Origin of the sequence: Microcoleus vaginatus HSN003, assembly GCF_022701255.1 — a bacterium.
GTDB lineage: Bacteria > Cyanobacteriota > Cyanobacteriia > Cyanobacteriales > Microcoleaceae > Microcoleus > Microcoleus vaginatus_B.
In genome coordinates, this window is record NZ_CP031705.1 from 2873413 (window position 1) to 2988755 (window position 115343).

At 44.5% G+C, this 115343-nt stretch carries 92 protein-coding genes, 1 tRNA gene and 1 pseudogene (2 of these 94 only partly in view); 50 read left to right on the top strand and 44 right to left on the bottom strand.

From position 1 onward, the window contains the following. The 3 genes from D0A37_RS12550 to D0A37_RS12560 all read right to left on the bottom strand — a co-directional run. Nucleotides 1–1135, bottom strand: partial view of an LptF/LptG family permease gene (locus D0A37_RS12550; RefSeq protein ID WP_242724617.1) — the 5' portion only. The gene continues 32 nt to the left of window position 1, outside the view; 1135 of the gene's 1167 nt are visible here — the first part of the coding sequence; it begins with the start codon at nt 1133–1135; its stop codon lies beyond the left edge, outside the window. A 74-nt stretch (nt 1136–1209) separates the two neighbouring features. After that, complete coding sequence (gene lptB / locus D0A37_RS12555; protein WP_242724618.1) at nt 1210–1938, bottom strand: LPS export ABC transporter ATP-binding protein; 729 nt, start codon at nt 1936–1938, stop codon at nt 1210–1212. A 173-nt stretch (nt 1939–2111) separates the two neighbouring features. Next, entirely contained in the window at nt 2112–2582 is a 471-nt protein-coding gene (locus D0A37_RS12560) for an LptA/OstA family protein (RefSeq protein ID WP_242724619.1), read from the bottom strand. A gap of 363 nt (nt 2583–2945) precedes the next feature. Between D0A37_RS12560 and D0A37_RS12565 the strand changes: the two genes are divergently transcribed. The 3 genes from D0A37_RS12565 to D0A37_RS12575 all read left to right on the top strand — a co-directional run bounded on the left by D0A37_RS12565 (nt 2946) and on the right by D0A37_RS12575 (nt 5195). Then, nucleotides 2946–3308, top strand: coding sequence for a helix-turn-helix domain-containing protein (locus D0A37_RS12565; RefSeq protein WP_242724620.1), 363 nt, complete (start codon nt 2946–2948; stop codon nt 3306–3308). Between the two features lie 66 nt (nt 3309–3374). Continuing rightward, a complete protein-coding gene (locus tag D0A37_RS12570; protein ID WP_242717882.1) occupies nt 3375–4445 on the top strand; it encodes an IS630 family transposase in 1071 nt (356 codons plus the stop codon). 84 nt (nt 4446–4529) lie between these two features. Then, the gene (locus D0A37_RS12575; RefSeq protein WP_242725509.1) at nt 4530–5195 is read left to right on the top strand and encodes an IS630 family transposase; all 666 of its coding nucleotides are present in this window, start codon (nt 4530–4532) and stop codon (nt 5193–5195) included. 50 nt (nt 5196–5245) lie between these two features. Here the strand turns inward: D0A37_RS12575 and D0A37_RS12580 are convergent, their stop codons facing one another. Both D0A37_RS12580 and D0A37_RS12585 read right to left on the bottom strand, forming a co-directional pair. After that, on the bottom strand, nt 5246–5653 hold the full coding sequence (locus tag D0A37_RS12580; RefSeq protein ID WP_242724622.1) for a DUF309 domain-containing protein: 408 nt from the start codon (nt 5651–5653) through the stop codon (nt 5246–5248). A 147-nt stretch (nt 5654–5800) separates the two neighbouring features. Continuing rightward, a complete protein-coding gene (locus tag D0A37_RS12585; protein ID WP_194012549.1) occupies nt 5801–6163 on the bottom strand; it encodes a ferredoxin-thioredoxin reductase catalytic domain-containing protein in 363 nt (120 codons plus the stop codon). 311 nt (nt 6164–6474) lie between these two features. Here D0A37_RS12585 and cas6 point away from each other — a divergent pair, with 311 nt between their 5' ends. Next, the gene (cas6, locus tag D0A37_RS12590) at nt 6475–7599 is read left to right on the top strand and encodes a CRISPR-associated endoribonuclease Cas6 (RefSeq protein WP_242724624.1); all 1125 of its coding nucleotides are present in this window, start codon (nt 6475–6477) and stop codon (nt 7597–7599) included. Between the two features lie 98 nt (nt 7600–7697). Here the strand turns inward: cas6 and D0A37_RS12595 are convergent, their stop codons facing one another. Both D0A37_RS12595 and D0A37_RS12600 read right to left on the bottom strand, forming a co-directional pair. Continuing rightward, the gene (locus D0A37_RS12595; RefSeq protein ID WP_242724626.1) at nt 7698–9134 is read right to left on the bottom strand and encodes a DUF2079 domain-containing protein; all 1437 of its coding nucleotides are present in this window, start codon (nt 9132–9134) and stop codon (nt 7698–7700) included. A 9-nt stretch (nt 9135–9143) separates the two neighbouring features. Continuing rightward, nucleotides 9144–10727, bottom strand: coding sequence for a DUF2079 domain-containing protein (locus tag D0A37_RS12600; RefSeq protein ID WP_242724628.1), 1584 nt, complete (start codon nt 10725–10727; stop codon nt 9144–9146). Nucleotides 10728–10854: 127 nt separating this feature from the next. Here D0A37_RS12600 and dxr point away from each other — a divergent pair, with 127 nt between their 5' ends. After that, a complete protein-coding gene (gene dxr / locus D0A37_RS12605) occupies nt 10855–12045 on the top strand; it encodes a 1-deoxy-D-xylulose-5-phosphate reductoisomerase (RefSeq protein ID WP_242724630.1) in 1191 nt (396 codons plus the stop codon). Between the two features lie 358 nt (nt 12046–12403). Here the strand turns inward: dxr and D0A37_RS12610 are convergent, their stop codons facing one another. After that, entirely contained in the window at nt 12404–12916 is a 513-nt protein-coding gene (locus D0A37_RS12610) for a phosphoribosyltransferase (RefSeq protein WP_242724632.1), read from the bottom strand. A gap of 54 nt (nt 12917–12970) precedes the next feature. On the opposite strand from D0A37_RS12610, the gene D0A37_RS12615 reads away from it, so the two are divergent. After that, nucleotides 12971–13720, top strand: coding sequence for a pentapeptide repeat-containing protein (locus D0A37_RS12615; protein WP_242724633.1), 750 nt, complete (start codon nt 12971–12973; stop codon nt 13718–13720). 327 nt (nt 13721–14047) lie between these two features. Here the strand turns inward: D0A37_RS12615 and D0A37_RS12620 are convergent, their stop codons facing one another. After that, nucleotides 14048–14248 (bottom strand): hypothetical protein, encoded by a 201-nt coding sequence (locus D0A37_RS12620; protein ID WP_039886773.1) that lies wholly within the window; start codon nt 14246–14248, stop codon nt 14048–14050. Between the two features lie 706 nt (nt 14249–14954). Next, nucleotides 14955–15152: a hypothetical protein gene (locus D0A37_RS12625; RefSeq protein WP_242724634.1), complete on the bottom strand. Its 198-nt coding sequence runs from the start codon at nt 15150–15152 to the stop codon at nt 14955–14957. Nucleotides 15153–16831: 1679 nt separating this feature from the next. On the opposite strand from D0A37_RS12625, the gene D0A37_RS12630 reads away from it, so the two are divergent. Next, complete coding sequence (locus D0A37_RS12630) at nt 16832–17023, top strand: hypothetical protein (protein ID WP_242724635.1); 192 nt, start codon at nt 16832–16834, stop codon at nt 17021–17023. A 181-nt stretch (nt 17024–17204) separates the two neighbouring features. Here the strand turns inward: D0A37_RS12630 and D0A37_RS12635 are convergent, their stop codons facing one another. Further along, on the bottom strand, nt 17205–17459 hold the full coding sequence (locus tag D0A37_RS12635; protein WP_242724636.1) for a transposase: 255 nt from the start codon (nt 17457–17459) through the stop codon (nt 17205–17207). 167 nt (nt 17460–17626) lie between these two features. On the opposite strand from D0A37_RS12635, the pseudogene D0A37_RS12640 reads away from it, so the two are divergent. The 7 genes and pseudogenes from D0A37_RS12640 (at nt 17627) to D0A37_RS12670 (ending at nt 31680) form a co-directional block, all read left to right on the top strand. After that, a pseudogene (locus tag D0A37_RS12640) lies at nt 17627–19223 on the top strand (IS1182 family transposase). A gap of 916 nt (nt 19224–20139) precedes the next feature. Beyond that, the gene (locus tag D0A37_RS12645) at nt 20140–20997 is read left to right on the top strand and encodes a calcium-binding protein (RefSeq protein WP_242724637.1); all 858 of its coding nucleotides are present in this window, start codon (nt 20140–20142) and stop codon (nt 20995–20997) included. Between the two features lie 277 nt (nt 20998–21274). Then, on the top strand, nt 21275–24058 hold the full coding sequence (locus tag D0A37_RS12650; protein WP_242724638.1) for a tetratricopeptide repeat protein: 2784 nt from the start codon (nt 21275–21277) through the stop codon (nt 24056–24058). Nucleotides 24059–24082: 24 nt separating this feature from the next. Continuing rightward, entirely contained in the window at nt 24083–28174 is a 4092-nt protein-coding gene (locus D0A37_RS12655) for a tetratricopeptide repeat protein (protein ID WP_242724640.1), read from the top strand. Further along, a complete protein-coding gene (locus D0A37_RS12660; protein ID WP_242724642.1) occupies nt 28167–30029 on the top strand; it encodes a tetratricopeptide repeat-containing sulfotransferase family protein in 1863 nt (620 codons plus the stop codon). The genes D0A37_RS12655 and D0A37_RS12660 overlap by 8 nt, the downstream gene beginning before the upstream one ends. A 42-nt stretch (nt 30030–30071) precedes the next feature. Next, a complete protein-coding gene (locus D0A37_RS12665) occupies nt 30072–30713 on the top strand; it encodes a Uma2 family endonuclease (protein ID WP_242724643.1) in 642 nt (213 codons plus the stop codon). Between the two features lie 232 nt (nt 30714–30945). Beyond that, nucleotides 30946–31680, top strand: coding sequence for a glutathione peroxidase (locus D0A37_RS12670; RefSeq protein WP_242724644.1), 735 nt, complete (start codon nt 30946–30948; stop codon nt 31678–31680). 14 nt (nt 31681–31694) lie between these two features. On the opposite strand, the gene D0A37_RS12675 is transcribed toward D0A37_RS12670, so the two are convergent. Next, entirely contained in the window at nt 31695–31832 is a 138-nt protein-coding gene (locus tag D0A37_RS12675) for a hypothetical protein (RefSeq protein WP_242724645.1), read from the bottom strand. A gap of 50 nt (nt 31833–31882) precedes the next feature. Here D0A37_RS12675 and D0A37_RS12680 point away from each other — a divergent pair, with 50 nt between their 5' ends. The 5 genes from D0A37_RS12680 to D0A37_RS12700 all read left to right on the top strand — a co-directional run bounded on the left by D0A37_RS12680 (nt 31883) and on the right by D0A37_RS12700 (nt 35929). Further along, nucleotides 31883–32854, top strand: a complete 972-nt coding sequence (locus D0A37_RS12680; RefSeq protein WP_242724646.1) for a sodium-dependent bicarbonate transport family permease — start codon at nt 31883–31885, stop codon at nt 32852–32854. A 1-nt stretch (nt 32855) separates the two neighbouring features. Next, nucleotides 32856–33167, top strand: a complete 312-nt coding sequence (locus D0A37_RS12685; RefSeq protein WP_242724647.1) for a P-II family nitrogen regulator — start codon at nt 32856–32858, stop codon at nt 33165–33167. Between the two features lie 474 nt (nt 33168–33641). Next, entirely contained in the window at nt 33642–34673 is a 1032-nt protein-coding gene (gene gap, locus D0A37_RS12690; protein ID WP_242724648.1) for a type I glyceraldehyde-3-phosphate dehydrogenase, read from the top strand. 149 nt (nt 34674–34822) lie between these two features. Next, complete coding sequence (locus D0A37_RS12695; RefSeq protein ID WP_242724649.1) at nt 34823–35188, top strand: DUF1823 family protein; 366 nt, start codon at nt 34823–34825, stop codon at nt 35186–35188. A 12-nt stretch (nt 35189–35200) separates the two neighbouring features. Next, nucleotides 35201–35929 carry a CsgG/HfaB family protein gene (locus D0A37_RS12700; RefSeq protein ID WP_242724651.1) on the top strand — a complete coding sequence of 243 codons (729 nt, stop codon included), beginning with the start codon at nt 35201–35203 and terminating at the stop codon, nt 35927–35929. Nucleotides 35930–36108: 179 nt separating this feature from the next. Here D0A37_RS12700 and D0A37_RS12705 read toward each other — a convergent pair whose 3' ends face one another. Beyond that, nucleotides 36109–38418 (bottom strand): protein phosphatase 2C domain-containing protein, encoded by a 2310-nt coding sequence (locus tag D0A37_RS12705; protein WP_242724653.1) that lies wholly within the window; start codon nt 38416–38418, stop codon nt 36109–36111. 929 nt (nt 38419–39347) lie between these two features. On the opposite strand from D0A37_RS12705, the gene D0A37_RS12710 reads away from it, so the two are divergent. Beyond that, nucleotides 39348–39704: a hypothetical protein gene (locus D0A37_RS12710; RefSeq protein ID WP_242724655.1), complete on the top strand. Its 357-nt coding sequence runs from the start codon at nt 39348–39350 to the stop codon at nt 39702–39704. A gap of 214 nt (nt 39705–39918) precedes the next feature. Here D0A37_RS12710 and D0A37_RS12715 read toward each other — a convergent pair whose 3' ends face one another. The 3 genes from D0A37_RS12715 to D0A37_RS12725 form a co-directional block, all read right to left on the bottom strand. After that, on the bottom strand, nt 39919–40263 hold the full coding sequence (locus D0A37_RS12715; protein WP_190660933.1) for an NAD(P)H-quinone oxidoreductase subunit M: 345 nt from the start codon (nt 40261–40263) through the stop codon (nt 39919–39921). 75 nt (nt 40264–40338) lie between these two features. Next, entirely contained in the window at nt 40339–40860 is a 522-nt protein-coding gene (locus D0A37_RS12720) for a DUF1415 domain-containing protein (protein WP_242724657.1), read from the bottom strand. A 275-nt stretch (nt 40861–41135) separates the two neighbouring features. Beyond that, a complete protein-coding gene (locus D0A37_RS12725; RefSeq protein WP_242724658.1) occupies nt 41136–43100 on the bottom strand; it encodes a pentapeptide repeat-containing protein in 1965 nt (654 codons plus the stop codon). Nucleotides 43101–43146: 46 nt separating this feature from the next. Here D0A37_RS12725 and D0A37_RS12730 point away from each other — a divergent pair, with 46 nt between their 5' ends. Further along, nucleotides 43147–43926, top strand: a complete 780-nt coding sequence (locus D0A37_RS12730; protein ID WP_242724659.1) for an ion transporter — start codon at nt 43147–43149, stop codon at nt 43924–43926. Between the two features lie 353 nt (nt 43927–44279). Further along, a complete protein-coding gene (locus D0A37_RS12735) occupies nt 44280–45548 on the top strand; it encodes an RNA-guided endonuclease InsQ/TnpB family protein (RefSeq protein WP_242724660.1) in 1269 nt (422 codons plus the stop codon). A gap of 46 nt (nt 45549–45594) precedes the next feature. On the opposite strand, the gene D0A37_RS12740 is transcribed toward D0A37_RS12735, so the two are convergent. The 7 genes from D0A37_RS12740 to D0A37_RS12770 all read right to left on the bottom strand — a co-directional run bounded on the left by D0A37_RS12740 (nt 45595) and on the right by D0A37_RS12770 (nt 55626). Then, nucleotides 45595–46971 (bottom strand): sensor histidine kinase, encoded by a 1377-nt coding sequence (locus tag D0A37_RS12740; protein WP_242724661.1) that lies wholly within the window; start codon nt 46969–46971, stop codon nt 45595–45597. Nucleotides 46972–47080: 109 nt separating this feature from the next. Beyond that, nucleotides 47081–48436 carry an ATP-binding protein gene (locus D0A37_RS12745; protein WP_242724662.1) on the bottom strand — a complete coding sequence of 452 codons (1356 nt, stop codon included), beginning with the start codon at nt 48434–48436 and terminating at the stop codon, nt 47081–47083. Nucleotides 48437–49147: 711 nt separating this feature from the next. Then, nucleotides 49148–49714, bottom strand: a complete 567-nt coding sequence (locus D0A37_RS12750) for a hypothetical protein (RefSeq protein ID WP_242724664.1) — start codon at nt 49712–49714, stop codon at nt 49148–49150. Nucleotides 49715–49963: 249 nt separating this feature from the next. Continuing rightward, the gene (locus D0A37_RS12755) at nt 49964–51529 is read right to left on the bottom strand and encodes a hypothetical protein (protein ID WP_242724666.1); all 1566 of its coding nucleotides are present in this window, start codon (nt 51527–51529) and stop codon (nt 49964–49966) included. Between the two features lie 533 nt (nt 51530–52062). Then, the gene (locus D0A37_RS12760) at nt 52063–53439 is read right to left on the bottom strand and encodes an oligosaccharide flippase family protein (RefSeq protein WP_242724668.1); all 1377 of its coding nucleotides are present in this window, start codon (nt 53437–53439) and stop codon (nt 52063–52065) included. Between the two features lie 181 nt (nt 53440–53620). Beyond that, complete coding sequence (locus tag D0A37_RS12765) at nt 53621–54409, bottom strand: TIGR03943 family putative permease subunit (RefSeq protein WP_242724670.1); 789 nt, start codon at nt 54407–54409, stop codon at nt 53621–53623. A gap of 137 nt (nt 54410–54546) precedes the next feature. Next, nucleotides 54547–55626 carry a permease gene (locus tag D0A37_RS12770; protein WP_242724672.1) on the bottom strand — a complete coding sequence of 360 codons (1080 nt, stop codon included), beginning with the start codon at nt 55624–55626 and terminating at the stop codon, nt 54547–54549. Nucleotides 55627–56611: 985 nt separating this feature from the next. Between D0A37_RS12770 and D0A37_RS12775 the strand changes: the two genes are divergently transcribed. Next, on the top strand, nt 56612–58051 hold the full coding sequence (locus tag D0A37_RS12775; RefSeq protein ID WP_242724674.1) for a sensor histidine kinase: 1440 nt from the start codon (nt 56612–56614) through the stop codon (nt 58049–58051). Nucleotides 58052–58376: 325 nt separating this feature from the next. On the opposite strand, the gene dnaN is transcribed toward D0A37_RS12775, so the two are convergent. From dnaN to dnaA, 3 genes are all read right to left on the bottom strand, one after another. Continuing rightward, nucleotides 58377–59516 (bottom strand): DNA polymerase III subunit beta, encoded by a 1140-nt coding sequence (gene dnaN, locus D0A37_RS12780; protein ID WP_006632140.1) that lies wholly within the window; start codon nt 59514–59516, stop codon nt 58377–58379. A gap of 236 nt (nt 59517–59752) precedes the next feature. Continuing rightward, nucleotides 59753–60073, bottom strand: a complete 321-nt coding sequence (locus D0A37_RS12785) for a hypothetical protein (RefSeq protein ID WP_242724676.1) — start codon at nt 60071–60073, stop codon at nt 59753–59755. 25 nt (nt 60074–60098) lie between these two features. After that, the gene (dnaA, locus tag D0A37_RS12790; protein ID WP_242724678.1) at nt 60099–61466 is read right to left on the bottom strand and encodes a chromosomal replication initiator protein DnaA; all 1368 of its coding nucleotides are present in this window, start codon (nt 61464–61466) and stop codon (nt 60099–60101) included. Between the two features lie 206 nt (nt 61467–61672). Between dnaA and D0A37_RS12795 the strand changes: the two genes are divergently transcribed. The 5 genes from D0A37_RS12795 to D0A37_RS12815 all read left to right on the top strand — a co-directional run bounded on the left by D0A37_RS12795 (nt 61673) and on the right by D0A37_RS12815 (nt 66518). Then, nucleotides 61673–62914, top strand: coding sequence for an HhoA/HhoB/HtrA family serine endopeptidase (locus D0A37_RS12795; RefSeq protein WP_242724680.1), 1242 nt, complete (start codon nt 61673–61675; stop codon nt 62912–62914). Nucleotides 62915–63010: 96 nt separating this feature from the next. Then, nucleotides 63011–63544 carry a peptide deformylase gene (gene def, locus D0A37_RS12800; protein WP_242724681.1) on the top strand — a complete coding sequence of 178 codons (534 nt, stop codon included), beginning with the start codon at nt 63011–63013 and terminating at the stop codon, nt 63542–63544. Between the two features lie 166 nt (nt 63545–63710). Then, on the top strand, nt 63711–64280 hold the full coding sequence (locus D0A37_RS12805) for a TerD family protein (protein ID WP_242724683.1): 570 nt from the start codon (nt 63711–63713) through the stop codon (nt 64278–64280). A gap of 102 nt (nt 64281–64382) precedes the next feature. Then, nucleotides 64383–65837, top strand: a complete 1455-nt coding sequence (locus D0A37_RS12810) for a TerD family protein (RefSeq protein ID WP_242724684.1) — start codon at nt 64383–64385, stop codon at nt 65835–65837. A gap of 81 nt (nt 65838–65918) precedes the next feature. Next, the gene (locus tag D0A37_RS12815) at nt 65919–66518 is read left to right on the top strand and encodes a TerD family protein (RefSeq protein ID WP_242724685.1); all 600 of its coding nucleotides are present in this window, start codon (nt 65919–65921) and stop codon (nt 66516–66518) included. Between the two features lie 226 nt (nt 66519–66744). Here the strand turns inward: D0A37_RS12815 and lysS are convergent, their stop codons facing one another. Continuing rightward, nucleotides 66745–68301: a lysine--tRNA ligase gene (gene lysS, locus D0A37_RS12820; protein WP_242724686.1), complete on the bottom strand. Its 1557-nt coding sequence runs from the start codon at nt 68299–68301 to the stop codon at nt 66745–66747. A gap of 57 nt (nt 68302–68358) precedes the next feature. Between lysS and D0A37_RS12825 the strand changes: the two genes are divergently transcribed. The 7 genes from D0A37_RS12825 to D0A37_RS12855 all read left to right on the top strand — a co-directional run bounded on the left by D0A37_RS12825 (nt 68359) and on the right by D0A37_RS12855 (nt 78110). Next, nucleotides 68359–68646, top strand: coding sequence for a hypothetical protein (locus D0A37_RS12825; protein ID WP_242724687.1), 288 nt, complete (start codon nt 68359–68361; stop codon nt 68644–68646). Nucleotides 68647–68806: 160 nt separating this feature from the next. Then, nucleotides 68807–70822 carry a transketolase gene (tkt, locus tag D0A37_RS12830; RefSeq protein WP_242724688.1) on the top strand — a complete coding sequence of 672 codons (2016 nt, stop codon included), beginning with the start codon at nt 68807–68809 and terminating at the stop codon, nt 70820–70822. A gap of 830 nt (nt 70823–71652) precedes the next feature. Further along, nucleotides 71653–74352, top strand: coding sequence for a PAS domain-containing sensor histidine kinase (locus D0A37_RS12835; RefSeq protein ID WP_242724690.1), 2700 nt, complete (start codon nt 71653–71655; stop codon nt 74350–74352). A 48-nt stretch (nt 74353–74400) separates the two neighbouring features. Further along, complete coding sequence (locus D0A37_RS12840) at nt 74401–74847, top strand: response regulator (RefSeq protein WP_242724692.1); 447 nt, start codon at nt 74401–74403, stop codon at nt 74845–74847. 302 nt (nt 74848–75149) lie between these two features. Further along, entirely contained in the window at nt 75150–75302 is a 153-nt protein-coding gene (locus D0A37_RS12845) for a response regulator (RefSeq protein ID WP_242724694.1), read from the top strand. Between the two features lie 91 nt (nt 75303–75393). Continuing rightward, a complete protein-coding gene (locus D0A37_RS12850) occupies nt 75394–76896 on the top strand; it encodes a sensor histidine kinase (protein WP_242724696.1) in 1503 nt (500 codons plus the stop codon). A gap of 125 nt (nt 76897–77021) precedes the next feature. Beyond that, nucleotides 77022–78110, top strand: coding sequence for a hybrid sensor histidine kinase/response regulator (locus D0A37_RS12855; protein WP_242724698.1), 1089 nt, complete (start codon nt 77022–77024; stop codon nt 78108–78110). 118 nt (nt 78111–78228) lie between these two features. Here D0A37_RS12855 and D0A37_RS12860 read toward each other — a convergent pair whose 3' ends face one another. The 4 genes from D0A37_RS12860 to D0A37_RS12875 form a co-directional block, all read right to left on the bottom strand. Beyond that, complete coding sequence (locus D0A37_RS12860; RefSeq protein ID WP_242724700.1) at nt 78229–80835, bottom strand: PAS domain S-box protein; 2607 nt, start codon at nt 80833–80835, stop codon at nt 78229–78231. Then, the gene (locus D0A37_RS12865) at nt 80832–81227 is read right to left on the bottom strand and encodes a response regulator (protein WP_242724702.1); all 396 of its coding nucleotides are present in this window, start codon (nt 81225–81227) and stop codon (nt 80832–80834) included. The genes D0A37_RS12860 and D0A37_RS12865 overlap by 4 nt, the downstream gene beginning before the upstream one ends. A 126-nt stretch (nt 81228–81353) precedes the next feature. Then, nucleotides 81354–82790, bottom strand: coding sequence for a hybrid sensor histidine kinase/response regulator (locus D0A37_RS12870; RefSeq protein WP_242724703.1), 1437 nt, complete (start codon nt 82788–82790; stop codon nt 81354–81356). Next, the gene (locus tag D0A37_RS12875; RefSeq protein ID WP_242724704.1) at nt 82783–85650 is read right to left on the bottom strand and encodes a hybrid sensor histidine kinase/response regulator; all 2868 of its coding nucleotides are present in this window, start codon (nt 85648–85650) and stop codon (nt 82783–82785) included. Before D0A37_RS12875 ends, D0A37_RS12870 begins: the two co-directional genes overlap by 8 nt. Before the next feature lie 368 nt (nt 85651–86018). On the opposite strand from D0A37_RS12875, the gene D0A37_RS12880 reads away from it, so the two are divergent. Both D0A37_RS12880 and D0A37_RS12885 read left to right on the top strand, forming a co-directional pair. After that, a tRNA-Arg gene (locus D0A37_RS12880) sits at nt 86019–86091 on the top strand. A gap of 224 nt (nt 86092–86315) precedes the next feature. Next, the gene (locus D0A37_RS12885; protein WP_242724705.1) at nt 86316–86468 is read left to right on the top strand and encodes a hypothetical protein; all 153 of its coding nucleotides are present in this window, start codon (nt 86316–86318) and stop codon (nt 86466–86468) included. Nucleotides 86469–86621: 153 nt separating this feature from the next. Here D0A37_RS12885 and mutS read toward each other — a convergent pair whose 3' ends face one another. Then, nucleotides 86622–89246, bottom strand: a complete 2625-nt coding sequence (gene mutS, locus D0A37_RS12890) for a DNA mismatch repair protein MutS (RefSeq protein ID WP_242724706.1) — start codon at nt 89244–89246, stop codon at nt 86622–86624. Nucleotides 89247–89906: 660 nt separating this feature from the next. On the opposite strand from mutS, the gene D0A37_RS12895 reads away from it, so the two are divergent. The 4 genes from D0A37_RS12895 (at nt 89907) to D0A37_RS12910 (ending at nt 93450) form a co-directional block, all read left to right on the top strand. Then, nucleotides 89907–91073: a zinc-dependent alcohol dehydrogenase gene (locus tag D0A37_RS12895; RefSeq protein ID WP_006634230.1), complete on the top strand. Its 1167-nt coding sequence runs from the start codon at nt 89907–89909 to the stop codon at nt 91071–91073. Between the two features lie 27 nt (nt 91074–91100). Continuing rightward, nucleotides 91101–91310, top strand: coding sequence for a hypothetical protein (locus D0A37_RS12900; protein WP_006634231.1), 210 nt, complete (start codon nt 91101–91103; stop codon nt 91308–91310). 370 nt (nt 91311–91680) lie between these two features. Further along, a complete protein-coding gene (locus tag D0A37_RS12905) occupies nt 91681–92535 on the top strand; it encodes a manganese catalase (RefSeq protein WP_006634232.1) in 855 nt (284 codons plus the stop codon). Between the two features lie 228 nt (nt 92536–92763). After that, nucleotides 92764–93450, top strand: a complete 687-nt coding sequence (locus D0A37_RS12910) for an HAD family hydrolase (protein WP_242724707.1) — start codon at nt 92764–92766, stop codon at nt 93448–93450. A 34-nt stretch (nt 93451–93484) separates the two neighbouring features. On the opposite strand, the gene D0A37_RS12915 is transcribed toward D0A37_RS12910, so the two are convergent. After that, nucleotides 93485–94645 carry an AAA family ATPase gene (locus D0A37_RS12915; RefSeq protein ID WP_242724708.1) on the bottom strand — a complete coding sequence of 387 codons (1161 nt, stop codon included), beginning with the start codon at nt 94643–94645 and terminating at the stop codon, nt 93485–93487. 15 nt (nt 94646–94660) lie between these two features. After that, nucleotides 94661–95452 carry an RNA ligase family protein gene (locus D0A37_RS12920; protein WP_242724710.1) on the bottom strand — a complete coding sequence of 264 codons (792 nt, stop codon included), beginning with the start codon at nt 95450–95452 and terminating at the stop codon, nt 94661–94663. 135 nt (nt 95453–95587) lie between these two features. On the opposite strand from D0A37_RS12920, the gene D0A37_RS12925 reads away from it, so the two are divergent. From D0A37_RS12925 to hpxZ, 3 genes are all read left to right on the top strand, one after another. Further along, on the top strand, nt 95588–96448 hold the full coding sequence (locus D0A37_RS12925) for a prohibitin family protein (RefSeq protein ID WP_242724712.1): 861 nt from the start codon (nt 95588–95590) through the stop codon (nt 96446–96448). A gap of 138 nt (nt 96449–96586) precedes the next feature. Next, nucleotides 96587–97006: a peptidylprolyl isomerase gene (locus tag D0A37_RS12930; RefSeq protein ID WP_006634237.1), complete on the top strand. Its 420-nt coding sequence runs from the start codon at nt 96587–96589 to the stop codon at nt 97004–97006. Between the two features lie 93 nt (nt 97007–97099). Further along, nucleotides 97100–97486: an oxalurate catabolism protein HpxZ gene (gene hpxZ / locus D0A37_RS12935; RefSeq protein ID WP_242724713.1), complete on the top strand. Its 387-nt coding sequence runs from the start codon at nt 97100–97102 to the stop codon at nt 97484–97486. 60 nt (nt 97487–97546) lie between these two features. On the opposite strand, the gene D0A37_RS12940 is transcribed toward hpxZ, so the two are convergent. The 3 genes from D0A37_RS12940 to D0A37_RS12950 all read right to left on the bottom strand — a co-directional run bounded on the left by D0A37_RS12940 (nt 97547) and on the right by D0A37_RS12950 (nt 100737). Further along, nucleotides 97547–98692: a restriction endonuclease gene (locus D0A37_RS12940; protein ID WP_242724714.1), complete on the bottom strand. Its 1146-nt coding sequence runs from the start codon at nt 98690–98692 to the stop codon at nt 97547–97549. A gap of 5 nt (nt 98693–98697) precedes the next feature. After that, nucleotides 98698–99549, bottom strand: a complete 852-nt coding sequence (gene yhdJ, locus D0A37_RS12945) for an adenine-specific DNA-methyltransferase (protein ID WP_242724715.1) — start codon at nt 99547–99549, stop codon at nt 98698–98700. A 63-nt stretch (nt 99550–99612) separates the two neighbouring features. Beyond that, a complete protein-coding gene (locus tag D0A37_RS12950; protein ID WP_242724716.1) occupies nt 99613–100737 on the bottom strand; it encodes a THUMP domain-containing class I SAM-dependent RNA methyltransferase in 1125 nt (374 codons plus the stop codon). A 464-nt stretch (nt 100738–101201) separates the two neighbouring features. Here D0A37_RS12950 and D0A37_RS12955 point away from each other — a divergent pair, with 464 nt between their 5' ends. From D0A37_RS12955 to D0A37_RS12965, 3 genes are all read left to right on the top strand, one after another. Continuing rightward, complete coding sequence (locus D0A37_RS12955; protein ID WP_242724717.1) at nt 101202–101354, top strand: hypothetical protein; 153 nt, start codon at nt 101202–101204, stop codon at nt 101352–101354. Between the two features lie 142 nt (nt 101355–101496). Next, nucleotides 101497–102645, top strand: coding sequence for a cupin domain-containing protein (locus D0A37_RS12960; protein ID WP_242724719.1), 1149 nt, complete (start codon nt 101497–101499; stop codon nt 102643–102645). 75 nt (nt 102646–102720) lie between these two features. After that, nucleotides 102721–103746, top strand: coding sequence for a ferredoxin family protein (locus tag D0A37_RS12965; protein ID WP_242724721.1), 1026 nt, complete (start codon nt 102721–102723; stop codon nt 103744–103746). Between the two features lie 95 nt (nt 103747–103841). Here D0A37_RS12965 and D0A37_RS12970 read toward each other — a convergent pair whose 3' ends face one another. The 7 genes from D0A37_RS12970 to D0A37_RS13000 all read right to left on the bottom strand — a co-directional run bounded on the left by D0A37_RS12970 (nt 103842) and on the right by D0A37_RS13000 (nt 110811). Next, nucleotides 103842–104276, bottom strand: coding sequence for a GNAT family N-acetyltransferase (locus D0A37_RS12970; protein ID WP_242724723.1), 435 nt, complete (start codon nt 104274–104276; stop codon nt 103842–103844). Nucleotides 104277–104456: 180 nt separating this feature from the next. Next, a complete protein-coding gene (locus tag D0A37_RS12975) occupies nt 104457–105803 on the bottom strand; it encodes a TldD/PmbA family protein (protein WP_242724725.1) in 1347 nt (448 codons plus the stop codon). Nucleotides 105804–105856: 53 nt separating this feature from the next. Continuing rightward, the gene (locus D0A37_RS12980) at nt 105857–106114 is read right to left on the bottom strand and encodes a DUF4926 domain-containing protein (protein WP_242724726.1); all 258 of its coding nucleotides are present in this window, start codon (nt 106112–106114) and stop codon (nt 105857–105859) included. Next, nucleotides 106104–106445 carry a DUF6883 domain-containing protein gene (locus tag D0A37_RS12985; protein WP_242724727.1) on the bottom strand — a complete coding sequence of 114 codons (342 nt, stop codon included), beginning with the start codon at nt 106443–106445 and terminating at the stop codon, nt 106104–106106. The genes D0A37_RS12980 and D0A37_RS12985 overlap by 11 nt, the downstream gene beginning before the upstream one ends. A 20-nt stretch (nt 106446–106465) precedes the next feature. Next, nucleotides 106466–107953, bottom strand: coding sequence for a TldD/PmbA family protein (locus D0A37_RS12990; protein WP_242724728.1), 1488 nt, complete (start codon nt 107951–107953; stop codon nt 106466–106468). 266 nt (nt 107954–108219) lie between these two features. After that, complete coding sequence (gene aptA, locus D0A37_RS12995) at nt 108220–109524, bottom strand: omega-aminotransferase AptA (protein ID WP_242724729.1); 1305 nt, start codon at nt 109522–109524, stop codon at nt 108220–108222. A gap of 249 nt (nt 109525–109773) precedes the next feature. Then, nucleotides 109774–110811: an adenosine deaminase gene (locus D0A37_RS13000; RefSeq protein WP_242724730.1), complete on the bottom strand. Its 1038-nt coding sequence runs from the start codon at nt 110809–110811 to the stop codon at nt 109774–109776. A 421-nt stretch (nt 110812–111232) separates the two neighbouring features. Between D0A37_RS13000 and D0A37_RS13005 the strand changes: the two genes are divergently transcribed. The 3 genes from D0A37_RS13005 to D0A37_RS13015 form a co-directional block, all read left to right on the top strand. After that, nucleotides 111233–112561, top strand: a complete 1329-nt coding sequence (locus D0A37_RS13005; protein ID WP_242724732.1) for an adenylosuccinate synthase — start codon at nt 111233–111235, stop codon at nt 112559–112561. Nucleotides 112562–112760: 199 nt separating this feature from the next. Continuing rightward, on the top strand, nt 112761–113366 hold the full coding sequence (locus D0A37_RS13010; protein ID WP_242724733.1) for a 50S ribosomal protein L25/general stress protein Ctc: 606 nt from the start codon (nt 112761–112763) through the stop codon (nt 113364–113366). Nucleotides 113367–113844: 478 nt separating this feature from the next. Beyond that, nucleotides 113845–115343, top strand: the 5' portion of a protein-coding gene (locus D0A37_RS13015; protein ID WP_242724734.1) for a tetratricopeptide repeat protein. The gene runs 1213 nt beyond the window's last position; 1499 of the gene's 2712 nt are visible here — the first part of the coding sequence; it begins with the start codon at nt 113845–113847; the stop codon falls past the right edge of the window.

Consider the following 115343-nt stretch of genomic DNA (forward strand, 5'->3'; position numbering starts at 1 on the left):
CCCCGATTCCCAAGCCAAACATTATCGGCAGCCAAGCCGAAAGAATCGGAGTCAAAACAGCTTTCACGCCCATAGAACTGGTGATGAAAGAAAATACGTAGTAAGTAAAAATCACAACTACGCTAATACCAAAACTCGTTCCTCGACCGGAGCGGCGCGGTTGAGTTCCCAAAGCTGCTCCCACTAAACCAAATACCATACACACGAAAGGAAAAGCATATTTTTCTTGAATTCGCACCTTTAATTTGCGAATTTGCGGTTCGTCGCCGCTGTTTTTAATGATATCCAAACGCTCTAAAGCTTGGGCAATGTTCATTTCCTTGAAATCCCGCGCTCTAGCAGCTAAATCTAAGGGCGTGCGGGGGAGTTGCAATTGCTGGTGTTGAAACCTAACTATATTGCGGTAAGAGCCATCAGGAGCTACTATATAAGCGGTTCCGTTGAAAAAATCCCAGGTATTTTCTGAGGGATTCCAAGTAGCGGATTCTGAAGAAACTATTTGATTGAGGCCTGGGGTGGAGCGATCGATAATTGTTAAACCTTTCATTTGTTGGCCGTCAAATTGTTCTGCATAAAAAAAGCGGGCGAGGATTTCGTCGCCGCCTTTTTCTGGTTTGCGAAATTCTGTGTAGATAATATTTCTATCTTGAAATATCGGTTTTTCTCGCTTCAGGGCTCTGTCTAAAGTCAGAGTAGCTCTGTAGCTGGCGGCGGGTACGACTAACTCTTGCAAAGCAAAGGTGAAGCCGGCAACAATTAAACTCATAATCACTGCGGGCAGTATCAATCGGTAAACGCTAACTCCGCAACTGCGGAGGGCGATGAGTTCGCTGTCGCTGGACATTCGGCTGTAGGCCATTAAGGTTGCTAGCAGCATTGACATGGGGAAAGCCAATACTACGAAGTAGGGAATTTGCAGGAGAAAAATTTCTATGGCGGCGCTGTAGGGGAGGCCGGATTCTGTTACTCTGCGGACTAATTCAAATAAGGCTCCAACTGTGACGGCGACGGATGTAAAGAGTCCGACGCCAAAGAGAAATGGGCCGATTAGTTCTTTGGTAATGTACCAGTCCATTACTGAAATTCTCGGCAGCCAGTTGGTGGGATTCAAAGAATTGGATATTGCTATTTTCATAGTTGCGCGTTCTCGCCGATTGCTCCTCAATTTAAAATCTAAAATTCTGCCGTTTGCCGAATGCCTTCAAAAGACTATCGCACGAAGCTGTCGCCCAAGTAATACTGCCGCACTAAAGGGTTGCTGTAGAGTTCTTCTTCAGCCCCGGAGGCTAAAATTTGGCCGTCTCGCATGATGTAGGCTCGATCGGTAATTTCGAGGGTTTCTCGGACGTTGTGATCTGTGATGAGGATGCCGATTTGACGATCGCGCAATTTAGCAATAATGGTTTGAATTTCGTCTACGGCGATCGGATCGACGCCTGCAAACGGTTCGTCTAAAAATAGGAACATCGGGCCGTCTCGCCCCGCGGCTAATGCTCTGGCCAGTTCAGTCCGCCGCCTTTCTCCCCCTGAGATTTGAATTCCCAAACTGGATGCTATTTTTTCTAAGCGAAATTCTTGCAACAGAAAATCTACTCGATCGCGCCATTCCCAGCGCGGCACTTGAGTTTGTTCTAGGACTAACAAAATGTTGTCGCGCACGCTCATGTTCCTGAAAATGCTTGCTTCTTGAGCGAGATAGCCAATTCCCAAATGCGCTCGCTGGTGCATCGCCAATTTAGTGATGTCTAAATCGTTTAGCCAAACGGTGCCTTGATTCGGTTTTTCTAATCCGGTTGCTATGTAAAATGTGGTGGTTTTGCCGGCACCGTTGGGGCCTAGCAGTCCTACGATTTCTCCTTGGGCTACGGAAAGGTTGACGCGACTAACTACATTGCGTTTTCCGTAGGATTTGTGAATATTTTCGAGTACAATTTTCATTTTCGCTCCCGGCAAGCTCTACAAGCTAAATTTCAGACTGCGGCTTTGTGCGATCAAGTCTCTAATTTAAATTTTACCTTTTCAAGTTTGTGGCTCTTATAAAGACGAAATTTCGCATCTATCCCAAGTAGTATGTTTTGGCTGAGGCGAAATTTCGCTGCTGCAATCCACTGTTACCGGGGGGCTGTAGTTGGACGTGGGGAGCCAACTGCATTTTGGGCTGCCGCATCTTGTTCCGGGGCAACCAGATAGACGGATTCTACCTGTCCTGGCTTGTCTGGCAGGGCAATAAACCGCCCTTCGTCGATCAGGTATGTTATGGTTTCGCCGCGCAGGCTGTTGCCCTGCTGCAATACGTAAACATCTCCGCTGAGAATGATCCGGCGCTCGCGGCTGAAGTATTGAGCTTGAGCTGCGGTTGCTTGTATTTGGCGGGCTGGATAGTTAATTTGGACGTTGCCGCGGGCCGTCACGATGCCGGTTTTGGAGTCGGCTTCTTGAATGTCCGATCGCACACTGAGAGTGCGAGGCGGCCCGGCTTGCGGGTAAGTGGGAGAGGCAATCGCGCCTGCCAGAGTCAGGGGCAACAGCAGCGATAATCCTTTGAATATTCTGGAATTGAGTAGTTTAGCGGAGGGCATCATAAGCTGGGAGCCTCAATATTTGTGAAATTGCTGAAGGGCATTATCTCCAGTTAGATATTTTATCTTAACGGCCAGAAAGATTCCCGTGAGGTCGATCGATTGACCCGAGAGTCTCAACCAATTATCCTAGCAAGACAACAGCGAATTTAATTGGTTATTTTGCTGAGTGGCTACAACTGTCTTAACCGGGAACGGGCAAGAGGCTCATTCCACAGCAAATTAATATACTTGGGCAGCCGGCAAGAAAGCCAGCCCTCCTCTGTGTAGAGGCCAAGTCTCCTGCACACCCTAATATAGCAATCCTAAATCATTATCATGATTGTGATACAATTATATGCAATACTCGATCGTGACCATAAAAAAATGAATAACTTACAACTGCAACAAAAAGATAGGCAAAAAGAAATAGATTGTTTAGAATCTTTCATTAAAAGCGATATAGATGCCAGAGAACTAAAACGAGCAATAGCTGTAAGGATGGCGCTCTCAGGTAATATCTACCATGAGATCAGCAAAATTTTAGGTGTAAGTAATTTTTTTATTGGTTATTGGAAAAAACAATTTAAAACCAAAGGCATCGCCGGAATCAAACTAGGACATAAAGGGTCAAAAGGGTATTTAACAGCTCTACAAAATACTGAAGTAATCGAGTGGTTAAGAAATAAAGAATATTGGAATTTAGATGAGCTAGTTACTTATTTAGAACAAGAATTTGGTGTGATATAGCAATCCTAAATCATTATCATGATTGTGATACAATTATATGCAATACTCGATCGTGACCATAAAAAAATGAATAACTTACAACTGCAACAAAAAGATAGGCAAAAAGAAATAGATTGTTTAGAATCTTTCATTAAAAGCGATATAGATGCCAGAGAACTAAAACGAGCAATAGCTGTAAGGATGGCGCTCTCAGGTAATATCTACCATGAGATCAGCAAAATTTTAGGTGTAAGTAATTTTTTTATTGGTTATTGGAAAAAACAATTTAAAACCAAAGGTATCGCCGGAATCAAACTAGGACATAAAGGGTCAAAAGGGTATTTAACAGCTCTACAAAATACTGAAGTAATCGAGTGGTTAAGAAATAAAGAATATTGGAATTTAGATGAGCTAGTTACTTATTTAGAACAAGAATTTGGTGTGATATATAAATCAAAACAGAGTTACTATGAACTTTTTGACCGGGCGAAAATTAGTTGGAAAAAAACTCAAAAAATTAATCCTAAATTTGATAAAGAACTGGTAAAAAAAAAGACGGAAGAAATTAACGATATTTTATTTAAAAACAAGGCTGGTATAGAGTCTGGGGAAATAATAGTATTGTTTTTAGATGAATGTCATCTACTTCATGGTGATCTGACTGGTTATGTTTGGGGTCAATCCCAAATCCGAATTGAAGTCCCAATTACCAATGAAAAAGATAGACAAACTTATTTTGGCGCACTCAATTATCAAAGCAAAGAATTCCATGTTCAGAGCCATCCATCTGGTGATGGAAAATCAACAGTTAAATTCATAAAATACTTACAAGATAAATATAAAAATCGCAAGATTATCTTGATTTGGGATGGAGCTAGTTATCATAAATATGGAGAATTTAGAGACTTTTTATTAGAACTCAATGCTGCCAAAGAACCTGCTAATTGGTCAATTACTTGTATTTTATTTGCTCCCAATGCTCCCCAACAGAACCCCGTTGAAGATATTTGGTTACAAGCTAAAAACTTTTTAAGAAAGTATTGGTATTTATGTAGGTCTTTTAAGATTGTCAAGTTTCTGTTTGAGTTTTTTACTAACGAACATAAATTTGATTTCCCCAAAATACGTCAATATACTTACACACAGAAAATCATTTAGGATTGCTCTAGATATAGAAAATCATTTAGGATTGCTATATATAAATCAAAACAGAGTTACTATGAACTTTTTGACCGGGCGAAAATTAGTTGGAAAAAAACTCAAAAAATTAATCCTAAATTTGATAAAGAACTGGTAAAAAAAAAGACGGAAGAAATTAACGATATTTTATTTAAAAACAAGGCTGGTATAGAGTCTGGGGAAATAATAGTATTGTTTTTAGATGAATGTCATCTACTTCATGGTGATCTGACTGGTTATGTTTGGGGTCAATCCCAAATCCGAATTGAAGTCCCAATTACCAATGAAAAAGATAGACAAACTTATTTTGGCGCACTCAATTATCAAAGCAAAGAATTCCATGTTCAGAGCCATCCATCTGGTGATGGAAAATCAACAGTTAAATTCATAAAATACTTACAAGATAAATATAAAAATCGCAAGATTATCTTGATTTGGGATGGAGCTAGTTATCATAAATATGGAGAATTTAGAGACTTTTTATTAGAACTCAATGCTGCCAAAGAACCTGCTAATTGGTCAATTACTTGTATTTTATTTGCTCCCAATGCTCCCCAACAGAACCCCGTTGAAGATATTTGGTTACAAGCTAAAAACTTTTTAAGAAAGTATTGGTATTTATGTAGGTCTTTTAAGATTGTCAAGTTTCTGTTTGAGTTTTTTACTAACGAACATAAATTTGATTTCCCCAAAATACGTCAATATACTTACACACAGAAAATCATTTAGGATTGCTCTAGATATAGAAAATCATTTAGGATTGCTATACAAACATTTATTTAACTTTTTGGTACTTTGATAATTCGCGGCAATTGCAAACCGCCAACTTCTGTACCTGCGAACAACGGTTGAAATTTAGCTACTTCTTCCGGGCCAGCTTGTTGCAAAGCGCTCAAAAGTTTAGCACTTTGTCCGAGCAAGTCTTCAACAGCAATTTCGGCATAACTGGGCTGATAATAACTGAGCCGATTTATTCCTTCTCCCAGCAAGATGACTGCACCGCGCCAGTTGTGATTTCCTAAGTGATAAAGCGCGACCGCAATTTGCAATATTCCCTGATAAAACCTTTTTTCCGGCTCGCCCGCTTCCATCCACAAAGCCTCTAAAGTATCGTGACAAGCGTAAAATTCTTGGCTGTTAAACTGTTCGATACCTTGCCAAAATTCGAGCGGAATTTCCTCTGTCATGCGATTGGAGATTAGGGATTTTCGATGGCGTATGTGTGTTTGAGTAGGCGGCGATCGGTTTTTTTTTAATAGCTAAGTCTTAAAAATAGGAAAAATAACGACCTGTTTTCAAAACTACTCGCATTTCACGACCGCCTACTTAACCGATTACATAGTCTCTCTGACAGCTTGAATCTGATCCATTCCTATTTCCTGATTAGTTCCAGCGAAATCGTTATCTGGCGTCAGAAATAACATACAGTGACACTCTTTACGCTCGCGCATGGGAATGCAGGGACAGTTCCAGTAGGCGGCTTTTACTTCGGCTTCTTTATCTTCGTAATGGCGACAAGGGCATAAGGGAGCGCCTAGTTCATCCTTGTGTTTTGCTAGTCCTTCTATCACGACAGCCGTGACGGAAGGCTCGGAACAAAAGTAAGTTCCGGTGCGCTTGGCGTAGGTTTCGGAGAAATTCTTCATCGCCTCCAAAGTTTTTTCGTTGGAGAGTTTAGATTTTTCTGTTGTGTTCATAGTTTAGGATCGGAGTTGAGGATGCTACGAGCTTTTGACAATTGTAGCGCAGAATGTGATTTTAAACACTGGTATATTTCTGTTTAGTTACAAGGAAGAAAACCTTGACAAAGATTTAGTTTTACGTTGTTGGTTTTTTAGTGGTTTTTGTCTATCCCGGAGGGTGCGGGAAACTTGTGGCAGACCGGGTTTTTGGAGCTGCCAAAAGATTTGGGCGATCGATCGCCCTCAACAATCATCCCCCAAAGGGGATTAAAATCGGATAATATAGCACGGCGCTCTTTCTGTGACGGCTAGAGGCACGGCATCTGATGGCAACTTCCCCGAACCGCACCCACAGCAAAAAATCTCCTCCTTCTGGGCTGATTTGGCCGGCTGACACCGAGTTAGTCGGATTAGTGTTTGAATTGACTCCCCGCGCTGCTAGCTATCTGTACGCGCAGTATGCTATAGGTTTGCACGCTTGGTTTTTAGGTCAAGTACAGCAAACTGACCCGGATTTATCGCAACTTTTGCACGATGAACAGTCAGAAAAAGCCTTTACTATTTCGGGATTGGAAGGTGATTTGCTTCCTGGCGGCAAAGAATTTCAGCTTTTGGGCGATCGAATTTATCGCTGGTACGTAACAGGACTGTCAAAGCGAGTAGTGCAGTGGCTGAGTCAGTGGCTGCAAAATTTGCCCCAAGAGATAGAGTTGCGAAATGCTCCGCTGCTAATTCGCTCTTGGGATATTGCTTTTGCTCCCACAACTTACCAGCAATTATTAACCGCAGAACCCCCACTTTCGCCAACCATCAAACTTAGTTTTGTGACTCCTACCAGCTTTCGTAGCAAAGGCCATCACTTCCCTTTGCCAGTTCCCGAAAATGTTTTTCACAGCTATTTGCGCCGCTGGAACAACTTTTCGGGTGCCGATTTTGACCAAGCAGAGTTTTTGAATTGGATTGATGAAAATGTAATTATTAGCCGCCACAAATTGGAGTCGCAAAAGGTAGCGGCGGGCAAAAAAGGCATGGTAACGGGATTCACTGGGGCTGTGGAATTTGGGCTAGGGCGATCGGCTCACAATCGCCCTAATTTTGTACAATTATTTTATGCTTTAGGGCGGTTAGCGCCTTACTGCGGCACAGGCCATAAAACAACTTTTGGATTGGGACAAACGCGAGCACAATGGTTGACAGAAGCCCTACCGGAAGTGTCAATACAAAGCGTATTGGCGGTGCGAATAGATGAATTGACAAAGAAGTTTATGGCGCACAGAAAGCGTAAAGGTGGAAGTCGCGCTGCTGAGATTGCTGAAACTTGGGCGACGATTTTGGGGCGCAGGGAATTGGGAGAATCTTTGTTTGATATTGCTGCTGATTTGGAAATGCCTTATGAAACCGTGAAAACTTACGTGAAGTTGGCAAGAAGGGCTTTGAAAGTGGAGGATTAGCGCGAATTTGTTGACTGATGACTGATGACTGTTGACTGATGACTGTTGACTGTTGACTGTTGACTGTTGAATGATGACTGATGACTGGTGACTGCTGACTAATGACTCTTAGTAAATAGATATATGTCGTCTCGCTGATATTTTAGTTGAAATTGAGGGGTGGTTTTTAGTTTAGTTATGAGGTTTTCCACAAAAGCTCGATCGCTCATCCAGCCAGGATATCTGAGGTTCAGCAATACATAATCAAATTCTGCGAGATTTGCAGGCGGCGCGTTAGCGTGAGTTAATCTTACTACAGGGCGGTGCGCTAAATGCGGAGCAATCTGAAAATTTGTTAAAACACTGCCTTTGGTTTCAACAAGAGAAATTGCCTCTCGGGTAGCTAGCCAAGTGTCGAGTCCATTTAAATAAATACTCCAAAAATAGCCGTATTTCGCTAAAGCTAAGAAAGCAATCAACGACCAAATTACAATGACTCTAGGCAATGGATAATTAGGAATTGGCAATCTATCAAATATGGTCTTTCCTTTTTGCTGATTGCTAGCGGCTAAACTGGAAATTACGGCAACCAACAAAAACGGCAATATCGGCACAGAATATTGATGAATTAAATCCCGCTGAGCGGGTCTATCGGAAAGAATATTCATCGCCAACATCGGCACAGCGCTAATTAAAGATGACAGATGACGCGGGGACAGCCACCAAATTACTGGTAATAGCAATAAGGCTAAATATTCCAAAGTTTCTAAAGATAATAAACGCCCTAAAACTAGATTTGGTTTCACAATTAAATTAATAGCAATTTCAAAAACTGAGTTGCCCAAATATTGATATCGCCCAATTGCCGCGTGTTCTCTTCCCTGATTAAAATACGGTATAACTGCCTGAGTAACTACCAGGAACCAACCCGCGCCTAGAAAGAGAGCTATGAACCCACAATTACGTTTTTTGTCAAAACACAACAGCCACAAACCCATCGCAGCCACAGTTAAAGATAGGACGGCTTTGCAGCTCAAAACTAATACAATAGCAGTACAAAACCACAAGGTTTTATTCAGCCTCGCGGCTAAGATTGCTGCTAGCAGTGCTGGTAAAGCAATGACTTCTGGGTGGAAGTCGAAGAGATTGACATTAAATACTAATGGATAGAGGAGGTAAATACAGGCGATCGCCCCAGATATGCTATTATTTAATCCGGCTTGACGTGCCAAACTCCAACTCGGCCAAGCGCCTAAAGCTAGGGAAACAGCTTGCACTAAAAAAAGCCAGTGAACATCTGGATATATTTTGTAAAGTAAAGCTAGTGGATAGAAAATAAAAGCGGCGTGATCGCCCCAAATATTTATTGCCATTAAAGAGGAAAATGGCGTTTGGTTTTGGGAGATTAAATAAATTGCTTGGTCAAAAATTGCTAAGTCGAATGCAGTTGACTGAAACAAAGCGTGTCGCGCGCTGCTGGCGGCAAATAAGACTATCGTTGTCACGACAATCATTAAAAATACTGGATGAGATTTTAGGGATTTGAAAGTTAGCATTTTATTGATTTAATCAGCCCTTCGTTTAAATAGCAGGACTTCGTTTTTTTGATAAGTTAATTTAAAATCGGGAGAAGTTTTAAGTTTATTTGCTAAAGTAGCACCAAGTTTTTCAGTATCAGGCCAGGGATGGCGCAGGTTTAATAATATGTATTGAAATTCAGCTAAATTTGTTGGGGGCGAAATTTGTGAAAGCAATTTTACTATTGGGCGGTGGGTAAAGTGAGGGGCCAGTCTATTATCTGTTAAAATACTGCTTTGCGGTTGAACTTGTGCGACTGCTTCGCGGGTAGCTTGCCAGGTATCCAGTCGATTTATGTAGAGATAAAAATCTTTATATTCGCCGACACATAGGAAAATTAGTAATGACCAAATTATCATGATTCTCGGCAATTGAATTCCCTGCCAAAGTTGAGAAATTCGGAAGTTTTTAAATTGTGGCAGATTGATCCATGTTAAAAACTGTTGCTTATTTGCTTTATCCTCTTCCTGGTTGCCTTTTGTTTCTTCCCTGTTCCTTGTTTCTTCCTTCGCGATTACTGCTAAAAATAAAAATGGAATTACAGGCACTGAATACTGATAGGCTAAGCTGCGTTGAAATGACAAGTCAGAGAGGATATTGATCAGCAGGGTAGGGATGGCAGGAATTAGCGCTGTTAGATATTGTAGGCGTAGTTTGCCGGAGAAGGGCAATAGCAGCCAAATCACAGGTAAGGTGAGGAGAAATAAATATTTGAATGTATCGAAGGAAAGGATTTTTCCTAATACTAACTGTGGTTTTAATAGGAGATTGATGATAATTTCTAGTACGGATTTGCCTAAATAGCTGTAGCGCCCGACTCCAGCGACTTCGCTGCCGCTAAAGAAGGGGATGATTTTCTGGGAAGCTATCAAAAACCAAGCTGCACCGAGCAAAAGTGCGATCGCCCCGTACCGTTGCTTTTTTTCGCAAAAAAACAGCCAGAAACCCATAGCAACAACGGTTAGGGACAAAACCGCTTTGCAACTCAAAATTAACAGAATAGCGGTACAAAACCACACAATTTTATTTAAACGCGCCGCCAAAATTGCTGCAAAAAGTGCGGGTAAAGCGATTACTTCCGGGTGAAAATCAAATAAATTGATGTTAAATACCACCGGATAGAGTAAATAAATCAATGCGATCGCACGGGATTGTTCTGGATTCAAACCTGCCAAACGCGCTAAACTCCAGGTAGGCCAAGCCCCCAGGGATAATGCAACTGCTTGTACCAACAGCAGCCAATGCACATCCGGGGAAATTTTGTACAGCCAAGCTAGCGGATAATAGATTACCGCTGCGTGATCGCCCAAAATATGAATCCCCATTAAAGAAGAAAAAGGCGTTTGGTTTTGGCTGATTAAGTAAATGGCTTGGTCAAAAATTCCCAAATCGAAAGCAGTTGATTGGAATAAAGCGTGCCGTAAACTGCTACACAAAAAGAAAATTGCCGCAGCACTAGCGATCGCCCCAACCAAACTCGACGGTAGCGGCGATCGACCTTCCTCTCTATTTTCGGCGATCGAGACACTGATGTCCTCACTGGAATCAGCCAAATTTTCCCTATTCTGCATGAAATCTGGCACTAGGTGGTCACTCAAAATATGATTCCATCGAATGTGCTTTCCACGCAATAGTTAACCACTAATTTTTATCCCCGCAATCGTAATATTAGAATAATCCACAAAACCTTAAAAAATTGTGAAAGCAATAACTCTTCTCGGCTCCACAGGCTCGATCGGCACTCAGACTCTGGATATTGTAGCTCAATACCCCGATAAATTTCGGATTGTCGGGTTAACCGCCGGACAAAATGTAACGTTGCTGGCCCAGCAAATTCGCCAGTTTCGACCGGAGATTGTCGCGATTTGCGACGAAGATAAATTACTGGAATTGAAGGAGGCGATCGCAGATCTCGACCCTCAACCTATTTTACTTGCTGGCGAGTCCGGCGTTGTCGAAGTTGCCCAATACGGTGACGCTCAAGCCGTCGTCACTGGCATAGTTGGCTGTGCCGGTTTGCTGCCAACAATTGCCGCTATCAAAGCAGGCAAAGATATCGCCTTAGCCAATAAAGAAACATTAATCGCAGGGGGCCCCGTTGTCAACCCCTTAATCGAAAAATACGGCGTTAAAATATTACCGGCAGACTCCGAACATTCGGCAATTTTTCAGTGTCTGCAAGGCTTACCTGTGGGAGGGTTACGGCGAATTATACTCACTGCTTCGGGCGGTTCTTTTCGAGATTTGCCGATCGACAAATTAGCCACAGTAACAGTAGCAGATGCCTTGAAACATCCGAATTGGTCGATGGGGCAGAAAATCACGATTGATTCTGCTACTTTGATGAATAAAGGATTAGAAGTAATTGAGGCTCATTACTTGTTCGGGATGGATTATGACGACATTGATATTGTCATCCATCCCCAGAGCATAATTCACTCGTTAATTGAGCTGCAAGATACCTCGGTTTTGGCGCAATTGGGCTGGCCGGATATGCGCTTGCCGCTGCTTTACGCTTTGTCTTGGCCGGAGCGAATTCATACAGATTGGGAACGGCTGGATTTGGTAAAAGCTGGGGATTTAACTTTCCGAGAACCAGACCACGAAAAGTATCCTTGTATGCAGTTGGCTTATGCGGCTGGACGTGCGGGCGGTTCGATGCCTGCGGTGCTGAATGCGGCAAACGAACAGGCGGTAGCGCTATTTTTGGAGGAGAAGATTCAGTTTTTGGATATTCCGAAGTTGATTGAGAAGGCCTGCGACAAACATCAAACCGATAACTGTGAAAGTCCTGGTTTAGACGATATCTTGGCCGCCGATCGGTGGGCGCGGCAGGAAGTTTTGGCAGATAGTATGGAATTGGGCGATCGCATTCTTTCGGTTCGCTAATTGTATCAGCAGACTTGCACTTACCCACAAGCCCGCCGGGGAATTAATTCCCCGTCTCATAGCTAAAGTTGGTTGAAATTGAGATATTGCACCATTCTCAAGAACAGGCAAGATGCCTGTTCCACAAAGAGTGAATTTTGTGGTGGGCCGTTGCTCCTAGCCCGCCCATAAAAGGCTTATTGAGAATGGTGCAAGCTCCGAGTTGAAAGAGACTGCCAAAACTTAATAAATCTTCAGTTTTCTTTGAGAGGAGTTTAGCTATGAGACAGGGGTTTCAACCCCGGACGGACTATGCCAAAAAGTGCAAAATATCGGCCAAACAATGTTAAAAGTTGACCAGATGTTAGCCTTTTATAGGCTAACTCCCACCTTGCGCCGCCAACTCAGCCGCACTCATCTTTTCGTATATTTCAAAAGGTTGGTGAATCCAAGGATTGTCAGCCAAATAATCTACATAATAATCCGGCTTTGTAACAGAACAAGCCTTGTACCAGAGTACAGCAGTCCGAATTTCCTGAATATCCTCGCCGTAGCGACTCTTCAGCCAAGCGATACTTTGATCTAAACTAATTCCCGAATCCGCCAAATCGTCAACCAGGAGAATGCGGCTGCCCAAATTATCGCCCACCATTGTCAAATCGCGGGCAAACTCGATCGCACCCCGGACATTTCCCTCGGCCCCACCATAGGACGAGGCAGCTAAAATCGCCAGAGGTTTGTCGAAAATCCGCGACAGAGTATCTCCAACCCGCAGCCCTCCCCTCGCCAGACAGACAATGCGATCGAATTTCCACTGAGATTCCTCAATTTTTACAGCCAAATCCTCAATTTTCCGATGGTACTCTGGCCAAGAAACGTAAAGGTCGCTCATTCCTAATATTATTGAAATATCAAAGGTATTATTAAATATTTTGGGGAAAATGACATGGATGCAGAGGAACTTCTCAGACGGTATGGAGCCGGAGAACGGGTTTTTCACAAAGTAGACCTGAGCGGTGTCCATATGTCAAGGACAAATTTGCGCGATATTGACCTGAGTCACGCTAATTTAAAAGGTGCAAATTCGATCGGCCTCACCCTCTACAGAGCCAATCTGTATCAAGCAGATATCAGCCAAGCCAACCTCTCCCAAGCCAACCTCATGTCCGCTAATTTTGGCGGATGCGACGCGGTGGGAGCGAACTTGAGCGGAGCCATCTTGCGGAGTGTCGTGTTCAGCGGGGCAGATTTAACGGGGGCGAGTCTCAGGGGTGCAGACATGAGAGATGCAAACCTTCAGGGGGCGATTTTGATTCAAGTTTATGCAGTTAACGCTAATTTGCAAGGTGCAAACTTGACAGAAGTAAAACTTTGCGGAATCAACCTCAGTAAAGCAAATTTAACCGACGCGAACTTAACACAAGCTGACCTTAGCCGTGCTAACTTAACTCAAGCAAATCTGAGCTGGGCAAATTTGACGGAAGCAAATCTGGAAAAAGCGGATTTGAAGGGAGCCGATTTGAGCGGAGCTAACTTGAGCTGTGCAAATCTCCATCGAGCAGATTTGAGCGGAGTTTCCCTTAAGGGAGCAAATCTCCGGGGAGCAAACTTGCATCAAGCTTCTTTGCGCGGGACAAATTTGAATGAAGCGAATCTGAGAGAGGCGATGATGCCTGACGGCAACATCTCTGAGTAAATAAGCTGACCAAATAGAAGTTAAAACCGCAGGGTGCTGGTGGCGCACCCTACATTTAGGCTAATGCCTGATTTTTATTAAGGGGATTTAATTCTGCGTTAATCTCAGGCGCCCAAAAATCGAGAGAAGCCCCGGACTCCTATTGTGGAGAGGCAAAAATTTTAGACTCTTGTTAAAGCTCCCAGATTCATCTGTGGAGTAAATCTCAAATCTCAAATTTTTCGAGTGAGCGGGGCTCCACGGTTCGACTGAGCGCTTGCGGAAGTCTAAAATCCAAAATTGACTGACAGTTCATTTAAAGAGAGCGGCCAAAAAATTGGCGATAATTTAATCTACAACTTTCAGCCAGCCCCGGCGAACGGCGTGGAGCAAGCGGTTGATGGCTATTTGATCTTCTTCGGTAAGACAGTCATTTAAGAGCGCTGTCTGGAGCTGTTGTCGGTGAGTGGGAGTCAGCAGACCGGAGTGATATACCTGAAAGACTAGCTCTGCAATAGTAAATTGAGGTAATAGCGTTTGGGTTGTCATCATGTGTTTTTTCTTTGAACTCACTTTTGACAGTATTGGCTGATTTTCCCAATATTTATGTGATTTAACTACGGGAGTAAATGTGATCGATTGCGTCTTGATTAGTGATTTGTGTCAGCCGGACTTGGGGATCGGATGTTTTCTCGATAGCCCTGCTACTTGAAACACAAACCCCGTCCAGATTCCTCGCTTGTGGCAACCCCCACCTCTCTACTTTTGGTTAAGAAACGGTGACAAATAAATTAATATTTACCTATTAATAGATTACTAATGACTGCTAGGGAAATCGCTCGGCTTAATTCAAGGTAAAACTTTTAGAGTATTTATAAAGCCGCTTTTACCTACATTTACTTAGTTTCTTGGTGTGGTCTTGGTTCCGTGGATATACTTAATAACCCGCCCAAAGACAGATACAAGTTTTCGATAGGAGTCCCCAGCAGCCGCAAATTTTAGAGCCTAGTTCAAGCTCCCAGATTCATCTAGGGAGTAAATCTAAAATCTAAAATCTAAAATCTAAAATCTGAAATCGACTGACTGTTTAAAATCAAAAATCCCGGCTTCTTCAAGAAACCGGGTTGGAGCTTTTCTATCCACAATTTTTTTTGAGAGAGTTAATGGAGCGACCTATTCACGAAAATCTGATTGTTGGCAAAGCTTGACAGGAGAGAAAGTAGAAATACCGATCTCAACTTCTTGTGTGAGGGGACTAATCGGAAATCCTGACCCATCCGCGGCGGATGGCGTGCAGCAGGCGGTTGACTGCATCTCTGGCGTCTTCGCTGAGAGCGCTTTGGCAGAGTTCGCGCAGTCCGTGGCTTTGAGTGCGAGTCAGATTGCCTGAATGAGTGACTTGATAGAACAGTTCAGCGATCGCGCGATCAGATTTTAAAGTCAGAGCTTGCATGAAATCTCGTTGAACTCGACTATTATACTATCGAGCATTTGAGAAAAGAGTAGGGTGATTGCAGTCGGCTAAGCTGTGTGATAGTTCTTGGCTCGGTTTGTGACCTAAGTCTGCAAGTATACGTGATTTAAATCACAGAAAACCCAAGACCTCGATCGCATAAGCTATGATTAGGGTGGTAGCCTCAAGGTTTGACAAAACCTCGAAAAGCCCTGAACGCAAGGCTTTGAGTTCTCAAGACCGCCGCGCAAAGGGAGTAAGTTCGCTCAACATCGCAGGCGCTGGACTTGGATAGCTGTGAAACTTTGGGTTTTAGACACTTGCAGCTTGCAGATCAGGGCATAAAGTTGCGATCGGCGAGCCACACCCTGAGATACAATAATTATAAATACTTCTCTCTCATCTATAGGCAGGCAGGCAGGTAAAAAAATGATAATGATTAGCTACTTTTTGATTGCCTTAATCGTTTTTCTTGTTTGGTTCAAAAGTTTTTGGAATGATACTGCGACATCTAAAAAAGACGTGATATCTTGGATAGCCTTAATAATGGGGCCTCTGTTTTGGCCTGTTGTTCTCCCCCTATCCCTTTTGCAAATTACCAGCAAAAAGTCGGTTGTAAAAACAGCTCAATGCGAGCAAGAATTATAATAAATTGTGGAAGTAACTGGCTTCAACACAGTCGGTGATCTCGTCCTAAATTATGCGGCGTGCATCGCTCCTGGCAGCGAGTAAGTTATCTTGTTTCATTGTAAGAAAAAATGCAGCTAGAAGGTAGAATCTCAGAAAAGGTCTGAATTCTAAAACAGTATTTTTTTACCCCTATCAAATTCTGCCTTCTGCTTTTTGACCCCGCCCAAAAACGGATACAATTTTCCCACAGGAGTCGGCAGCAGCCCAACACTTTAGGTTTTTGTTCAAGCTCTCAGATTCATCTGGGGAATCAATCTCCAATCTCAAATTGTTCAACTGAGCGAGATAGACTCAGCGCTCGCTGAAGGTATTACACTCAAGCCTCCAATCGACTGATGCCTACTTTTTTTCTGTCACATCGTGATTTAATGGTGCGGCTCAGTAAAATTGTTCATTAAAAATTGTTCAGGCAAAATTGTTCAGGCAAAATTGTCAGACTCAAATTGTCGGACAGCGACCGCAACATTTTTTTACTCAAAAATTATCTGCCACCTCAAGCCAGCTCAAAAGTAATATGTAATTTAACATGGCTGGTTGCTTGCAAAAATATAACTTCAGACATATTTCCGCCTGCGACTGACCAACTTAAGAATTTTTATACTTCCGGCTGCTACCTACCATTAATCGAATGTGGGAAAATCCTGGCTAGGTGTTAAAAAACAGCTAGGATCTTTGCTATGTAACCTTTCCCAGCTCGCTCTTTTCAAATTGTAGCAGCTCTACGTCGGAAATTGTAGAGTTCGTTTGCGTCTAAATTGCCTAAGTCTTACCGCAGTTAGATAGACAATTCAAGGCAGAGACTGCAATATGAAATAGGCAACAAAAACTGTTTCAAATCGCAAGTACGACTTATTTTGGGCGATCGAGCATTAGGAGTGTATAACGGGAGCCAGCGAAATTTTTAGAGGTGCGAGATGTTTGGGAACTTCTAAAAAAAAGTGCCGTCACGGTATCCAAATTCGCTATTTGCATAAAAAGTAGGAGTCAAAATGAACCACGTATCTGAGAAACCAATTTATAGAGTTCTTCATCTATTGTCGCTGCTAGCGCTTGCCTACTATGGAGCTACTTCCATCAATTATATTTTCGAGAGTGACTCTCACGTTCACATCTACAAGTACGACAGTCAGAGCAATTCCAACGCGTCACCAGCGGAACTAGAAGCACACCGCTCGGAATAAATAGTAGAGATTTTCTCTGAATGAAGGCCGAACCACATTTCGGGGAGTTTGCTAATTGTTAATGATCAGCTCGAAGTTAACAACAATTAGTAGTCAAAAACTCTGGGCTAAAAAGTTAATATTTCAACTCACAGCTATTAGCCATCAAATCTACCACAAAAATCCACTATTTAATTTGTTCTCAAAAGAGACCAGAGTGATGAAAGGATGGCCAAGCATTTTCATCAGTAAAAGCATTAAGAGCTTTAGTAATCGCTTCATCAATAAAATTTGAAGGTGGATCTCCTTCAGAACGGAAAATCGCTTTGACTTTTGCCCAATACAACTCGATCCGAGATAAATCCGGCGAGTATCGAGGTAAGAATTTTACATGGAATCCGATAGATACCATCAAAAAATTGACGGATTCAGCATTATGAACAGGTAAATTATCCATAACTACAATTGCGCCAACCCATAACTGCCGCAGGAGTCGCCCGCCGCCAAAAATTTTAGCTCCTAGGGCGTCGGTACAGTATTAGACATTGACAAAACCGGGTAGATATGATAAGTGAAGTGAGGAGCCTGTTAAATTCTCACCATCAGGAAGAAAGAAAAAACCCTATGCGTCCTCCCTTATGGCATCCTCCAATTGAACTATCAGACCATGAAGAGTTGATTATCAAACGCATCAAAAGAGCCAAGCTATTCACGTTTCTTCGACTCAACCGTTCATTCATATTTAATGATGAGTTTCAAGACGAACTCGCTACAATTTTTAAAGACAGCACAGTGGGTCACAGCCCAGTTCCTCCTGCACAACTTGCCTTGGCAATTATTCTACAAGCATATTTGGGGATTTCTGATGATGAAGTAATTGAAGAAATGCTGATGGATCAACGTTGGCAGTTAGTTCTCGATTGTCTCAAGTGTGAAAGTCCCCCTTTCAGCAAAGCCACTTTGGTTAGATTCAGAAAGGGCTTAATTAAAAAAGAACTGGACCAACGTTTAATTGACCGCACCGTAGAGATTGCCAAACAAAAAGGTGGGTTTGGCTCATCTCAACTCAAAGCTGCCTTAGATTCCTCCCCTTTATGGGGAGCCGGGAAAGTCGAAGATACATATAATCTATTGGGTCATGCTTTGCGTAAAGCAGTGAGTGTGATAGCTGCTGGACAGGGGCGGGAGTCAGCAGAAATTGCCGATGAAGCCGGTGCGCCCATCCTCAATAGTTCTAGCTTAAAAACGGCATTAGATTTGAACTGGGATAATCCAATCGAGCGTCAAAAGGCACTCTCAATCATCCTAAACAGCTTAGATTCGGTAGAAGAATGGATGCAAGGTCAGTCTCATTGTCATGGGTTTGACCTCGCCCAAGAGACCCTCAATGTTGCCCGAGTCATTGAATCCCAAAATGTGACATTAGACTCTCAAGGAGTTCCTACTCTAAGCAAAGGGGTAGCAAAAGACCGTCGAATTTCTATTGAAGACCCAGATATGCGGCATGGACGGAAAAGCCAGTCTAAAAAAATAGATGGGTATAAACGCCACGTCCTTAAAGATTTAGATAGCGGTGTAGTTTGCGCGGTGGCATTGAAGGAGGGCAAATACTCCCGAATCTGCTGCTACACTTGACCTAGAACGTGACTTAAGACTCCAAAATATTCACCTAACTGAGTTACATATTGACCGGGCTTATTTATCTAGTCATTGGGTCATACAGCGGGATAAGCAATTAAAGATATTTTGCAAGGCGTGGCCGGTCAGAAATTCTGGCCGGTTTGATAAAAATTCCTTTTTCCTGGATTGGGATACGCATTTAATGAGTTGTCCCAATCAAGTAAGCATCCCATTTGAACCAGGAAAAGTTGTTCATTTTCCTCCGAGTGAATGTGCAATTTGTCCTCTGAGATCCGACTGCACAAACAGTAAAAGAGGACGTAGTGTATCAATTCATCCTGATGAAGCTTTAATGCAAGAGTTGCGAGCGCGTCAATCTACTGCCTCTGGTCGTCTCGACTTGAGAAGGCGTACTACAGTTGAACACTCTTTAGCCCATATTGGTCATTGGCAGGGAGACCGTGCCCGGTATCTTGGACAACGGAAAAATCTCTTCGATTTACGTCGAGTCGCTGTTGTCCATAACCTCCATGTCATTGCTCGAATATCTAAGGTTTTGCCAATTCAACCGGGCATAGAGTCGAACTCATTGGCCGGCTAGTTGCATACATCTCTTTTGTTGTCAACTCCTAATACTGTACCGATGCCCTAGTTCGAGCTCCCAGATTGATCTGTAGACTCAATCTAAATTTTAAAATCTCAAATCTAAAATCGAGTGACATTAGCGTCAGAAATCTACCGGCGAACCGTTTATCCCAACTTCACCAAAAGACGAGCGCTGCATTGTCAGATTGTCCGGATGGATGCGGAGCATGGTTGAAATGACGGATTGTGGTTGAAAAACTGGGTTTTTTAGCCAAAATCCTAAATTGAGCGTGAGGGATTTGGCTGGAAATATCAAGGTGATGAGGCTCAAAAGTCAGTCCGGGAGCGCGTTGGGACGCACTTTTGAGTGAATGCGGCCTCCAGCGTGCGCGGGCTTGCTTTTAAAGCCCGTTAAAAAATTTTGATTTGTGGGGAACTATTGGCGAAAATCAAAAGTCAGGTCAACTACAATGTACTTAAAAGAAATCGCAGCTCAGTTCCCGCCCCATTGCGGGCGATCGAACTATCTGACGATCGACAGTGCCAAGGACCAGGTGCAACTTCTCAATCTTGAGAGCATACTGCCATTAAAAATGGTCTCTGTTTATCTTCAGGGTATTGTTTTAATAATGACTAGCCACACCGACGGTCATTATGGTAAACTCGCAAACGTTTAAGTGGAATATTTTCGTGTTAGAGGAGGCAGTGGTGGAGTCGAGAGTCAAAAGCAGGAAACAACCGAGATTTGCTGCTCAACGAATACAAGATTCAACTCGCGCTCCCAGGCTCGCTGCTGACAATTTAAATTACATGACAGCTTATAGCAGCCGGGTCAATTAGGGTCTCAACCGATGTCCGGTTTCATTTATTGAATCCCTTTGGAGGGAAAAGTGTATTGTAGAAAAATGATTGATCTTTTAGGAGGAGTGTAAATGACCCAGGTAACTAATCCAACACAACCAGCAAGTTCACTACCAGGCGGTGGTGGTGGCGCAACCGTTATCGGCACCACTGACAGCAACAGGTTGAACGGCACCGGCGGCGATGACATCATCCTGACTTTTGGGGCCCCAGATGTGATCGCTGCTGGCGGTGGCAACGACCTGGTTATTTCCGGAGGCGGAAATGACAGTATCGGCGGCGGCGACGGCAACGATAATATCTTTGCAGGCAGCGGCGCCGATGTGGTCGCTGGTGGCGGCGGCGATGACCGGATCTTTGCTGGTAAAGGGGATGACCTCGTTGATGGCGGTGATGGCAATGACTTGGTTTCTGGCGACAGAGGCAACGACACCGTACTCGGTGGCGCTGGCAACGATACAGTCTTTGGCGGCATGGGCAATGATATTGTCGGCGGCGGCGATGGCAACGACACTCTCTACGGCGGTAAAGAAAACGATACTGTCGATGGTGGCGCTGGCAATGACTTTATCTCTGGCGACAGAGGCGCTGATGTCCTGACCGGTGGTGCTGGTAGCGATACGTTCTACTTCTTCTCCAGCGGTGGCGATTATGGCGTAGACACGATCACTGACTTTACCCCAGGCGAAGATAAGATCCGCTTGAAGCAGGGCGGTGTGTTCGCTGGTTTGGGTAGCAGCTTCGAGGCAAGCGAGTTTGTCGTCGTTTCTAATTTCAACGCATCTACTCCAGGAACAGCCACGAGCAACAAGTTAGTCTACGACCCAACAAGCGGTACGTTGTTCTTCAACGGTACCAACGGAGTGCTAACTGTGGCTCAGTTGCAGCCTGGCCTGACGATTACCTCGAACAACTTCGAGTTGTTCTAAAACAACTGGCTGTTGTGGGGCAGCACCGGATAAGATTCGGGGCTGTTCTCACAAAGTCGGTAGTTTTAAAGGATTTCAACCTCACTCTGCCACAAGCGGGGTGAGGTTGAAATATTCAATGCAGGAACTGAAGGAGGGGCAGTTAAAAAAAATTGATCGACAGTTATTGATAAAATTAATCGATCGCCCGATCGGGCAAAATATAAATACAAAGTTTTTAAATTAGAATTTCTAGGTTTTACTGAAGCGGTAAAGAAACCGCAACTGCTGGCTAGCAATGAGCACTGAAGAATATATCCGGCAAGCCCAAATTTATTTGAACCGGGGTAAGTTAACTGAGGCGATCGAGTTTTGCAAAAAGGCGATCGAACTTCAACCGTTTTCGCCCTCGGCTTACACGACTTTAGGCGAAATTCTCGAAGCTCAAGGCGATCCGACGGCAGCAAGAGACGCTTTTGTGCAAGCTTTGGAGATTTCGCCGCAGTTTTTTCGGGCTCATGCTTATTTGGGTCAACTTTACAGCGACTATTCGTGGCTGGATGAGGCGGTTTTTCACTACCGACAAGCTCTGGATTTGAAACCAGATTGGGCTGAAGTTCATTATAACTTGGGAAATGTTTTTCACAAGCAGGGTAATTTGTTGGGGGCGATCGAGTGTTACCGAACTGCGATCGCCAAAAAACCCGATTATCTTGATGCTTTATACAATCTGGCTGTGGTTTTAGATGAAAATAGTCAGCTCGAAGCGGCAATGGATACCTACCGACAGGTGATTGCTCTGAAGCCGGATTACGTGGAAGCTTACAGCAATCTGGGTGTGATTTTGCTCAAGGAGGATCGGGCTGGTGAGGCGATCAAGCTTTACGAGCGGGCGATGGAGATTAAGCCGGATTGGGCAACACTGCACAATAATTTGGGTCAAGCCTTGCTGGACAAAAGTCCGGAAAGGGCGATCGCATCTTACCTCACAGCTATTGAGTTGGAGCCTGACATGGTTTTGGCTCACTACAATCTGGGGAAAGCGTGGCAATTACAGGGGGAACATTCGGCGGCGGTTGCTTGTTTCGATCGCGCGATCGAGATCAATTCCGACTATATTTCGGGCTATACAGACGCCGGGTTTTCTTTGATGGTTTTGGGCAAAATTGCTGAAGCCATGCCTTATTTTGAGCGGGCAATAGCTCTGAATCCGGATTTTGTTGAGGCTTACTGCCGCTTGGGAGACAGGCGCAGAGTTGCTGCTGTAGAAGATGATGAATTGTCAAGGGCGATCGCTGCGTGCGATCGATTTCTCACAGCACTAACTGGAAGCAAGAAGGAAGAAGGAAGAGGGAAGAAGGAAGAAAAAGAAACTATTCCCAATGCCCAATGCCCAATGCCCAATGCCCAATTACCAATTGCTGAAATTTGCGATAATTTAGCCGAAATTTACTTGCATTTGGGAAATGCTTTAACAGAGTACGGCGGACACGAATCTGCCGTCGCTTATTATCACAAAGCTTTGCAAATTCAGCCCAAAAATGCAGAACTTTACTGGCGCGTGGGAAATTCCTTAGCCCAGCAACAGCGGTTCAGTGCAGCAATTGCAGTTTACCACATGGCTTTGACGATTCAACCTGCTTTACCGCAGGTTTATTTTGAGTTGGCCAAACTGCTGGAAAAACAGGGGCGCTGGGAACGAGCGATTGATTATTATCAACAGGTTTTAGCTCTGCAATTGCACGGGTATGGGGAGCAGAAACAGTGGAAAAAAAATAGTTTTATTTCGCCAGATAGCAATTCTCTCAAACCTCCTCACGGTATTTATTTATCCAGTTGGGATTGGCTGGTTAATGCTAAGTTGGATGCTGACAATTATGTGGAAATTTTTTGGAACTCGGCACCAGAAGCAAGTGCAGAAAATATTCCCAATTCCCAATTTGCGAGATCCAATTCCAAATTGGCAAATTCCGATTGTGCCGGGTTAACTTGCGGGCTGTGTTTGCAGAGACTTTCTAAGTGGTTCGATCCGGTGCATTTGGGTTGGGGAGTTTGCCGTTTGTCGAACTTGCAACCGCTACCTGTGGAGTCGCCAAAGACTTTTGTGGCACAGATTCCCAACGGACGAGTTTGGATTGTTCCGCAGGAAAATTATTGGCTGATTTGCAAGGCGATAGCTGTAATTACTCCTGACAATTATTTGTTGGCGGATGTGTCGAGAGATTATCCGGGGTTTTTACCTGGATGTGAAAAGCATGATGTTAGAAAACACAGCGTTTTTCAGTTAGAATCATTCCCGCCTCTTAAGCAAATTGACGGCAGCGTGGCGGTGCTTTCTGGTTTGTCAGGAAATGTCTATTTTCACTGGATGGTTGATGTTTTGCCCAGGATAGAATTGCTGCGGCACAGCGGCAGGGATTTGGCGGAGATTGATTGGTTCTTGGTGAATAGTTGTCAGCACCAATTTCAGCGGGAAAGTCTCAGGATTCTGGGCATTCCCGAAGAGAAAGTCTTGGAGAGCGATCGCTTGCCTCACATACAAGCAACCGAGTTGATTGTACCTTCTTTTGCGGGATATTTGGGCTGGCCTTCTGGGTGGGCGATGGATTTTTTGAGGCGGGAGTTTCTCAAGGGAATTATACCGAGTTCGCGCTATCCAAAACGCATTTACATCAGCCGCAGCAAAGCAAGATATCGACGAGTTTTGAACGAAGAAGATGTAGTTGAAGTTCTGGAGCAATTTGGCTTTGTTTCTATTTTGCCTGAGTCGATGTCTTTGGCAGAGCAAATAGCTCATTTTTACCACGCTGAGGTGATAGTTGCTGCCCACGGCAGCGGCTTGACAAATACGATTTTTAGTCGGCAGGGAACTAAAGTAATTGAGTTGGTGTCGCCTCACTATATCAGCCATTATTACTGGGGAAGCAGTCAATATTTGCAGTTGGAACATTACTTTTTAGCGGGGGAGGCTTTTGAATGCTATCCTATTAGACAGTTGATGTATCAGAATTCCCTGACTGAGGATATTTTAGTGAACTTGAGTTCGCTGAAAAGGATGGTTGAAGTGGTGGGTTTGGGTTAGTTGGTGTCTGGAGAAAGTTTAATTATGCCCTCGATTGAGAAGATGGAAAAGGCAGCGGTTGATTTGAGTCGGCAAGCAGAAGTTTATTTAGCCGAAGGAAAGTTGAATGAGGCAGTTGCTGCTTGCGAGTCAGCGTTGAAAATTGAACCGAAATTGGCTGCAGCTTGCCAGACGCTGGGAAAGGTGATGCAGGTTCGAGGTGAAATCGAGCAAGCTAAGCAGTGGTATGAATCGGCGATCGATCGCAATCCAAATTTGCCGGAAGTTTATGCTAATCTCGGCATTTTGTATTCTCAGGGGAAACAGTGGGAAAAGGCGATCGCTAATTGTGAAAAAGCGATTTCGCTAGCGCCGAATTTTGCTGCTGTTTATCGGCACTTGGCGAGAATTTGGACGCAGTTGGAGAAGCCAGAAGAGGCGGCAGACTGTTGGTATCAAGCTTTTAATATCGAGCCGAATTGGGCAACTGCTGACGAGCACGTCACTCTGGGAAATAGTTTGGTTGAATTGGGAAAGTTCGATCGGGCTATAGAGTGTTATTCGGGGGCAATTAAGTTAAACCCGACGCTGGCAATAGCTTATCACAATTTGGGGGAAATGCTGGTTGGTCAGAAGCGGTGGGATGAGGCGATCGCCAATTACCGACAAGCGATTGCCATCAATCCAAATTCGTTTGAATCTTACCACAGTTTGGGTAAGACTTGGGCGGAGCGAGGAGAATTAGATCGGGCGATCGCCTGTTACAACAAAAGCCTCGAACTCAATCCCAACTACGCTCGTGCTTACGTGGGTTTAGGTAATGTTTTCGCGCAAAAACAGGACTTTGATGCAGCCATTAAATGTTACCGTCAGACTCTGGAAATTAATGATAATTCCTACTGGGCATACAATTGCTTAGGGGACGCTTTGGCACAAAAACAACTGTGGCAGGAAGCTATTAGTTGCTACCGCAAAGCTATTGAAATAAATCCCAATATTCCTTGGTTTTATGTCAACTTGGGAATTGCCTTCACCTGCGAAAAATCCTGGGATGAAGCTGTGGCTGCTTTCCTGCACGCGGTTCAGATTGAGCCGAATTTGACGGGAATTAATCAGCGGTTGGGATATGTTTTGCGGAAGCGCAGCGAATCGGGTTTAGACAGCACAATCGCCACTTATTGTCAAGCTATTGAGGTATTTGCAAGCGGGAAAATTTACCACAAATTGCTGGGAATTGAGTTAGATGGAGCGGAGTTTTATATAAATTTAGGCAATAGTTTAGCGAAACAGAAGCAGTTGGAAGGTGCGATCGTATTTTATAGCATGGCATTGCAAATTGAACCCAATGCTGCGGAAGTTGTCGCAAAACTGGATGAGGTTCGCGCGAAACAACAGGAGTTATACGCACAAATTGCCGCTTACCGCCACCAAATTGAAATCGAGCCGAGCAATTCTAAGGCTTACAACGATTTAGGAAATATTTTACCGCAATTAGGGGAATTAGAAGAAGCAATTATTTGCCACCAAAGAGCGGGCGAATTGAGGGGTTGGCCAGAGTGTGCGTCAAAAAATTATCAATTTACCCAAGATTGGTTTACCCACAATATTCCTATTTGGAAACGGCATTTGCAGGAATTTACCGGAATTGCGGATTTTCAAGTGGTGGAAATCGGCAGTTTTCAGGGAATGTCGGCTTGCTGGCTGCTGGATAATATTTTAACTCATCCGACGGCAAAGATTACTTGTATTGATTTGTATTTTCAACAACATTTTAAGGGCAATATTGTTAAAACTGGAGTAGCAGATCGGGTAATTGAATTAGAAGGTTACTCTCAAGATTTGTTAATTAATTTGGCTTCGGAATATTACGAGGTTGCTTACATTGACGGCTGTCACAAACCAACCAGTGCTCTGCAAGATGCGATTTTATCTTGGAGGTTGGTGAAAGTTGGGGGACTGATGATTTTTGATGATTACGAGTTTACGTTTCCCGACAGCCCGGAGCAAGATACTAAAATTGGGATAGATGTTTTTTTGGAGATGTTTGGAAGTCAGTTAGAAGTTGTACATAAAGGCTATCAACTGATTGTCAAAAAAATCGGCAATAAAAATTTGGGCGAAGAGCAAACTCTGTTGTCTCTGGGTTGGGAAAAGTTGGGGGATATTGCGGCAAATGCGGGTTATTTGGATGAGGCGAGTGCCCGCTATCAAACAGCTATTAAAATTAAGTCGGGCAATTACTTAACTTACCACAAGTTAGGTAAAACTCTGCAAGAGAAAGAACTGTTTGACGAAGCTCGGGCCGCTTACCAACGGGCGATCGCACTCAACCCTAATTTTAGTTGGGCTTACCACTTTTTGGGGGAAACTTTGCAGGCGGTTGAGGAATACGACGAAGCCGCTACTGCTTACCGCAAAGCTATTGAGTTAAATCCCGATTTTTGTTGGACTTACAACAATTTAGGCGATGTGCTGATGGAGCTTTCTGAGTGGGAGGAAGCTGCTGTTGCTTACCGCAAGTTAGTTGAACTAAATCCCGATTTTTGTTGGTCTTACGAGAGATTAGGTAAGGCTTGGGTTGCGCTGGAAAATTGGGAAGATGCGGCGGCGGCTTACCGCAAAGCCATTGAATTAAATCCCAATGATTGTTGGCTGTACAATAGTTTGGGGGAAGTTCTGGAATCACAAGAAAATTGGTCCGAAGCAGCAGTGGCTTTTGGTCGTGCTATTGAGCTAGAACCTGAGCATAGTTGGTTGTACAAAAAGTTGGGTGATGCACTGCGGAATCAAGGGGAATTGGAAAGGGCGATCGCTATTTACGAAAAAGGCATCAATCTCGATCCAAAATCCTGCTGGTGTTACGAGGGATTGGGTTTGAGTTTAATTGCAAAACAGCAGTGGGAACCTGCAATCACTAATTTAGTTCAAGCCCTGCAAATTCAACCCGATTTGTTTGAAGCTTACGATAATATAGGTTATGCTCTTGAACAACAAGGAGAACTCGATGAGAGCGAGCGGGCAAAATGCAGTAATCAAATTTTACCCTTAAGTATTCTCAAAAAATACTGTGGGTTTACAGAAGATTTGACCGTTGCAGCAGAATCCAATCCGCACCTCACCTGCATTGACATCCATCCTGCGAGTCAAATTAATTTATCTGATTCCACAACAATCGACAGCAGCCGCAGATTTTGGCAACATCAAAGTCATTCCAGAAAAGCTTTTGTTGCCGTCTTGCCAAACGGACGAGCTTGGGCCGATGTTGTGACTACCGCCGTGATTACTTCAGACCATAAACTTGTTGCTGATATTTCAATGGGTTGTGCTGAATTGGTAATCACTTCCGACAAATTGCCTCCCGCTGAACACGTCGATGGAAATGTAGCTTTTTTATCGGCTCGCTGGGGTGGAGCCGCTTATTTTCATTGGATGTTTGATGTGATTACGCGATTTGACCTTTTGCAGCGGAGTGGATTGATAGAAACTATAGATAAGTTTGTTGTCAATGCCTCGGATTCTTCCTATCAAGCAGAAACTTTAGATACTTTAGGAATTCCTCAAGATAAACTTTTAGAAAGTCGCTGCAATTTACACATTACAGCCGATAAATTAATAGTTCCGTCAATATCTTATGACGGATCGGGGGCGGTTTCTAAATGGAAGTGTGAATATCTAAAACAAACATTTTTAAATGAACAACAGCCACTAAATACAGACTATTCAGAGCGAATTTATATCAGCCGGCAACAAGCATCCTATCGACGAATCGTCAACGATGAAGAGGTAATTAAATACTTAGAAAAATTTGGGTTTCGCAGTGTCAAGTTGGAAACGATGTCGGTAGCGGAACAAGCAGCGTGTTTGGCTGCTGCTAAAGTGGTTGTCGCACCTCACGGAGGGGGGTTGACTAATCTAGTTTTTTGTAGTCCTGGAACTAAGGTAATTGAGATTTTTTCTCCCCTTTACGTTCCGCATTGTTATTGGATGATTAGCAATTTGTGCGGTTTGGAACATTACTATTTAATTGGCGATTTGGTTGATGAGGGAACTCCGACCAAACCTTTACATAAGAATATGCGTTTGGATGTGAACTCGCTGGAAAAATTACTGACTATTGCAGGAGTTTTGCATGGATAATGACTACCACAATTTGGGTAATTCTCTGCAAGAAAGCGGTCGGTTTGATGAGGCTGTTGCGGCGTACAAAAAAGCTATTGAATTAAATCCTAATTTTTCTTGGTCTTATCACAGTTTGGGCGATGTATTGGTGAAACTTGAAAAATGGGAGGAAGCTGTCGCTGCTTACAAAAAAGCGGTTGAGTTAAATCCCGATTTTTCGTGGTCTTATCACAATTTGGGCGATGCTTTGCTGAAACTTCAGCAATGGGAAGAGGCTGCTGTTGCTTACCGCTGCGAGATTGCTCTCAATTCGGATTTTGCTTGGTCTTTTTGCAATTTAGGCGACGCTTTAACTCAAATAAAACAGTGGGATGAAGCTATCCCTACGTATTTAAAAGCTATTAAAATTGACGGAGATTTGCCGGGAATTTACGAGAAGTTGGGATATGCTCTGGGACAAACAGAGTCTGATTTAAAGTTGCTATTAGAACAATGTCAATTGCAAATTACACCGGAAAATTGGGAGTTTTATTTGCAGTTAGGAAAGAATTTAGCACAGTACGATCGCCCAAAAAGCGCAATTATTCTTTACAAATGGCTGTTGACAAATATGCCGACTTGTGCAAAAAACTCAGCGAAATTAGAGGAGTTGTTGCAGCAGCAAGAAAAGTGCGTAAGCGTTGCCCTCGAAGAGGATCGCGCATTAGCCTCATCTCGCGCAACTGTCGCCCAAAAACCAGATGATTGCTGGTCTTATTACAATTTAGGTGCTGTTCTGAGCCACCAAAAATATTGGGAGGAAGCGGCGGTGGCATTTTTCCAAGCAATAGAAATAAATCCCGATCTTCCTTGGTGGTTTTATTACAATTTGTGGGAAGTTTTTGTTAGGCAAAACAAGCTGGATGAAGTTGAGAACTTGTGCCGCGAAGTTGTTGCAGCTAAACCGGAGGCTTTTTGGCCTTATCTGAATTTGGGAGAAGCTTTGACGAGGCAAGGTAAAATTCCCGAGGCGATTGATTTTTATCGAACTGTCAGTTTTAAACAAAGTTTTGCATCTATTATAAGTAATAGAACAGGCAAGATGCCTGTTCTACAAGCAGATACAGGCAAGATGCCTGTTCTACAAAATTGGGACTTAAAACCAGTCCAATTTCCTAACTTTATAATTATTGGTTCTCAGCGGTGTGGCACAACTTCTCTTTATACTTATTTAGCCCAACACCCGCAAATTTTGACTCCGATTAAAAAGGAGATGGATTTTTTCTCGTGGCACTTTGACAGAGGGATTGATTGGTATTTGGCTCATTTTCCGCCCATGCCTCCGGGAGAGCAATTTGTAACTGGCGAAGCAAGTCCAAGCTATTTTGACTATCGGGAAGCACCGGCACGGCTCTACAACCTGTTTCCAGAGGCTAAACTGATTGTACTTTTGCGAAATCCGGTCGATCGGGCGATTTCTCAATTTTACCGCTTGGCTGACTTAAATTGGGAAGCGCGATCGCTCGATCGAGTAATTAGTGATGAAATTGAACGGTTGAATCAAAATCCAGAATACATCATCGGCGAGGAACCGGGGAATTATTTAGCTCGCGGTAGGTACATAGAATTTATAAAAAACTGGCGGACTTTCTTTCCCCGAGAACAGTTGTTAATTTTGAAAAGCGAAGATTTTTATGCAGGTGCAGCGACAACTGTCAAGCAAGTTTTAGAATTCTTAGATTTGCCCGAATATCAATTGTCTGAATACCAAAATGCTAATCCTGGTTTTTACCAGCCTGTCAATCAATCAATTCGCGATTGGTTGAGCGATTATTTCCGACCTTACAATCAGGAATTAGAGGAATATTTGGGGAGGCAGTTTGATTGGGAATAAAGTTGAGCTAAGATTAGAACAACTTGTAAGGAGGTAATACCGATGCTGACGAGCGAGCTAGATACGCTACTTAAGGAACAAGCACTCCAACGCCAAGATCCTGAAGATCGCTACATTACCGATAGCGCCAACTGGGAACAATACGAGACACTGCTGAATCGGATTGGAGATGCGGCAGGATATCGAGTTACTTATTTAGATGGAGTTTTGGAAATTATGTCGCCTTCTCGCCGCCATGAAAGTAGAAAAACTCGCATTGGAGATCTGCTGCTTATTTATTTTGTAGAAGCTGACATCGAATATTTCCCTTTTGGGTCTACAACTCTGCGACAAGAGGAAAAAAGTGGCGGTACGGAACCCGATGAAGCTTACTGTATTGGCACAGATAAAGAATTCCCCCATTTGGTAATTGAAGTGATTGTTACCAGTGGTAGCATCAATAAACTAGAACTGTATAGAAGGTTGAATGTGCGAGAGGTTTGGTTCTGGCGAAATGACCGATTTTCTATCTATCATTTGCGAGAAGAAATTCCGGTTGAATTCGTGTCCAACTGCGGTTATGAATTAATCACACAAAGCGAATTGCTACCGGGAATTGATATCGATGTGTTGACAGAATGTGTAAAAAATCCTCACCCGTTAGCAGCAGCAAAGGAATGGAGACAGAATTGCCGACCTACTTAAACAGCAAGTTTTAAATCTGCTAGCTGTCGCAAAGACAATGAACTGAGCTCGCGCGCGCTGCGAGATTGATTCGGACTATGATTCAAACTATCGTCGCAAAGACAATGAACTGATCTCGCGCGCGCGCCCAAGTCCGAGAAAAAAACTAGCCTCCCCTTGACAACTCATACTCGTTATGAGTACGCTATAATAAGCAAAGGAATTGAACCCAAGTACCCAAAAATTTAAAATCATGCTGACGAACCAAGAAGGTCACAGAGTACCCAAAGTCACCTTTCGCACTCGCAAAGACAACCAGTGGGTCGATATCACCACGGATGATATATTTGCAGGTAAAACCGTAGTCGTCTTCTCGCTGCCAGGAGCTTTTACTCCCACTTGTTCGTCAACGCACCTCCCGGGTTACAACGAATTGGCGAAAGTTTTCAAAGAAAATGGCGTAGATGAAATCGTTTGTATTTCCGTCAACGACACTTTTGTGATGAACGAATGGGCAAAAAACCAAGAATCAGACAATGTGACGTTAATTCCCGACGGTAACGGCGAATTTACCGAAGGCATGGGAATGCTGGTAGACAAAACAGATTTAGGCTTTGGCAAGCGGTCTTGGCGTTATTCGATGCTGGTAAAAGATGGCGTGGTTGAAAAAATGTTTATTGAGCCTGATGAACCGGGCGACCCTTTCAAAGTGTCCGATGCCGAGACGATGCTCAACTACATCAACTCCGCAGCAACCAAGCCGAAGCTAGTGTCGCTGTTTACAAAAATGGGCTGTCCCTTCTGTGCTAAGGCTAAGGCAATGCTGAGTCAAAAGGGCTTGGATTATGAAGAAATTGTCTTGGGCCGGGAGATCACAACCAAATCGCTCCGGGCTATGACTGGGGCTACAACTGTGCCGCAAGTATTTATCGACGGCAACTTGATCGGTGGTTCCGAAGCCCTAGAGTCTTATTTGGCAGTTGCTTAGTTAAACCAAAATACTTAGCCTGCAGGTGCCCAGTGCAAACCTTCGTTGTAGGGTGCGTACTGTGCGCCTTTACCGTATTTGGCGGTATTTAGCCCGATCGCGAGCTTTTGAGTCAAAAGTTCGATCGGTCTATTGATCCATTCTCGTGCCACAATTACTGGGGAAGTAAGATTAAAAACGCAAGAAATGGGAGTGAACCATCGTGGATTTGAGTTTAGTATCGTCAAATATCTTAAATCCGCCCATATTAGCTTTTTTCATGGGAATGTTGGCAATTTTTCTCAAATCTGATTTAGAAATTCCAGCGCCCATCCCCAAACTGTTTTCGCTGTACCTGCTGTTTGCGATCGGATTTAAAGGCGGCGTCGAACTGTCCCGAAGCGGAATTGACCAGCAAGTCGCCCTGACAATTTTGGCAGCGATGCTGATGTCAATGCTAGTACCAGTTTATACTTTTTTCATACTGAGAATCAAACTCGACTCCTACAATGCTGCCGCGATCGCAGCTACCTATGGTTCCATCAGCGCCGTCACATTTATCACCGCAACCTCCTTCCTCACAGCACAGGGGATCGACTTTGACGGTTACATGGTAGCCGCGCTAGCATTAATGGAATCCCCAGCAATTATAGTCGGTCTCATTCTAGTCAGTGTATTTGGCGGGGAAGAAGGAAAACGCGAAATAGTTTGGCCAGAAGTGCTACAAGAAGCATTCCTCAACAGTTCAGTTTTTCTGCTGATTGGCAGCCTAATTATGGGAATACTGACAGGAGAACATGGTTGGGAAGTTATGAGTCCGTTTACTCAAGACTTGTTTTACGGAGTTTTGACTTTTTTCTTGCTAGACATGGGTCTGGTTGCTGCTAGCAGAATTAAAGATTTGCAAGAAGCAGGAGTTTTTCTGATCGGCTTTGCAATCCTAATTCCCATAGTCAACGCAGTAATTGCTTTGCTAATAGCCAAATTAATCGGAATGCCACAGGGAGACACTTTGCTGTTTGCCGTATTGTGTGCGAGTGCTTCTTATATAGCAGTACCAGCAGCCATGCGCCTAACTGTTCCGGAAGCGAATCCAAGCCTTTACATTTCAACTGCCTTAGCAGTGACATTTCCATTTAATATCATTGTAGGCATTCCCCTGTATCTATACGGAATCAATATGTTTTGGAGGTGAGATGATGGAGTCAGTCAAAAGAGTAGAAATCATAGCCCACTCAGTAGAACTCGGCAAGATTTTAGACGGTTTAGACAAAGCTGGCGTACCCGGTTATTCGGTGATTCGTGATGTCGCTGGAAAAAGCACCCGGGATCACGTTTATCGTGGTTCATCAATGACGGCACTGGATAACATTTATGTGCTTGCTTTTTGTTCACCCGCTCAAGTTTCAGCAGTTGCAGAAAACATTAGACCCGTGCTCAATAAATTTGGTGGGTCGTGTTTTATTTCAGATGCGGTGGAATTGCTAATTACTAGGTGCGTCGGGTAGTCATTAGTCCTTAGTGATTGAGGATTATACCAATTCGGAAATGTAGAGCTGCATGATTGTACGCCATAGATGTAAGGACACGGCAATGCCGTGTCTTTGCGCGTATCTGCGACTTGAATCCTAGGCTTCGGGCCTGGACAGCCACTGGTGAGAATGCCACTCCGTTTTTGCTTGTGCCTAAGTTTTTTCTAATTAGTTTAGCGTGCTTAAAAAAAAGCGATTTTGAAAATAATTTCTGTCTATTATAGCACTTTTACCAGTTTATAATCATTAGGTATCAGCCATTAGCCACTGGTCATTTCAGCATTAATTGCCCTTCCCAGCCGGGGCAGAATTCAGAATTCTTAAGAGATAGAAAAGAATCAGTTGCAAAAATCCGTTAGCGTGGTAAATTCTAAGCCACAACAGGCGATTCTCTTCGAGGGCTTCGCTAACGCGCGATCGACTAACGAGATTTTCAATAGGAGTTTAAACATGGCTGCATTAAAAGTCGGCATCAACGGATTTGGTCGCATCGGACGGCTAGTCATGCGTGCCGGCATCAAAAACCCCAACATCCAATTTGTCGGCATTAACGACTTAGTTTCGCCAGAAAACCTGGCTTATCTTTTCAAATACGACTCCACCCACGGCATTTACAACGGCGAAGTTGAAAGCAAACCAGACGGGATTGTCGTTGACGGAAATTTTATCCCCTGTACAGCGATTAGGAATCCTGCCGAATTGCCCTGGGGTAAATCCGGCGCAGATTATGTTGTAGAATCTACCGGATTGTTTACAGATTTTGAAGGCGCATCAAAACACTTGACGGCAGGAGCAAAACGAGTAATACTTTCAGCACCCACAAAAGACCCGGAAAAAGTTCCAACTTTTCTAGTCGGCGTCAACCACCACAAATTTGACCCCGCAAAAGATACGGTTGTTTCTAATGCTAGCTGTACGACGAATTGTTTAGCACCAATTGCCAAAGTTATTAACGATAACTTCGGATTGGAAGAAGGTTTAATGACGACAGTTCACGCAATGACCGCTACTCAACCAACTGTAGACGGGCCCAGCCAAAAAGATTGGCGGGGAGGCCGCGGTGCGGCTCAAAATATTATTCCATCTTCGACCGGTGCAGCGAAAGCTGTTACTTTGGTGTTGCCAGAATTGAAAGGAAAATTGACGGGAATGGCTTTGCGCGTGCCAACTCCCGACGTTTCTGTAGTTGACCTTACTTTCAAAACGGCGAAGGAAACTAGCTACAAAGAAATTTGTGAAGCTATGAAAAAAGCCTCTGAGGGCGAACTCAAAAACATTCTCGGATATACTGAGGATGCGGTGGTTTCGACGGATTTTCAGGGCGACGCGCGATCGAGCATTTTTGATGCAGGTGCGGGAATTGAACTGAATTCTAAGTTTTTCAAAGTTGTTTCCTGGTACGACAACGAGTGGGGTTATTCTAGTCGCGTGATTGACTTAATGCTGTCTATGGCCGAGAAAGACGGAATTTTGAATAATTGATTTTTTGTGAGGTGGGATTTTGGGCGGGCTCGCGTGTCCACCCCACACACCAATTCCTATGATTTTTTGTGGAACGGGCAAGATGCCCGTTCCTGATAATGTTATCTAATGTGAGTTAAACTTTTTTTATTTCCGATTCGATCGCGCTCATGTCTGAATTACCACCGCTGAATAACGAAACTATTTGGGCTATTCTCAACGAAGAGATAGACGATGCTGCTGTCAACCGATTAGTTTGGCAGTATCTGGGCTACCGCTGGGATGCCGAGACTGGCAAGTGGAACAGTGCAGGTGTTGCAGCCGAGTGGCGTCAAGAGTACCCGGAACCGCCGGATTTTATCGATTCTAGGCCGGCGACGGTGAAATTGACTCGATCGACTCCTCCAGAAAACAAGCAGTTGTTGAAGGAAAAATTGGGGTTTAAAGGCTATAAAATTGGAGAATTTGGGCCCAGACAGACTCGCAGGGCGACGATGGCTAATTGGTTGATGGGTTTTATGGAAGCTGGGGCGTAAGAGGAATTTTGGATGGCTGTGCGGTTGTGGCCACCGTTACAGTACAGAGATATTAGATTTTTTGGCAGGAAAACCAGCATTTCCCTCGCTACCCTAATGCTAGCGGGCGTTTCAGTCAATGCGATCGCCACACCAGCCACCACCCAACCCGCAACCCAACTCGCCCAAGCAACTGCCAAAAAACGCCTCGTCGTCATGGACTTCGACTACGGCCCCACCAACAGCTATTACACTTCCTACAGGGGAGTCGGCGCCGCCAAAGGCATCAGCGAACTGTTAATCAACGAACTCGTCAACAACGGCACTTATACAGTAGTCGATCATAGCAAACTCGAACAAGTGCTCAAACAGCAAAATCGCAGCGGCGCGATGGATGCCGGCACAGCAGCCGAAATTGGCAAAGAATTAGGAGTTGACGCCGTACTCATCGGCACCATTACCAAATTTAATATCGACAAACAATCCGGCGGCGGCAGTTTCATGGGAATCGGCGCCGGTTCACAAAAAACCAAAGCTACCGTTCAAATAGATGTGCGGTTAATCGGCACAGCTTCGGGAGATATTCTTGCCACTGCCAAAGCAGTAGGAGAAGCAGATCAAAGCGCTTCTAATGTTTCCGTTAGGGGAATCAGTGGCAATTCCGCCAATAGCAATGAAGACTCACTTTTGAGCGAGGCCGTTGACAAAGCCGTATCCCAAATGGTGACTAAACTGGCAGAAGCCTCTAAGAAATTAGGTTAGAAATTTTGAAAGATTTTTAGATTTTAGATTGGGAGTTGTTAAATCCCCCATCTAAAATCTAAAAAGGTTTCAGCTACTTGACCTGCGATTGTACCATTTAATATAAGTTGGGTTTAGGAATCTGCATTTTCTATACTAAACTCGATCAAATTTGTTCAACCTACTCAAGCATTAACAGTTTAATTAGCATTGGGATTTGAGTCAGAATCAACGCACTTCCCCTTTTGAGTTGGATTTAAGGCTAGGTTAGAGACTACTTTAGAAACGGCAGCTTGTTCTTGAATCCATCCAATTTCCCCCGCTTGCAGCTTGGCGCTTTCTACTTCAACTGTTGGCTTAACTGCGGGGGAAGGCGAGGGTGTTGCCACAGCGGGAGATGGATTGAGTGCCGGTTTTGAAACTGTAGAAAAATCTTTATTTGACTGGGGTTTGGGAGAGTTCGATCGCACTATTTCAGGAATCGAACAAACTTTCAATTCCAGCCAATTGCCTTGAGGCGTAAGCTGTTTGTTTGTCACCTGCAAAACGCTGCCGGCTGGCACTGTTCCTTTGACAGTCAACTCACCCATTGCGACTCGCAAATCCAAGCGATCGCCCTCTTTTCCCAATTCCCCAGCCGCAGAACTTTTAATCTCTATAAACGAGCCTGGTTCTAAAGATTTGACCGGAGAAGCTACAGATTCAACTGTTTTCTCCGGCGTGCTTCCAGCATTAATTAAACCGCGTTTCCCGAAAATCGACTCCCCGGCAGTATCGATCGCCCGACCCACCGGAGGGATGAAAAAATAAGCAAATACACCCCCCAAGCCTAATAAAAATAAAATTTTCAGCAGCAGCGAAAATGGGCTTTTGCTTTTTTCCGGCTGTAACAACTGCGTTTTTCCTGAAGAATTCCCATCGCCAAGGCTTGTGCTTTCGGTCAAATCCGTTGGCATATCCTCGCTGTCGGAAATTAGTTCGATCGGCGTATCTAAAGGTGCGACAGACAGTTCTGTCAAAGTATTGCTGTCTTCCCTCAAATGTGCTTGACAGTGAATTAAAGCAACAGTGACGTTATCGTGACCGTTTCTAGTATTAGCAATCTCAATCAGTCGATCGCGCGCCTGACTCAAATTAATGCTACCGTCGAGAATTGGCAAAATCTCCGTTTCCCAACATTCCTCAACCCGGTCTTTATCACTCAAACCGTCGGAACACAGAAGTAAAACGCAGTCTTCATCCACCGGGAAACGCTGCACAGTCGGGTGCAGAGTGTTGGACGAAGTAATCCCCAAAGCTTGAATCAGAGCTCCGGCGGCCACTTGTTCCAAAGCATCTCGGTAGAGAGAGTAGCCCAAACGTACCTCGCGGCAAGCCACATTATCATCGAGAGTAACTTGATAGCAGCCGGTACGAGTAATCCAGTAAGCCCGACTGTCTCCGACGTGGGCGACATAGAGCTCGTGAATGTGGGCTAAAGCCATAACTACCGTAGTTCCCATCCGCTGGCGGCCTTGGCGGTGTTCGGTATCGTTGCGACTGGCTATCTTGTCGTTAGCAGCACAAGCCGCCCGTTCCAGCTTGGAAGTCAGGCTCAACGGGTCCCAATTAGCCTGATGCAGGGGCATTTGCTGCAACTTGTCGCGCAGCACAGCAATCGCTTCTTCCGAAGCGACTTCGCCGCCGTCTTGTCCGCCGATACCGTCGCAGACGATCGCGCAAGCTTCCGCACCCGGGTTTCCTGCGAACATTTTACCGCTGGGCGGATAGCAAGAATCTTCGTTGTGAGCCCGGGATCTGCCTACATCCGTGCCCGTGGCAATTTCAACATGACGATCGTAATATCGGCCGCACTTTGCCAAAGCTTTATCCAACTGGCCCATCAATTGTTCGCCGTGGCGCACTTGACCCGCCACCATTTGCTGGCAAAGTTGCCTCAAAAAATTAGCAATAGCCGGGTGAGCATCTTCGAGCCACTGCTGCCACAATTTGCCCAACTGCGACAAATGAGGCGGTTTGCGATCGGGCTGCAATTCCAGAAACCGCACCAATTGCCCTTCCACCCGTAGCAGTTCCGGAGTCAGCAGTGTGGAAGCCACGCCCTGAGCGATACACGGCTGCCACAACTGGGCCATTTGCCACAGCCAATTGAGCTGGCGCATCGCTGCAGCTCCTTTCCAGGAATCCGCCAATTCCGGCATTAAAGATTCCGTGACCTTCAAAATAGGCCCGTTTTCCAGTAGCCAGATATCTCCCGAGAGCTTGCTCATCTTGGACGATACCAGGCCGTATACTTGAGGTACGTGCAACTGATAGGCAAACAGTCTCAGATAAGGAGTGACAACACTCGGAATCTCTTCGGGCAGTTCCGGCAAGTGTTCGGGTTGGGTATCGACAAGAAGTCGATCGCGCTTGACCAAGTAGCGACCAGCGATCAGATCGCCTGGCTTACACCCTTTGATCCCTTCACCTAAAGCCCATAAGTAGTGTTTTGCCACAGAGTTTTGCATAAGGGTTCCTGACGCCTTTGGGCAAGCGTGCTGATCTGAACTATTTTAGCGATTGAACCTCGACGGGTTGATACGTGGCGATTATTTGACACCCCCGCTTTCTCAACAGACGGAGATTCTTAAGACTTCGCAGTCCTAATATCCTGATTTTTCAGGTTCCCGGGCTCACCACGTTTCCACTGTTGTGTGCGTAGTGATCTCTCCTGACAATGTTTTAGGCGTGACTTTCCCCCAGTCCAGGGGTAGGTTTTAATGTCTTGTACTGACACAAATAGTCTACCATTTTGTTAACCCGCCGATGAATTTTGCTAGGAGCTTTCAGAGTTAGACGATCGCGCGAGGCCCAAGTCCTCGGCTTGAAATCACCCTGTTTTCCGCATATTCCTGATAGTGGCCATTTCCGAAGAAATCGCAGCACTCAAGGGAATTGAAATTTTACACTAACTCTAATGGTATGATGCAGCTAGGTAGAAATCACCTGACCCGACAGGTATAAATAAATATCAATTCTCGGTTTTCTCGCCAAGGGTCATTTGTGCCTCGCGCCCTAGTTTCGCAAGAGAAGTTAAATTTAACCCTACCCAAAGACAGATACAAGCCCGCAGATTCATCTGTGGAGTCAATTTAAAATCTAAAATCTAAAATCTAAAATCGACTGACCGGTGCGGGCCCCCGACAGGAGTCGTGGAGAGCAAAAAAATTAGATATTAGTTCAAGCCCCCAGATTCATCTGTGGAGTCAATCTAAAATCTAAAATCTAAAATCTAAAATCGACTGACCGATGCCAGCCCCCGACAGGAGTCGTGGAGAGCAAAAAAAATTAGATATTAGTTCAAGCCCCCAGATTCATCTGTGGAGTCAATCTAAAATCTAAAATCTAAAATCTAAAATCGACTGACCGGCCTCTGCAAGCTGTTGAGTATTTAACCATGGCCCCACATGAACCCAGCGCCTTTTCCAAGAATGTGCCCGATCCGAAACTACTGCCTGCAGTTGAAATAGACGAAATACTGACTAGCATTCAACATTCTCACAGTTTTTATTACAAAGTGATGAATCTTGAGGTTTGGGCGCTGGTGGAAACCTTGGATGGGATGTTTCCCGGCGCTTGGGGTCAGTTTATGACAAACCGCCAGGTTGCAGTTAAACAGTTTTTGGAACGCGATCGCGTTCCACATTCTCCGGTTGATACTGGGGAGGCGGGGGAGAAGTCCGATGACCGTCGGAAGAAGGAAGAAGCCGGGAGTCAGGAGTCAGGAGTCAGAAACAAGCAGGAAGAAGAATAAAAGCAGATTTTCCCAATTCTCCCCATCTCCACCTTTCCTCGGTATCCAAGTCTAAATCCCCCTCAATCCCCAAAGCGAGAGACGAAACAGAACCTTCTTTTCCCCCCGTACTCCCCTGATTAAGACAGTAGGAGGGATCGAAACTCAGCTACAAGCGACATTTATTATGGGTTTCAATCTTAAGTTGACATAAATGCCGATCGCCCGATCGCCCTTACAGGTGAATTTTGGCATCCACTTGAGGCAATCCCATGCTGTAGTTGACAGCGCGGCCGTTGAGGTTGTAGCTGATTTGGCCTTTTTGGAGGAGCGATCGTACCAAGTGTTCCAAGTCCGAACCTATACGGCGGAGGTTGTACTCGGTCAAATCTTGGCCCTCGTATGCGTCTACGAGTTGGTCGAATTTGGCCTGTACCTGTTTGACTGACTCGTCATCCCAGTTAAGTTCGTTATCTGGGTCAATGTCGAGCGTCAAAAGGTCATTGCTGGGGACGAGTTCGTTATCTTCGAGGATGGCGGTGTATATGCGAATATGGCGGGTTGTTGACTTGAGCTGCATGACTTCTTATGTGTAAAGATTTTTTGCTGAATTAATTGTAATGGCTGGGAGATACGCGGGGAGGGCGGGCGATCGTCAATTTCTCGGAATCCCCAAATATTTTAGTTGTTCGGCAGTCCAATTTTTGTAATATTCAGTTTTCTCTAAAGAATCGGAAGCTGGCTTCAGCTTAGAATTTACTTGAACAGTGAAGCCCGGATACGGCATCCTCCTAGTATGAAGCCCGTCAATATTAAAATCTTCTTCGGGATGGATGTGAAAAGCCAGCAAGCCCAACTCTGAAATCTGATTATTGAGTTTGTCTATCAATTCTTTAGTTTCTGGCGCAGTAATTGCTGTTTTTTCTGGATTAATTACTACCATTATTTCCAAGTCGGAATTGTAAAATTCATAAATCGATTTCATTATGGCAGAATCGCGATCGAACTCAGTCCGCGCTGAAAACCGCTCGATTTTGAATAAAATTTGATTGGCCAAGCGTGCCTTTTTAGCGAAGGGACAAATCGGTAAATCGCTGAAAACTGGATGCGGTAACTCGACAAACTCGGTCATCCATCTGAGGGTAGATTCTATAATTTCCGTGTCTGATTCATTCATCTAAAATCTATGTATTTGATATTTCACACTCATCATACTTTATTTGTATGGAGGGCGATGCACACCATTGGTGTCAATTTAACGCTATTTCCCTCAGTCCGGCAGGGGTTTAAACCCCTGCCTCATAGCAAAAGTCCTCTGAAGAGGACTGAAGAACTTATTAGTCCTCTTCAGAGGACTTAAGCTATTAGCCAGGGAATTCATTCCCTGGCGGACTTTCGGTTAAATTGACACAAATACATTGTCCATCTTACTCTTACTACGTGCGATCGAATTTATTCGTGAATTGTGCCATCTGGCATAATTGCACCGGCGAGTTTTGCCTTTTCCAGGTTTACCACCCCACTTAGGTTGGCTCCCTTTAGGTTGGCTTTTTCTAGGTTTGTATTGTGCAAATCTGCCCCACGCAAGTCTGCCGAAGTTAGGTTGGCTCCACTAAAATTTCCATTTTTAAGGTCAGCCCCACAGAGATTTCCTTCAATTAATATTGCTCCGCTGACATTACATTGAAGAGTTCCACTAACCAGATTAACTTTGGTCAGATTAGCACCACTAAAATTTGCATGACGTGTGTCTGCATTTTTCAGATTCGCTCCACTCAAGTCTGCCGCAGTTAGATTAGCAGCCCATAAATTGGCCTGCATCAGGTTTGCTCCTATGAGGTTTGCCGCCGTTAACTTGGCACTACTCAGATTTGCTCCGCTTAAGTTGGTTTTACTCAAATTAGCTTGCAGGAGTAGTGAACTCTCCAAATTTGCATTAGTTAGATTTGTACCGCTCAAGTTAGCTTCACTCAGGTTAACTCTGCTCAAGTTACGACCAGCTAGGTTTGCTTCTTTCAGTGAAACATTAGGAGCAATTAAGTAAGCACCTGCTTTAACAGGATCAAAGCCTCTGGGGAAGAGAGTCTGTGCGTTGTAAAGTGCTTGTTGAAGTTTTGAGCCTTCAAGGTTGGCCCCTTCAAGGTTGGCCATTAATAGGTTAGTATTACTTAGGTTTGCATTACTCAAATCAGCCTTCATTAATTGTGATTCCCTCAAATTCAACCCAGTTAAGTTCGCTTTACTGAGGTTGGCCCTGCTGAAGTTTGTCTTCGAGAACAAATGAACACTACTGAGATTTACCCCACTCAGATTAGCTTCACTTAGGTGGGAACCTCGCAGATTTACTTCACTTAAATTTGCATCTATGAATTTTGTTTTCCCTAAGTTGGCTGAGGTTAGATTAGCTGTGTGAAGGTTTGTATGACATAAATTTGCCTCAGCCAGGTTAGCATAAGATAAGTCTGCTTCAGAAAGTTCTGCACGGCTTAGATTAGCGTTACTCAGATTGACAGAATGCAGGGTTTTTCCCCTCAGATCCACTCCCGATAAGTTAATCCCTGTAAAATCTCGTTCTCCCTGATTATACCGTTTCAAAAATTCCTCAGCACTAATAGCTGCTTCCAGATTTTCTAGTGCAGAATCATCTATTTTTTCCTCTTCCTCAGATTCCACAGTATCCGCATTCACAGAAGTAGCAGCAGGCTGTTCTACCGCTGCGCTAGATACTGGAATCGGTGTTTCCTCGATCGCCTCTTCGCGCAATAACCGATCCACCCGATCGCTAAACTGCCTCAAAACCTCAGCATCATCAACCTTATCACCAACATTCGAGCTTTTCTCAACCGCATTTTCAACATAATACTTATCTACAAAACTTTGCAGCCCAGCATTATATCCCTGTCCTACCGCCTGAAACCTCCATTCGCCATTCTTCTTATACAACCGTCCAAATTCTAAAGCCGTTTCTTGCGAAAATATCTGATTTAAATTGTACCGAACCAATTCGATAAGAGTCTCGGAATTGTAAAGCCGGATAAAAGCATTTTCAACTTGACTAAAACTTTGATTTTTTTCCTGTCCGTCGTGAATAGTCACCACAAACACAATTTCCTGAATCGCCGAATTAATTTTACTCAAATCCAGATAAACCGTCTCATCATCTCCTTCAACTTGTCCATTCCTGCTGTCTCCCCAATGTCGCACCGCACCGTCCGGCGAGGTCAGATTGTTGTAAAATACAAAATACTTTTCCTCGGGAATGCGACCATCTGCCCCTAACATAAAAACAGATGCGTCAATGTCGCAGTTTTGTGCTGTCTGGCTGACTTGCCACCCCAGGGCGATCGCAATTTTACTGAAATCAGGAGTTTCTTTAGAAAGATTGAACCTTTCACCCTTAGTTAATTCGATACTCATATGCGATAATTCCCTTATCTCATAAATAGTATTAATTATCTCATCTATGTTAACCAGATCGCAAATTGGATTTTATCTCGAAGACATCGAAACCCCAATTGGCAGAACCGTCAATTTAACTATTACCGGACTCATTCTTTTATCTTCCGCCAGTTTCATCGCCGAAACTTACCATATTTCGGAAACTGTTAGAATTAATTTGCAAACTCTCGATACAGCGCTTTTAGTTGTTTTTGTGTTTGAGTATTTATTGCGACTATGGTGTGCAGAAAATCGAGTTAAATTTATTTTTAGTTTTTTTTCCATTATTGATTTGCTGGCAATTTTACCATTTTTATTAGGATTCGTCAACGTCAGTTTTATCCGCATTTTCCGCTGGTTTAGAATTCTCCGGCTCATCCGTTTTCTGGAATTAAAAATTTCTATTTTCCGCATCAGCAGCGAAGATGGAGTTATTTTTGCTCGAATTTTGTTTACTTTACTGGCAATAATTTTTGTTTATTCGGGTTTGATTTATCAAGTAGAACACCCGGCAAATCCCGAAAGTTTTGGGACTTTTTTAGATGCGGTTTATTTCTCGGTTGTCACGATGACGACGGTGGGATTTGGCGATGTTACTCCCATTTCGGAATCCGGCCGTTTTCTGACTATTTTGATGATTTTGACGGGAATTGCTCTGATTCCTTGGCAATTGGGGGATTTGATTAGACAATTAGTTAAAAGTGCTAATCACGGAGAAGCTGTTTGTAAAGGTTGCGGTTGGTCTGTACACGATGCTAATGCTAGATTTTGTAAAATGTGCGGCAGTCAATTAGATAATGGTTGACTGTTGACTGTTGACTGTTGACTGTTACAGCACTTTTCAGGTAGGGAAACAGCATTGCCCTTTCCCTACAGAAGATTGCCTCTAATTTATATGTAGCAGTATTTTTCATAATAATTAATAACCAATAACTAATAACCAATAACTACTGACTACTGACTACTGACTACTGACTACTGACTTCTTTAACTTTCGAGGGGGTTTGGGGGCAGCTCTAAGTCCCACGCTGTACCTGTACCCAGGTCAGCGTTGGGATACATGGACTCCCCCAAGCTGATTTTGTCCGGTCAATCAGGCGTAAAATCGGCAACGGATGTGGGTTTATAGCCAAGTAATTCTGTGTTAGAACTACAACCATGACTCTGATTATGAACTACTGCTACCGAATTTATCCCGACGCCAACCAGGAACAGGTAATGCTGCATTGGTTGGAAATTTCCCGCAAGGTATATAACTATGCTTTGCGGGAAATAAAAGACTGGGTGAATTCGCGTAAGTGTAGTTTGGATTATTGTTCGCTGGAACGAGAATATATCATTTCAGCCGACAAGCCATTTCCCACCTACTACAATCAGCAAAACGCACTTCCCAAGGCGAAGAAAGAATTTCCACAATTGGGAGAAGCCCCTTCTCAAGTTCTGCAAACTACTATTCGGAGATTGCACGACGCTTGGAACTATTTCCAAGAGAGGGGGTTTGGTTTTCCGCGCTTCAAGAAGTTTGGACAAATTAAGTCCATGCTGTTTCCTCAGTTCAAAGCCAACCCCATTACGGGATGGCAGATAAGCTTGCCCAAACTTGGGAAGATACCTATCAACTTGCATCGCCCCATCCCAGATGGTTTTGTGGTTAAGCAAGCACGGGTTTTGAGGAAAGCGAATAGGTGGGAAGCAGTGATCACAATAGAGTCTGACGTGTCGATACCAGATGCTCAACCGCATGGTGATGCGCTGGGTATTGACTTGGGATTGGAGAAATTCTTGACAACCTCGGATAAAGAGTTTATTGCTAGACCTAGATTCCTGACATCCTTGTACCGCAAGCTTGAATTGCTGCAACGCAAGTATGCCAGAACGAAAAAGGGTTCTAAAAACCGCGAAAAAGCTCGAATCAAGGTTGCTAGATTCCACAACCACATTGCTAGCGTTCGGAAAGATTGGCAATTCAAGCTGGCTAACCATCTGTGTACCTCCGAAGGTATTGGGATGGTGTTTGTTGAGGACTTAAACCTGAAGGCAATGTCCAGAGGGATGTTGAGAAAACATACCCTGGATGCAGCTTTCGGTCAATTTCTCAATCTGCTGGAGTGGGTAGCCAAGAAGCATCAAATCTACTTTGCTCGCGTCAATCCCAATGGAACGTCTCAAACCTGTCCTAAGTGCAACACACATACGGGCAAGAAAGACCTTTCCGAACGAGTGCATCGATGTGGTGAATGCGGCTATGAAACCGATAGAGATCATGCGGCATCTGAAGTAATTCGGTTGCGTGGTCTAGAACTGAGTACGCAGGGACTCTGCGAAATAGAAAATGCCTATGCAGTCGGTCTGCCGGGGATGGAGGAAACTCTGTCCTTGTCAGAGGCGAAACCTCGTAAGAGAAAAACTAGGAATGCCAAACTGTGAGGTTTGGAAGCCTACACCGTAATCTTTGATTCGGTGTAGGAGGATGTCACGCTAAGGGTAACAAAATTTCAAATTCAGTGCCGCTGCCTAATTCCGATCGCATTCTGAATGCACCGCCGTGTTTGCCGGTCACTATTTGATAGCTAACTGCTAAACTGGTTTCTTTGAGGGCGCGTTTTTCAGTAGAGAATGATTCTATGATTTTTTTGTACTTGCTAGGTGACATTCCTGGCCCGTTATCTGCTATGCAAATCGAAACCCAGCGAACATGAAGTTTGTCTAAATCCGGCGCAGGTTCGGGACAGCAGACTTGAGTTGTGATTTCAATTTTAGGCTGGCGAGCGGCGTCTCTGAGTCCTCCACCTTTGAACTCTTTTGCCAATTCTTGGCCGACTGCTTCGTTAATTAATGTATGAATAGCATTGGTTAAGATATTCATAAATACTTGGTTTAGCTGTCCTGCATAGCAAGGTACTGGCGGCAGATAGCCGTAGTTTTTCACTACTTGGATTTCCCTGGTCAAACGACTTTTGAGCAGCAAAAGTATGCTGTCTATGTTGGCGTGCAAGTCGGTTGGTTTGGGATAAATATCGTCGATGTGGCAGAAGTTTTGCAAACTGGTTGCCAACTTGCTCAAACGTTCTGCTCCCGATTTGATGCTAGCAACAGTTCGGAGGAAATCGTTTTGCAAAAAGTCATAGTCGATCTCTTCCTTGAGCCTTGCTATTTCCGGCGGGGGGTCAGTACAGTATGCGTCGTAAACTGAGAGCAATTCCATCAAGTTTTTGCTGTAGTCGCTTACGTAGGTTAAATTTCCCCAAATAAAGCCTACCGGATCTAAAATTTCGTGGGCTACTCCGTTGACTAAACGCCCTAAACTCGCCATTTTTTCGCTTTGAATCATTTGAGTTTGCGCTCTTTCGTAGCGAACTTGAGTTTCTATGCCACGAATTTGCCAGTAGGCGATGTTTAGCGCGTTAGGGTCTAAGAGCCGATAAGATTGGGAGTCTATTTGGACAACGATTGGTTCTGACTGCAATTCGGGCGATCGACGCAGAGCTTGTGGAGCAGCCGCCAAAATGGTTGTACTCTCTGGAACCAATAATATTTCGACGCGAGCGTAACTGTAGAGAACTTTTAGCGGCAGGTGCAAAAATAGTTCGGGGCCTTGGGGTTTGAGCAAGTATTCCAGCAGTTGCCGGCGGGATATCATGCCAGCAAACTCTCCTGCTTCCATCAAGACGACTCCCGGCACTAGGGGATACTGTTCAAACATTTCGGCAACTGCCACAGCCAAGCAGCTCGATTTAACCTGAAAGTCATACAGGGGCAAATCCCAGAGGGTAGACTCTAGGGAAAGGTCTTGATGGCTGCCTTCGGAGAGTGAAGGGCCAAGGAGTTTGGAACTGAATTTATTTGCCACTGGAACTTTTAGTTGCCGAAACGCTGGGAAAGTGAATTTGAGAACCTACTACTAAGCTACCCTATCATTTCACTGCAGGAGCAAACAACCGAGAATATTCTTGAGTTAATCATGTTTTGGGAACTATGGGCAGGAGAATTTCAAATTCAGTGTTCTTACCTGGTTGCGATCGCAATTTCATTTGGCCGCCGTGCTTTTCTGTGACTATTTGATTGCAGATAGCCAGCCCCATACCGCTGCCTTTGCCTGCTGGTTTAGTGGTAAAAAAGGTGTCAAATATCTGCTGGTGATTTTCTGGGGGAATGCCGGGCCCGTTATCGGCAATGCAAATTGCCACCCGCTTGCCGTTTTCGGTTTCTATGACTTTAGTGGTAATTTCGATTTGGGGCTGCCAGTGGTCCGGGCACTGGGTCTGTATTTCTCGATCGGCTGCGTACTCGGTCAGGGCGTCTAGAGCATTAACTAACAAATTCAAAAACACCTGACTCAACTGACCGGAGTAGCCACTAACTAGCGGCAGTTCGCCGTAATTTTTTACCACCTCTATGCTGTTTTTAAAGCGGTTTTTCAGAATTAACAGCGTCATCTCCACGCATTCGTGAATGTCTGTCTCCACTGGCTTTGTCTCGTCCATGTGAGAGAAGTGGTGCAGCCCGTTAACTATTTTTAGCAATTGCGAGGCTCCCAACTCCATCCCTTCTAAGGTGATAGGCAAATCTTCTTGTAAAAAATCAAATTCAATTTCTTGTTTGAGGGCGTCAATTCGGGGACATGGTTCCGAATATTCTTCTTCATAAACCGACATTAGCTGAAGCAAGTGTTCAAAATATGACAACAGAAAAGTTAAATTTCCCCAAATACTGTTCAGCGGATTTCTAATTTCGTGAGCTACTTCTGCTACAATCCTCCCCAAACTCGCCATTTTTTCTGTTTGGATGAGTTTGGCTTGGGTTTGTTTGTGGAGCAACTTATTTGTTAATTCATGAATTCTTGATTGAGCAACCATTAATTGGTGTACGTCTAATAGTTTGTAGGTCTGAGGCGCTACTTCCACTACTACCGGTTCGTAAATTAATTCTGCGGATCTGTAAAGCGATTCCTGGGCGGCTTCTACTATTAATTTACTGCCCGGAAGAATCAGCGGATCTGGCTTAGAAAACTTGTATAATACCTCTATTGGTCGCTTAAAAAACATTTCTAATCCGTAGCGTCGGTTAACTTTTTCAAAAAATAGACGCCTGGATATTATGCCGACAAAATTACCCCGCTCTGTCAAAATGACGCCGGGAAGCATGGAATTGTCTTCAAATGCCTGGGCTACTTCTTTTGCCTGTTGAGTTAATTCAATTTGGCAGTTGTAGAGCGGCAGGTCTAGGAGAGTTGATTCTAAGGAGATGTTCCAACTACAAACCTCAGGTATATGCAACACTGATAACTCCGAGCTAATCTCACGCACAGCAAACATAGATGAAACCCCTGTTAAATGTTGTATTAATTAACAATTTAAATTGCTATTAATTCGTAACTGGTAATTGGTAGGGGGTAGTTGCTAATTTGTCAAATTACAACAGCACCCGATGGGAAAACCCGATCGCACTAGCATTGTCTGCTCAAGATTTTGTTTCTAAGTCAATGTTAAACGATAAAAGCTTTTGTGGAACTTACGGAGCAGGCGCTGTAAACTTTCTACCATGATATACCTGCGATCGTGTGTTTTCCGAATATTTTTAATATTTATAACGAATTATTGTGATAAGTTATACCATTTTTCCAGTGATAGAAGGGAATTGGAGAACCCCTCGCGGGTTATCCGTGAATATACGGGCATCCTTCGAGGGTTCGAGGGCCCGGATTAGCCATCGTCCAAGGAGCTGCAGGCTCCAACTGTCAAGACTAGGGCCCAGGCCAAAATCGGCACATTGTACAGCAGAAGGAAGTTCGGCCAGGGATTCGCTTTCTGCGGATGTAACCGAATGTAACGGATGGAAGGCTTGAGTTATCTAGGAGAGAAGGAAGAAGCAATGTTCCGCAAGGGTTTGTCCACTTAAGAACATCCTAACCGTCGGCTGCGGTTCCTATACCACTACAAAGAAATGCAACTTTAGGCCACTTCCGAACCTCGATGGTCATCAGTTTTTTGCAATCTGCAACCTGCAATCTGCAATCTGTCATCGTCTTAGGGTTCCACCTCCGGCCAGAGGCGTTCTAGCTGATACCGCCAAGCGGCGAGAGTTTTTTCGCTAGACTCTCGCCCTAGTTCCATTTCACCCATCAATCCCTCTGCGTAGAAACGGTCTAAAGTCTGAAGAGTAGTTTCGATAGACTGTCCCTGCATCTTCGCAGCTTTGATGATTTGACGGATGCGGCTTTCTATCATACCGCCGAAAAAGTCAGACAAACCTCGCTCTTGCAAAGCCAGCAGTCTGGCGATGGCGGCTGAGAAATCGGCGGCGACGAGTGTGGCACAACTGTGCTGAAATACTCCCCACACAACGTTTTGATGTATGGCGTAGTGAGTTTCGAGGGTGGTGTCAAAGTTAGCTTCTAGCAGTTTATCAAGAAATGGTTGAGCTTCCTGGGCATCGGCGATCGGCAGCAAAATCCGCAGCCAACTCCCATCTTCTGAAAGGAGGACTAACAGGCGAAAATTGGGGGTTTCTACTTGCCAAGAAGTGGCAGCGGGCATCTCAACACTGTCACCAAATAAGTCTTTAAGGGTATTGCTAATTTCTTCGGGAGTCATGAGAATTTTAGATTTTAGGTTTGAGGTTTTAGATGTGAAATTGCAGACTGGTGAGTTCGTTTCAAAAGTTTGTAATATTTACCAGTATGGCTTAGTATCAACTCAATTTCAAATCTCAAATCTCAAATCTCAAATCAATTTAGTAAAAGTAGGGTGTGCACGGCGCACATTTCAACGCTTGGGGTTTATGGGCGCACCTTACCCTATTGATATTTACCAATATCGGTCAATCTAAAATCTAAAATCGATTTAGGGGAGCCAGCGGGGGTGATAGCCGGCAAAGGGAAGTTCTTCTGGTTGTAGTTTTGCGGGAGAACCGTCTGCGGGTATTTCTACTAAGGGTAGTAGCCAGAGGCGGCTGGTGGCGATCGACTGTCCACTATCGTTGCGGGGACTGTCTGCTGCTGAGGGAGTTGCTGCTGTGACTGATTGGTCGAAAATTAATGCCAGCCCGTCGGGAGATAAACTGATTTGGGTATCTAATTGGTTGGGCAAAATCAGCAGCGGTTTGATGGTTCCTACCAAACGACTCCCCTCTTTTTTGAGGTCGATGGTGGCGAGGAAAGGCTGTTCTTTGTAGCTTTCTGTTGTGAGGCGTTGGGCTAACAAACAGTAGAGACGCTGAACTTGGTTGTCTTCGCTTTTGCGGGGGTCGAAATAAACCGCCATAATACTGCCGGGAATACGCAATATTTCTTGTTCTACACCTTGGTTATCTAGGATGAAAAGCGATCGAGTAAAGTCGCTGTTGTATTTAACATAGGCGGCGGCGGAGTTGTCGCGGGCCATCCCCAATACTTGTTCGTATTTGGGCAAAAATTCTACTGGGTCTGCTTCCGGTTTGAGGGGGACGATCGCTAATCCTTGTTTTTGAGATATTACCATCGATTTGCTATCGGGGCGAATCATAAAATCTCCGCCTTGTTCATTTTCCAATGGTCTGGGCGCCTGTTTTTCTTCCACAATCCAAGGACTAAAATCGCCGGGATTGCGGCGGTTGACGCGCTGGACAACTATGATTTTTCCGTCGGCTGAGAGGTCGAATTTGAGGTTTTGGTAATCTTTGGAGTCTAAGATTTTGTCGATTCTACCGGCTGGGTAGTTTTGTTGAGTTCCTGAGCCCGATTGGGGGTTGAGGCCGGTGGTGACTGTGAAGAGTTCTTGATTGAGGGTTCCACGAGTACGGGCGATCGATCGATCTGTGGCTGAGAATAAAATGCGATCGCTGTCGGGATACGGTTTAAAATCGGTAACGACTAAATCTTTGGGAGTCAGCGCTATCGGTTTCGATTCGCTGCTGCTGAGATTGACTAGCATTAATCTGCTTTCTGTTTCGCCTTGGACACCGATGTAAGCAAAAGCTTGATCGCGGCTGCGAAAGGAACTGCTAAACGGTTGCATTGGCGTTCCTTTATTTTGGTTTTTTTCTCCGAAATACTTATCGGTTGCTCCGGCGAGTTTGACTGTGTAGGTAACGCCGTAGGGTGCTGGATCTTTGAGGGTGTAAGCCATGCGTCTTCCAGCCCAACTAAATTTACCGGGGAGGGGGGGTTCTAGCTTTAAGTTTTCCTCGACGGTGGACTGGTTCATCGGCCGAAAGAATGTGAGGATAAAGCCGGTATCTTCGGCGCCGATTTGTTTGTTTTCCCAGGTAAATTCTCGCACTCTGGGTGCTGTGCGATCGCCGCTCAGCAGTAGCAGCCCTATTAAGAAGCTCAGCACTAGCATGAGGAAGATGGCCGTGCGGTCGATCGGGTGTTTGAATGGCAGGTTAGCGAAGGGTGAAGGATTAATTTTTTTCTTAAAAATACTCACAAATCTTTCTCTCCTACTTTCTGCTGAAAATTAACTGCCAAATTTTTCCTTTTAAATTTTACTGCCTTGGGCGTACTCCCGACCCTCTGATTTTTTTTTTACCAGCGAAAACGAATGCAGCGAAGTATCTTGGTAAAAAACTCGGTTTCTGAAAGTGTTGGTGTCTCCAGGACTGAATTAAACTCACAAGCTTAAATCCGTGGAGTATGCGGCACTTCCAACCGTATCAACCGAGTGGAGATGTGAAATTATAAATTTTACCTTTTAGAATGCCTCAGAGCTAAAAATTGCGCGATCGAGAGAGGCTTTGAGGAAAGTAGAGTACCCTACCATTGTGCCAGTTGCGTTCAGCACTGTTTGAGATTTTAGATTTTTAATTTAATCTCAAATCTAAATCGCTAATTCTTTAATAGGTTGAGGGGTAACGCTGGCGCTCTACCCATCTTACTAATAATCAATTTGTAAAAATATAAAGTGCATTACTTTTCTTCTTGTATTGTGTTCGGCTGACATATAGACAATCTCCTTTTTGTTTACTGAAACAGTTGGTTGATTGGAACTAAATCCATCGGTGATATTTTATCGATCGGCAGACCCCAACCAAAAGCCACTCTACACCAAATTAGAGTGACCAGCACCCCTAGAAACAGCCCTGTTAATTGAATATCCTGCCAAAAACAAGTTAGTCCTTCTCGCCACAAACCGTAGTTAGTTACTGCATAGGTAGGAAGGTCGCCGAGAGCTATAGCAATCACGGCACCTAAATTACCTTTTAAGTAGTATCCCAGCGGTATACTTATACATAGATTCACAAAAGTCAGGAGATTGCCCATAGCTGCGTACTGAGACTTTCCTACGGCTAACAGACAAGAACCCATTATATTGTGGAGGGTGGTGTGCCAGATACCTAACGCCAAGATTGGCATCATCCAAGATGCAGCCTCATACTCTTTCCGATACAGTATTAAAATTAACTGATCTCCAAAGCTCACCAAAATGGCTAAACCTACGGCTAATGGTATGAGAATTAGCTTGCGGTTCTTGAGTATCTTGGCGCGCAACTCCTCCCGCGGCAACTCTGCCAGCATAGAAATCGAGGGAAAAATCACCCTGCCGCTAATCGCGATGATGACTTGGCGTGGCATATCGCCGAGAGTAAAAGCGATGCCGTAAATGCCCAACATTGTTAAAGTAAATATTTTCCCGAGGATGAGTCTATCGGCTTGAGAACACAGAAAAAATAAAATCGTAGACAAAAATATCCATTTGCCATAAGAAAATATTTCTTTAGCTGCTGCTTTATCCCAAGCAAAGCGGTTTGACTTGCCGGGAATCAAAAAATGGCTCCATACTACCTCCATTAAAGCTCCAGTAAAGCCGCCTGCAACGATCGCCCAGATGCTGCGATCGAACCAGGCCCAGACAATCATCACTGTTGTAGAAACAATCTGTATGCCCAGCTCAAAAATTACTACTTGCTTCACTGCCATTTTGCGTTCTAGGCTGGCTGTGGCAGTGGATTTAAACCCTCCTAGTAGGGAATTTATACCTATTACTGGAATCAACCACAGGAGACGGTCATCTCCATAAAAACTAGCAACAGGCTGGGTAATTATAATCAAACAAATCCAAACGAAAAAGCTGCGAATAACTTGCAGTGTCCAAGCGGTGTTGAGAAATTGAGGATCTTCCCCCCGTTTGTTCTGGATGATACTTGGGCCCAAACCTATGTCTGTAAATAAGTTGATCCCTGTGATAAAAACGTAGGTTAGACCTACCAGACCAAATAATTCGGGCAAAAGCAGACGCGTCAGGATTAAGTTACTGCCAAATCGGATAATTTGACTGCTTCCATAGCTGGCGATCGTCCAGGCTGCACCTTTGATAGCTAATTTTTTTCCTGATGACATATACTCAGAATTTATTTACTAATGACGAGTGTAGTTGCTGAATTTGTTTTTGGCAACTCCTAGAGGATGGTGTTGCCACTTTTATAGCTGACTGTACAGTATCTTAATTTGTATCCGGAGGAAGGGTCTGGAGTGTCCATCTCGCAATAAAGGTAAAATTTAATCTCATACTTACTCCACATCAATAATCATAAGGGTTTTTTGGCTGGGGAATTGGTTTGAGGGAGGATGCTTGAATGATTAATTTGCGCTTACCTTGCAGTTCTTCTACGATCGTTTCTCCTTCTATTTCTAGCCAACTGTCTGGGGCAAAGGTGGTGCGACTTTGACCGATCAGTAATTTTACCGGCAACCCGATCGGATAGGCGTCTGCCGCGCAGCAGGTAATGATAAAACGCCCGATCCACATATATTGTTCTGCTATATTGGGGGGATGAATTACAAATCCTTGAACCTTGACTTTTTGACCTCTGTATATATCGGGTTCGGGGTTGAAATTTAACAGCCGCACCCATTCGACGAGCGATCGCTGTTCGGGTTTTGTAGTATTGCGAAATTCTTGGGGTTGCAGTCTGGTGATTGGCAGAGCTTCGGTGAGGCCTCGTTCTAATGCTGTCTGGCTGGTAAAAGTGCGTGGCGTTGTTAGTAAACCTATTAATGCGACGCTCAACATTAAGCTGCTACCGATACTGGGGGGAAACAAAGTAACGTGTTCAACTTCTGTGATTCTGAGAGAGTTATTGGCTGCTGATGTCCGCGATTGCTTTGTGAGGCGATCGAGCTTTAAGAGTTCCCAAGTTTTTAACCCGCCAATAACCATTAAGCCGATTCCTCCCGCTAGAGTCAAGCCAAAGTAATGGGGGTGAATGAGAATGCTTAATTTGCCGGTGATCCAATATTTAAGAAGCAGTATTCCCCAGGCTAAGATAGCTAGGGCGTCCAGCCAAGGGCTAATTTTTTTAAGATTCATTTTTTAAGAGTGATTGGGAAACAAGAGGGAAGAGGGAAAAGAAAAAAATACCTATCCGTATATCCGTGAGTTCCGTGTTGGGGAGCAAGGTCATTGAAAATCGAAAATGGTATTAGTTGTGTGCCACCGCTAATTTATTAACCTAAATGCAAGTTGACAGCGAGGGTCATTAAAAAGGTTAACTGAGCTGCTAAGACAATGAGGTAAACTACGGCTCGACTTTTAAAAATAGACAGCATTAAACCGATGCCTTTGAGGTCAATCATCGGGCCAAAAACGAGAAATGCTAACAGCGAACCGCTGGTAAATGTGGAAGCGAAAGACAGGGCAAAAAAGGCATCTACTGTAGAACAAATCGATACGACTGTGCCTAAGAGCAGCATGGCTAGAATCGAGGAAACGGGGCCTTGGCCGAGGTTGAGAATTAGTTCGCGGGGGGCGCCAACTTGAATGATGGCGGCGATCGCACTTCCGATTACCAACACTCCTCCCAATTCGCGCAACTCTTGTACCATAGTATCTAAAAGCAGGCGCAGACGCTCTTTAGAAACAGGGTGGAACATCGAGGAACGTTTCGAGATTTTTTCTGTTTTGCCTGTTGGTAATGGCTTCCAGTCGTCTTGTAGCAAAGATTCGATCGGCACCGCCCCCCCCGGCTGACCGAGCATAAATGTTCCCGACTGCAACAGCAGCGGAGTGTTGGCTTGGACGAGTTCTTTTTCGGAAAACTCTGGTTTTGGCAGGGGAATGGCGCGGGCTACAGAGGGTTGCAGCAGAGGCCGCAAGTCTTTTTGGGCGCTGAACACCCAGCCGATAATTGTGGCTATAGACAGAGAAAATACCACCCGCAAAACTACAATTTCTGGCTGATCCCGAAATGCCGTCCAAGTGGCCCAAATTACCACGGGGTTGATGGTGGGGGCGGCGAGCAAAAAGCCGATCGCGGCTGGTGCGGGCACTCCCTGCATCAGTAGCCTGCGGGCTACGGGCACGTTACCGCACTCGCACACGGGAAACAAAAAGCCGATCGAACTGCCCATCAAAGCCGCCAGCAGCGGGTTTCGCGGGATGCGCGATACGAGTTTGCGTTCGTCTACAAACCCCAGCAGCAAACCTGAGAATAAAACTCCCAGCAGCAGAAAAGGTATTGCCTCTACTAACAAGCTGAGAAAAAGGGTAAAAGCATTATTTAACTGATTTGTCAGGGCGGGTTGCATCGATCACCTACTGGTAGATTGCTATTTAGTTATACGTCTTTGGTAGAACTCCCTGTACATCATACCAAAGCATAGCACTAAGTTAATATCCCGTTAATTTTTTTTTGCCTTTTTTTTACGGGAATTTGTAGACATTCTAATTTAATCAATGCTGATGCCTTGAATTATTTGGACTGGTTAAACTTGTTTGAATTTGACTGAATTTTTATTCATATCCGTCTCGTAGAGCAAATCAATAATTGACTCTGCCAACCGTCGCCTATTTGCTTGATGGATATTTCGGTTAACAATAATTGATTGTAGAACAAATGCCAAGGCAGATTTTGCAGATTGCGGGTGAGCCTAAGTGTTTTATATAACGATCGCTATAAAATTGGTTTTTAGCGATGACTTTAGTTTTCACTACAAACTTATAGGGGACGCACTGGCAGGTGTGTCGCTGGCTGAGCGTTACGGGTTGCGAGTACCGGATCGGGGAGATGGGATGAAATCGCCTCAAATGCCCTAGCTTGCAAGGCGTCCCGCCATCGCGATTGCAAGCTAAAACTCCGGGACGCGACCCCCCTAATTTCTGCTTTTAACTTGTCTGCTGACGGGCTGCATCGTGTTGGCGATCGGGCAATTGCGATTTTATTTTATTGTCAACCGATTATATTTTTCAGTACAAAAACTTATTAACAAAAGGTTAAGACGATAACTTCAGGTTAATGAAGAGTTAAATAGTCGAACCAAGCGTTAATACCGCTCAAGTCAGTCTAAAATAAAGTCATGTATAATTACCAGGGCGCATTTATCTGGGTAATTCTCAATCTTCCCTAATACTTTAAGTGGTAAAGTGTCATTTACTACAGTCAGTTTTTTGTGTAATTTAAAATGCAGTTTGCCAGGGCGAGGCCGATCACAGCACTCAGCAAGTTACCCGCTGACCTTTGGTAGCTGAATGTCTGCTGGCAAATAGAACCCAAAAAAGCGTGCTGATGAATTTATGTTGAATACCTCCTGCGTAGAAAGACCAGTCCCACCCCTCTCCGAGGCTGACCTCGGAGAACTTTGTTTAGACTCTACTCTCCAAGAATTGACGCTTTACGATTTTCAGGTAGAAGCTACGGATTGGGGAATGCGAATTTCTCAGATGTTAGAAGCTAACCCGCTGTTACCGGGAGTCATTGTGACCCATCAAGGTGAATTTGCTGGTATGATTTCCCGGCGGAGATTTTTAGAATTTATCAGCCGTCCTTTTGGGCGAGAATTATTTTTAAAACGACCTGTGAGGGCTTTGTACCGCTTTGCCGAAACTGAGAGTTTAGTTTTTCCTAGCGATACTTTAATCGTGGATGCAGCCAGGAAGTCGCTGTTGCGATCGAAAGAACTGCTTTACGAACCTATTGTAGTTCAAGTGTCGCCTCAAACTTATAGTTTGCTAGATGTACACGAACTGTTAGTAGCCCAATCCAACATTCACGAACTAGCGACAAAATTGCTGAGGCAGCAAACTCAATCTCAACTAATTCAAACCGAAAAACTAGCCAGTTTGGGGCAGATGGTAGCTGGAGTCGCCCACGAAATTAGAAATCCCGTCACCTGCATCAGCGGAAATCTAGGCTTTTTGTCCAACTATTCGACAGACATCATGGACTTGCTGTCTGCTTACGAACACATTGTCGGTGAAAACGAAAAAATTAACCAACTCAAAAAACACATAGAATTTGATTTTTTGCAAGAAGATTGGGTGGAAATTCTCAAAAGTATGAAAGTTTCATCGCAGAGGCTGACCGAACTCGTCACCAGTCTGCACACCTTTTCTCACATGGACGAAACCCACTTGAAGCAAGCTAACATCCATGAATGTATTGACAGTACGCTGCTAATTATGAAAAACCGTCTCAAGTACGGAATTGAAGTAGTTAAAAGCTATGGTGATTTGCCTTTATTCAAGTGTTACTCTGGTCAGTTGAGCCAGGTATTTATGAATATCATCAGCAATGCGATCGACGCTTTGGAAGAGGTAAAAGCAGAAAAAGGTTTTATGCCTGCGATTACTATTAAAACCGAGGTAATAGACAGTTCTGACGGAGACTGCGTGAATTCGGAATTAATTCAAAATTATGCTATGGGCGATCGACAAAATGCAAAACAGCTATCATCCGCCAGCCAAAACGGCGACTTCTGCCCAGAAGCAGCGGAAAAAAATCAAAATAACGCTTGGATAGCCATCAGAATTGCCGATAACGGGCCGGGAATTCCGCCAGAAATTCAACGGCGGATTTTTGAGACATTTTTTACCACTAAACCGGCGGGGAAAGGTACAGGTTTGGGCTTGGCAATTACCCATCAAATTGTTACGGAAAAGCATAAAGGCAAGTTGAATTTGCATTCTACGCCCGGTACAGGTACTGAATTTGAAATTTTGTTGCCATTGATTTGAAGCAAGAAGTTATATCAAATCTATTAGCAGCGGAATTATTCCTATTTCTATTCTCGACCTCTGCGTGAATCAGCGTCAATCCATTGTTATCTGCGTTTAATACATTCTCTTTTTTTTGCCGCACATACAGGCAGATAAACACAGATTAAGGCAGATTAATTATCTCAATTCCGATTGCACCATCAGTGATTGTTGACGGGATTTGACTATTCCGATGCTACCGGAATTGATATCAGTTGTTATTAATTATTAGTAATTGGTAATTGGTAATTGGTTATTTGTTACCACTTACCAATTACTAACGACTAATGACTACTGACTGTTTTTAAGCTCTTAGCTGAACTGGCATTACCAAGAATGTAGCATTAACTCCGCCCAAAGGTTGGAAAATTACGGGGGCTAAAGCACCGTTTAATTGCAGTTGAATTTCGGGGGACTGAGCAGTTTTCAAAATGTCAATTAAGTATTTCACGTTGAAAGCAATATCTATGCTATCTCCCGAAATCTGTGCCGGCATTGACTCTTTGCCGCAGCCGACATCTTTAGCATCTACAGACAAAGTAATTTCCTGATTCTCCTCGTCGATGCTGCATTTGAGAATATTATTTTTTTGGTCGGCAAAAACTGCTATTCTTTCAACTGCTGCTAAGAACGATCGCCTTTCTAAGGTAATTTGGCGCTCAAAAGACGGCGGAATCAACTGCCGATATGCGGGATATTGCCCTTCCAATGTACGAGTGGTCAGCCGCTGGTCGGCCCATTCAAACACTACTTGACCGTGTTCAAAATGCAGGGTTACAGGTTCAGTCCACTGCCGCATCACCAACATTCTTTCTACTTCCCGCAATGCTTTAGCGGGGACTGTCACCTCAAATTCTTCTTGGGTTTCTTCGCCTTCAGCTTTTTCATTGGCAGTTTGAACTACTGCCAATCTGTGGCCGTCTGTAGCTGCAAATTCCAAGCAATCTTGCAATACCTTTAAATGCACGCCTGCAAGTACCTGTTTTGCCTCGTCGGGGCTAGTAGCAAATAAAGTTCCTTTGAGTCCTTCTATCAAGGCTTCCGGCGGCAATTTGAGGATTGTTCCGGCTTCGATTGCGGGCAATTCTGGGAATTCTTCTGGGCCCATGCCTCTAACTTGGTAGCTGCCAGAACTGCAAGTGAGATATGCTACGGTGTCGCCCGCTTCGTCTTCTAAAGTAATCTCTCCATCCGGGAGTCTCGAAACAATATCGTTAAGCAATTTCGCGGGTATGGTAAAACTGCCGCCGCCTGTTACTTCTGCTGCGAAGCTGGTACGAATGCCCAAACTGAGATCGAAAGCTGTCAAGCTAACCCGCTGATTTTCCTCGTCCGCTACTAAGAGCACGTTGGCGAGTACCGGATGTGTCGGGCGGGAGGGAACGGCCCGACTTACCAACGAGAGGTTGGCGTTGAGGTCACTTTGGGTGCAAACCAATTTCATGGTAGGAAGGTTAATTAACCGGATTTGAAACAGAAACAAATCGTATCACAGAAAGCCAGCGGGTCTGTTTTTCTCTGTCAGGGCTTAAACATGGGGCTAGAAACCGGGTTTCTAGGCAAAATTTTGTCTGTAAAAACGAGAAATCTTGGTAGAAACCGGGTTTCGGAAGTCAGGGCGCGTCGCAAATTATCTGTGTTGGGTGTGCAGGGATCGCTAGTATTTTTTAATTTATTGAATTATTTTTGTGTCGATCGCCCTGTGGAAACTGTGGAAAAAAAAGCTAACTGCTTGCTGGGAAACACTTGTAGGTAATAAATACTTGTGGAAAACTTGGGGAAAAGCTGGTGCGGTCGATCGCCCGCCCATTTTTGTGCAAAAACTGTTTCGGGCGATCGAGTAAAGTTTTCCACAAAGGGAGGGGAACTTTTCCACAGGTTTTTCCACAGGCAAGATTGCCTATTATGGGGCATTGGGAATTGGGAATGGGAATTGTTGACTGTTGACTGTTGACTGTTGACTGTTGACTGTTGACGGTTGACGGCGTTGAGTGATGACAACTGTCAACAGACAACTGACTTCAAATTAACTTTTGCGGCTGACAACGTTAATTCGATCGCTCAACTGACGCAAAGTTTGAGCCAAATTCGGGTCAGTGTTCCGCAACTGAGCAATTTTGTCACAACTGTAAAGCACAGTCGTGTGGTCTTTGCCGCCGAACACTTCGCCAACTTTCGGCAAACTCAAACCAGTATGCTGCCGAATTAAATACATCCCTATTTGACGCGCCAGACTAATTTCTCGCCTGCGGGAAATGCCTTTCAAATCTTCAACAGAAACATCAAACGCCTCGGCCACAACTGCAATTACTGCATCGGGAGTCGCCTCTACGCTTTCAGTTTGCTGGTTCAAAATCGGGGTGATATTCTCCACGGTCATCGGCAAACCGGTAATTGAAAGATATGCTACCGCCCGAATCAAAGCTCCTTCTAACTCCCGAACGTTGGAAGTGTAACTAGAAGCAATGTATTCAATCACATCTCGCGGCAGCCGCATATTTTCATACTCGGCTTTTTTCTGCAAAATTGCCATCCTAGTTTCCAAGTCGGGCAATTGAATGTCGGCAATTAATCCCATGGAAAATCTGGAACACAAACGCTCTTGCAGGCGGGGAATTTGCTGCGGCGGGCGATCGGAAGCTAAGACTACTTGGTTTCCGGATTCGTGCAAAGTATTAAAAGTGTGGAAAAATTCTTCTTGAGTGTATTCTTTGCCTTCAATAAATTGGATATCATCTATTAATAAAACATCGGCTGCTCGATAATGATCGCGGAAAGTTTGCATACTGTCTTTCCTAATTGCGGCGATTAAATCGTTAGTAAATTTCTCAGTAGAAACGTAAAAAATCTTGGCGTTGGGGTCAATTTCCAAGCGATAATGACCGATCGCCTGCATCAAATGAGTTTTGCCCAAACCGACGCCACCGCACAAAAATAGGGGATTGAATTCTCGGCCCGGAGACTCGGCTACGGCGAGGGAGGCTGCGTGGGCCATGCGGTTGTTGGAACCGACGACAAAGCGGGAAAATACGTATTTCGGGTTTAAATTGGCGGGTTTGGGGGGGTGAAGCGAGTGGCTTTCCATATCGGCGATGGGGGAGGGCCAAATCATGGCGGAGTCACTGCTGCCGCCGGTTTCGTTGCCCCCGGCAATTGTCAAGTAAATGTCTACGGGATAGCCGAGAATTTCTTCGACTGCATCGGCAATGGTTTTGACGTAATATTTTTGCAACCAATTGCGAGCAAAGGGGTTGGGGGCGCTGACGATCAAACAGTTATTTTCGAGTTGTTCGGCGCGGGCAGTTTTGATCCACGTCTCAAAGCTAGGTCTGCTCAGTTGTACCTGGAGACGTTCAAGTATCTGATTCCACAGACTTTCGAGGGGAATTTCCATCGCTCACCTCTGCCGATCGGCATTCAAGATATTAATTCTACTCTAGAGAGTTTAGTCGTCAGATGCTAAAGTTTAAGGGAGTCTGCCGTAGCTTGCGGGGCGGGACGCCATCGCCCAAAAATTTGGCGGCTCTGCAGCCCAAACCAGGTATCGGGGAGCTGCTCGGCAAATATTTAGATTTGGCAGGAAAGCCTTAAAACGTCGCCATGAAGAGTTCTACTGGCAAATTTTGGAAGCAACCGGCAATTTACATATTGCTGCTGGTAACGGGAGCCGGGGCCGCCATGTTGGGCGATCGTCTGACGGTTTCTCCATTTCGTGCAAATTCTGGCGATTCGGGACAAAGGGCGCTGGAACCGAAATTGCAACTGCCTCCTAATACAAAGGATCGAGTTAGCAAAGTCTTGCCGCCGGCTTCCTTGTCGGGCGACGCGGCCAATGTGAATTTTATTGTGGCTGCGGTGGCAAAAGTTGGCCCGGCAGTGGTTCGGATCGATGCTTCGCGCCGGGCGAAACCGGGAAATAGAGGGCTGTCGCCGGAAGATTTTTTTGGCATAGAACCGAATTCGGGTGGCCGGGGCGGGATCGAACGGGGCACTGGTTCGGGTTTTGTCATCGGTGCCGACGGCGTGATTCTCACTAACGCTCACGTTGTAGAGGGAGCCGATAGCGTAAATGTAACTCTCAAGGACGGCCGCAGCTTTCAGGGACGGGTGTTGGGGGCGGATAAGGTGACGGATGTGGCTGTGGTGAAGATTGAGGCGAATAATGTGCCTGTGGTGGCGATCGGCAATTCGGATAAGCTGTTGCCTGGGGAATGGGCGATCGCGATCGGTAATCCTTTGGGTTTGGACAATTCCGTAACTGCGGGGATTATTAGCGCTACGGGGCGATCGAGCACTGATGTGGGCGTGCCCGACAAGCGGGTCGGTTTTATTCAAACAGACGCTGCAATTAATCCGGGGAATTCCGGCGGCCCGCTGCTGAATGCTTCGGGCCAAGTTATTGGCATGAATACGGCGATTATTCAAGGTGCTCAAGGATTGGGGTTTGCGATTCCCATTCAGGCGGCCCAACAGGTGGCGAAGGAACTGATTACGACGGGGAAAGTCGAACACGCTTATTTAGGCATTGAAATGGCGACGCTGACTTCAGAGGTTAAGGAGCAAATTAACAGCAACGCTAATAGCAGCCTGCGAGTTACAGTCGATCGGGGTGTGGCTATTGTTAGTGTAGTTCCTGCTTCTCCCGCTGCGGCGGCAGGTTTGCGGGCTGGAGATGTGATTCAAAAAATTAATAATCAGCCGATTATTCAGTCGGAAGCTGTTCAGGAGTTCGTGCAAAATGCTAAGGTTGGCGGTCTGTTGCAAATGGAAATCAACCGCAACGGGCAAATAGTTAATTTGACTGTTAAACCGGGGAGTTTACCGGTTCAAAAAGTTAGATAATCTGTTGACAGTTGACAGTTGACAGTTGACAGTTGACGGTTGACAGTTGACAGTTGTTACCATATACCAATTAGCAATTACCAATGACTAATTAATATGGCAGAACTCTTACAAATCTCACAATTAGGAAATCCCGTGCTGCGCCGCCCGTCGCAAGTTGTCGAGAATATTCAGGACGATCGCATTCAACAGTTGATTGACAGCTTAATCTCCACCGTACAAAATGCGAACGGAGTGGGGATTGCCGCCCCTCAAGCCGCTCAGTGCGATCGTCTGTTCATCGTCGCATCCCGTCCCAACCTACGCTATCCCCAAGCACCCAGCATGGAGCCCACAGCGATGATTAATCCCCGGATTGTGGCTGCATCAACAGAGACAGTCAAAGACTGGGAAGGCTGTTTGAGCATTCCGGGGATTCGGGGATTGGTGCCCAGAAGTAGGGCGATCGAGATAGAATACACCAGTAGAGACGGCAAACTCCACCGACAAGAATTGACAGACTTTGTGGCCCGAATTTTTCAACACGAACACGACCATTTAGATGGAATCGTGTTTTTAGACAGAGTGGAAAATACCCACGAACTGATGACAGAAGATGAGTACCAAAAGCAAATTGTCAACCTGCTATAGCCGCAAACATTCAGGGTACAAAGCGCCCGGATTTATGCGTGGGGTCAATTCTAAAATCTAAAATCGATTGACAGAAGATAAGTACCAGCAGCAATTTGTCAAGCTCCTCTAATAATTGATATAATTGCGAGCAATAACGCCAGTGATGTTGTGAATAGGAGGGCGAATGTCTATCAATTTGGAAAAAGGCGGGAGAATCAATCTCTCTAAAGAAGCACCGGGGCTAAAAAATGCCGGGATTGGTTTGGGATGGGATACCAATGCTACAGACACCGGCGCCGCGTTTGACTTAGATGCTTCCGTGTTTATGTTGGGGGCTACTGGCAAAATTCCCGGCGAAAAATACTTTGTTTTCTACAACAACAAGGAGTCGCCGGACACTGCTGTAATACATCTGGGAGATAGCAGAACCGGAGAAGGATTTGGCGATGATGAAACAGTTACCGTCGATTTAACCAAAGTCGATCCGGCGGTGGAAGAAATTGTGTTTGTGGTGACTATCCACGAAGCAGAATCGAGAAGGCAAAACTTCGGTCAAGTGCGGAATGCTTTTATCAGGATTTACGACACTACTACTAACACAGAGGTAACGAAGTACGATTTGGACGAGGATTTTTCTAGGGAGACAGCGGTAGAGTTTGGCAGACTTTACAAAAAAGACGGTGAGTGGAGGTTCCAAGCTGTAGGACAAGGCTACAATTCCGGCTTACAAAGCTTTGTAGATAAGTATGCCTGATAAAAGGTCGATCGCTCCTAGCTAAATAAATCGAGGGGAAATTCGGAAGCAGGAATGTTTCCCTCGATTTTAAGCAATCAGACTCATGAGGTGATAAACCAGATGGGCATTCAATTAAAGAAAGGTGAAAGATTTAATCTTTCTAAAACATCTCCTAGTTTAACAAAAGTGGCGATCGCCCTGGGATGGGAAATAGCAACTCAACTAAATTTATCCGACTCAAACCAGCAAAGCTGCGATATCGATGCCTCGGTTTTTGCATTAGGTTCGGATGGAATAATTCCCGATGAAAGATACTTTGTATTTTACAATAACTCGCAGTCGCCCGACGGAGCGATCGCCCATTCGGGAGATAATCAAACGGGTCAAACTCTAGGAGATGACGAGACAATTTATGTAGACTTAGAAAAAGTAACGGCTGCTGTTGAGGAAATGGTTTTTGTGGTCACGATTCACGACGCACAAGCTAAACATCAAAATTTCAGCCAAATCCGAAATGCTTTTATCCGATTGTACGATCGCGAAACAGACAGCGAACTAGCCCGGTATGATTTAACAGAAGGTTTTTCTGAAGAAACAGCAGTCGAGTTTGGACGGTTGTATAAAAAAGATGCAGCTTGGAGATTTCAGGCCGTAGGACAAGGATATAAAGCAGGGTTACAGAGTTTTGTTGACAAGTACCATTCAGAGATTAAACCGGAAGAAAAGCCAGCAAAAATTACAGTAGAACTGCCTAAATTACCAGTTATTGAAGATAGCCACAAAAGTCAGAAAGCTATAGCATTAGACAAAAAGCTTGAGGAGAAAGCGCCGCACATTTTTAATCTCGCGAAGAAAGCCGATCTCTCGCTCAAAAAAGCAAATCTCACAAATCACAATGCTCAAGTAGCGCTTTGCCTCGATATTTCTGGTTCCATGTCTTCGCTGTACAGTTCAGGAAAAATTCAGCGTTTGGCAGAGAAGATTTTGGCTTTAGGATGTCGGTTTGATGACAACGCCGCTATCGACATATTTCTGTTTGGAGTCAACCCCCACAATCCCGGTGAAATGTCGATCGACAATTTCTCAAACTTCATCCACCAGATACTGCAACAGTATCCTTTAGAAGGAGGTACTTACTACGGTAAAGTGATGAAGGAAATTAGAAACTTCTATTTTCCAGACGCTCGCGGTAGCAGGCGCTACGCAGCTATTAAAGCCGATCGACCTGTCTACGTGATGTTTGTAACGGATGGAGAAACTGCTGACGAGTCGGAAAGCCAGCAGCAGCTACAATGGTCGTCCTATGAGCCGATATTTTGGCAGTTTATGGCGATCGGCAAGTCGCAGAAGGATGTCAAAATTAAGGGAGTTCGAGGGTGGTTAGCAAGAGCCGTAGCGAGCGATTTTAGCTTTTTAGAGCAGCTTGACGAAATGGGCGATCGCTACCTAGACAACGCAGATTTCTTCAGTTTAGAAGACCCAGAACATATTGCCGATGAGGAATTATACGATTTGTTGACAGCAGAATATCCGCATTGGGTAAAATCAGCGCGAATCAAAAATATCTTACCCTAGAAACAGTTTTTGTCGCCAAACAAAATGCTAGTTTAGGGCAATCATTCAACTCCACCATAAACCTTACAAAATCACAAAACTATGGCTATCAACTTGACAAAAGGACAATCAATCGTTCTCAGCAAAAGCGAATACGACTTATCCCGATTAACAATGGCTTTGGGCTGGGATGTAGCGCAAGCTAAAAAAGGTCTTTTTGGCCGCAGCAGCGGTGCAAATTTTGACTTGGATTCCTACGCTCTGCTGCTGGGAGAAAATGGCAAATTAAAGAACTACAAAGAAGATGTAATTTATTACTCTCATTTGGAGTCAAAAGACAAAACAGTGGTTCACTCCGGCGACAATCTCACGGGAGAGGGAGAGGGAGATGACGAACAAATATTGGTGAAACTGAGTTCTTTGTCAGCACAATATCACAAAATAATTTTGGGAGTTAATATTTACAATGGGAAAGAGAGAAAACAGCATTTTGGCTTGGTAGAAAATGCTTTTGTGAGAGCTGTAGATGCCGCCGGGAAAGAAATCGCTCGCTATCGCTTGTCAAATGACCCATCTTTTGAAGGAAAATTAAATATGTTGATGGGAGAAGTTTATCGAGAAGGCGGCGAGTGGAAGTTTAAGGCTTTGGGAAATCCTTTGGCTGAAGATTTGAACGGTGTTGTCGGTTCGTTTATTCGGTGAGAGCAAATTCGTTAAATTAAGGCTTGTAGGGGCGGGTGCACCAACAATATTTGCCAATAATTGACAAACTAAATAAACCCGCCCCCACCCAACGAGCAATCAAAATGCACATTTTCCGCATTAAATAAACATCAAGGTTGATGTAGGTTGTTTGTTGTGGCGGGCGGGTTTATATAGGTTGTTTGTGGGAATTAAATGTTATTGGTGAACCCGCCCCTACAAGATTTTACGAATCTTTAATCGGCCGCATTGTCGGGAACATCACCGCATCGCGGATGCTTTGAGTATTAGTTAAAAGCATCACCAATCTGTCTACGCCGATACCCATTCCCGCACAATTAGGCATTCCCAAAGATAGCGCTTGAATAAAGTCTTCATCCATTGGATGCGCTTCGTCATCGCCCGCATTTTTCTGTGCTAACTGTTCCTCAAACCGCTTTCTTTGCTCTTTCGGATCGTTCAATTCTGAGAAGCCGTTCGAGTATTCTGTACCGTTGATAAATAGCTCGAAACGTTCTACAAATCCCGGCTTGCTGCGATGTCCTTTCGCTAAGGGACTGACTTCGACAGGGTAGTCGATGATGAATGTAGGTTGAATTAGTTTGGGAACAACTAATTTGTCAAAAACCGCATAGAGCACGTAGCCTAAACTCTGTTGTTCTAACTTAGACAGGTGCAATTCTAGTTTGGTTGCAGAAGCGATCGCACTTTCCAAGTCCAAACTGTCAAAATCCATATCAAACTCGTCTCTGACAGCTTCTACCATCGTTTTGACTTGCCAGTGTTTGCCGCTGAAACCGGGATATTTTTCGCTGTAGTCGAACTTGCGTTCTAAACTAATCGTTTCCCCCTGATTCTCAATTTCTTTGACATCCCCAAATACCGCCGTCGCTGCGAAACACATCACGTCTTCGACCACTGTTAAAATGTCGAAAACATCGGCATAAGCTTGGTAAACTTCTAAAGAGGTAAACTCGGGATTGTGGGTGCTATCAATTCCCTCATTTCTAAATGCTTTACCGAGTTCAAATACTCGCTCGAAACCGCCGCAAATTGCTCTTTTTAAGAATAATTCGGGAGCCACTCGCAAATACAAATCTACATCCAAAGCATTGTGATGAGTGGTGAAGGGCTTAGCAGCAGCACCGCCGTAAATAGCTTGCAGTGTTGGCGTTTCTATTTCGTAAAAATTGGCTTGCCAGAGATAGGAACGAATGCTTTGAACGATGCGGCTGCGAAGCATAAAACGGTTGAGCGCATCTTGGTTGCTTGCCAAATCCATTTCGCGGTGACGGCGGCAAACTTCGGGGTCGTTAATTCCGTAATAAGCATCGGGAAATTGAATGGTAGCTTTTGATAAAAGCTTTAATTCCCTCACTAAAATAGAAAGTTCTCCCCTGGGGGTGCGGCAGCCGATACCTTCGACGCCGACAAAATCGCCGACATCGAGCAATTTTTTAATTTGTTCAAAGCTCAAACCGACTTCGCCGGTGACGATTGCTTTCTCGATTTTGAGTTGAATTTTGTCTGTGGCGTCTTTTAAATCGATGAAACCAATTTTGCCACTGTCCCGCTTGGAAGTGATGCGGCCAGCTAATCGCAGGGAAATTTCTTCGGGGTCACTTTCTCCGTTTTCGAGTTCTTTTCCCGGCTGACTAAATATTTCGCGAACTTGCTTGGCTGTGTGCGATCGCGCGTAGGATTCACTGGGATATGGTTCTATGCCTTGCGATCGCAGTTCGTCTACTTTTTGACTGCGGACTTCGGCTTCACTGAGAGTCATTAGTTATTGCCTGATTAAAATTACAAATATCTGACATCTTGCACTATTCTGGCGCTGGTGCGATCGGGTGCGCTAGAAGAGCCCAACCCCTACTCCCCACAAGAAAATTCACTCTTTGTGGAACAGGCATCTTGGCTGTTCGCGATCGAGCTGCAAGATGTCAGAAACACCAAACTCTATCATAATAGGGCTGCTTTTAATAGGGCTGCTTTGAGAGCCAATTTGCCAAATAATAAGTTACACCCTCTCCTAGCCCGATCGCACAGACCCGCACTCGCCCCAGAAATATCTCCGATAACAATTTGCGATCGACTGCACAAAGCGACCGAAACATTAAAAAATTAAGTTGTCTGTCGATCGCAACAGGTGAGATGATATGTAGTGCAGCCTCACGGCAGTTCCATCGAAACTGAACATTAGAGACGCGAGCGATCGAACTCGGCTCATCGCACCTCTGTCAGAATCGACCACACACACTCTCTCTTAACATATAAAAACCAGAATTATGGCTGTTGCAACCCAATCACTCGAAGAACTCTGCATCAACTCTATCCGCTTTTTGGCCATCGATGCGGTAGAAAAAGCAAAATCAGGACACCCGGGACTGCCGATGGGCGCTGCCCCTATGGCCTTCGTGCTGTGGGATAGGTTCATGCGGTTCAACCCCAAAAACCCCAAGTGGTTTAATCGCGATCGCTTCGTCCTCTCGGCCGGCCACGGCTGTATGCTACAGTACGCCCTGCTGTACTTGACCGGCTACGATAGCGTCACCATCGACGACATCAAGCAATTTCGCCAGTGGGAATCCAGAACGCCCGGACACCCCGAAAACTTCATGACCGAAGGCGTAGAAGTTACCACCGGCCCCCTGGGACAAGGAATTGCTAATGGCGTCGGTTTGGCAATGGCAGAAGCTCACCTCGCTGCTAAGTTTAACAAGCCCGACCACACAATTGTTGACCACTACACCTATGTAATCTTGGGTGACGGCTGCCACATGGAAGGTGTTTCTGCCGAAGCTTGTTCTTTGGCCGGACACCTCGGACTCGGCAAATTAATTGCCTTGTACGATGACAATCACATTTCTATTGAAGGCGACACAAGCTTGGCCTTTACTGAAGATGTGGGCAAGCGTTTTGAAGCTTACAACTGGCACGTTATTACAGTAGACAATACCGCTCTAGACGAAGATACTAACCTAGAAGCAGTTCACAAAGCTATTGAAGAAGCCAAAAAAGTCACGGACAAACCGTCCATGATTAAAGTCCGCACCGTCATTGGTTACGGTTCTCCAAACAAGCGGAATTCCTACAGCGCTCACGGTGCTGCTTTGGGTAGCGATGAAGTGCAAGCAACTCGCGATTTCTTGAAGTGGGAACACGCACCGTTTGAGATTCCTGAGGATGCTTTGTCACACTTCCGCAAAGCAGTCGATCGCGGTGCTCAAGCTGAGCAAGAATGGCAGAAAGCTTTTGATGCTTATAAAGCAGCATATCCAGCCGAAGCTGCAGAATATGAGCGCAGCGTTGCCGGCAAACTTCCTGAAGGTTGGGATAAAGTTTTGCCGACATACAAGCCGGAAGATAAGGCAGATTCGACTCGGAATCATTCTGGAAAATGTTTGAATGCTTTGGCAGGTGTGCTACCTGAATTGATCGGCGGTTCCGCTGACTTGGCATCTTCTAACATGACTTTGCTCAAGGGTGAAAAAGACTTCCAAAAAGGTCAGTACGAAGGACGTAACCTGCGCTTTGGTGTGCGGGAACACGGCATGGGTGCGATCGCCAACGGTATGCTTTTGCACGGCGGTTTAATTCCTTACTGCGCCACTTTCTTGGTATTTGCTGACTATATGCGGGGAGCAATTCGCCTCTCTGCACTTTCGGAAGCTGGAGTTATTTACGTAATGACTCACGACTCCGTAGCCTTGGGCGAAGACGGCCCGACTCACCAACCCGTGGAAACCATCGCTTCTCTGCGAGTAATTCCCGATTTGTTGGTAATGCGCCCTGCGGATGGTAATGAAACATCCGGCGCTTACAAAGTGGCAGTTGAAAGCCGCACTCGCCCAACTTTAATGGCTTTGTCGCGCCAAAATCTGCCCAACTTGGCTGGAAGCTCGATCGAAGGAACAGCCAAAGGCGCTTACATTTTGTCCGACGACGGTGGCACTCCCGACATCATTTTAATCGGCACCGGCGGCGAAACATACCTCTGCGTTGATGCCGCTGAAAAATTGCGCGCTGCAGGCAATAAAGTCCGCGTAGTTTCGATGCCTTGCTGGGAATTGTTTGACTTACAAGATGCCGCTTACCGCGAATCTGTACTGCCGAAAGCTGTTACTAAACGGTTGGCAGTTGAAGCAGCTTGTAGCTTCGGCTGGGGACGTTATTTGGGTTCCGAAGGCGACAGCATCAGCATCGACACATTCGGCGCTTCTGCACCGGGCCCCGTTGCTTTAGAAAAGTTTGGCTACACCGTTGATAATGTGGTAGCTAAGGCTCAGGCGCTGTTGGGTTAATAGCAGCAGCATAATTTTGGGTGGGGCGGGCTTCTGGCTCGCCCCATTTTTTATAGCAAAAGGAAGTTCGGCAACGGATTCACTTTCTTCGGATGTAACAGATGTAATGGATGGATGGAAGAAGCTTTTAGTTATTTAGAATATAAAAAAGAAGGAAGGAAAAGCTAAAATCCTAAAATCTTAAATCGGCATATAGGGCTTCACTTCGTCATACCTCACATCTGGCACCATTGTCAGCAACAGGGAAGATACCCGTTCCCCAAGAAAATTTATCTCTTGTGGAAGGGGCCGGAAAGCCTGTTCATAAAAGGATTATTGAGAATGGTGCAACATATGAGTTATATCAATTCTGGTTGCACTCATACATGATTGTTGAGTGTTGAGTGTTGACTGTTGACTGTTGACTGTTGACTGTTGACTGTTGACGGGCGGGTCGAAAAACTGAATGGTTGAGTGTTAACTGTTTACTCGATTTTATTATTCCGATGCAACCGGAAACGATATTATAGCCAACCTAGAGTTCGCTACAGCTCGAATCATTGAGAATTGCTATATTAAGACTTACGGAAGAAAAACCAGTTCCTACAACAATATTCGGTTTGGCAACGAGGCATTTATGATGAAACCTGGTTTTTAGCCCCCCGTACCTCCAGAACTGTATATTTCAGAGAGTTAAGATAAGTTATAAGTTATTGCCTTAAATTACTCATGCCCCATTTCCCATTCCGTTTATGATTTGGAACTTTTTAAATAACCTGTTATTCACCGCCAATTATATCCCTCAGGGCCACTGTTACCTTTGGCAGCCAGAGCTAGTAGCACTCCACATAGTGTCAGACTCTATCATTGCCCTGGCTTACTATTCAATACCCGTCTCGCTAATTTATTATTTTATATTTCAGCGAAAAGACTTGCCCTTTCGCAATATCTTTTGGCTGTTTGCAGCCTTTATTATCTCCTCCGGCACTACTCATATAATCGAAGTTTGGACGCTTTGGCACCCTGTTTATTGGGTTTCAGGCAGTATAAAAATTATTACCGCCGTGATTTCTGGTTACACTGCTTTTGCCTTAATTCCTTTACTTCCTCAAGCCTTAACTCTCCTGAGCCCAACTCAATTAGGGATGATAGATCTAATACTGCAAAAAGAAATCCTTGAACGCCGAGAAACGGAAGCTCGCTATCAAACTTTAACTGAAGCGTCACCGGTGGGAATATTTTATGCAGATGCTGTAGGACACTGCTTGTATGTCAACGAGCGCTGGTGTCAAATTTCGGGGATTACCTGCCATGAAGCTTTGGGCAAAGGGTGGTTGCAAGGCATTCATCCAGACGACCGCGAGCGTGTTTTTAGTGAATGGTATAGCGCCGTGCAGCAGAAATTACCGTTTAAATCTGAGTACCGCTTTCAAGGCATTAATCACACTCAAATCAGTTGGGTATTCGGTCAATCTGTCGGTCAAATCGGAGAAAATGGGGAGGTGGAAAGTTATGTGGGTACTATTACTGATATTACAGAACGCAAGCAGGTAGAAGAGGAAAATCGGCGGCTCAATGAAACTCTGGAGCATCGAGTTGCTGAGCGCACTGCTCAAATAGAAATTTCTAACCACAAATTGCAAAAAGAAATAGCCTACCGCGAAAAAATTGCGATCACTTTGTTGGAATTGACGCAATTGCAAAATGCAATTCTTAATAGCGCTAACTACACAATTATTTCTACACAACCCGACGGTACAATTAAAACATTTAATCGTGCCGCAGAAAAACTTTTAGGTTATTCGCGAGAAGAAGTGGTGGGGAAAGTCACGCTAGCAATAATTCACGATCCTCGGGAGATAGCTAAAAGAGCTGAAGTTCTTTCTCAAGAATTGGGAGTGAAAATAGAGGCGGGAATTGAAGTATTTTTTGCCTTGCCGTGCCGGGAAATCGCTGACGAAAATGAATGGACTTACATTCGCAAAGATGGTTCACGGTTTCCGGTACTGCTGTCGGTGACTGCCTTATTTGACAGCAACGGAAATATTAACGGTTTTTTGGGTATCGGCCAGGATATTAGCGATCGCAAACAAGCTGAAAAAGAGCTGCGCGACCTCACTAATGCCATGCAAAATGCAGTGGAAGGCATTTCGCGGCTGGATATTGAGGGGCGCTACGTGAATGTTAACCGAGCTTACGCTCATAAATGCGGTTACGAACCGGAACAAATGCTTGGCATGGAATGGCAGCTCACCGTACATCCGGGCGATGTTGAGATGATGATCTCAGCTTATCAGGAAATGCTAATTTCTGGCCAAGTAGAAGTTGAAGCTAGAGGCGTTCGGAAAAATGGCTCGTTTTTTTACAAGCAATTAACGATGGTAAAAGCTTGCGACGCACAAGGTATCTTTAACGGTCACCACTGTTTTATGAAAGATATCACCGAGCGCAAACTAACTGAAACAGCTTTGCAGGAAAGCGAATTTAAATACAGGCAAATAGTTGAATTAGCAGAAGAAGGTATTTGGGTAATTGACAGCAATGCCCTGACAACTTACGTGAACCACGCAATGGCGCGAATGCTCGGCTATAGTGAAGTAGAAATGTTCGGGCGGTCGATTTTTGATTTCATGGACGAACCGGAAAAACAACAAGCTCTTGATAATGTTGATCGGCGCAAGCAAGGTATTGGTGAACAACACGAATTTAAATTCAAAAGCAAGGACGGGCAAGATATTTGGACTGATATGTCTACCAGTCCAGTCAGGGACTCCCAGGGGAATTTGCTGTCTTGTTGTGCCTTGGTTTACAACATTACAGACCGCAAAGAAGCAGAGCAGCAAATGCTGCAACTTACAGAAGATTTGAAGCGTTCCAATGAGGAATTAGAACAATTTGCTTATGTGGCTTCCCACGATTTGCAAGAACCGCTCCGAGCCGTTACCAGTTACACTCAATTGCTGGCCCAGCGCTATCAAGGGAATTTGGACGATCGCGCAGATAAGTATATTAATTATATTGTCGATGGCGCCACCAGAATGCAACAGTTAATTAACGATTTGTTGGCGTATTCCCGCCTGGGAACGAGGGGTCAGGAGTTTGACGAGGCGGACTGCAACGCTGTGGTCAAGCAAACTATGTGCAATTTGCAAATTGCGATCGCCGAAAGAAAAGCTGTAATCACCTACGACGCGATGCCAAGCGTGATGGCGGATGAATCTCAACTGGTGCAATTATTCCAAAATTTGATCGCCAACGGCATCAAATTTTGTCGCCAAGATATCCCTTTGATTCATATCGCTGCCCGCAGGAAAGAGAGCGAATGGCTGTTCAGCGTCTCGGATAACGGCATTGGCATCGATCCGCAGTATGCCGATCGCATTTTTATCATTTTTGGGCGCCTGCACTCCCGCCGCGAATATTCTGGTACTGGTATAGGTTTGGCGATGTGCAAGCGCATTGTTGAACGCCACAGCGGGCGCATTTGGGTGGAATCTCAGGAGGGAAAAGGAGCGACTTTTTACTTCACTATTCCTATAATTAGTACCTGAAGCCTCAAAATTCAATTTTGTTTTTATACTCCAAAGGATACGCCGATTATGAGCGATCGAAGCACTGTTAGGCCTATAGAGATTCTGCTGATTGAGGATTCTCCCAGCGATGCCGATTTGGCAAGAGAAGTCCTCGGTCAGGGTAAAATATTGAATAACTTACATTTTGTGGAGGATGGAGTCGAAGCAATCAAGTTTTTGCGCCGCAAAGAACCTTATCTCAGAGTACCGCGTCCCGATTTGATTTTGCTCGATTTGCATCTGCCGAAAAAAAGCGGTATTGAAGTGCTAGAAGAAATTAAAACTGACCCCAAGTTAAAATTAATTCCTGTAGTGATTCTCAGCACTTCAGCCGCTCCTGAAGATATTTTAAAGTCCTACTCGCTCCACGCAAACTGTTACATAACTAAGCCGGTAGACCTAGTACAATTTACTAAAGTAGTCAGGTTAATTGAGGAGTTCTGGCTGGTCGTAGTCAAACTTCCTCTAAATTAAACGAATAGATTCTTTGCTTATGAACGCTATAAAAGTTTTTAACCGAGGGAAATTCGGCTGGTGGATGATTCGCTCAGGGATGCGAACTTGGATTTAGAAAATCGGGCGAGCAGCAAATATTAAACAATTTGTACAAAAGTAGAAAAGAGGGTATTACTAATAAATTTATTGAATAAAAAAGGCTTGTATTTTGGCTTTCCGCTTCCGATTTAACTGTGTTTAATTTTGCCTAAAACAACGGTTGAAAAATATTGATATGAATTAACTCCGCAATCGAGTTAAAAATGATTCCGGTGGTAATTATGAGAACCTCAGTAGCCGATAAAGAGATGCTCAAGTTTTATGCCCTGTCCGCCCGGTGCTACATCACTAAGCCTATCCATTTTAGTCAAGTCGCTAAGCCTGTGAGATGGGTTGAGGATGGGTGGCTGGTGGTGGTGACAGTTCCCAAATAATAATTTTCAAGTTGAAAATGACAAGGGAAAGCAAAAGAGTTTAACCTAAGATTGGTAGAGTAAAAATTTTACAGTCAAAAACGTCTAAGCTATGTGGATTAAAATTCTGTTAGTAGAAGACAATCCGGCTGATGCTGATTTGCTTGCAGAACTGTTAGAAGTATCTGTGGGAGTCCAGTGGGAACTGGTGTCTGTTGAGTTCCTGCATGAGGCGATCGCACAACTGTGTAAACACCCCTTTGATGTAGTTTTGCTCGACCTTTCTTTGCCGGACAGTCGCGGTTTGGAAACGCTAACTCGCCTGCGAGAAGTTGCTCCTGATGTGCCAATGGTGGTAATGACAGGCTTGGACGATGAGGCGATCGCCCTAGAATCAGTTCGCTTGGGAGCTCAAGACTATATTGTTAAAGGTCAAATTACTACTCAATTATTAGTGCGGACGATCCGCTATGCGATCGAACGTTCTCAAACATTTCAAATGCTGCGGGAAAGCGAGCGCCGCTTTCGGGCGATTTTTGACTCATCGTTTCAGCTAACCAAGTTGCTGACTCCGCAAGGAATTGTGCTGGAAGTCAACGAGACAGCCCTCGATTTTGCCGGATTGCGATCGGAGGATATTGTGGGCCGCCCCATTTGGGAAATGGCGATTTGGGCCCAGTCGCCACAGGTTTCCGAACAATTGCAATGCGCGATCGGCAAAGCAAGTCGAGGCGAGTTTTTCCGCAGCGAAATCGACTTGTTAGGCAAAAGCGACCAAATTATGACTGTTGATTTCTCACTGAAACCTGTTAAAAATGAGACAGGACAAGTTTTGCTGCTGATTGCTGAAGCCCGTGACATTAGCGATCGTAAACGAGCAGAAGCGGAAATTCTCAAAGCCCTCGCACGAGAAAAGGAACTTTCAGAACTGCGAGCTAAATTTGTCACAATGGTTTCCCACGAGTTCCGCACACCTTTGACAACCATCCAATTTTCGGCTGGATTGCTGCAAGATTATAGTTCTCAGTGGGCCCAAGATAAAAAATCTACTCATTTTATGCGGATTCAATTAGCCATTAAACGCATGACAGAGTTATTAGAAGACATCCTCGTAATTGGCAAAATCGAAGCAAATACCTTGCAGTTTCAACCAATTTCCTTAAACCTCGAAAAATTTTGCCGTCAACTGGTAGACGAGCAGCAGGTTAACGACAGCAACCAACACCCGATCGCCTTTCAATATGAAGGCGGTAACTGCGACGCTCAAATGGATGAAAAACTGCTGCGGCAAATCTTAGGCAACATCCTCTCAAATGCCATCAAATATTCCCCCGCCGGCAGTACAGTTTCCTTGCGGCTCAACTGTCAAAACACAGAAGCTGTTTTCCACGTTCAAGACCGGGGAATCGGCATTCCCCAAGCCGATCGAGAGCGGATATTAGAAACTTTTTATCGAGCTACAAATGTCGGCACTATTTCGGGAACCGGTCTTGGTTTAGCAATTGTGAAAAGGGCGGTGGAACTTCACGGCGGGCAACTCGCGATCGACAGTCAAGAAGGACAAGGCACAACTTTCACTATTACCTTGCCTCTAATTTGCCCTCCCAGCCAATAACAACTGAATTATCAACTATACATAATCCGATACTTAACGATTAATTAAGCCCATAACAAAAAAACTTATCAAGTGTCTGAACCCAGAATTTTCCAAGAAACTACTAACTAAAAGGAGCTATCACCGTGGCTAAGATTTTGGTAATAGAAGACGAAGAAGCGATTAGAGAGAATATTTTAGAGTTGCTGGAAGCCGAGAATTTTGAAGGAATGGCAGCGATTAACGGCAAAGTCGGCATCAAATTGGCGATCGAACAAATCCCTGATTTAATTTTGTGCGACATGATGATGCCGGAAGTAGACGGTCACGGCGTCCTCAAAGCTTTGCGAGCCGAACCCTTGACTGCCACAATTCCGTTTATTTTCCTCACCGCCAAAGCCGATAAAGTTGACGTTCGCACGGGGATGGAACTGGGAGCAGACGATTACATTACTAAGCCTTGTACCCCGCAAGAACTGCTAAAAGCCATTGCTATTAGACTTGAAAAACAAAAAACAATTAGTCGGCACTCTCAAAAGACGCTAGACGAATTACGCACTAATATTAGTATGTCGCTGCCCCACGAATTGCGGACTCCTTTGAATGCAATTCTGGGTTTTTCTGAACTGATTTTGTCAGAATATCAGGTCTTAGAGGAATCAGATATCATAGAGATGATCGGTCAAATTCAAACTTCCGGTCATCGCTTGTATCGACTGATTCAGAACTTTTTGCTGTATGCAGAACTGGAGATAGCAGCCACAAATCCCGAACGGCTAAAGGAGATGCGTAATAGCGAATTTAGCTGTGTAAAATCGTTGCTGAGTCAAAAAGCGCGGCAGCAAGCAAAACACGCGAATAGAACAGACGATTTACAATTAAACTTGCAAGATGCCTCGGTAGCTATGGATTCTGTCAGACTCGCAAAAGTTGTTGAAGAACTATTGGACAATGCCTTCAAATTTTCATTAGAAGGAACGCCTGTTTTATTAAGCACTTTCGTCGAAAATAAGACTTTTGTTCTGTCTGTGAAAGACCACGGCCGCGGCATGACTGCCGATCAGATTGCACAGCTAGAAGCTTACAGGCAGTTCGATCGCAAACTTTACCAACAAGCAGGTTTGGGATTGGGCTTGGCCATTGTTCAACGCCTTGCAGAATTGCACGGAGGAGAATTTAAAATAAAAAGTTTGCCGCACCAAGAAACCCTAGTTTGCGTTTCCCTGCCTGTCTAAACAATGATTAGACCAATTTCCAAAAAGAATGCAACTGTAGGCAAACTCCAAACCCTTATAAAATAAGTCATTCCCAAATCTAAAATCTAAAATCTAAAATCTAAAATCTAAAATGGTATTATGCAGGAGCGATCGCTCCTTTCAGACACCGCTGCATATAAATTTGAGCTACCTTATCATTAGGGTTGATTTCCAAGCAGGCCGAAAACAATCTTATAGCTTCGCCACACTTGTCACTATTGTAGAGTACCAAAGCTTGCTCAAAGATTGTCTTTGTCTCTAACTTTTTCTGTCGTAACTCTGGCGGATCGGCCGCAAATACTTCATAAAGTGTTACCATTCGCGATTTGCCTTTAACTGCTACGCGATCGATCAACCTCAAATCATAAATATCGTTTAACTGTATAAAAGTATTGTGAGTAATTAACATCGAAACTTCATACTCTTTCGTCAAAGTTTCCACGCGGGAGGCTAAGTTTACCGCATCGCTAATCACCGTGCTGTCCATCCGACTTTGGCCGCCCACCGTGCCTAACATCAAAGAACCCGTATTGATGCCAATGCCAATTTGCAGCGGCGGGCAATCAACCTGATTACGACTAATATTATACTCGTTAAGCTCTTCTAGCATTGCAATTCCAGCTTTCACAGCATCATCCGCACTGCCGTCAAACAGCGCCATAATCGCATCGCCAATGTATTTATCAATAAAACCAAAGTTGTTAGTAATTGCGGGTTCCATTCGCGACAAATAACCATTAATAAATTGAAAATTCTCTTCAGGATTCATCCTTTCTGAAAGAGAAGTGAAATCGCGGATATCTGAGAATAGCACCGACATTTCTTTCTGTACCTGATCGCCTAATTTGACTTCCAGAATACTTTCATATCCCAGAAAGTGGAGAAATTCGTGCGGCACAAACCGCCCGTAAGCATCTGTTAATTTTTCTTCTGCTGCTAAGGCTTTTTGTAACTCGTCTGTGAATTGGCGGCGCTCGGTTTCTACCTCTAGACGTTCCGTGATGTCTTGAAAAGCAGCGATCGCGTAAACTATGTTTTTCCGTTCGTCGTAGATGGGAGTCGCCCAAACCTCGATCGGCACAATCCGATCCGACCCATGAATTTCTAGATCGTCCATACGCACAAATTCTCCCCGCAACGCCCGAACAATCGGTTGGCTATCCCTCGGATACAATTGATTAGTTCCAGCGTCGTAAAAATGATAAGCTTCAGGAAATTGGTCAGTACCCCCATCAAAAATTAAACCTTGGGCTAGTATCCTTTCGCCCCAAGAATTCATGTAAAAAGGTTTACCCTTACCATCGACCACAAATATTCCCACTGGCATCGCTTCCAGGAATTGAGTCAATCGGCTTTCGTTTTCTGACAGGGCCTCATTTAACTTTTCTTCGGCTGCCAAAGCTTTTTCTAAATCATTAGTAAACCTGATTCGTTCCACTTCCACCTGTTTTTGCAAACTAATATCCTTAGCAAAACCCTGATAGTAAAGCACTTCACCGTTAGCATCATAAACTGTGCGCGCATACTCAGAAATCCAGATAATTCTGCCATCTCGACAGTAAACCTGAGACTCAAAATCACACAGAGTACCGTGCTGTTTCATCAGCGCCAGAAACTCTTGACGGCGATTCGATTCTACGTACAATTGCTGCTGAGTATCATTAATACTTTCTATCAATTCTGAGGCAGAATCGTAGCCGTAAATTTCCGCCATAGCCGGATTCGCACTGATAAAATGTCCGTCCGGCGTCGTCTGAAAAATACCTTCTAGAGCATTTTCAAATATCCCGCGATACTTCTCTTCCGCTTGAATTAGCGCCGCTTCAGCTTCCTTGCGTTCAGTTATGTCACTAAAAGCAATAATCGCATAGGAAATGTCGCCTGTAGAATCATAAATTGGAGTTGCCCAACTCTCTACAGGAATAATCTTATTAGCTGTACGAATTTCTACACCCTCAGTCCGCACATTTTCGCCCCGAAGCGCCCGCATAATTGGCAATTCTTCCACGGGGCATCTCTGATTAGTCCCGCTTTTATAGAATTGATAAATTGCTGCTTTTTGCTCTGAATTAATATGCGGCACAGTGCCTTTGCCAAATACATCCCGCGCTTTCTGGTTAGCGTAGAAAGATTGCCCGTTTGCATCAAGTACACACACGCCCAATGGCATAGCTTCTAGATATTGCGTCAAGCGACTTTCGTTTTCATGGAGTTTGGCAATCAGCATTGCCTGCTTGCGGTTTAATTTTACCAACTCCTGATTCATTTCCTGAACTTCTCTTTGTTTTTCAGCTAATTGTTTATCTTGAAAATATCTATATATTGCCTCAGTGACCGTTAATTTTAAGTCATCACATTGCCAAGGTTTAGGTATATATCGGTACAATTTAGCATAGTTAATAGCATTGGCTACCGCCTCCAAATCTGCCTGGCCCGTCAGCATGATCTTGAGACAGTTCGGCGAGATAGCATGAACGCTCCTTAATAGTTCGTCTCCTTTCATATTAGGCATGATATGATCCGAAATCACCAAAGGAACTTCATACTGTTCTGCTAAAAGTTCTGACAGCAACTCTAAAGCTTCTTGGCCGCTTTGGGCCGTTTCAATTAAATATTTATCTTCAAAGGCTTTTAGCAGGTCTATTTCCAGACTATCGAGTATAGTCTGCTCATCATCGACACAAATAATGACTGGTTTTTTCATAAATTTGCTAGACCAGACTTAATCGCTTCAATTAATTCTTGATTTTGCCAAGGTTTTTCTATGAAAGCATGAAGATTTGCTTGAGTTTGTGCGCGTTCGATTGCTTCTTTGTCTGCTTGACCAGTCAGCATCACGGTCACAATTTGCGGATATTTTTGATGGATTTGAATCAGCAACTCATCTCCTTTCATTCCGGGCATCAACCAATCAGAGACAATTACTAAAATGTTAACCTCAGCTTCACATAGCTCTTCAATAATTTCCAGGGCTTCGGCAGCACTTTCAGCAAATTCGCAAAGATATTTACCGTTAAATGCCTGTTGCAGTTCAATTTCCAGACTTTCCAACACTCCTACTTCATCGTCCACACACAAAATTGCTGATTTAGACATCGCTAGTTTCCTTATTTAGTGTGGCAGGGTGAACCCCCATGGGCAGCACACTGTTTTCCAAATTCTACATTCCGGGCGGGTAGACTGCAAATTTTTAGCCCCCGACTTCAGTCTGCGACGCTTTACCTACTCAGTTAAATTAATCGGCAAAGAAACTGTAAATGCTGTATTACCGGGTGCCGACTCGACATCAATGTTACCCTGATGTTTTTCAATTATTTTTTTTACAATATCCAATCCCAACCCGCTGCCTTCTCCCGCAGGTTTAGTAGTAAAAAAAGGCTCAAAAATTTTCGGAATAATCTCCGGTTGAATCCCGTTACCGCTGTCAGTAATTTTTACCAAGACGCTGGTATCTTGTTGTACCGCGTCTATTGTTAAAGTTCCTTGATTGTCCATCGCTTGTAAGGAATTGTGAATTAAATTTGTCCAAACTTGATTGAGTTCGTCGGGATAACACAGTACCGCCGGCAATTGAGCTTGATAGTTTCTGACAACTTCCACACCCTGCTTAATTTGGTTTTGATAAAGAGTTAATACCGTTTCAATTCCCTCTGTAATATTCACCTTTATTTTTTCCCCATTTACATCGTAACGCGCATAACTTTTCAGGGCAAAGACGACTTTGGCAGCGCGTTCAGTAGCGGTAGCGATGGTTCGGGCGCTTCTGTGGATGCTAGCAAAGTCGTAGGCTGTTTTTATAATATTTTCGCTGTCCGGGTCTTTGAGCAACGGCAAGAATTCTTGCAAATTTCCCTGCAATCCGATATTGACTAAAATGCTAGCCAGGCTGTCAGCATTGTCAATCCCTTCCGACTCTAGTTGCTGCTTCACGGTTTTTTTCAATCCCCGTTTTTCTCGCGTAGATAAAGAGTAAGTTTGTTGGCTGGAACTGTACATCAAACACAAGAAATCGTGTTCGCGTTCTGCTGACAGTTCTTTAAAAAAAACTGGCAAACTTTCGAGATTGTTATCCAAAAAGCTGGTAATATTTCCAATAGACGACCGAATTGCCCCCAACGGCGTATTAATTTCGTGAGCAATGCCCGCAATCAGTTGCCCTAATGCCGCCATTTTTTCCGATTGCACTAATTGATTTTGAGTAGCTTGCAGTTGGTCTAAAGTAACTGTAAGTTCATTGTTTTTCTCTTGGAGTTTTTTTCGCAACTGGCATATTGCTAAATGGGTGTCTACCCTCACTAGAACCTCTTCCACCTGAAAGGGTTTAGTAATATAATCTACACCGCCCACAGCAAAGGCTTTGACCTTATCAAGTACGTCATTAATCGCGCTAATAAAAATCACCGGGATGTCGCAAGTTCGTTCATCAGCTTTGATCTTTTCGCAAACTTCATATCCATTCATTTCGGGCATCATAATATCCAGCAAAATCAAATCGGGAGGCATACCTTTTGCCGCCGAAAGCGCTAACTCGCCGCTAGGTACCGGGCGCACTTTATAGCCCTTGCTATTCAAAATTCCGGCTAGCAGCCGCAAATTAGCTGGGGTGTCGTCAACTACTAAAATATTACCGCGATCTGTGCTAACAATGTCGTTATTCATGTGATATTGCTTGAGATATTAACTTTAAAACTTGGTCGTACTCAAAATTTTCTATACAAGTTGCGATCGCACCTGCCGTTACTGCATCCTTTAATCTAATTTGCTCTATCAAGGTATCAATTACATCAATATCTGCATTTAGTATCGCCAGCTTTAAATCTGCTACCAGCGCCTCAGGCAATTTCACGAAATCAGCCGCAGTAATTGCGCGATAGTCCTCTTTAATTTCCGATAAATTAGTTTGACCCGGATCTTCATAAATATAGCGCACTCCGATATGTTTGTGCATAGCATCAAAAATATCCATTTCCCCGAAAGGTTTCCGCATAAAAGCATCGCAGCCCGCCGACAAGATAACTGCCCTTTCTTCCTCTAAAACGCTCGCAGTCAGCGCAATAATCGCAGTAGCTTGACCTTTAAGAGTCCTTTTAATGTATTGCGTGGCTTCGTAGCCGTCCATCACGGGCATTCTCATGTCCATCCAAATTAAATGCGGTTCCCAACTGTCCCAAATCTCAATAGCTTCTTGACCGTTAGTAGCTTCTTTTAGTTCAAAACCCAGAGGATTGAGAAGTTTAATTAGCAGTTGGCGATTTAGCGGTTTGTCGTCTACTATCAAAATTCGATAGGTGTGTTGGTTGGGTTCCAGGGCAATAACATTGCGGGTCGGTTTTGGGCTTTCAATATCAGCCGCATCGACCGCAATAACTTGAATGTCAAACTTAAAATTAGTTCCCTTGCCCACAGCAGAACAGACGCTCATTTTGCCGCCCATTAATTCCACAAATTTGCGGCTGATCGGCAATCCCAAGCCTGTACCTTCTTGCGAATCTTTGCCTGTCTTGGTTTGCACGAAAGGTTCAAAAAGATCGTCTAATTCATTGGTAGCAATACCGGGGCCAGTATCTTCGACTTCAAAACGAAGGAAGAAGGAAGAGGTAGAAGCTGAATCGTCATTTTGGGTTGCCAAAACTTGGTTGTTATACTCACTAATTTGAGATATTTTAACACCATTACTTGCTTCATTTTCTGTATTTATTGATACTTCCGAGTGAGCGCTTGTTCCCTCTCTTTCCTGCTGACTTCGGCCTAAGAACTGCTTGCTAACTCTGACTGTTACACCCCCCTTCTGGGTAAATTTAAGAGAATTATTGAGCAGATTAATTAAAATTTGCCGCAACTTTAACTCGTCGGCTTCTAAATATTGTGGAACATCGCGACTGCGGTCAAAAACTAACTGCAAGTGCTTGTCATATGCTTTGAGTTCAAACATATCTTCCAAGTCGTTTAGCAGGCTATAGAGATCAAATTTTTTGGGATTGAGGGTGGTGCGCCCGGATTCAATTTTAGATAAATCGAGCACGTTATTAATCAGGGTGAGCAGGTGTTCTCCGCTGCTGCTAATTATGCTAATGTTTTCTTGATGTTCTGGGGATAGAGTTTGGCTGCGAGTCATCAGTTGGGAAAAGCCCAGAATTGCATTGAGAGGCGATCGCAATTCGTGGCTCATGTTAGCAAGAAAGGTGCTTTTAGCTTGATTCGCTACCTCTGCTTTGTCTTTAGCTACAGCCAATTCTGCCGTCCGCTCTTGCACTCGCTGTTCTAAAGTTTCAAAAGATTGTTGCAGTTGTTGAGCCATGCTGTTAAATGACTTGGCTAATTCCCCCAATTCGTCAGAACGTTCGCTTTCTACTGTTTTGTCCCATTCACCTTTAGCAATATTTTTTGCTGCTGCATTTAAGCGCAAAATAGGGTTTGTTACCCACCGAGAAGTCAGAATGCCGATCGCCACCGCTACTCCTAAAGCTGCGAAACAAAGCAAAACCGCTGTGCGGGTATTGGCATCGATTTCTTTGGTGAAATCTGCTTCGGGAACAACTACGACAATCAGCCAGTCTAAACCTTTGCCGTCTTGGAACGGCAAGACTTTTAAAAATTGTCGCTTGTGATCTATTTCAAAGCTCAATAACTCTGATTTTTTAATTTGATGTAATTTTTTAAAATTTGCAGTCAAATATTTAGCTGTCGAGCGAGTCAAAGGGTTGCTGCTTTCTTCTACTTTAAACAATTGTCTTTCATTACCTTTAGTGCGAAACGGTTTTTCTGTGGTCGAAGTTGCTAACAAAGTACCCTGGCGATCTATAATAAATGTTTGACCTGATTTGCCCACTTTCAGACTGTGGAGAAATCTCCCAAGATGGTCGAGACGCAAGGCCGTAAATAAGACTCCTTCTAGCTGATTTTTTTCGCTGTATACGGGTTGGATAGCGCTGATAATTAAGGTCGGCTCTAGCAAGGAAACATAAACCGAACTCCAAGTAGGTTTTCCGATGTTTACGGCTTTTTTGTACGCAGGATGTTGGCGATTATCATAGTTTTTGACAAGGGTGATAAATGTAGTGCGATCGCCTCGCTCATTCGTCTTGTAAGAATTAAAATTTAACCCAGTAGATGTTTCTATCACATTCATCGTGCGGGAGCCGTTAGACAGTTGTTCACCGGATCTATAATCTCCCTTATTGTTGCCAACGGAGGTAAAATTGATATATGGATATAATTGTACTTGCCGCAAAAGATATTTCTCCCAAGCTGATAAGTTTCCCATCTTTAACAAGCCGAGCTTGACAGCATCCAGCTTGGTTTGATTGATTTGATGGGGAGTGGTCAGGTAAACTTGCAGGTTTTGCTCGACACGCAAACTCACTTCGCTCATTAACTGACTGGCAAGGTTATTAACTGATTTTTGTCCGTTTCTAAAAGACAGATATCCTACCAGTCCCACGGCACCAACGATTTGCAATACAAATGGAACTATGAGAACAGTTCGCAGCGGTAATTTGTCTAAAATTTTAGAAACCATAAGATTGAGAGGTTTGGTGAACCTAGTCTAGAACCGTATTTGCACAATCGGTCTTAAAAGCAGCACCATTTATTTACTGCAGATTAGCTAGGGGGAATTGATGCGGGCTATTTTAGCTGTGGTAGATGCTCGACCTCCATCGAATGTGAACCTAATATTTGCTCGATTAAAGTCTATTATTTTACCCATTGTCGTATTATTGTTACCATTTAGCTAAAAGTTGCAGTCTCTGGCTGCGAGAACTGCCTGATATCCGATCGCGCGGGCGAGTTTAACCCGCATGGGTCAAGGGGTTTGGAGGCCGACGAGGAAATTTGCGATCGGCACTCGCCATTTTCCGCAAGACGTGTTATACTGTAAACAGTCGAGGGCACGTAGCTCAGTGGATAGAGCATCAGGTTCCGGTCCTGAGGGTCGGGGGTTCAAATCCCTCCGTGCTCATTTTCTATATCTTTTGTGGAGTAAGGGTTTCAGGTTAATTGTATTACCGAGAGCCCTATTTTCTGTTCAAATTTCGCTCCCATCTGTTCCAAGTATCTTCAACACCACCTCCATATCTACCAAATTTGCCCCGGACTTTTTACGTCTGGCTTTCAACTGGTTGAGCAGGTCGGCCGGCTCTGGGAAATCTGCGACGGTCGGAGCTGAGTTTTTACTTTTCTCCCGTGAGCTTTGCTAATATTGAAAGTAATTTGGCTGCTTTGATGGCGGTGGATGTGAGCGATCGGGCGACTGAATACGGGCGGTTGCTGAATGAGGCTTTGGAAATTGGGATGAGCGCTGGAGAGTTCCTGGTTTGTAGTAAAAGTAGTAACTGAGATATTGCACCATGCTCAAGAACAGGCAGGATGCCTGTGCCACAAAAATTTAATTTTCTTGTGGGGTGGGCAGGAGAACCCGCCCCTGAAAGGCTTATTGAAAATGGTGCAATATAGAACTTCCTACAATTTTTTTGGCCACCCGACATTTTACTACTCAAAAATATCTAGCTGTTCGCCCTCAGACTCTTTTTTACCATCTTTTTTAACACCTTTCCGCAGCCCGATCGCAATTTTGCTATGTTTCTCAATCTGCTTCATCACCTGTCTCGCCCTGTCAATCACCGACGGCGGTAAACCTGCCAATCTCCCCGCTTCAATTCCGTAAGATTTGTCAGCACCTCCCGGCTGAACTTGGTGCAAAAATACGATTTGATCCGGCAATTCTTTCACTGTCACCTGATAATTTGCGACATTATCTAAAATAGAAGCTAACTCATTTAACTCGTGATAGTGAGTCGCAAAAATTGTCCGCGCCCGAATCTCAGTTGCTAAATATTCTGCTACAGACCAAGCAATCGAAAGTCCGTCAAACGTCGCCGTTCCCCTGCCAATTTCATCTAACAACACCAAAGATTGCGGCGTGGCGTGATTGAGAATATTTGCAGTTTCGTTCATTTCCACCATAAAGGTAGATTGACCAGTTGCCAAATCATCTACTGCGCCGACGCGGGTAAAAATGCGATCGCAAATTCCCAAACTCGCAGCTTTCGCCGGCACATAACTGCCCATCTGCGCCATTAACTGAATCAAACCCACCTGCCGCAAGTAGCAGCTTTTCCCGCTAGCATTCGGCCCGGTTAAAATAATTAAATCTGGGCGGTTTAACGATTCTTCCCGACCCAAAAAAGCAGAATTAGGTACAAAAAATCCCGGCGGCAAAGACTTTTCCACCACAGGATGACAACCTTCAATAATTTTAATTTCCCGACTTTCTGTCATAGTCGGGCGGCAGTAATTCTGGTAAACTGCTACTTCGGCCAAACCGCACAAAACATCGGCCGCCGCCACGGCGCGGGAAACGTTGCGAATAATTTCGGCGTGTTCTCCTACCTCCGATCGCACTTGAGCAAAAATATCGTATTCCAATTGATTTAAATCTTCCCGCGCTGTCAGAATTCGCACTTCCCTTTCTTTTAATTCTTCAGTGCTGTAGCGTTCTTCATTAGTGAGAGTTTGCTTGCGGGTGTAGTCCTTCGGCACTTGGTCTACTTTCGATTTGGTAATGCTGATGTAATAGCCGAAAGCTTTATTGTAGCCTACTTTTAAATTAGAAATTCCGGTGCGTTTTCTCTCAGTTGCTTCTAAATTTGCAATCCATTCTTGGTCGGCTGATGCAGTGTGTCGCATTTCATCTAGCATGGGATTGATTCCCGCTCGAATCAAACCTCCTTCTTTTAAATGAATCGGCGGTTCATCAACTAAATGAGCGTGAATTTTAGTTGATAATTCTTCTAAAATTGGCGGTACATTTTGCAGTGCTTTTAAATAGGGCGAGATCCCTTGGGCTGCGATCGAGGCTAATACCGGCAGTTTTCCCAGAGAATCAGCTAAAGCGACCAAATCCCGCGCGCTAGCTGTTCCAGAACCAGCGCGGCCGGTCAGTCTTTCGATGTCGTAAATTTGGCGCAGCAATTGCTGCAAATCTTGGCGCAGGGCGTTATTTTCTACTAATTCTTGAATCGTGTCGTGTCGGGCGCAAATGCCTTTAATGCTGAGCAAGGGTTGCAGCACCCAGCGGCGCAAAGCGCGGCCTCCCATTGCGGTGCTGGTTTTGTCTATCGCCCACAGCAGCGAACCGTGAAAAACCCCATCTCTCACTGTTTGAGTAATTTCGAGATTGCGGCGGGTTTGGTAGTCGAGTATGAGAAAATCGGTGAGAGTGTAAGTGTGCAATCTTTGCAAAGAAACTGCTTTTTCCTTTTGAGTTTCTTCGAGATATTGCAGCAAACCGCCGGCGGCGCGCACTGCGAGGGAAAGGTGCGCGCATCCCATGCCTTCGAGCGATCGCACTTTGAACTTTTGCAGGATTCTCTGTTTTGCTTCGGACAAACTAAACGGAATTTGCGATCGCAAAGAATAGCAAAACGAATTCGGCAAACACTCTGGTAAATGCTCTGATTTCTCTCCGGGCCTCAACATCGTCACCAAATCCGGCGCATTAGTCGGTACCAAGACTTCCGAAGGCTGCAAGCGCAGCAATTCTAGGGTTAATTGTTCTAAACTGTCTGCTTGGGTAGTGACGAATTCTCCCGTAGAAATATCTGTATAAGCCAATCCCCAATGTTCCCCAGCAATGACGACTGCTGCTAAAAAATTATTTTGCCTTGGTTTGAGCATTCCGTCATCAGTCAAGGTTCCGGGAGTGAGAATGCGGGTAATTTCTCGCTTGACTTGGCGGCCTTCTTTAGCAGCAATCGAGGCATCTTCAACTTGATCGCAAACTACTACAGCATAGCCTTTTTCTACTAACATTGAAGTGTAGCGGTCGAGTGCGTGGTGCGGCACTCCTGTCATCGGTACTCTGCCGATTTCTTTGCCGCTTTCTTTACTCGTACAAACAAGTTCTAATTCCCGCGAAATCGTAACTGCATCTTGGAAAAAACACTCAAAGAAATCTCCGACTCGAAACAATAAAAGTGCGTGGGGATACTGTTCTTTCACTTCCACATACCGCTGCATCATCGGAGTTAGCTTGGTGAATTCTAGTAGGCGATGGTCGGCATTGCGGATGTTGGGTTGATTGGGGTCTGTTGGGGTAGATGCAGTGTAAGGCATAAAAGGCGATCGATAAATTTTAATCTTTAACAACTTTACCGCAAGCTCGGCTTTTATTTATAACTAATGATACAATATTTGACTATTAATCATCCTTAAGCAGGGTGCGTGATTGTCCAGATTCCGGTGGAGTGTGGAGCGATACAAAAGTCATGCACTTTACTTAATAATCAATAAACCCGCTTTTACTTGAGAAGTTTTTGGTCGCTTTTTATCTAAAGTGAGCCAAGACATCGGCTTTAGTGAGATTAAGTGAGAAAATTTATTTTTTGTGAGATGAAAGCGATCGCCGATCGACAAAAACAACCTCATCCATCTCGTTATTAGCTGTTCTAGCCGATGTTGAACGAAGACCGAAGTTGCAATCTTCCGCAAGGATTTTAGCAATTAACAACGTCCTAACCCTCGGGCGTGGTTGCTATAACTGTTGGCGGTTAACAGAAGAATGTAAAATTTCCCGCACTTTAGGGGCATAAACTTTACATTTTTGGTATTGAAAACAGCCGGAAGATAGATTTATAAATTATACCTCGGGTAGAGAGAAAATATATTTTATATGCTTAAAATTAAAACATCCAAGCGAGTAATTTATCAGCTTAGTAAAGGTAAGATTTAAAATCAAAAATTTGCTAGCTAGTAGTTAACTAGAGGAAAAAAATAATGAAAGCTCTTTGCTGGCACGGAGCAAATGATGTGCGAGTTGATAATGTACCAGACCCAACAATTATCAACCCGCGCGATGCGATAGTTAAAATAACGTCTACAGCAATCTGTGGCTCGGATTTGCACCTCTACAATGGCTTCATCCCGACAATGCAATCGGGTGACATCATGGGGCACGAATTCATGGGGGAAGTAGTCGAACTCGGCAGCGAAGTCAAGAACTTAAAAAAGGGCGATCGCATCGTCATTCCTTTTACTATTTCTTGCGGCAGTTGCTTTTTTTGCAACCGCGATTTGTGGTCGCTGTGCGACAACTCCAACCCCAATGCAGGATTGGCTGAAAAACTCTACGGTCATTCGCCGGCAGGACTGTTTGGCTTCTCGCATTTAACGGGCGGCTATGCAGGAGGTCAAGCAGAATACGCGCGGGTTCCGTTTGCAGATGTCGGCCCTTTAAAAATTCCCGACGGACTTTCGGACGAACAAGTATTGTTCCTCACCGATATCTTTCCTACCGGTTACATGGCGGCCGAAAACTGCAACATTCAGCCGGGGGATACTGTAGCTGTTTGGGGATGCGGGCCGGTCGGACAATTTGCGATCAGAAGCGCGTTTATGCTGGGGGCCGATCGAGTAATTGCGATCGACCGCGTACCGGAACGCTTGCAAATGGCGGCCGCGGCCAACGCTGAAATCATCAACTACGAAGAAATGGACGCGGGGGAAGCCGTCACTGAAATGACAGGGGGACGCGGGCCCGACTCTTGCATCGACGCTGTGGGAATGGAAGCCCACGGCACAGGCCTCGACGCTTTGTACGACAAAGCCAAGCAAGCCGTGCGCTTGGAGACCGATCGACCCACCGCCCTGCGACAAGTGATCGTAGCTTGCCGCAAAGGTGGCACAGTCTCAATTCCCGGCGTTTACGGCGGCTTCGTAGACAAAGTGCCCTTAGGTGCAGCTTTCAACAAAGGCTTGACCCTGAAAATGGGACAGACGCACGTTCACCGCTATTTGCGGCCTTTGCTCGATCGCGTTCAAAAAGGCGAAATTGACCCGTCATTCGTAATTACGCACCGAATGAAGTTGGATGAAGCGCCCCACGCCTACGAGATTTTCCTCAACAAAAAAGACAACTGTATCAAAGTTGTCCTCAAACCCTAATTCGCATTCAATTGACAAGGAGAAACTATGCTTTTACAAGAAAAAGAATCAGGCGACTTGATAGAAATCCTTGATGTAGAGGCTTTACTCAGCCCTGCAAAAAATGAAGTGCCGGGAAAAAATCAAGCTGGTCAAGAAGAGCAAGAGACAGCAACTTTTCCCAAGAGTAATTTAGTGTTTCCTTCCGGTGAAGCTCTACCGCGCTGTTGGACTGAGGAAAATTATCAAACTCATTGATTCAACTGATTCTCCCCATCCCGCTTAACAAGGGGGGGACTCCAAGCTAGGGGGATGGACACCACACATAGGTATCCGCTCAACCCAAAAAACCGCTCTCCGATAGGGGCTAAACCCCCTGCAGGAGGGCGGTTTTGACGTATTTTTTGACACCCGGAGGACACAGCGCTGTGTTTGTTTAAATAGAATGTACGATCGACCAAATTTAATAGAGTCTGTAGTTCGCGGGCGCGAGAAACCGCATTAAACCAAAGTGATAGAAATAACCGGATTTGATTTAATTTCTTTATGACTAAAAGCTGATTCCCTGCCTCACTGGCAGCGTTACAAATAAGGAAAGTCAATCAAAAACCTCTGGTAGGAATTCTCCATGTTTTACCATAAGAAGCCACTACAGTATTACAAAAGACCAGAAAAGCCAGATGCCGTTTACGCCAAGCAAATACAAGAACTAATTGGCGGTACATTTGGCGAAATGACCGTGATGATGCAGTACCTATTTCAAGGTTGGAACTGCCGAGGCCCAGCCAAATATCGCGATATGCTGCTTGATGTCGGTACAGAAGAAATCGGCCATATCGAGATGCTAGCAACTATGATTGCTCACTTGTTAGATAAAGCTCCTGTATCTATGCAAGAAGAAGGTTTCAAAGATGCTGTGGTGGGTGCTGTGATGGGTGGAAGCAGCCCGCGAGATACGATCATCGGCAGCATGAATCCGCAGCACGCAATTGTATCGGGTTTGGGCGCACTTCCTAGCGACAGCGTAGGGTATCCCTGGAACGGCCGTTATATCGTTGCTAGCGGCAATCTTTTAGCAGATTTTCGCTCGAATTTGCACGCCGAATCGCAAGGAAGATTGCAGGCTGTGCGGCTGTATGAAATGTCAGACGATGCGGGCGTGAAAGACACCCTGAGTTTTATGATCGCCCGCGACACGATGCACCAAAATTTGTGGCTGGCGGCGATCGAAGATTTAGAAAGTTCGGGAATGGAAACAACCCCCGTTCCGAGTTCCTTCCCGCAGGAGTTGGAAAAGTCAGAATTTGCTTATCAGTTTTGGAATCATTCTGAAGGTACCGAAAGTAGCGAGGGACGCTGGGCGAAAGGCAAATCAATGGACGGCAAAGGCGAATTTGAATATGTAGCCAATCCCCAACCGTTAGGCCCTGAACCAGTACCGCCGCCGCCCGAACCCAAATTGCACGGCACCGGCATGAAATAGCCCATCAAAAAGTTAATAGTAAGCTTGCCAGTTCCCGATTGACTAATTAAGTAATTAAGGACTAAAGTGCTTACTCATCACCTAAGAAAAACTAAAGTTCTTACTACTAACCAAAGGTTAGTGGTAAGAACTTTACTCGCTAATTTGCTTATTAATTAGTTAAGGACTGAAGTCCTTACTACAAACCAGGTTTTGACAAGAAGTCTAATAACTAACAACAAATAAGTTATGCAATTGCAAGCAGTAATTCTCGATATTGACGGTACTCTGACGCTCAGCAATGACGCCCACGCTCAAGCTTGGGTAGAGGCATTTGCCGCTTACGGCTACGACGTGCCGTTTGAGAAAGTGCGCCCGCTAATTGGTATGGGAGGCGACAAAGTTATACCGAAAATGGTATCAGAACTTTCCGACGAAGAAGGCGACGGCAAAAAGATTGCACAGCGGCGCAAAGAACTGATTATTAACCGCTTTTCTCCTGAGCTTTCTCCAACCCCCGGTTCGCGGGATTTGCTGTTAAAAATGCAGAAAGAAGGATTGCGGCTAATTATTGCTACTTCAGCTACCACCGAAGAACTTTCCGGTTTGCTGAAAGCTGCACAAGTTGACGATTTATTGGATCAAGGGCAAGCGGCGACATCGAGTGATGCAGAAGCTTCTAAGCCGGAACCGGATATTGTGGAAGCTGCTTTAAGCAAATTGCAGATGGAAGCAAGTCAGACTGTCATGTTAGCTGATACTCCTTACGATATCGAAGCTGCGGGCAAGTGCGGGGTGCCAGTAATTGCTTTTAGGTGCGGAGGTTTCGATGATGCTTCGCTGGCAGATGCTGCGGAAATTTACGATCACCCTGCTGATTTGTTGGCGCATTATGACGATTCTCTTTTAGGGAAAAAGGAGTTGGTAGCGCGTTGAAGAAATAAGAGCGATCGCGGGTGGATTGCCACTATTAAGCGCGATCGCTCACAATCCACTCGACTTGATGGGCTTCTGTGATGTCTGGAATATCCAGTCGGGCAGCTAACTTGCGAATGACTGCTTCCGGTACGGTTACTGTGCGCGATCGATTCCGCTGCAATATTTCTTCTAGAGGTACTTCTAGATAAACAATGCGAACTCGCGCTTGATAAGCAGCAAAAAAATCAATTAATTGCTGCCGCATTTGTTTAGTTGTATTCGTGGCGTTCCACACAAAAGAATGCCCCTCATTCATGTATTCGCGCGCTCTTTTTTTTGCGGCTGTCACCACATTTCCCGGGGTTTCGTCGGGAGGGACATTCATCTCTTTCCGCAGTGCATCCAGCGAGATTACCGGCAAATCTGGAAGATTTTCCCGAATCCAATAATCTTTACCGCTTGCCGGCAAGCCAGACATCAAGATTACTTCGCATCGAGTATCGTCAAATGCTTCGTAATCGCGATTTCCGTGGTCTTTGCGGAAGTAGATAAATCGGCTGTGTGCTGATGGGAATTGTCGGGGAGAATCCAAACAATTATTTTCTTGACAAAACTCCCGAAATAGTTCTATTTTATCCAGCAATTCTTGTCTGTCGCTACACTGTCGGCCGCGCACGTCTGCTTCTGCTAAAAGTGCGAGAAAATCGCAGCGGACAACTTGACTGACTTTAATTACAGACTGCTGCGGGTTGGGTTTGTCGATCAGCCAGATGGGTAAACTGCCGAATTTGACGATCGCCACCACTGTTTCGCGAATGTCAAACTGCACTGGCGGCTCGAATTGAGATAAAATTTGTCTGACCATTCTCGCACCTTGGCGGGCGTGACCTTTTGAGCTAATTCTGCCGTCGGCTTCTATTTTTGTAAAGGCTGGTTTGGCGACATCGTGCAGCAAAGCGGCCGCAAAAAGTATCGATCGTTCTTTTTCGGGAAGTTGTCGCCAATTTGGAGAAGATATTAAGGCTTCGCAGACCATTCTGGTGTGAATTAAAACGTCTCCTTCGGCGTGGTAAATCGGGTCTTGCTGACATCCTTTAAGGCTGTCAATCCAGTCGAAATGATTTTGAATACCCTCCCAATCTAGGAACCAATCGGGCGGTTGGGGACAAAAGGGAAAAGTCCAAGTTGGCAAGGGCGATAACAGTGTATTCATAAATTCACCTGCAGGTTAACTAAAATTAAATAAATCGGCGCCCGGACGCAGAATATTGGGTATGATTGGGCGATTTAGCCAATGTCCTTCGGCATTTTTAATAGCTGTCAAAAAACTGGCACGCACGTATTTGTAACGCGCTTTTACTATGCCATCTTCTTCGACTTTAAGGTACAGACCTTCCATACTCTCGCTCTTGTCAGTCTCTTTCAAACACCGTTCTTCATCAAATCCCAATTCCCCGCAGTACAAACGCAAGCGTTCCAAATGTCCCGGTTGAATAAAATTAGAGTTTTCCATAAACTGCATCATTTGCTTGGGAGATTTCAGCACTCCCGAAAACAGCACGGGAACTGACACTAACGGCAGTCCACTTAACAAATTGCGGCGGGATTCTGTACTCAAAAATTGACTGGTTTCTAAGTCCAGCACGTCGTATTCCATAAAATAGTGCGGCAAAAAATCATAAAAAACAGTGTGTTTCGCATAAAGCCATTCGCCGTAAAGAATGTAGCGATTTCCCAGCACTTCTCCCAGGGCTCCGCTGAGACTGAAAGCCCACTGTTTGAATAAGTTAAAATGTTTTTCCCTCGGCCCGCCGGTGAGATAGTGGCCGCGACTTTGTAGCAGCATTTGTCCATCTGGCGCGAAGCTGATGCCTGTATTAGCGCCGTCTACCTTTTCTTCAATCACTGTCGGGCGATCGATCAAAACGCTAAATGGCACGCTGTCGAGGTCTTCATCACCCGGTTGGAAACGCGAACCTTCGATGTGATAAGTTCTAGGATATTTAACAATTTTGCTCATCAGTCAATCCATTTTAGATTTGAGATTTCAGAGGCAACCCCATCCATTTTAGATTGTAATTTTAGATTTTAGACTTTAGAGGCGACCGAATCAATTTAACCATTATAATGAAATTGTCACAAAGGAGCGTGTATTTTGAAAAGTCAAAATGTCCAGAGCATATCATCAGCAATCGCTGGGATTCTATTAGTAGGCGCCCTACTCCTCGGATTAAACTCTTTTGTCGTCATCAATCCAGGCGAAGCAGGTGTTGTCAGCGTTTTAGGAAAAGCCACAGATGGAGCATTGTTAGAGGGGTTTCACCTCAGACCCCCGCTAATATCCAAGGTAGATGTGTACGATGTAACCGTGCAAAAATTTGAAGTTCCCGCCCAAAGTGCTACTAAAGACCTTCAGGATTTAAATGCCAGTTTTGCGATCAACTTTCGCCTCGATCCTGAGAAAATAGTGGAGATCAGAAGGACTCAAGGAACTTTGGAGAATATAGTCTCAAAAATTATTGCTCCTCAGACGCAAGAAGCATTTAAAACAGCGGCTGCACTGAGAACCGCCGAACAATCTATTACTCAAAGAAGTGAACTGAAGCGAGACTTTGATACTGCGCTGAAGGAAAGGCTATCAAAGTATGATGTAATCGTGCTCGATACGAGCGTTGTCAACATTCGATTCTCCACAGATTTTGCGAAAGCGGTTGAGGAGAAACAGGTTGCTGAACAGCGGGCGCAAAGAGCTGTTTATGTGGCTCAGGAAGCAGAACAACAGGCTCAAGCTGATATTAACCGCGCTCAAGGTAGGGCGGAAGCTCAAAGACTTTTGGCTGAAACTTTGAAGGCTCAAGGCGGCGATTTAGTGCTGCAAAAAGAGGCGATCGAAGCTTGGAGAAGCGGGGGGGCTCAGATGCCAAAAGTGCTGGTTATGGGCGCAGGATCGAGTCGGGTTCCTTTCATTTTTAATATGAACGATATTCAGGAAGAACCCGATCGCCAAAAAAGTTAGGAGCCGTGGAAAGTTCGCGGAGTATGCTAAACTTCGGGAAGACCAAATCTAGCGATTAGGTTGAATCTGTCGCTATAAAAGCGAAGTCCGCAATTAACACGCAGGCAACACACTCATTTTAGGAAGCAAGGAAAAATCATGACCCGCGCTATTATGGAAACCGACAAAGGCACAATCAATTTGGAATTGTTCGATGCGGATGCGCCTAACACAGTGAAGAATTTTGTTGACTTGGCGGAAAAAGGTTTTTACGATGGATTGGCCTTTCACCGAGTCATTCCTAACTTTATGATTCAAGGTGGCTGTCCCAAAGGCAATGGAACGGGCGGCCCCGGCTACAAAATCAAGTGCGAAATCAACTCCAAAAAACATTTGGCAGGCACTTTATCGATGGCTCACGCAGGCCGGGATACGGGTGGCAGCCAATTCTTTATTTGCCATTCTCCCCAGTCTCATTTAGATGGAGTTCACACAACTTTTGGCCAAACTGAGGATATGTCTGTCGTCAATGCTATCCGCCAAGGTGACAAGATTATCTCGCTGAAAATTGAGCATTAATTTTCAGTAATTTAGTTGCGTTTGTAGTAAGGACGAAGAGTCCTTATTGCAAACAAAACTTGTGAAAATTAATATTTTTAAAATATACAACTTATGACTGTAATAAATGATTCTGGGGTGGTGACAGAGTTAACTGAACTATATTTAAAATACGAAAAAGCTTTTTGTACGAATGATATTGAAAGTCTGGATAATTTGTTCTGGGATGCGCCGGAAGTCGTGCGGTTTAGGGTGACGGAGAACCTGTACGGGAGCGATGAGGTGAGGGCTTTTCGCAAAGGGCGATCGCCTGTAAATGTCGATCGAGAAATGTTCAACCTCAAAGTCGTGACTTTCGATGCAGACACGGCGGCTGTGACGCTGGAATTTCGCCGTGTGATGGATGGAGTGGTGCGGCTGGGGCGGCAGAGTCAGATGTGGCGCAAGTTTCCCCAAGGGTGGAAGATTGTTTCCGCTCACGTTTCTTTGTTGCCGGTGTAGATGTTAAAGGTAAGGTAAGGAAACAAGAATTGTCTAAAGCAAGCGGACTTTATGACTGAATCATTGATCTTCTAGAGAAACGTCTAATAGTTCGAGTTCCAGACTTTCTTCCTCATCTTCATAATTAAATTCTAATCGGCTCTGCTTAATAATCTCGCTCAATATATTGCTTAAGTACCCTTTGGCAACAGCTTGTTCAAATCTTTCTATCAGAATAGGAACATTGATTATTTCTTCTATACATTCCATGTACTGAGACACTATAGCATTTATTGAATACTGCTTTCGAGCTTGTGCTTCAATCTTTGATTTAATTTCTATATCTGAATCTAAAGATTTAACTACAAATGTTATCGGATACCTTTCAATTTTATCAATGTCTAGGAAATATTTATTTACATCTACAGTTTCAGTCACCTGAAAAAAACGTCCCAGGGGTTTCATTACAAAGTCAATTCCCCCATCATTAGCATTTGTCCTACCTGTTTTAAACAGCTTTAAATTTTCTTTCTGGAGTCTGTCTAGTTCATAACCCCAATAAATAACTCGGTCATTGTAGTAGTATTTTAATATACTGTAGCTGACTATCTCGAAGATTCGAGCATCTACAGTTGGCGCTACCATTTGTTTTATAAATTCTCGGACTTGAACCTCTGTCAATCTTTGAGCATCTTTACAAATTTGAATAAACTTTTCAAAGCTATCTCTTTTAGCTGCAACGTAAGCATCAATTATTTGGATTACTGTTTCTGCTATATTGTGTTCATTCTCATTGATTTTGACTTTTAATAAATTTTCGTTAAACCAATACCTGTTATTTTTCGGATTTCTCAAAATTGGGATGAATTCACAAGTGGGAAAGTATCTTTTAAATTCTTCATTCATCCTATGGTTCAAGCCATGATTTTGAAGCTTTTGCCCGAATGGTAATTCACGCTGTCTCTTAAAAATATTCGTATAAACTGCACCTTCATAATCAGAATACATTCCTGTCTGATGAAAGTTTTTCACACAATAGTCTTCAACTAAAACATAGATAGCGTATAAATTGGCAAAACTTCCTCTTGATTTGGCTCCTTTAGTGGCCGATTTAGTCTTGATATTCAAATATAAAACTAGCGGGCTTTCACGCAATATTTGATACCCCACATCGCCAAACTTATCCTCTAAAATTGTCTTAATTATTTTTGTAAATTCATGTTCCATTTTTATTATAGTTGTAAGTTGAGTGTTAGCTGCTGTGGCGAAACTTCACCGGAGTTGACTTGCGACATCAGCTTCTCTTCACTCTCATCCGGGGTAATTTGCAACCTCCGCAATCCTATTTGTAGATACTTTTCTTGCAATTCTATGCCGATTGACTTTCTTTTAAGCTGCTTGGCAACAAATGATGTTGTAAAAGTTCCCGAAAATATATCTAGTACAACGTCGCCCTCATTACTACTGGCTTTGATAATTCTTTCTAACAAGGATGTTGGTTTTTGGGTAGGATGATCCTCATACTCAGGCATACGATATCTAACTCTCGGAAACTCCCAGACATTACCGGGAACTTTTTCAGAATTATATACTGATGGTGTAGACTTGCGGTAGTCAATTAGTTTTCTAACAGCTCCGGTTTTTGCCTCTACTAGAATATCTGAGGAATTAAATGTATAATTTCGTTTGTCCTTGACGCAATATAAAATTGGTTCGTAGAGAGAACCGTAAAATTTTTTTGCTTGTACGCCCGAACTGTCATAATACCACACTATTCGAGAAAGGATTGTTAAGCGATCGCGCAAATATAAATCAAAGTAGGGCATACTTTGAGTTGACGCCATTAGATACAAACTGCCGTTATGCTTGAGCTTATTAATACATAGGTTCAACCAAGTATAACTCCATTCTAAATAATCGCTTTCAACTTCCCACTTGTCTTTAAAACCATTGAAATTTTTGCCAATATTATAGGGAGGGTCGGCAAAAATTAAATCGATTGAGTTGTCTTGGATTTTACTGCCAAGCACTTCTAACACATCTCCTAAAATGAGCTGGTGGTCGTCAATTTCAAAAAAATTCATTCAGCCTAACCTCTTCCAATTAATATGGGCTATTGCCAAGTGTAGTGTATGTTCTCTAAATATTTAATACAGTTCATATTTGAGCAAAGTACACGGAATCGATCCATTAAAAACCGGAATTCGCCGCGATGTCCTGAGTCCCACCTTTTTACCCAACTCCTTATTTCCAGTCAAAATAAAGGCATTCCAACCTTTAAAACGATTCTTGAAAATATCCCCCAACATTTTGTACAAATCTCCCAATTCGCTAGCATCTCCCAGGCGCTCTCCGTAGGGAGGATTGCAAATCAGAACGCCTCTGTCTGCGGGGGCTTCCAACTGAGATAACTCGGTTTGAGCAAACTGAATCTTACCGGAAATACCAGCTTGCTGCGCGTTCGTGCGAGCTTGAGTTAACATATCGGAATCGCGATCGCACCCTGCAATCACCTCTTTAAGCTCCGGTAACTCACTATTTTCAGCTTCGGCCCACAATTTATCCCACAAAGGTTCGTCAAAATCCCGCCAAGTCATAAATCCAAACTTTTCTCGAAACAATCCCGGTGCAATATTCAAAGCCTTTAAACTCGCTTCCAAAGGCAAAGTTCCAGAACCGCACATCGGGTCTAAAAACGGCAAATCTGGCGTCCATTCTGCCATCTCCAACAAAGCCGCCGCTAGGGTTTCTTTGAGGGGAGCAAGCCCCATCGCCGGTCGATATCCCCGGCGGTGCAAACTACCGCCAGAACTGTCTAAACTTAAAATAGCTCTATCTTGATGAATGTGAATGTTAATTAGCAAATCGGGATGCTCTACATCGACATTAGAACGCTTGTTAAATTGAAGGCGCTGTTGGTCGGCGATCGCATTTTTGACCTGCAAAGCTGTAAAGTGAGTGTGGTTCAAATTTTCGTTGCCACCGGTGCAGTTTACTGCTAAAGTATTTTCGGGATCTAAGTATTCGTCCCAAGGGATTTTTTGCACTTCGCGGTAGAGCATATCCGAGTTGTAACACCGGAATTCGGCGATCGGCATTAGCACTCGAAAAATTGTTCTCGACCACAGATTGACGCGGTACAACAAAGCGCGATCGCCCGCAAAGTAAACCCCAGTAAAATCTGGCTTGACATCCTGCGCCCCTAAACGTTCTAATTCTTGAGCGGCAATTGTTTCTAAACCGCGCGCAACTGTAGCAAAATATTGATTCATTTGTTAATGGTTAATGGTTAATGGTTAATTGTTATTTGTTAATTGTTAGTGGTTACTACTGACAACTGATAACTGACCGATCACCATAGTAGCTGGTTTTAATCCTAAGTCTCAAAAAAATAATCTACCTTAAGGCAGATGCCTCGGTTCGCCAATGCTTGTTTATTAAAAATAATATTCAACAAGCGATCGCATTTCCCGGCCTCTATTTATTTATAGCGCTGACTGCGAGAACACACACGCTAAACCTTAAAACTCTTAATTTAAAAGGACTTCAGCTCTCAGGCTCAACTTGATATCTCACTCTTGCAGATGAGTTTGCTTGTATATTATTGAAAATATTTATTAACTACTTCACAATTTATTGACTTTATGCTAAGGTACTTAGAGCTTGAGATTGAACCCTCAACACAATTGTTAAGGAACATCTTAGCTAGATCGGTTTACTACATTTGGAGACATTTATGTCAAAGCAAATTGACGGATCGACTTTCAAACAATCCCGTGCCAGCAAAATTCAAGTTGAAGTCAAGGAAATTGCCAAGCAGGTAACAGCTAAAAACATCTCTTCCCATCTGAATGTTGATGCTGATGGTGACGATGTTAGCAACGAATAATTAAAAGTCTTTTCTGTTAGACTTCGCATCCCCAAGCAAGAAGTAATAGATTGTACTCCTTGCTTGCGGGATAATTATAGGGGCATTGCCTCGGAGAATTAATTTGTCCAATTTTTATTGATAAAAATTGTCATAAAGAATTATGCGATCGATCGCCAACCTATTGCAACCATACAATCTCAAAGAATTTTTAGACAACAATTGGACAACCAAAGCAGTTTTGATCCCCAGCGAAGGTAAGAAAAATTTTGCACACCTATTTTCCTGGGAAAAACTAAACTACATCCTCAACTTTCACCAACCAAGATATCCCGATATTCGCTTAGCAATAGGAGGAAAAGTCCTCGATGAAAGCGCCAATGAAAACATCATCAAATCCTGCCAAGCGGGAGCAACTTTAATTATCAATGAAGTACACAACCTAATTCCAGAAATCGCTCACTTTGCTGCGGCAATCAAATCAGACTTAGGTTATGCAAATCAAGTAAATGCTTACTGTTCCTGGCCGGAAAAACAAGGATTTTCCTCCCACTACGACACCCACGAAGTTTTTATATTGCAAGTAGATGGAATCAAGCAATGGTATGTATTTGAAGACACAATTAAGTATCCGCTGAAAGAGCAAAAATTCTCATCTTTTCCACCCCCAGAAACCGAAGCATATTTAAGCTGTATTTTACATCCAGGGGATGTGCTTTACATACCGCGCGGACATTGGCATTATGCAGTTGCTTGCGAAGAACCCTCGCTGCATTTAACATTAGGAATACATTGCAAAACCGGAATTGACTTTTTAGAATGGTTGGTTAGCGAATTGCGCGAACAATCTGATTGGCGCAAAAGTTTACCGCTACGAACAAACGCAGATTCGATCAATGCAAATGTCAACAGTTTAATTGCTGAATTGCACCGCTACGCAAACAGTAAAAATCTTGCAGATGAGTATAGCAGTTATCTCGACAGTTTAGGAAAACCTGTGGCCAAATATTCTTTGCCTCATCAAGCAGGATTCAATATTTTTCCCTATGGTGTGCAAACCAAGTTTAAAATTCCCAAGTTTCAGCGGGAGAGAATTCAGGAACTATCTGATGGTGGCGGATACAAAATAGTTGTTGCAGGTAAAGAAGTATCCCTGAGAGGAGTCACAGCTAAATTTATGGACAATTTATTTAGTACGGAGTTTTTTACTGGGGAAGATGTTATGGATTGGTTGCCGGATTATGATTGGGAAATAGATGTAGTGCCACTTTTGTCAAAGCTGGTAGTTGAAGGAATTATTTTTGTTGGTTAACACTGGAGAAGAACAGGAGTTCTTATAAATGGGTTGTAAAAAGAGCAATTTCTGACACATACAATGAGTTAAACAATGATGGATAAGTTTTTTTGTGCTGATGCTTCTAAATGCGTTAAAGAGGATATTATTGGCAGCGGTAGTAATTACCAAACCTATATATTAATTGAATGTTGTTTACCTTGGGAAGCTGAAGCGTTTAATTCTAAACAAATTTCCCAAAATCTCAAGGATTTGGTAGAGGAAGTAGAACATTCAAAACAGAAAATCCGATTTTTATTGATAAATAACGACCGAACCAAATGTTCAAATCAGCGCAAAGTTGTGATTTATGAGAATAAAGATCGGGAACTTTTTGGCGGTTACGAAAAGCATGAATTTAATGTAGATAGTTTTGAGAAAATAGCGGGAATTATCAAAAGGTATTTAGCTGGAGAAGTCCCTGGTTGCGAAACCGAAAACCAGCAAACTAGAGATATTTTGGTTTGCACTCACGGCAGTCACGATATGTGTTGTGCGAGATACGGCAATCCTTTTTATTCCCAAGCAACTGCTTTAGCTTCGGAGTTAGAATTGAATGATGTTCGCGTTTGGAGAGCCAGTCACTTTGGCGGACACCGCTTTGCACCGACTGCGATCGATTTGCCTGATGGCAGATATTACGGAAATCTCGATCGCGCGTCGTTCCAATCAATTTTAACGCGAACTGGCGATATCGAATGCTTGAATAAAGTTTATCGTGGTTGGGGAATTTTGCCAAATCCTATCCAAGTTTTGGAAAGAGAATTGATCGTGCTTTACGGGTGGGATTGGTTTAACTACAAAGTCGCCAGCAAAATTCTCGATTTAGACACAGAAAATGATGCTTTTTTAGCTGAAATTACCTTTGAAAAAGCCGACGTTACGTACACTTATCGTGCCGATTTGGTAAAAGATGAAACAAAAACTGTTCGACTCAAAGGTTCCTGTGGTGCTAAAAAAGAGTCAGAATTTGTCAAATATTCGGTAGAAAATCTCCATTTTTCCTCCACCAAAAAAGACGAGTTAAAGTTGGCAATCTCTCCTTCAGTTTCCCTGCCAAAATTGGTCGAGACTACGTGATCTGCTGTCCCGCATCTAAATTATTCTTTTTTGCGGGCGGGACACCTCACAAGAATTTTATCCAACTTGAGTGTAAAATTTAAATTGACCGATGATTAAATTTCTAACTGCATAAATATGTGCGAGATTCCCAGGTACTCAAAGGGATTTTTTTGTTCGGAAAATCCGAGTTTTTGGTAAAATTTAATGGCATTAAGGCGAGACATAAGTCTCAAAGTTTTGAGATTTTTTTGCTGAGCTTTTGCTATTAAATTTTTAATCAATTTAGTGCCAATTCCCTGATTTTGAAATTCAGGAAGGACGGCAACGTAGCTGATGCTTCCTAATTTTGGGGATAATTCTCGCAGTCGGGCTGAACCAATGATTTTGCGATCGCACATGGCAATTAAATGCAAAGCACCATCTTCGTGATTATCCCTTTCGCTACCAATCTCCATTCCTAGAGGCGATCGCAAAACCAGCCACCGCTGGTAAAACATCTCTTCTAATTCTTGTTGATTTTTAACGGGATGTATATCTACTTGAGGCATTTTTGGATTAGATTAATGTTGTATTTATAAGAGGAAAGAATGAGGGCGGGTTTACCATATAATTGGTTTTAGGTCAAGATAGTTGGTAAAATCCACCCCTTGTATGGTGCGTCGCTACCAGATTTTCGATTTTAATTACAGATTGTTTATGGCGACGCACCATACGGTATAATCTGCGAGTTACAAACTGTCCGTAATACTGGTGAAATTAAAAGCTTTCACGCGCACTCCGGGCACAACACTACCCCCGTAACGCTTCACCGCACTAACTGCATCCACATCGCGCAACATATCAGGTAAAACTTGATTGAAACGCAGGTTTTTAATGGGATAAGCAATTTTGCCATCCTCAATCCAAAAAGTACCGTCGCGAGTCATCCCCGTTACTTCCAATGTTTTCGGATTAACGTAGCGCACGTACCAAGCTCGACTGACGAAAATCCCTCGCTCGGTTTGAGCAATTAAATCTGCTAAACTTTGGTCGGAACCTGTCATTACGATCGGGTAATAAGCACCTTTTGCCTCTTTGCCTTTTTGTGCGGCCCAGTAGCGGGAATAAGACAAACTTTGAGGGACGCCATCTTTGATGATTTCCAAATAGTTATTGCTCAATCCGTCGCCGAAAAAAGTATTCGATCGCAGCAAAGGATGAGCCGGATCGCGCTGCACTTGCACTAACGGGCTAAAAAGTTGTTCCCCCGCGCGGTTTCCCGCTGGTTTTCCCTCTACATCGGCGATCGACATAAACGATCGCCCCTCATCCGCCGCCCTCGCATCCAGCCCCCAAATCACCCACGGTAGCAAGCCCGCAAAAGCAGCGCCGTCAAGGATTACCGGATAAACGCCCGGAGTGATGGGGCGCGGGTTGCGGGATGCCATCGCCCGATCGAGCACTTGTTCTGCTAATTGGGCGATCGGCAATTCGTTGATACTCCAAGCAGTGCTCTGAGCCCAACTAGAACCGTCTTCAATGCGAGCAGTAAAGCTGAAATCCGCCTCTGTAGACTGGTTACAGGCGCGGAGTCCGGTTGACGAGGCGATCGCGTACAGCGACGCCTCAGTGCTCAAAGTGCCCGAACCATGAGCGCCCCCCTGGGAGGATCTCGCGCACGCTTGCTGCACCATTTCTGCCCGCGCTAGAGGCGATATAGTTGCGGTTGCTGCGTCGAATGCGGGCGATCGCAAATCGTAGGTTTGAGGCGGCAGCAGCGGCATCCATTCGGGGTCTGCCGGCGCAATTATGGCCAATTCTTCCGATCGCTTGACTGCGGAGGCGATCGCATCTTCATCAAATTCTGTAACAGCAGCAGAGGCGCTTTTATTGCCAAAATAGCTAGTAATGCTCAGGCTAAATACAGTTTTGCTAATATTTTGACTGATTTGATTTTCCGAGAAGCGGGAAAGAGATTCTTCGCCAGTAGAGAGACTGACAAATACTTCTTCTGCTTTGGATAGTTTGACTGCTTTTTCTACTACAGATAAGGCTTGGTCTTCACTTAAACTTGCGGGCGATGTTGTTACGAGCATAAGCTAAAATCCCGGAAAATTTGTTGTATTTGAAAATAGGTTTAGCCGCAATACTACGGTGAATTTGCCTGTACTAAAGAGCGTACTGCTAACACTTCATCTGCTCGCAGAGGTTCCACATCTGAAGGAGAAACAGCCACAACTAAAATCGATTCTCCTAAAGCATTAAATATTTCTAGAACGCAGCCATCATCTTCGCCTTCCCTTGGAGGAGGTACGCGATCGACTAGCATGGCTACATCACCTTTTTGTAGCTGATATAGCGGCATATCCCGACACAATGCTACACGCTGGTAAAGTTCAAGTTTCACGTCGAGACTCCTTTTTGGGTTTGAGAGTAATAAAATGAAAACTTCCGTCAATTTGCCACTGCAACCAAATTGTAACAACTGCTAAATTACGTCCATTAGCCCCTGGCAACTCACCTTCGGCGCGAAAGAACTTTCCGAATTCATTAGCACCATTTTCTACTGCCTCAGCCGACGCTATCAAAAACTGGATAGCTGCTAACAAAGCTTCTGGGTTATCTTGACTAAAACCCCCTTGAGCGAGAAATTTTGACTTGTCATCTTGTGCTTTGGGAACAAGTAAATAGCGCGTCAACTTTGCTTCGGCTATGATAGCATCCGCTGGAATTTTCACATTAAAAACCTACAATCTAATTAAGAATTTCCCCCAAGTTGAATATCCCTCACTCGCACCGGCACACAAGCGTGAGTCATTTGAGCAACCTGCATCGGCTCGCCCTTTCCGCATATATTAGTACCGCACTGAACCAGCTCCGAAGCCGGCCCGATCGCATCTATTTGATTCCAGAAATCAGTAGTCATCGCCTGATAAGTTACATCCTTCAACATACCGACAACTTTACCTTTTTCCACCTTCCAAAAAGCATCGCCGCCGAATTGAAAATTGCGTCGCTGCTGGTCGATCGAATAACTACCCACACCGTCGATTAAAATCCCGTCTTCCGTATCAGCAATCATCTCTGCCAAAGTAGCAGTATGGCTGCCGCCCTCCGGGCCCGGTTCCAATCCCAAATTGGGAATTCTCACCATCGGCACGCTCGACCAACTGTCAGCGTAAGCAGAACCGTTGCTGCTAGCACGTCCGAGGCGATAAGCCGTCTCTCTGTCAGTGAGATAATCAACTAAAATCCCATCCTTGACAACGTACCAATCTTGTGATTTTACGCCCTCATCATCGTAACCCATTGTACCGCGGCCACCTGGTTGAGTGCGATCGCACTTAAAATTCACCCACGGTGCAGCGTATTGCAGTTTATTTAAATTATCAGTAGTAGCAAAGCTCGTGCCAGCAAAATTAGATTCGTAGCCGTAAACCCGGTCTAATTCAGTTGGATGTCCTACAGATTCGTGGATTGTCAAATACAAATTTGTCGGCTTAAGAATCAGGGATTTGCAAATACCAGCCGGGATTTTGGGAGCGTACACTTTCTCAATAGCTTCAGCGGCAACTCTTTCGACTTGACTCAACAAATCATCGGGATTAATATGTTCGTAACCGATATTCATCGGGGGGCGTTCGTAACTGCGGTTTTGGGCATCGCCCCCCGCAATTGCCGTACAGCCAAAACCCGGATAGCTGCGGTAGATTGTTTGTTCGATTAGCGAGCCTTCTGTAGAAGCAAAAACCTTGTCTTCGCGGCTTGACTGCAAAAAAGAAGAAGCTTTTTTGATGCCTTGTGCGCCGTGTGCTAGTAGCTTCTCGTTGATAGTTAGCAGCAGTTCCGCTTTCTCAGCAACGGGTACAGAAAAAGGGTCAATGGCGATCGGAGTTACATAGGTATCGACATATTTTTCGACTGGTACTAACCGCACCGGTTCCTTCTGAGTTAAGCGGCTGCCTTTAGCGATTTCTACAGCCAAAGCGACTATTCTTGCAACCTCTGCCGGTGTTTTGCTGTGACTGGCGGCAAACCCCCAAGCGCCGTCTAGAAGCACTCGCACGCCAAAACCCGAACTTACATTATCTGACAGTTGACTTAAAGATCGATCGCGCGCGTAAAGATTCTGCCTTCGGTAACTGCAAAAACGCACATCACCGTACTCGCAACCTGTTTTCCGAATCAAATCTACAGCCAAATTTGCTAACGAGTTAGCAGAGATTTTTGCAGTTAATTGCACCATAGTTATTCGTCATTCGTCGTTAGTTGTTAATTATTATAGCGCTTTTTAATTATTTGAACCATTTTCAACAAGCCTTCTAGGGGCGGGCAGGATGCCCACCCCACAATAAATTCACTCTTTGTGGAACAGGCATCTTGCCTGTTCTTAAAAATAGTACAAAATGTGAGTTTAATCGCGAGCAGGATACCCACCCCACAATAAATTCACTCTTTGTGGAACAGGCATCTTGCCTGTTGTTTATCATTGGGCAATATCTCAGTTAAATATCACTCCATCTCCTGCAAAACCCCTGTCAAAATTTCCACAATGCGATCGATATGTTCCTTCTCAATAATCAACGGTGGCGACAAAGCAATAATATCACCCGTCGTGCGAATCAGCAAGCCTTTTTCATAGCACTGAATAAAACAATCAAAAGCCCGTTTCCCGGGCTTGCCAGCAATAGATTCCAACTCAATACCTGCCACCAGTCCCAGATTCCGAACATCAATTACGTGGCGCACCCCCTTCAAAGAATGTACCGCATCTTCCCAGTAACCAGCCATCTTATCAGCTCGTTCAAACACCCTTTCTTCCTCATAAATATCCAGCGTCGCCAGAGCAGCCGCACAAGCCAGAGGATGACCCGAATAAGTATAACCGTGAAAAAGCTCGATCGCATTTTCAGGAGCATTCATAAAAGCATCATAAATGCCTTCTTTGACAAACACCGCCCCCATCGGCACCGTACCGTTAGTTATCCCTTTCGCCGCCGTCACAATATCGGGAACCACCCCAAAATATTCCGTAGCAAAACTAGAGCCAAGCCGTCCGAATCCGGTAATTACCTCATCAAAAATCAGCAGAATTCCGTATTTGTCACAAATCGCCCGCAGTCGCTCCAAATAACCTTTCGGGGGAATCAAAACCCCTGTAGAACCAGCCACTGGTTCCACAATTACCGCTGCAATATTCGACGCATCGTGCAAAGCGACAATCCGCTCCAATTCATCCGCCAAATGCGCTCCCCATTCCGGTTGTTTGCGGCTGAAAGCATTGTGTTCGAGATTGTGAGTGTGAGGCAAATGATCGACTCCCGTCAGCAAACTGCCAAAAAACTTGCGGTTTGTACCGATACCGCCGACCGAAATTCCCCCAAAACCAACACCGTGATAGCCGCGTTCCCTACCGATTAATCTTTGGCGAGTTCCTTCACCTTTTACCCGGTGATAAGCAATTGCAATTTTTAAAGCAGTTTCTACCGATTCCGAACCCGAATTAGTAAAGAAAACGCGATCGAAATTGCCCGGAATCATCTTTACCAAACGTTCCGCTAATTCAAAAGCACCTGGATGTCCCATCTGAAAAGCCGGAGAGTAATCCAAACGCAAAACCTGCTGTTTAACTGCTTCGGCAATTGTCTCGCGGGCGTGCCCTGCATTCACGCACCAAAGCCCCGCAGTACCATCTAAAATTGAGCGGTTATCATCGCTTGTAAAGTGCATATCTTTTGCCGAAACCAATATTCGCGGATTCGCTTTAAACTGTCGGTTGGCAGTGAAGGGCATCCAGTAAGCCTCCATATTTGTCATCGTTTTTTTATCTTTTTATATTGATGATTCTGCCTTCAAACTATAACTTGCTACCGATTGCAGATCGCGGGACACTTATTATAATTTTACAAATATCTCTTTTAAACGAACCGCGAAGACGCAAAGAGCGCGAAGGAAGAGAAGAAAGAGGTTTTTATCATTTTCAAGTAGAGTTTTTGCCTGAAGACCTCTACCTATCTTCTTCTTTCTCTTCCTTCGCGCCTTCGCGGTTAATTAAAGAGATATTCTTTAATTAACGATCGCCCCCACAGACTCATGCTGCAACAAACCAGTTAGCATTTTCACAGGCCGCTCCCCGTAGGGCCAGGCGAAAGCATGGCGGAAAGCAGCTTCTTGACACGCTTGCAACTGCCGAAAATCAATGATATCCAAAGTTAACAAATTCTCGTACTCGAAAGGCAATCGCACGTTGTGCAATCCCGCGTTGTCGGTGCAAATGGCAATATCGACGCCAGCTTCAAAACATCGATCGAACACAACCTTCAATTCGCGCATATCTTGTAACGTCCCCGTTTTGAGATAGGTAGTCGGGCAAACTTCCAAGCATTGACCCCTGCGCGCGACTTCTGGCAGCAGTTCGGGATATTTTAACGGAATTTGAATCCCGTGACCGATACGCATCAGATAAGGCAAAAGTTCGGGATAACAGCCAGAGGTAGTTTCGTAGAGGTGGCCGGTAGTTTTGATGCCGATCGACCTCGCGTACTGGTACAATCCGACAAACTCCTCCAAACGCTCGCCAATACAATCATCGCCGCCAGCTATATCGATCGCACAAACATATTCCCCCATTTGCGCCGCCAAATCTACGATCGCCCGATTCACATCATAGGGTAAACGCGAGTGCATACACAAAATTTGGCTGGTAACAATCGGACAATCGCTAATTTGACTTGCCTTGCCCACAACCTTTACAATTTCTGCCATCAAATCAATGCGTTCTGACTGATCCAAATGTTCTGGAGTCCGCAAATAAGGCGTATAGCGCAACTCCAAATAAGCCAGATTTTCAAACACGTAAGCGCCCCGCATCAACCGATAGATGAAATAAGGCAACGTCTCAACAGTTTGAACGCTTTCTACCAGCGTGTGCAGTTCCAAATACTCATTGAGAGTATTGCGCGGACGAGTGTAAAACTCCTCAAACTCCGAGTATTCTTGAAATCGATTAACCATCTCAGCATTGTGGCGATCGAAATACCGCCACAGCACCCTAGGAACGACAGAACCACCCAGATGGCGGTGCAACTCAGCGTGTAAAGTCATGGCAAAAAAGCCTCTATTTTCTCAATCTTAACAAAAATTAATTAGTCAGTAGTCAGTAGTCAGTAGTCCTTAGTCAGTAGTCCTTAAGTAAGTTGACGTAAATATTTATCATTGGGCTCGGGCAGGAGACAGGAGGCAGAAGACTGAAGGGGAGAGGGTTTAAGGAAAATTTACATTTCGTTATATAGTGCTGTTTATTTGCGCCTTTCTACTTAGTCATTGGTTGTGTGTGAGTTCCCATGCCCCATGCCCCATGCCCCATGCCCCATGCCCCATGCCCCACGCCGCATGCCCCATGCCCCATGCCCCATGCCCCACGCCCGTATCTAAAATCTAAAATCTAAAATCGATGGATTGACATTTTGGACGCCTTCGTACATAATCGGAGATTGTGTCAACCTGAACTGAACGCGAGAAACCCTTGGCTAACGTAGTTGTGATCGGCGCCCAGTGGGGCGATGAAGGAAAAGGCAAAATTACCGATTTGCTCAGCAAATCCGCAGATATCGTTGTCCGCTACCAAGGGGGCGTCAACGCCGGTCACACCGTGGTAGTAAACGGTCAGACATTCAAGCTGCACTTAATTCCGTCCGGGATTCTCTACCCTGATAAAGAGTGTATTATCGGCTGTGGCACGGTCATCGACCCTAAAGTTTTAATTGCAGAGTTAGATCAGCTAGAGGCACTGAATATTTCGACAGCCTCGCTGATGATTTCGGAGACGGCTCACGTCACGATGCCCTATCATCGATTAATTGATGTAGCATCGGAAACGCAGCGGGGAAATTATAAAATCGGGACGACGGGACGCGGCATTGGCCCTACTTACGCCGACAAGTCGGAACGCACTGGCATTCGGATGCTCGATTTAATGGACTTGGACGGGTTGCAAGAACAATTGGAATGGACGATTAATTGTAAAAATGTCCTTCTCGAAAAACTCTACAATTTGCCGCCTTTAAATCCGCAAGACGTAATTAATGAATATCGAGTTTATGCGGAACGTTTGCGACCGCACGTAGTTGATAGTTCCCTGAAGATTTATGAGGGAATTCACAAGCGGAAAAATATTCTGTTTGAAGGCGCCCAAGGTACTTTATTAGACTTAGACCACGGTACTTATCCTTACGTTACTTCGAGCAATCCCATCGCAGGCGGTGCTTGTGTGGGAACCGGAGTCGGCCCGACAGCGATCGATCGCGTAATTGGCGTAGCAAAAGCTTATACAACCCGCGTCGGAGAAGGCCCCTTCCCTACCGAAATGGTAGATGGAATAGGCGCAATTTTGGGCGATAGAGGTGCAGAATTCGGCACGACAACCGGCCGCAAACGCCGGTGCGGTTGGTTCGACGCGGTAATCGGCCGCTACGCAGTCCGCATCAACGGCCTTGACTGTCTGGCAATTACCAAACTAGATGTTTTGGATGAATTAGAAGAAATAAAAGTTTGCGTTGCTTACGAAATTGACGGCGAAAAATGTGTTGATTTCCCGAAAAGTTCCCGAATCTTTGCGCGGTGCAAACCTATTTACGAAACCCTTCCCGGTTGGAAACAGTCTACGGAAGAGTGCCGGAATTTGGAAGATTTACCGCCGCAAGCATTGGATTATCTAAAGTTTTTGGCAGATTTGATGGAAGTGCCGATCGCGATCGTTTCTCTCGGAGCCAGCCGCGACCAAACTATCATTGTAGAAGACCCCATTCACGGCCCGAAACGCGCTTTGCTTTCTGCTGACGGTACGCCAGCCTAACCCTTTTAGATTTTAGATTTTAGATTGGGAAAGAGTGATGGGGAGATTGGGAAAGTTGGAGAGGCCGAGATTGCGAGAATAGCCCAATTCCCACTTCCCAACTCCCAATTTTGATCAAATATTCAGCGAATTTAATTAAGTTCGATCGCTGTAGCATAAATTTGATAAAATGTAAAAACAATCAACAGAAAGTCATAAAATGGAACTCGCAGTAGAATGTCAAAAGCGGGCAGAAGGCAGCAAACCTAACGCCCTCCGCCGCTCTGGATTGATTCCCGCCGTCCTCTACGGACACAAAGGCTCTGAATCCATTTCCCTTACCATCAAAGCCAAAACAGTTGAACACCTGCTCAAAAAGCACGTAGTCAACAATACCCTAATTGACCTCAGCATTCCCGACCTCTCTTGGAGCGGAAAAACCTTGCTGCGGGAAGTTCAAGTTCATCCTTGGAAGGGCTATCCTTACCACCTGAGCTTTTTCTCCGTGGCGACTCAAGATAGTCTGGAAGTTGAATTGTCACTGCGTTTTGTCGGCGAACCCGTCGGCGTCAAGTTAGAAGGCGGCATCTTGGATACCGTGCTGACGCAACTCGCAGCTAAGTGCAAACCTGACAGCATTCCTGAAGCAATTGAAGTAGATATTTCTAATTTAAAGGTAGGGGATGCGGTGCACATTCACGAATTAGTTTTGCCTGCAGGAGTGGAAGCTCTCGGCGAACCCGATCAGGTGGTTGTTAGCGTGCTGGGAATTCAAGCAGGTTCTGAAGCCGAAGACGCAGAAGAAGACGCAGAGGCAGCAGAGTGATTAGTAATTGCTAATAGTTGTTAACTAATTAATTGTTGAAAAAAAAGGGCGATCGCTTTCCCCCAAAAGGGCGATCGTTTTTTGCTAAAAAGGCTATTCTAATTTGGGTTCGATCGCACATTGTGCGCCGTTTGTAATGTTTTTTTAGGCGGGTTCCCTTGCCCAGTCCACAAGAAAGCCTCCCACAAGCAAGAACCGGCATTGTTTACTTTGCTTTACAAAACGGGCGATGATCGTCAGGAGCTACAAAAGTAGTCGCCACTGGCGCGCAAATCAGCCAGAAACCAGGCTGACTCTTACATATTTAGCAGTCAAATCAAAAAAATCATCCGAGAAACGCGGTTGATCGATAGCACCCGGAGTCAAAAAAATTAAGAATTGGGGGAACAAGTCCGGTAATGTTAGTGTCAAACCCGAGTATAATTGTGAAACGTTTAGACTACCCTATTTAATTCCTGCCTCTGGAGCCGCCGCCCCTATGCCATCAACAGTCAATACAGAATCAACAGCGGTTCAATTTAACCAACAGGGAGAAATATACTTATCCCAAGGAAAATTAGAAGAAGCCATCGCCTCCTGCGAGCAAGCTTTGAAGATTCATCCCAATTTTGCACCAGCTTACAAGACTTTGGGCAACGCGCTGCAAGCTCAAGGCAGGATGGAAGAGGCACGGCACTGGTACGCTAAAGCGATTGAAATAGAACCGAATTTTGCGGAAGTATACGCGAATTTGGGTAGCCTGGGCGCGCAGCAGCAAAAATGGCAGGAGGCGATCGGATTTTATCAAAAGGCGATCGCGATTAAGCCGAATTTCGCGGGAGTATACCGGAATTTAGCAAAAGTATTCGGACAAATTAGCAAACCGGAAGAAGCGCAGCAGTGCTGGTATCAAGCATTTAGTTTGGAACCGGAAAAAGTAGCGCCTGGGGAACACTTGAATATGGGCGACGCTTTTTTTCGGCAGGAAAAATTCCCCGAAGCGATCGCCTGTTACGATCGCGCCATAAAATTAAATCCTAATGTGGCGACTGCTTACCAAAATTTGGGCGAAGCGCTAAAAAAACAAGGCAAGTTAGAGGAAGCGACAGCATATTATCGCAAAGCTATTGAACTGAACGCAGCTAATGCGAGAAATGGCAGCGAGGGACAGCAAACTTTGGCGGGTGCCACTGCGAAAAACGGTGCAGTTAAGCAGCAGCCAGCAGCAACCGCAGCAGTTAAGCAGCAGCCAGTGCAGCAGCAGCCAGTGCAGCGGCAAGTGCAGCAGCAAGTTAATTCTACAATTAATATAGAAGATCCAGAAGCATACAAAATACTCGCAGAAGGCTATTTTGCTCAAGGCAAATTGGAACAGGCGATTGCAGCTTGTAAGAAGGCACTGCAAATTAAGCCGGAAGCGCCACTTTACAAAATGCTGGGCAACGCCCTGCAAGCTGGTGGCAAAATTGAGGAAGCTAAAAGTTGCTATGTCAAAGCAATAGAAATTAACCCAAATTTTGCCGAAGCATACGCTAATTACGGCAGCATTTGCGCGCAGCAAGAACAGTGGCAGCAAGCGGTTTCAGCTTACGAAAAGGCGATCGCCCTGAAACCGGATTTTGCCGGTGCTTTCCGCAATTTTGCGAAACTGTTGACGCAGTTAGGCAAGTCGGAGGAGGCGGCTGAGGCTTGGTATCGAGCATTTGCGATCGACCCCCAGTCGGGGACGGCTGAGGATCACGAGAATTTAGCCAAAACTTTGATCGAGCAAGGTAAGGTAGATAAGGGAATAGAGTGTTACCGGCGCGCGGTTGAGTTGAACCCAAATGCTGGCGCAGCTTATCACGAATTGGGCGAAATTCTTAAGGGTCAAGAACAGTGGGAAGCGGCGGTAGAAGCTTACACTAATGCCATTAGAAATAATCCCGAACTTTCTTGGTCGCACAACAATTTAGCTGAGTCGCTGGTTAAGTTGGAACGGTGGGAGGAAGCTGTAAA

What these genes read in the sequence shown, in the direction of transcription:
- D0A37_RS13000 (WP_242724730.1), bottom strand. Translation starts at nt 110,811, where the DNA reads ATGACTTTACACGCTGAGTTGCACCGCCATCTGGGTGGTTCTGTCGTT.
- D0A37_RS12620 (WP_039886773.1), bottom strand. Translation starts at nt 14,248, where the DNA reads ATGACAACCCAAACGCTATTACCTCAATTTACTATTGCAGAGCTAGTC.
- aptA (WP_242724729.1), bottom strand. Translation starts at nt 109,524, where the DNA reads ATGACAAATATGGAGGCTTACTGGATGCCCTTCACTGCCAACCGACAG.
- hpxZ (WP_242724713.1), top strand. Translation starts at nt 97,100, where the DNA reads ATGACTGTAATAAATGATTCTGGGGTGGTGACAGAGTTAACTGAACTA.
- yhdJ (WP_242724715.1), bottom strand. Translation starts at nt 99,549, where the DNA reads ATGAATTTTTTTGAAATTGACGACCACCAGCTCATTTTAGGAGATGTG.
- D0A37_RS12965 (WP_242724721.1), top strand. Translation starts at nt 102,721, where the DNA reads ATGATGGATAAGTTTTTTTGTGCTGATGCTTCTAAATGCGTTAAAGAG.
- D0A37_RS12940 (WP_242724714.1), bottom strand. Translation starts at nt 98,692, where the DNA reads ATGGAACATGAATTTACAAAAATAATTAAGACAATTTTAGAGGATAAG.
- D0A37_RS12585 (WP_194012549.1), bottom strand. Translation starts at nt 6,163, where the DNA reads ATGAACACAACAGAAAAATCTAAACTCTCCAACGAAAAAACTTTGGAG.
- D0A37_RS12840 (WP_242724692.1), top strand. Translation starts at nt 74,401, where the DNA reads ATGAGCGATCGAAGCACTGTTAGGCCTATAGAGATTCTGCTGATTGAG.
- D0A37_RS12775 (WP_242724674.1), top strand. Translation starts at nt 56,612, where the DNA reads ATGTTGAATACCTCCTGCGTAGAAAGACCAGTCCCACCCCTCTCCGAG.
- D0A37_RS12760 (WP_242724668.1), bottom strand. Translation starts at nt 53,439, where the DNA reads ATGTCATCAGGAAAAAAATTAGCTATCAAAGGTGCAGCCTGGACGATC.
- D0A37_RS13010 (WP_242724733.1), top strand. Translation starts at nt 112,761, where the DNA reads ATGGAACTCGCAGTAGAATGTCAAAAGCGGGCAGAAGGCAGCAAACCT.
- tkt (WP_242724688.1), top strand. Translation starts at nt 68,807, where the DNA reads ATGGCTGTTGCAACCCAATCACTCGAAGAACTCTGCATCAACTCTATC.
- D0A37_RS12635 (WP_242724636.1), bottom strand. Translation starts at nt 17,459, where the DNA reads ATGGATAATTTACCTGTTCATAATGCTGAATCCGTCAATTTTTTGATG.
- D0A37_RS12990 (WP_242724728.1), bottom strand. Translation starts at nt 107,953, where the DNA reads ATGGTGCAATTAACTGCAAAAATCTCTGCTAACTCGTTAGCAAATTTG.
- D0A37_RS12665 (WP_242724643.1), top strand. Translation starts at nt 30,072, where the DNA reads ATGCTGACGAGCGAGCTAGATACGCTACTTAAGGAACAAGCACTCCAA.
- D0A37_RS12795 (WP_242724680.1), top strand. Translation starts at nt 61,673, where the DNA reads ATGAAGAGTTCTACTGGCAAATTTTGGAAGCAACCGGCAATTTACATA.
- D0A37_RS12850 (WP_242724696.1), top strand. Translation starts at nt 75,394, where the DNA reads ATGTGGATTAAAATTCTGTTAGTAGAAGACAATCCGGCTGATGCTGAT.
- D0A37_RS12630 (WP_242724635.1), top strand. Translation starts at nt 16,832, where the DNA reads ATGAACCACGTATCTGAGAAACCAATTTATAGAGTTCTTCATCTATTG.
- D0A37_RS12610 (WP_242724632.1), bottom strand. Translation starts at nt 12,916, where the DNA reads ATGAGCGACCTTTACGTTTCTTGGCCAGAGTACCATCGGAAAATTGAG.
- D0A37_RS12875 (WP_242724704.1), bottom strand. Translation starts at nt 85,650, where the DNA reads ATGGTTTCTAAAATTTTAGACAAATTACCGCTGCGAACTGTTCTCATA.
- D0A37_RS12595 (WP_242724626.1), bottom strand. Translation starts at nt 9,134, where the DNA reads ATGCTAACTTTCAAATCCCTAAAATCTCATCCAGTATTTTTAATGATT.
- D0A37_RS12600 (WP_242724628.1), bottom strand. Translation starts at nt 10,727, where the DNA reads ATGCAGAATAGGGAAAATTTGGCTGATTCCAGTGAGGACATCAGTGTC.
- D0A37_RS12650 (WP_242724638.1), top strand. Translation starts at nt 21,275, where the DNA reads ATGAGCACTGAAGAATATATCCGGCAAGCCCAAATTTATTTGAACCGG.
- D0A37_RS12655 (WP_242724640.1), top strand. Translation starts at nt 24,083, where the DNA reads ATGCCCTCGATTGAGAAGATGGAAAAGGCAGCGGTTGATTTGAGTCGG.
- lysS (WP_242724686.1), bottom strand. Translation starts at nt 68,301, where the DNA reads ATGACTCTCAGTGAAGCCGAAGTCCGCAGTCAAAAAGTAGACGAACTG.
- dnaN (WP_006632140.1), bottom strand. Translation starts at nt 59,516, where the DNA reads ATGAAATTGGTTTGCACCCAAAGTGACCTCAACGCCAACCTCTCGTTG.
- D0A37_RS12725 (WP_242724658.1), bottom strand. Translation starts at nt 43,100, where the DNA reads ATGAGTATCGAATTAACTAAGGGTGAAAGGTTCAATCTTTCTAAAGAA.
- D0A37_RS12705 (WP_242724653.1), bottom strand. Translation starts at nt 38,418, where the DNA reads ATGCAAAACTCTGTGGCAAAACACTACTTATGGGCTTTAGGTGAAGGG.
- D0A37_RS12870 (WP_242724703.1), bottom strand. Translation starts at nt 82,790, where the DNA reads ATGAATAACGACATTGTTAGCACAGATCGCGGTAATATTTTAGTAGTT.
- D0A37_RS12735 (WP_242724660.1), top strand. Translation starts at nt 44,280, where the DNA reads ATGACTCTGATTATGAACTACTGCTACCGAATTTATCCCGACGCCAAC.
- lptB (WP_242724618.1), bottom strand. Translation starts at nt 1,938, where the DNA reads ATGAAAATTGTACTCGAAAATATTCACAAATCCTACGGAAAACGCAAT.
- D0A37_RS12565 (WP_242724620.1), top strand. Translation starts at nt 2,946, where the DNA reads ATGAATAACTTACAACTGCAACAAAAAGATAGGCAAAAAGAAATAGAT.
- gap (WP_242724648.1), top strand. Translation starts at nt 33,642, where the DNA reads ATGGCTGCATTAAAAGTCGGCATCAACGGATTTGGTCGCATCGGACGG.
- D0A37_RS12560 (WP_242724619.1), bottom strand. Translation starts at nt 2,582, where the DNA reads ATGATGCCCTCCGCTAAACTACTCAATTCCAGAATATTCAAAGGATTA.
- D0A37_RS12645 (WP_242724637.1), top strand. Translation starts at nt 20,140, where the DNA reads ATGACCCAGGTAACTAATCCAACACAACCAGCAAGTTCACTACCAGGC.
- D0A37_RS12860 (WP_242724700.1), bottom strand. Translation starts at nt 80,835, where the DNA reads ATGAAAAAACCAGTCATTATTTGTGTCGATGATGAGCAGACTATACTC.
- D0A37_RS12895 (WP_006634230.1), top strand. Translation starts at nt 89,907, where the DNA reads ATGAAAGCTCTTTGCTGGCACGGAGCAAATGATGTGCGAGTTGATAAT.
- D0A37_RS12930 (WP_006634237.1), top strand. Translation starts at nt 96,587, where the DNA reads ATGACCCGCGCTATTATGGAAACCGACAAAGGCACAATCAATTTGGAA.
- D0A37_RS12720 (WP_242724657.1), bottom strand. Translation starts at nt 40,860, where the DNA reads ATGAATGAATCAGACACGGAAATTATAGAATCTACCCTCAGATGGATG.
- D0A37_RS12810 (WP_242724684.1), top strand. Translation starts at nt 64,383, where the DNA reads ATGGGCATTCAATTAAAGAAAGGTGAAAGATTTAATCTTTCTAAAACA.
- D0A37_RS12765 (WP_242724670.1), bottom strand. Translation starts at nt 54,409, where the DNA reads ATGAATCTTAAAAAAATTAGCCCTTGGCTGGACGCCCTAGCTATCTTA.
- D0A37_RS12910 (WP_242724707.1), top strand. Translation starts at nt 92,764, where the DNA reads ATGCAATTGCAAGCAGTAATTCTCGATATTGACGGTACTCTGACGCTC.
- D0A37_RS12570 (WP_242717882.1), top strand. Translation starts at nt 3,375, where the DNA reads ATGAATAACTTACAACTGCAACAAAAAGATAGGCAAAAAGAAATAGAT.
- D0A37_RS12625 (WP_242724634.1), bottom strand. Translation starts at nt 15,152, where the DNA reads ATGCAAGCTCTGACTTTAAAATCTGATCGCGCGATCGCTGAACTGTTC.
- D0A37_RS12710 (WP_242724655.1), top strand. Translation starts at nt 39,348, where the DNA reads ATGGCCCCACATGAACCCAGCGCCTTTTCCAAGAATGTGCCCGATCCG.
- D0A37_RS12580 (WP_242724622.1), bottom strand. Translation starts at nt 5,653, where the DNA reads ATGACAGAGGAAATTCCGCTCGAATTTTGGCAAGGTATCGAACAGTTT.
- D0A37_RS12865 (WP_242724702.1), bottom strand. Translation starts at nt 81,227, where the DNA reads ATGTCTAAATCAGCAATTTTGTGTGTGGACGATGAAGTAGGAGTGTTG.
- D0A37_RS12845 (WP_242724694.1), top strand. Translation starts at nt 75,150, where the DNA reads ATGAGAACCTCAGTAGCCGATAAAGAGATGCTCAAGTTTTATGCCCTG.
- D0A37_RS12900 (WP_006634231.1), top strand. Translation starts at nt 91,101, where the DNA reads ATGCTTTTACAAGAAAAAGAATCAGGCGACTTGATAGAAATCCTTGAT.
- D0A37_RS12700 (WP_242724651.1), top strand. Translation starts at nt 35,201, where the DNA reads ATGGCTGTGCGGTTGTGGCCACCGTTACAGTACAGAGATATTAGATTT.
- D0A37_RS12960 (WP_242724719.1), top strand. Translation starts at nt 101,497, where the DNA reads ATGCGATCGATCGCCAACCTATTGCAACCATACAATCTCAAAGAATTT.
- D0A37_RS12905 (WP_006634232.1), top strand. Translation starts at nt 91,681, where the DNA reads ATGTTTTACCATAAGAAGCCACTACAGTATTACAAAAGACCAGAAAAG.
- D0A37_RS12920 (WP_242724710.1), bottom strand. Translation starts at nt 95,452, where the DNA reads ATGAGCAAAATTGTTAAATATCCTAGAACTTATCACATCGAAGGTTCG.
- mutS (WP_242724706.1), bottom strand. Translation starts at nt 89,246, where the DNA reads ATGCCTTACACTGCATCTACCCCAACAGACCCCAATCAACCCAACATC.
- D0A37_RS12730 (WP_242724659.1), top strand. Translation starts at nt 43,147, where the DNA reads ATGTTAACCAGATCGCAAATTGGATTTTATCTCGAAGACATCGAAACC.
- D0A37_RS12745 (WP_242724662.1), bottom strand. Translation starts at nt 48,436, where the DNA reads ATGTTTGCTGTGCGTGAGATTAGCTCGGAGTTATCAGTGTTGCATATA.
- D0A37_RS12815 (WP_242724685.1), top strand. Translation starts at nt 65,919, where the DNA reads ATGGCTATCAACTTGACAAAAGGACAATCAATCGTTCTCAGCAAAAGC.
- def (WP_242724681.1), top strand. Translation starts at nt 63,011, where the DNA reads ATGGCAGAACTCTTACAAATCTCACAATTAGGAAATCCCGTGCTGCGC.
- D0A37_RS12670 (WP_242724644.1), top strand. Translation starts at nt 30,946, where the DNA reads ATGCTGACGAACCAAGAAGGTCACAGAGTACCCAAAGTCACCTTTCGC.
- D0A37_RS12970 (WP_242724723.1), bottom strand. Translation starts at nt 104,276, where the DNA reads ATGCCTCAAGTAGATATACATCCCGTTAAAAATCAACAAGAATTAGAA.
- D0A37_RS12975 (WP_242724725.1), bottom strand. Translation starts at nt 105,803, where the DNA reads ATGCTCGTAACAACATCGCCCGCAAGTTTAAGTGAAGACCAAGCCTTA.
- D0A37_RS12915 (WP_242724708.1), bottom strand. Translation starts at nt 94,645, where the DNA reads ATGAATACACTGTTATCGCCCTTGCCAACTTGGACTTTTCCCTTTTGT.
- D0A37_RS12685 (WP_242724647.1), top strand. Translation starts at nt 32,856, where the DNA reads ATGATGGAGTCAGTCAAAAGAGTAGAAATCATAGCCCACTCAGTAGAA.
- D0A37_RS12750 (WP_242724664.1), bottom strand. Translation starts at nt 49,714, where the DNA reads ATGACTCCCGAAGAAATTAGCAATACCCTTAAAGACTTATTTGGTGAC.
- cas6 (WP_242724624.1), top strand. Translation starts at nt 6,475, where the DNA reads ATGGCAACTTCCCCGAACCGCACCCACAGCAAAAAATCTCCTCCTTCT.
- dnaA (WP_242724678.1), bottom strand. Translation starts at nt 61,466, where the DNA reads ATGGAAATTCCCCTCGAAAGTCTGTGGAATCAGATACTTGAACGTCTC.
- D0A37_RS12695 (WP_242724649.1), top strand. Translation starts at nt 34,823, where the DNA reads ATGTCTGAATTACCACCGCTGAATAACGAAACTATTTGGGCTATTCTC.
- D0A37_RS12660 (WP_242724642.1), top strand. Translation starts at nt 28,167, where the DNA reads ATGGATAATGACTACCACAATTTGGGTAATTCTCTGCAAGAAAGCGGT.
- D0A37_RS12715 (WP_190660933.1), bottom strand. Translation starts at nt 40,263, where the DNA reads ATGCAGCTCAAGTCAACAACCCGCCATATTCGCATATACACCGCCATC.
- D0A37_RS12615 (WP_242724633.1), top strand. Translation starts at nt 12,971, where the DNA reads ATGGATGCAGAGGAACTTCTCAGACGGTATGGAGCCGGAGAACGGGTT.
- D0A37_RS12770 (WP_242724672.1), bottom strand. Translation starts at nt 55,626, where the DNA reads ATGCAACCCGCCCTGACAAATCAGTTAAATAATGCTTTTACCCTTTTT.
- D0A37_RS12950 (WP_242724716.1), bottom strand. Translation starts at nt 100,737, where the DNA reads ATGAATCAATATTTTGCTACAGTTGCGCGCGGTTTAGAAACAATTGCC.
- D0A37_RS12955 (WP_242724717.1), top strand. Translation starts at nt 101,202, where the DNA reads ATGTCAAAGCAAATTGACGGATCGACTTTCAAACAATCCCGTGCCAGC.
- D0A37_RS12805 (WP_242724683.1), top strand. Translation starts at nt 63,711, where the DNA reads ATGTCTATCAATTTGGAAAAAGGCGGGAGAATCAATCTCTCTAAAGAA.